The organism is Butyricimonas hominis (assembly GCF_014287455.1).
Lineage (GTDB): Bacteria > Bacteroidota > Bacteroidia > Bacteroidales > Marinifilaceae > Butyricimonas > Butyricimonas muris.
Map to the genome: position 1 here is coordinate 173,015 of NZ_JACOOH010000009.1, position 115,343 is coordinate 288,357.

Annotated in this window: 79 protein-coding genes (2 of these 79 running past the window's edge); 33 read left to right on the forward strand and 46 right to left on the reverse strand. The window is 44.6% G+C overall.

Translation table 11 applies throughout. The features are described from left to right. From H8S64_RS18915 to H8S64_RS18935, 5 genes are all read right to left on the reverse strand, one after another. Nucleotides 1-248 carry the 5' end (the start) of a hypothetical protein gene (locus H8S64_RS18915; protein WP_186978225.1) on the reverse strand. The gene continues 718 nt to the left of window position 1, outside the view, so the window shows 248 of its 966 coding nt (coding positions 1-248); the start codon lies at nucleotides 246-248; the stop codon falls past the left edge of the window. Nucleotides 249-259: 11 nt separating this feature from the next. Further along, nucleotides 260-1,789: a RagB/SusD family nutrient uptake outer membrane protein gene (locus tag H8S64_RS18920; protein WP_186978227.1), complete on the reverse strand. Its 1,530-nt coding sequence runs from the start codon at nucleotides 1,787-1,789 to the stop codon at nucleotides 260-262. 11 nt (nucleotides 1,790-1,800) lie between these two features. Then, entirely contained in the window at nucleotides 1,801-5,307 is a 3,507-nt protein-coding gene (locus H8S64_RS18925; RefSeq protein WP_186978229.1) for a SusC/RagA family TonB-linked outer membrane protein, read from the reverse strand. 171 nt (nucleotides 5,308-5,478) lie between these two features. Further along, nucleotides 5,479-6,648: a FecR family protein gene (locus tag H8S64_RS18930; RefSeq protein WP_186978231.1), complete on the reverse strand. Its 1,170-nt coding sequence runs from the start codon at nucleotides 6,646-6,648 to the stop codon at nucleotides 5,479-5,481. Between the two features lie 86 nt (nucleotides 6,649-6,734). Continuing rightward, complete coding sequence (locus H8S64_RS18935) at nucleotides 6,735-7,301, reverse strand: RNA polymerase sigma-70 factor (protein WP_186978233.1); 567 nt, start codon at nucleotides 7,299-7,301, stop codon at nucleotides 6,735-6,737. A 91-nt stretch (nucleotides 7,302-7,392) separates the two neighbouring features. Between H8S64_RS18935 and H8S64_RS18940 the strand changes: the two genes are divergently transcribed. Both H8S64_RS18940 and H8S64_RS18945 read left to right on the forward strand, forming a co-directional pair. Further along, on the forward strand, nucleotides 7,393-8,673 hold the full coding sequence (locus H8S64_RS18940; RefSeq protein WP_186978234.1) for a M64 family metallopeptidase: 1,281 nt from the start codon (nucleotides 7,393-7,395) through the stop codon (nucleotides 8,671-8,673). 102 nt (nucleotides 8,674-8,775) lie between these two features. Further along, on the forward strand, nucleotides 8,776-9,969 hold the full coding sequence (locus tag H8S64_RS18945; protein WP_186978236.1) for an ATP-binding protein: 1,194 nt from the start codon (nucleotides 8,776-8,778) through the stop codon (nucleotides 9,967-9,969). A 73-nt stretch (nucleotides 9,970-10,042) separates the two neighbouring features. Here H8S64_RS18945 and H8S64_RS18950 read toward each other — a convergent pair whose 3' ends face one another. The 13 genes from H8S64_RS18950 to H8S64_RS19010 all read right to left on the reverse strand — a co-directional run bounded on the left by H8S64_RS18950 (nucleotide 10,043) and on the right by H8S64_RS19010 (nucleotide 31,023). Continuing rightward, nucleotides 10,043-11,413: a hypothetical protein gene (locus H8S64_RS18950; protein ID WP_186978238.1), complete on the reverse strand. Its 1,371-nt coding sequence runs from the start codon at nucleotides 11,411-11,413 to the stop codon at nucleotides 10,043-10,045. 11 nt (nucleotides 11,414-11,424) lie between these two features. Continuing rightward, nucleotides 11,425-12,951, reverse strand: a complete 1,527-nt coding sequence (locus H8S64_RS18955) for a RagB/SusD family nutrient uptake outer membrane protein (RefSeq protein ID WP_186978240.1) — start codon at nucleotides 12,949-12,951, stop codon at nucleotides 11,425-11,427. A 13-nt stretch (nucleotides 12,952-12,964) separates the two neighbouring features. After that, nucleotides 12,965-16,462, reverse strand: a complete 3,498-nt coding sequence (locus H8S64_RS18960; protein WP_186978243.1) for a SusC/RagA family TonB-linked outer membrane protein — start codon at nucleotides 16,460-16,462, stop codon at nucleotides 12,965-12,967. A gap of 140 nt (nucleotides 16,463-16,602) precedes the next feature. After that, nucleotides 16,603-17,724, reverse strand: a complete 1,122-nt coding sequence (locus H8S64_RS18965) for a FecR family protein (protein WP_186978245.1) — start codon at nucleotides 17,722-17,724, stop codon at nucleotides 16,603-16,605. Nucleotides 17,725-17,770: 46 nt separating this feature from the next. Next, nucleotides 17,771-18,325, reverse strand: coding sequence for an RNA polymerase sigma factor (locus H8S64_RS18970; protein ID WP_186978247.1), 555 nt, complete (start codon nucleotides 18,323-18,325; stop codon nucleotides 17,771-17,773). 201 nt (nucleotides 18,326-18,526) lie between these two features. Beyond that, a complete protein-coding gene (locus H8S64_RS18975) occupies nucleotides 18,527-19,621 on the reverse strand; it encodes a TlpA disulfide reductase family protein (protein WP_186978248.1) in 1,095 nt (364 codons plus the stop codon). A 158-nt stretch (nucleotides 19,622-19,779) separates the two neighbouring features. Further along, on the reverse strand, nucleotides 19,780-21,162 hold the full coding sequence (locus tag H8S64_RS18980) for a zinc metalloprotease (protein WP_186978251.1): 1,383 nt from the start codon (nucleotides 21,160-21,162) through the stop codon (nucleotides 19,780-19,782). Nucleotides 21,163-21,182: 20 nt separating this feature from the next. Continuing rightward, nucleotides 21,183-22,679 carry a RagB/SusD family nutrient uptake outer membrane protein gene (locus H8S64_RS18985; protein WP_186978253.1) on the reverse strand — a complete coding sequence of 499 codons (1,497 nt, stop codon included), beginning with the start codon at nucleotides 22,677-22,679 and terminating at the stop codon, nucleotides 21,183-21,185. A 10-nt stretch (nucleotides 22,680-22,689) separates the two neighbouring features. Next, on the reverse strand, nucleotides 22,690-23,019 hold the full coding sequence (locus tag H8S64_RS18990; RefSeq protein ID WP_186978255.1) for a hypothetical protein: 330 nt from the start codon (nucleotides 23,017-23,019) through the stop codon (nucleotides 22,690-22,692). A 39-nt stretch (nucleotides 23,020-23,058) separates the two neighbouring features. Next, a complete protein-coding gene (locus H8S64_RS18995) occupies nucleotides 23,059-26,193 on the reverse strand; it encodes a SusC/RagA family TonB-linked outer membrane protein (RefSeq protein ID WP_186978257.1) in 3,135 nt (1,044 codons plus the stop codon). 146 nt (nucleotides 26,194-26,339) lie between these two features. Beyond that, complete coding sequence (locus H8S64_RS19000) at nucleotides 26,340-27,443, reverse strand: FecR family protein (RefSeq protein WP_186978259.1); 1,104 nt, start codon at nucleotides 27,441-27,443, stop codon at nucleotides 26,340-26,342. Between the two features lie 51 nt (nucleotides 27,444-27,494). After that, a complete protein-coding gene (locus H8S64_RS19005; RefSeq protein ID WP_186978261.1) occupies nucleotides 27,495-28,052 on the reverse strand; it encodes an RNA polymerase sigma factor in 558 nt (185 codons plus the stop codon). Nucleotides 28,053-28,719: 667 nt separating this feature from the next. Next, nucleotides 28,720-31,023 carry a sensor histidine kinase gene (locus H8S64_RS19010; protein WP_186978263.1) on the reverse strand — a complete coding sequence of 768 codons (2,304 nt, stop codon included), beginning with the start codon at nucleotides 31,021-31,023 and terminating at the stop codon, nucleotides 28,720-28,722. A 111-nt stretch (nucleotides 31,024-31,134) separates the two neighbouring features. Here H8S64_RS19010 and H8S64_RS19015 point away from each other — a divergent pair, with 111 nt between their 5' ends. From H8S64_RS19015 to H8S64_RS19030, 4 genes are all read left to right on the forward strand, one after another. Beyond that, nucleotides 31,135-32,499 carry a glycosyltransferase family 2 protein gene (locus H8S64_RS19015; RefSeq protein WP_186978264.1) on the forward strand — a complete coding sequence of 455 codons (1,365 nt, stop codon included), beginning with the start codon at nucleotides 31,135-31,137 and terminating at the stop codon, nucleotides 32,497-32,499. A 49-nt stretch (nucleotides 32,500-32,548) separates the two neighbouring features. After that, nucleotides 32,549-33,490, forward strand: coding sequence for a DUF4922 domain-containing protein (locus H8S64_RS19020; protein ID WP_186978266.1), 942 nt, complete (start codon nucleotides 32,549-32,551; stop codon nucleotides 33,488-33,490). 55 nt (nucleotides 33,491-33,545) lie between these two features. Then, entirely contained in the window at nucleotides 33,546-34,910 is a 1,365-nt protein-coding gene (locus tag H8S64_RS19025) for a SpoIID/LytB domain-containing protein (RefSeq protein ID WP_186978268.1), read from the forward strand. Nucleotides 34,911-35,049: 139 nt separating this feature from the next. Next, complete coding sequence (locus H8S64_RS19030; protein WP_186978270.1) at nucleotides 35,050-36,327, forward strand: MFS transporter; 1,278 nt, start codon at nucleotides 35,050-35,052, stop codon at nucleotides 36,325-36,327. Here the strand turns inward: H8S64_RS19030 and H8S64_RS19035 are convergent. The 12 genes from H8S64_RS19035 to metG all read right to left on the reverse strand — a co-directional run bounded on the left by H8S64_RS19035 (nucleotide 36,317) and on the right by metG (nucleotide 55,670). After that, nucleotides 36,317-37,678, reverse strand: coding sequence for a TIGR00341 family protein (locus H8S64_RS19035; protein ID WP_099294246.1), 1,362 nt, complete (start codon nucleotides 37,676-37,678; stop codon nucleotides 36,317-36,319). The genes H8S64_RS19030 and H8S64_RS19035 overlap by 11 nt on opposite strands. Before the next feature lie 118 nt (nucleotides 37,679-37,796). Further along, entirely contained in the window at nucleotides 37,797-40,472 is a 2,676-nt protein-coding gene (locus H8S64_RS19040) for a TonB-dependent receptor (RefSeq protein ID WP_186978272.1), read from the reverse strand. Between the two features lie 253 nt (nucleotides 40,473-40,725). Further along, a complete protein-coding gene (locus H8S64_RS19045; protein ID WP_186978274.1) occupies nucleotides 40,726-43,026 on the reverse strand; it encodes a Gldg family protein in 2,301 nt (766 codons plus the stop codon). 12 nt (nucleotides 43,027-43,038) lie between these two features. Beyond that, entirely contained in the window at nucleotides 43,039-43,968 is a 930-nt protein-coding gene (locus H8S64_RS19050; RefSeq protein ID WP_186978276.1) for an ABC transporter ATP-binding protein, read from the reverse strand. A gap of 76 nt (nucleotides 43,969-44,044) precedes the next feature. Then, nucleotides 44,045-45,466 carry a hypothetical protein gene (locus tag H8S64_RS19055; protein WP_186978278.1) on the reverse strand — a complete coding sequence of 474 codons (1,422 nt, stop codon included), beginning with the start codon at nucleotides 45,464-45,466 and terminating at the stop codon, nucleotides 44,045-44,047. Nucleotides 45,467-45,497: 31 nt separating this feature from the next. Next, nucleotides 45,498-46,190, reverse strand: a complete 693-nt coding sequence (locus H8S64_RS19060; protein ID WP_186978280.1) for a DUF4843 domain-containing protein — start codon at nucleotides 46,188-46,190, stop codon at nucleotides 45,498-45,500. A gap of 11 nt (nucleotides 46,191-46,201) precedes the next feature. Then, entirely contained in the window at nucleotides 46,202-47,680 is a 1,479-nt protein-coding gene (locus H8S64_RS19065) for a RagB/SusD family nutrient uptake outer membrane protein (RefSeq protein ID WP_186978282.1), read from the reverse strand. A gap of 23 nt (nucleotides 47,681-47,703) precedes the next feature. Beyond that, a complete protein-coding gene (locus H8S64_RS19070) occupies nucleotides 47,704-50,940 on the reverse strand; it encodes a SusC/RagA family TonB-linked outer membrane protein (RefSeq protein WP_186978283.1) in 3,237 nt (1,078 codons plus the stop codon). Between the two features lie 140 nt (nucleotides 50,941-51,080). Next, the gene (locus H8S64_RS19075) at nucleotides 51,081-52,241 is read right to left on the reverse strand and encodes a FecR domain-containing protein (protein ID WP_186978284.1); all 1,161 of its coding nucleotides are present in this window, start codon (nucleotides 52,239-52,241) and stop codon (nucleotides 51,081-51,083) included. A gap of 68 nt (nucleotides 52,242-52,309) precedes the next feature. After that, a complete protein-coding gene (locus tag H8S64_RS19080; protein WP_186978285.1) occupies nucleotides 52,310-52,849 on the reverse strand; it encodes an RNA polymerase sigma-70 factor in 540 nt (179 codons plus the stop codon). Between the two features lie 191 nt (nucleotides 52,850-53,040). Further along, nucleotides 53,041-53,265 (reverse strand): hypothetical protein, encoded by a 225-nt coding sequence (locus tag H8S64_RS19085; RefSeq protein WP_099294257.1) that lies wholly within the window; start codon nucleotides 53,263-53,265, stop codon nucleotides 53,041-53,043. A gap of 374 nt (nucleotides 53,266-53,639) precedes the next feature. After that, complete coding sequence (gene metG, locus H8S64_RS19090; protein WP_186978286.1) at nucleotides 53,640-55,670, reverse strand: methionine--tRNA ligase; 2,031 nt, start codon at nucleotides 55,668-55,670, stop codon at nucleotides 53,640-53,642. Nucleotides 55,671-56,060: 390 nt separating this feature from the next. Between metG and H8S64_RS19095 the strand changes: the two genes are divergently transcribed. The 6 genes from H8S64_RS19095 (at nucleotide 56,061) to mnmA (ending at nucleotide 61,865) form a co-directional block, all read left to right on the forward strand. Beyond that, the gene (locus H8S64_RS19095; RefSeq protein WP_186978287.1) at nucleotides 56,061-56,951 is read left to right on the forward strand and encodes a S66 peptidase family protein; all 891 of its coding nucleotides are present in this window, start codon (nucleotides 56,061-56,063) and stop codon (nucleotides 56,949-56,951) included. 78 nt (nucleotides 56,952-57,029) lie between these two features. Continuing rightward, the gene (locus H8S64_RS19100) at nucleotides 57,030-58,796 is read left to right on the forward strand and encodes a gamma-glutamyl-gamma-aminobutyrate hydrolase family protein (protein WP_186978288.1); all 1,767 of its coding nucleotides are present in this window, start codon (nucleotides 57,030-57,032) and stop codon (nucleotides 58,794-58,796) included. A gap of 27 nt (nucleotides 58,797-58,823) precedes the next feature. Then, entirely contained in the window at nucleotides 58,824-59,456 is a 633-nt protein-coding gene (locus H8S64_RS19105; protein WP_099294265.1) for an NUDIX hydrolase, read from the forward strand. Next, a complete protein-coding gene (locus H8S64_RS19110; RefSeq protein ID WP_186978289.1) occupies nucleotides 59,456-59,923 on the forward strand; it encodes a gliding motility lipoprotein GldH in 468 nt (155 codons plus the stop codon). The genes H8S64_RS19105 and H8S64_RS19110 overlap by 1 nt, the downstream gene beginning before the upstream one ends. Nucleotides 59,924-59,934: 11 nt before the next feature. Beyond that, nucleotides 59,935-60,675 (forward strand): tRNA (guanosine(46)-N7)-methyltransferase TrmB, encoded by a 741-nt coding sequence (trmB, locus tag H8S64_RS19115; protein WP_186978291.1) that lies wholly within the window; start codon nucleotides 59,935-59,937, stop codon nucleotides 60,673-60,675. Between the two features lie 116 nt (nucleotides 60,676-60,791). Continuing rightward, on the forward strand, nucleotides 60,792-61,865 hold the full coding sequence (mnmA, locus tag H8S64_RS19120) for a tRNA 2-thiouridine(34) synthase MnmA (RefSeq protein ID WP_255469619.1): 1,074 nt from the start codon (nucleotides 60,792-60,794) through the stop codon (nucleotides 61,863-61,865). Between the two features lie 9 nt (nucleotides 61,866-61,874). On the opposite strand, the gene H8S64_RS19125 is transcribed toward mnmA, so the two are convergent. After that, nucleotides 61,875-62,849, reverse strand: coding sequence for a D-alanine--D-alanine ligase (locus H8S64_RS19125; RefSeq protein WP_186978293.1), 975 nt, complete (start codon nucleotides 62,847-62,849; stop codon nucleotides 61,875-61,877). 92 nt (nucleotides 62,850-62,941) lie between these two features. On the opposite strand from H8S64_RS19125, the gene H8S64_RS19130 reads away from it, so the two are divergent. Further along, nucleotides 62,942-64,357 carry an MATE family efflux transporter gene (locus H8S64_RS19130; protein WP_186978295.1) on the forward strand — a complete coding sequence of 472 codons (1,416 nt, stop codon included), beginning with the start codon at nucleotides 62,942-62,944 and terminating at the stop codon, nucleotides 64,355-64,357. A gap of 249 nt (nucleotides 64,358-64,606) precedes the next feature. Continuing rightward, nucleotides 64,607-65,545 carry a malate dehydrogenase gene (mdh, locus tag H8S64_RS19135; protein ID WP_099294277.1) on the forward strand — a complete coding sequence of 313 codons (939 nt, stop codon included), beginning with the start codon at nucleotides 64,607-64,609 and terminating at the stop codon, nucleotides 65,543-65,545. Between the two features lie 16 nt (nucleotides 65,546-65,561). Here mdh and H8S64_RS19140 read toward each other — a convergent pair whose 3' ends face one another. Beyond that, nucleotides 65,562-66,152: a dual specificity protein phosphatase family protein gene (locus H8S64_RS19140; protein ID WP_186978296.1), complete on the reverse strand. Its 591-nt coding sequence runs from the start codon at nucleotides 66,150-66,152 to the stop codon at nucleotides 65,562-65,564. A gap of 109 nt (nucleotides 66,153-66,261) precedes the next feature. On the opposite strand from H8S64_RS19140, the gene H8S64_RS19145 reads away from it, so the two are divergent. The 10 genes from H8S64_RS19145 to H8S64_RS19190 all read left to right on the forward strand — a co-directional run bounded on the left by H8S64_RS19145 (nucleotide 66,262) and on the right by H8S64_RS19190 (nucleotide 77,742). After that, the gene (locus H8S64_RS19145; RefSeq protein WP_186978298.1) at nucleotides 66,262-66,900 is read left to right on the forward strand and encodes a hypothetical protein; all 639 of its coding nucleotides are present in this window, start codon (nucleotides 66,262-66,264) and stop codon (nucleotides 66,898-66,900) included. After that, nucleotides 66,897-67,199 carry a winged helix-turn-helix domain-containing protein gene (locus tag H8S64_RS19150; protein WP_099294283.1) on the forward strand — a complete coding sequence of 101 codons (303 nt, stop codon included), beginning with the start codon at nucleotides 66,897-66,899 and terminating at the stop codon, nucleotides 67,197-67,199. The genes H8S64_RS19145 and H8S64_RS19150 overlap by 4 nt, the downstream gene beginning before the upstream one ends. Nucleotides 67,200-67,265: 66 nt before the next feature. Further along, a complete protein-coding gene (gene creD / locus H8S64_RS19155; protein ID WP_186978300.1) occupies nucleotides 67,266-68,636 on the forward strand; it encodes a cell envelope integrity protein CreD in 1,371 nt (456 codons plus the stop codon). 542 nt (nucleotides 68,637-69,178) lie between these two features. Beyond that, complete coding sequence (locus tag H8S64_RS19160; protein WP_099294289.1) at nucleotides 69,179-69,604, forward strand: retropepsin-like aspartic protease; 426 nt, start codon at nucleotides 69,179-69,181, stop codon at nucleotides 69,602-69,604. Nucleotides 69,605-69,702: 98 nt separating this feature from the next. Beyond that, nucleotides 69,703-72,702, forward strand: coding sequence for a protein translocase subunit SecDF (secDF, locus tag H8S64_RS19165; protein WP_186978302.1), 3,000 nt, complete (start codon nucleotides 69,703-69,705; stop codon nucleotides 72,700-72,702). 194 nt (nucleotides 72,703-72,896) lie between these two features. Beyond that, entirely contained in the window at nucleotides 72,897-73,145 is a 249-nt protein-coding gene (locus H8S64_RS19170) for a (2Fe-2S) ferredoxin domain-containing protein (RefSeq protein WP_018338306.1), read from the forward strand. After that, a complete protein-coding gene (locus H8S64_RS19175) occupies nucleotides 73,136-74,851 on the forward strand; it encodes a [Fe-Fe] hydrogenase large subunit C-terminal domain-containing protein (protein ID WP_186978304.1) in 1,716 nt (571 codons plus the stop codon). The genes H8S64_RS19170 and H8S64_RS19175 overlap by 10 nt, the downstream gene beginning before the upstream one ends. 11 nt (nucleotides 74,852-74,862) lie before the next feature. After that, the gene (locus tag H8S64_RS19180) at nucleotides 74,863-76,047 is read left to right on the forward strand and encodes a SpoIIE family protein phosphatase (protein ID WP_186978306.1); all 1,185 of its coding nucleotides are present in this window, start codon (nucleotides 74,863-74,865) and stop codon (nucleotides 76,045-76,047) included. A gap of 29 nt (nucleotides 76,048-76,076) precedes the next feature. Next, entirely contained in the window at nucleotides 76,077-76,331 is a 255-nt protein-coding gene (locus H8S64_RS19185) for an NADH-quinone oxidoreductase subunit NuoE family protein (RefSeq protein WP_186978308.1), read from the forward strand. Continuing rightward, a complete protein-coding gene (locus H8S64_RS19190; protein WP_186978310.1) occupies nucleotides 76,321-77,742 on the forward strand; it encodes a monomeric [FeFe] hydrogenase in 1,422 nt (473 codons plus the stop codon). Before H8S64_RS19185 ends, H8S64_RS19190 begins: the two co-directional genes overlap by 11 nt. A gap of 58 nt (nucleotides 77,743-77,800) precedes the next feature. On the opposite strand, the gene H8S64_RS19195 is transcribed toward H8S64_RS19190, so the two are convergent. From H8S64_RS19195 to H8S64_RS19245, 11 genes are all read right to left on the reverse strand, one after another. Next, a complete protein-coding gene (locus H8S64_RS19195) occupies nucleotides 77,801-80,098 on the reverse strand; it encodes a Gldg family protein (RefSeq protein WP_186978312.1) in 2,298 nt (765 codons plus the stop codon). A 20-nt stretch (nucleotides 80,099-80,118) separates the two neighbouring features. Then, the gene (locus H8S64_RS19200) at nucleotides 80,119-81,039 is read right to left on the reverse strand and encodes an ABC transporter ATP-binding protein (protein ID WP_186978314.1); all 921 of its coding nucleotides are present in this window, start codon (nucleotides 81,037-81,039) and stop codon (nucleotides 80,119-80,121) included. 22 nt (nucleotides 81,040-81,061) lie between these two features. Then, entirely contained in the window at nucleotides 81,062-83,377 is a 2,316-nt protein-coding gene (locus H8S64_RS19205) for a Gldg family protein (RefSeq protein WP_255469621.1), read from the reverse strand. Nucleotides 83,378-83,402: 25 nt separating this feature from the next. Further along, entirely contained in the window at nucleotides 83,403-84,329 is a 927-nt protein-coding gene (locus tag H8S64_RS19210) for an ABC transporter ATP-binding protein (protein WP_186978316.1), read from the reverse strand. Nucleotides 84,330-84,365: 36 nt separating this feature from the next. Next, nucleotides 84,366-86,045 carry a hypothetical protein gene (locus H8S64_RS19215; RefSeq protein WP_186978318.1) on the reverse strand — a complete coding sequence of 560 codons (1,680 nt, stop codon included), beginning with the start codon at nucleotides 86,043-86,045 and terminating at the stop codon, nucleotides 84,366-84,368. A 34-nt stretch (nucleotides 86,046-86,079) separates the two neighbouring features. Beyond that, complete coding sequence (locus H8S64_RS19220) at nucleotides 86,080-86,772, reverse strand: DUF4843 domain-containing protein (RefSeq protein WP_186978320.1); 693 nt, start codon at nucleotides 86,770-86,772, stop codon at nucleotides 86,080-86,082. Nucleotides 86,773-86,802: 30 nt separating this feature from the next. After that, nucleotides 86,803-88,299, reverse strand: a complete 1,497-nt coding sequence (locus H8S64_RS19225; RefSeq protein ID WP_186978322.1) for a RagB/SusD family nutrient uptake outer membrane protein — start codon at nucleotides 88,297-88,299, stop codon at nucleotides 86,803-86,805. Between the two features lie 19 nt (nucleotides 88,300-88,318). Continuing rightward, nucleotides 88,319-91,615, reverse strand: a complete 3,297-nt coding sequence (locus tag H8S64_RS19230; protein WP_186978324.1) for a SusC/RagA family TonB-linked outer membrane protein — start codon at nucleotides 91,613-91,615, stop codon at nucleotides 88,319-88,321. Between the two features lie 93 nt (nucleotides 91,616-91,708). Continuing rightward, nucleotides 91,709-92,881, reverse strand: a complete 1,173-nt coding sequence (locus H8S64_RS19235; protein WP_186978326.1) for a FecR family protein — start codon at nucleotides 92,879-92,881, stop codon at nucleotides 91,709-91,711. Nucleotides 92,882-92,937: 56 nt separating this feature from the next. Beyond that, a complete protein-coding gene (locus H8S64_RS19240; RefSeq protein ID WP_186978328.1) occupies nucleotides 92,938-93,462 on the reverse strand; it encodes an RNA polymerase sigma factor in 525 nt (174 codons plus the stop codon). Between the two features lie 227 nt (nucleotides 93,463-93,689). Then, entirely contained in the window at nucleotides 93,690-95,078 is a 1,389-nt protein-coding gene (locus H8S64_RS19245; protein ID WP_255469636.1) for a Gfo/Idh/MocA family protein, read from the reverse strand. A gap of 239 nt (nucleotides 95,079-95,317) precedes the next feature. Between H8S64_RS19245 and H8S64_RS19250 the strand changes: the two genes are divergently transcribed. Continuing rightward, on the forward strand, nucleotides 95,318-97,171 hold the full coding sequence (locus H8S64_RS19250; protein ID WP_186978332.1) for a hypothetical protein: 1,854 nt from the start codon (nucleotides 95,318-95,320) through the stop codon (nucleotides 97,169-97,171). Nucleotides 97,172-97,561: 390 nt separating this feature from the next. After that, entirely contained in the window at nucleotides 97,562-98,542 is a 981-nt protein-coding gene (locus tag H8S64_RS19255; protein ID WP_255469622.1) for a glycosyl transferase family 90, read from the forward strand. 155 nt (nucleotides 98,543-98,697) lie between these two features. Here the strand turns inward: H8S64_RS19255 and H8S64_RS19260 are convergent, their stop codons facing one another. After that, complete coding sequence (locus tag H8S64_RS19260) at nucleotides 98,698-99,117, reverse strand: helix-turn-helix domain-containing protein (RefSeq protein ID WP_186978334.1); 420 nt, start codon at nucleotides 99,115-99,117, stop codon at nucleotides 98,698-98,700. Nucleotides 99,118-99,740: 623 nt separating this feature from the next. Here H8S64_RS19260 and glpA point away from each other — a divergent pair. From glpA to H8S64_RS19295, 7 genes are all read left to right on the forward strand, one after another. Then, nucleotides 99,741-101,366, forward strand: a complete 1,626-nt coding sequence (gene glpA / locus H8S64_RS19265) for an anaerobic glycerol-3-phosphate dehydrogenase subunit A (protein WP_186978336.1) — start codon at nucleotides 99,741-99,743, stop codon at nucleotides 101,364-101,366. Nucleotides 101,367-101,368: 2 nt separating this feature from the next. Further along, a complete protein-coding gene (glpB, locus tag H8S64_RS19270) occupies nucleotides 101,369-102,637 on the forward strand; it encodes a glycerol-3-phosphate dehydrogenase subunit GlpB (protein WP_186978338.1) in 1,269 nt (422 codons plus the stop codon). Beyond that, complete coding sequence (gene glpC / locus H8S64_RS19275; protein ID WP_186978340.1) at nucleotides 102,634-103,851, forward strand: anaerobic glycerol-3-phosphate dehydrogenase subunit GlpC; 1,218 nt, start codon at nucleotides 102,634-102,636, stop codon at nucleotides 103,849-103,851. Before glpB ends, glpC begins: the two co-directional genes overlap by 4 nt. 333 nt (nucleotides 103,852-104,184) lie before the next feature. Next, nucleotides 104,185-105,585 (forward strand): phosphoglycerate transporter protein PgtP, encoded by a 1,401-nt coding sequence (gene pgtP, locus H8S64_RS19280; protein WP_186978342.1) that lies wholly within the window; start codon nucleotides 104,185-104,187, stop codon nucleotides 105,583-105,585. A gap of 8 nt (nucleotides 105,586-105,593) precedes the next feature. Beyond that, nucleotides 105,594-106,535, forward strand: coding sequence for an HAD family hydrolase (locus H8S64_RS19285; RefSeq protein ID WP_186978343.1), 942 nt, complete (start codon nucleotides 105,594-105,596; stop codon nucleotides 106,533-106,535). A 44-nt stretch (nucleotides 106,536-106,579) separates the two neighbouring features. After that, nucleotides 106,580-107,731: a porin gene (locus H8S64_RS19290; protein WP_099294322.1), complete on the forward strand. Its 1,152-nt coding sequence runs from the start codon at nucleotides 106,580-106,582 to the stop codon at nucleotides 107,729-107,731. Between the two features lie 41 nt (nucleotides 107,732-107,772). Further along, nucleotides 107,773-108,741, forward strand: a complete 969-nt coding sequence (locus H8S64_RS19295) for a hypothetical protein (RefSeq protein WP_099294324.1) — start codon at nucleotides 107,773-107,775, stop codon at nucleotides 108,739-108,741. A 435-nt stretch (nucleotides 108,742-109,176) separates the two neighbouring features. Here the strand turns inward: H8S64_RS19295 and tamL are convergent, their stop codons facing one another. Next, on the reverse strand, nucleotides 109,177-111,504 hold the full coding sequence (gene tamL, locus H8S64_RS19300; RefSeq protein WP_186978344.1) for a translocation and assembly module lipoprotein TamL: 2,328 nt from the start codon (nucleotides 111,502-111,504) through the stop codon (nucleotides 109,177-109,179). Further along, nucleotides 111,485-115,343: the 3' portion of a translocation/assembly module TamB domain-containing protein gene (locus tag H8S64_RS19305; RefSeq protein ID WP_186978345.1), read on the reverse strand. 1,019 nt of this gene lie beyond the right edge of the window; 3,859 of the gene's 4,878 nt are visible here — the last part of the coding sequence; its start codon lies off the right edge, out of view; the stop codon is at nucleotides 111,485-111,487. Before H8S64_RS19305 ends, tamL begins: the two co-directional genes overlap by 20 nt.

A 115,343-nucleotide genomic window follows, 5' to 3' on the forward strand; every position in this document is an offset into this window, starting at 1 on the left:
TACTCAAACATAGCCGTCTGAGTCCACCCCACCGGAGTTCGTAATGCTTCGTCACCGGCCAAAGTATAATAAGTATGCAAATCATACTTCTGATACAAACTATAACACAGTTTCTGCGCCTCGGAAGGTCCGTCAGCAATTGCCGGGATTGGTCCGTCATACTCGTATTCCGATTTCAAAGAATCTTCGTCATGACATGCAATGAATGAAACGATCATTCCTAATAACAATATATATTTACTTTTCATATCTATAGTATTTATCTAGGATTAATACCTATTTCAGGATTAACATTCAGCTCTTTTTGAGGAATCTGCAACACATAACGAGGATCATTTTCTATCAATGACGCTTGCTGTGTTCCATAACCTCTACGCTCCATGACCGGACGGGTTGTACGCCGCAGATCGAACCAACGGTGTCCCTCGAAACAGAGTTCCAACCTTCTTTCCAACCAAACTCTATCAAGAATAGTGTTCTGTGTATAATCTTCCTCCCGCAATTCATTATAATCTTCCGCAATGTATTTTGCCTGTCGCAATGTATTTAAAGCGGCAATTGCATTTCCGAGTCCGCCACTCTTATGAGCGTAAGCCTCTGCCAAGATCAGATACATTTCTTCAGTCCGGATTACACGCGAATACCCTGTAGATCCGTTTATTTCAAACGTAAAATTACCAATAGGATAATCTATATATCGATTCTTGGCAAAAATATATTTGTACACCATTCCATCGTCACCAAACTCCCGGACTTGTCTTATAAAATAATTTTGACGTATATCACCATCCTCATACAAATTATGCAAATCCTCATTAACAGCAAAAGCAGTCATGTAACTACGCGCCGCAAAAGCCATGATATTTTCGGTAATTCCGCTTACAAACAACACATTCGAATTATCCACGGCTAAATAATCTTTCCCAGCCATTTGATCTGACATATAATAAGCACTTAAAACATCGCTGGCATTTATCGACGGATTTTGCAGATATGCCACATTCAAATCAAATAAACTCGAATTCTCCTTTAACACGAGATTCGCTTGTTCAATCGCCAAATCCCATTTCTGCATGTACAAGTAAACTCTAGCCAGCAAAGCTCTGGCAGAAAGAGCATTAAAACGGAGTTTCGTACCTCTGTCATATGGATTTTCCTCCATTAAACGAATACCTTCTTTCAAGTCTTCCTCTATAAGTACATATACTTTTTCCACCGTGCTACGCAAATAAGGCTTTCTATCCACATCTGTTGTCAAGTTAATAGGAATTCCCGGATCGGTCGCACAAGTTGACGGATTATATGCAGGAGCATACAAATTAACTAAATTGAAATACGAATAAGCCCTCAAAACATAAGCCTCCCCCTTCAAATTTCCCTGCAACTCTTTTGTTTTTTCCTCGTCTGTATTAATACCGGTTGCCTCATCTATATTTTCAAGCACCACGTTGGCATAATAAGCACTACTATAAAATGCTTCAAATGCTTTATCTCCATCCGGCATCGATGTTTCGTGACTGCTACTCCACGTGTAAGCACTCGCGTAAATATCAGCAGCACGAGTATTACTCAATGTAGCAGAAAACTCCGGAACCAAAGTCGCATCATCAGACAAAACGTCCAAATACGGCATAATTTGTTTCGAAATATATCCCCTGTTCAGCAATTGTTCGTAATCATCAATGGTCGTCGGCTTTAATTTATTCTGTGGTATTTCGTTCAGATAACTATTACAAGCACAACACAATACCCCCACCAACAACAAATTATATAAACTATTTTTTCTCATAACTCTTCGCTTTAAAAATTAACGTTCAAGCCAAATGTAAATGTTCGGGGCAAAGGCAATGCTCCATAACCATTTGTCGTGTAATTTACGGTCTCCGGATCATATCCTTTCAATTTTTTATTCGCCACCACAAACAAATTCTGGGCTTGAAATTTCAACGCAACATTTCCCATAGTACGACCGCCCAATACAATCTTATCCAACCACTTTCTAGGCAACTGATACTCCAGCATTAAATTCCTAAAACGCAGATAATCTCCCGGCACGACAGCCTCTTGACTCTTGTTATACATATCGATCACATATACATCTTCAGTTCCGACAGTTACGTAATTACTTCCCGTGTTCAAACGAGGAATTGTTTTCCCTGTGTTATCCTGCCCGGGACGCCAACGGTTCATAATGGATTTGTTTGCATTCTGTTCTCCGTCCGGATAGTTATCATAGGCTAACTGGGGTAAACGAACCACATTCTTCAAGCCGAAAGCAAACAACATGGATAGACTCAGATTCTTATAGCGAAGATTGGTGTTTATTCCTCCCGTCAAAATCGGATCACGCTCGCCTTCGTATTTTAAACCCGCCACATCCATCGGAATACTCAGGAATTCAGCATCATCCACACCGTAAATATTCCCGTCTGCAGCATAGAACGTCGGGGTTCCTCCCTCATCCAGTCCGGCAAAATGATACGAGAACATGGCATTCATCGCTTTTCCTTCCATCACATCACCCGGGGTATATGTACTTCTCACCAAATTTTTTGCTTGAGGCGTCACGTAAGATTTTGTTACCTTATTTTTCACGTATCCTAGGTTTAACGCCAATACCCAATCCCAATTATTCTTCTGTATTAACCTACCGGTCAGAGATATATCCACACCATGATTACGCATGTCTGCATAATTCACGTTACGTCCGCTAAAACCGGTTACAGAAGAAACATCCAAATAGGCAATTAAATCTTCACTCTTGTCCAAGTAATAGTCTACATCCAGCATTAACCTGTTCTTAAATAGTCCTAATTCCAACCCAATATTCAATGAAGATGTCGTTTCCCATTTCAAATCACGATCAGGAGCCTGTTGTATTTCCATTTCCAATAATCCGGTATTAGGATTAGGCGGTAAAGCAGAAGCTATTAATAAAGGACTACTGTCTTCCACGATATTCCCTCTCAACCCGAATGAAGCACGCAATGCCAAATTACTTAACCAATCTTCCTCTTTCAAGAAATCCTCCTCGCTTACTGTCCATTTCCCAGATACAGACCATAAAGGTAAATACCTATATTTCGGATTGGAACCAAAAAGATTTGACCCGTCAAAACGAATATTACCATTCAACACATAACGATCTTTATACATCAAAGACAAAACGCCGTAATAAGAAATATTCGATCTTTCCAACAAATCACGAGTAACCTTATTTCGTTTCAAATGCCCCGTTGTTGAACTTAATGAAGGCTCATAAAAAATTTCCCCTCTATCTTTATAATAGCCATAAGAATTTGTTGCCATCCCTTTATATTTCGTTGTCCGAAATTCTTGTCCAAGCATTACATCAATATTCAAATCTTGAACTAATGTCCCACGATACTCCAAGCTATTGCGGACTAAAGAAGTTCTCTGTTCATAAACAGTTTCATTAAATTCTCCTCCATTAGGCAATACGGAGTTTTTAATCAAATCTTTATCAGAAGTATCTCCATAATTATATCCTCTGATTTGAGCTATATAGTTACTGTATTCTGTTGCATAATCTATAGCCGTGGAATGGGAAGATGAATAACTGTACAATCCTTTATATTTCAAACCTCGGTAAAGATTAACTGATAAATCAACGATCCCCTTAACATCCGTCTGTGTACTTTCGCTGTGAGTGTTATTCAGTTCATTCAACACGTTGAACAACAACATTCCTCTTTGGGTACTCTGGTAATAATACAAACCGGAATCATCCCGTTCCGGAATTGCTCGAGAAGCAGAAACAGCATATTCAAAAGGATCAATAGCACTATGATAATTCTCCCGATCTCTACGACTTAATTGTAATAAAGCCCCTAAGTTAACACCTTGAAACAACTCACTATTTATTTTCAACATCCCATTATAATTCTGATAATTAGTGGATTTATCCACCCCATCTTCACCATTATAGCCTAAAGAAATATAGTAATCTGTCTTTTCCGATCCTCCGGAAATACTTAAATCATGAGTCTGAGTATATGCATTACGAAACAATATTTTAAACCAATCTGTATTTCTTTTTTCCATTGCCCGGGTTTCCCGATTCAAATCCTCTATTGACACATCTCCTAGGGCGTAAGCTTGCAATAATCCTTCCAAACCGCAAGTTCCCATGATCCAGAGTCCGTCTTCCGAGTATTGTCTGGTTAATTCGATCCTTTCTTTTGAATTCAATAAATCAAAATCATTATAACTCGGGCGAATACTTACCGCTGATGTATGTTGGTAGGAAATATTAAAACTATTTCTTTTACCGCGTTTAGTAGTTATAACAATAACCCCGTTGGCAGCACGAGTACCGTAAATTGCAGTTGCCGAAGCATCTTTTAACACCGTGATAGTTTCTATATCATTAGGACTTACACCACCAATAACAGTATTAAACATATTCATCACATCCGGACTATTCAAATCTGCAGCAGAAACAGGTACAGAATTTTCCAGAATAACACCATCCAATACCCATAAGGGTTCTGCATTTCCGGATATCGTTGAAGAACCTCTAATCCGAATCTTCGGAGCCGCACCCGGTCCTGCAGAAGTATTCACAACAGACAATCCCGGAACAACACCCTGCAACATCTGTTCGATACTGGATGCCCCGATAGTCTTCAAATCACTGGTTTTTACCGTCACCACGGAACTGGTCAAATTCCGTTTCTCGATCTGTTGATACCCCGTCACGACAATTTCACCCAAACTCTCGGCTTCATCTTCCATCATGATATTCAGACTCTTGTCTCCTTTCTTGAACATGACATCCTTGGTCTTCATTCCGATAAACGAGAATTGCAGTTTTACACTGTCTTGTTCTGCAATTTTCAATTGAAACTCACCTTTCTCGTCCGTCGCACATCCCAACTGGGTACCGACGATAAGCACCGTTACACCCGGAACCGGCTCTCCTTTCGTGTCTTTCACGACACCTTTTATTTCCATAAACTTCTCTTGCTGTTGTTCCGCAGGAACACCCGCGTAACGAACCATGATAATCTTATCCCGGAACGTGTACGTGAAACCGGTTCCTTTAAAAACACGGTCTAACACGGAAGTCACCGTTTCATCCTTGGCTTTTACGGTCAACTTGTCCAAGTTCACCGTCTGCTCGTTATTGAAAATAAAATGCAGGTTAGTCTGTCGTTGAATCTCACTGAACAACATGTCTACCGATACCTCCCGCAAGTCAAGATTCACTTTTTCTTGTTGAGCAAGGCTCTTGGCTGAAAGAGTGAAGGTGAAGCAACACATGAATAAAATAAAAATTTTCATAATCTTCCACATTTTTTGCCCGCGAGGTAAATAAACCCGAGAACATAATCGTTTTTTTTCCATACTTTTGTACTTTAATGTTAGTATTCTCAATAGGTAATGCTCGCAACATAAGCCTATTGTGTAATTATCATTTATGACGGGAAGTGCTCGCAACACTTCCCGCTGTTTTTATTCCGACACGATAACCGTGCGTCCTTTCACTGTAAAGTTTACTCGCGTAACCCCCGAAATCGCATCCAAAATAGTGGATATATCTTCATACCGTCCCAAATGCCCTGTAAAATGCAGGCTTCTCAAACTAGACGTTTGGTAAAACACGTCCACATCATACCACAAGGAAAGCGTGGTCATGATATCCTCAAGGCTCATTTTCTCGAAAGCGAAAACCCGATCTTTCCAAGCCACGTAAGGACGAACATCAACACTATTAATATTCATCGTCTGCTCCTGACTGTTATACAATGCCATTTGCCCCGGGCTCACCTCGTATTCCTTCCCGGAAACCGGTGTTTCTATCCCGATCTTTCCTTCCACCAAAACAGTCTGCACCTTTCCGGTGTAATGAGTATTCACGTTAAACGAAGTACCGTAAACCTTAATCTTCATGTCATCCACCACAACGTAAAACGGACGTTCCGCATCTTTCGCCACCTCAAAATATGCTTCCCCGGAAAAAGAAACCTCTCGCGAATCCGCACCAAAAGCAACCGGATAACGCAATATACTTCCCGAATTCAGATACACCATGGTCCCGTCGGCTAAAGTCACCGTGTATTCCCCGCCGCGAGGAACCTCCAACACGTTATACTCTGTTTCTCCCGCCGCAACCTGTTCCGGATACACCATTCCCGAGGCATCACTCTTCACGGCAACTCCTTTGGCAACATCCAATTGCTTTTCCTGTTCGGTTGACAATTCTATCACCCGGTTATCATTCAGGTGAAGAATAGCTTTCCCCTTGCCCGGGGTAATCTCGGCGATTTCTACACTTTGCTGCTGATCCGAGGCTGTATAGTTTCTCATATAATACGCGGCACCGATAATCATTAACGGTACCATCACGGCAGCCACAAACTTGTACCACGCCAAGCGATGCGATCTGTTTATCTCGATTTTCCCTTTCCGAACGACACTTCCCCATGCCAAGTCTTTATTCACATTCTCGAAAGTACTAAAATTCTGTCCCACGTTTTGCCCCTCACGGATTTCTCGCATGAATTTTTCCCGTGAAGGATCCTGCCGCAACCATTCCTCCAACTTCACCTCTTCCTCCTTCGATAAACCACCCACGAGGTAAAGTTGAATAAGTCGTATTATATTATCATCGTAATGCTTCATATCTCTGATGTTATTTTACACCAAAGACGACAACAACTTAAAAAAGGAGTATAAAAAATGAAGTTTTTTTCAAAGAAATTTCCAAACTACATGCAACCGGCTTGAAATAAAACATATAACAGATACGCTGTCCCCAATTTCTCACGGATATAACTCATCGCGTTCCGTTTTTGAGTCTTCACGGTCAGCTCTGATATTTGGAGAATTTCTGCAATCTCGCTATTCTTTTTCCCCTCCAGATAATACTTGAATACTTCCCTACACCGTTTAGGCAGTTCGTCCAGCACCTGATAAAGACGACGGTACACCTCATCCTTCATTAGCTCCAACTCGGGCTCTTCCCCGGGTTCCGTATGCCGAAGCGTGTATTTTATATATTTTCCCTCCACTTCTCGATGTTTCAGGAAATCCAAACAAGCATTCTTTACCGAATTATACAAGAAATTCTTGAAACCGTAATAAGAACTGTAGCAAGTGTCCCGTTCCCATATTTGCACGAACAAATCCTGCACTATATCCTCTGCCTCTTCCTGTCTTTCCACCCACTTCATGGCATACAAAACGAGATAACGATAGAAGCGGTCAAACAACTCTTTAAAAGCCTTAACCTCCTTCCGGTTTAACTGTTCTATCAATAACTCGTCCCCTAGCATACTAAATAGTATATTTTACACAGTTTTTCTGTGTCGAAAAATAGTAAAAAACTATCTTTGTACAAAATTTATATTAAAAAATAACAAGTCTATGAAACAAGGAATAACTCTTATCGCCTGCATAGTATTACTCTTACAAGCGAACTTCTCGTGGGCTCAATTCGACAAGTATTTCCACAACAAAACATTACGCATGGATTATGCCCATTGTGGCGATAGTCAGAATGAAGAAATTTATTTCGAGGAACTTCTCGAAGAACCCTACTGGGGTGGTTCTAAGGTTAATTTAATTGACACCATGTTCTACGGGAATTACTACGTGAACGTGTACGACGCAGCCACTAACCAACTTATCTATTCCCGCGGGTACTGCACCCTTTTCGGCGAATGGCAAACCACCGACGAGGCGAAGATAACACGCCGTTGTTGTCTGGAAACTGTCGTGATGCCCTTCCCGAAAAATGACGTTCGCATCGAGATATGTAGCCGGAACAAGAAAGGCAAACTCGTGAAGAAATTCGAATACGCCGTGGATGTTGACAGCTATTTTATCAAAAAGGATCGTCGCTTACAATACCCCACGTTCGACGTGCTCTACACCGGCAACCCCGCCCATAAAGTAGACATCGTACTTCTTCCCGAAGGATACACCGCGGAAGAAATGGAACAATTCAAAGCAGATTGCCAACGCTTCGTGGAAGGGTTATTCAGTTTCTCCCCTTATAAAGAGAATCGCAACCGCTTTAACGTCCGTGCCGTACTCGCCCCTTCACAAGAATCCGGCGTTGACATCCCCGGTGAATACATCTGGAAAAACACGATATTGAATTCGTCATTCTATACCTTCGATTCCGAACGGTATATCATGACTTACGATCACAAAAGCCTACGGGACCTTGCCGCCAATGTGCCTTACGACTTTATTTATATCATAGCCAATACCCAGAAATACGGCGGAGGCGCTATTTACAATCACTACGGCATCAGCATCAACGGTAACCTGCACGCCGCCAAAGTTTACGTCCACGAGTTCGGACATCTTTTTGCCGGTCTGGGCGACGAATATGTCGAAATCGGCAGTTCTTACAACGACATGTACCCCAAAGGCGTCGAACCTTGGGAACCCAACTTAACCACCCTTGTCAATTTCAACAAAAAATGGAAAGACATGCTCGACAAGGATACCCCGGTCCCGACTCCTATCGATCGCCAAAACCTGAAAAAACTCGGTGTCTATGAAGGCGGAGGTTACGTTGAAAAAGGAGTCTACCGTCCCGTTCCCGACTGCCTGATGAACACCCTGTCCGGCAACGACTTCTGTCCGGTTTGCACCCGTGCGATTAAGAAGCAAATAGATTTTTATACTCGATAACACCGTTATCACATTAAAACTGTACCTTCAAAGGAACAATTTATGCCCAAAAACGTTCTTTTGAAGGTACAATTTTATATATTTGCAAAAAACAAATTTATCATGGAAACACTTGTTCGGAATTACACTCGGTTGGTAGATTCAACACCCGTCAAATATCGTCGGTATCTATACGACGAAATCGACTGGCAAGATCGCTTGATTGGCATCACGGGAGCCCGCGGGACTGGAAAAACGACACTCTTGTTGCAACATATCAAAATGAATTTTCCGGACAGGAACAAAGCGATGTACGTGAGTCTCGACAATATCTGGTTTTCCAAGAATTCTCTCGTCGATCTTGTCGAACAATTCCACGCTTACGGGGGAACTCATCTATTCCTCGACGAAGTACACCGTTACCCGAACTGGTCTATCGAGATAAAAAATATTTATGACAGTTATCCCGAATTACATATCGTGTTCACAGGTTCTTCCATACTGGAAATATACAAATCGAATGCAGACCTCTCCCGAAGAGCCATTCACTATCACCTTCACGGTCTCTCGTTGCGGGAATACCTGAATTTCGAGAAAGACATTAACTATCCGGTTCTTTCCTTACCGGAAATTCTAAACGACCACGTGAACATCGCTTCCAGAATCACGTCAGAAATCAAGATCCTCCCCCTGTTTGACGATTACTTGAAACATGGATACTATCCGTTCTACAAAGAGAATGTCAAAAATTACTCCCTGCGCCTGCAAAACATCGTGAATACTATTTTAGATAACGATCTACCCGCCATCGAGAATATAGAATACACGACTCTATTGAAACTCAAAAAGATGTTGATGATCATTTCGTCCCTCGTTCCATTCTGTCCTAACATGACCTCTCTCAGTTCTGAAATAGAAACGAACAGGGCATCCACGATCAAATATCTTGGCTTCCTAGAAAAAGCGAGGTTAATAAAAATGATCTCGTCTTCCCAAAAAGGGATGAATTCTTTAAACAAACCTGAAAAAATCTATCTCGACAATACAAACCTGTTATATGCCCTAACAAGTTCCAATATCAATGACGGCAACAAACGGGAAACTTTTTTTGCCAATCAAATGAATGTCCTGCACCATTTAAATATCCCTCCCAAGGGAGACTTTATCATTGATGATACCTACACTTTTGAAATAGGGGGTAAAAATAAAACATATAATCAAATCAAAGATATCCCCGATAGCTACATCGCATTTGACAATGCCGAAATCGGCTTCGGGAATAAAATCCCGCTATGGCTATTTGGTATGACATACTGAGTGTTTTCCGAACAAAAAATCTCCCAACCTGTCAAATAAACAGGAGGGAGATTCACACACACTATTAAAATTATTACTTCCCGGTAAACGCCCATTCAGATTTATAAGCCCAACGAGAGGGACAGCGTTCTAATACCATACGCATTCGTAATGCTTGATCTACACTTACGCAATTCTTACGGCTATATGAATCCATCACATTAAATGATGTAAACCAGTCATATATACCTTCAGCATCTTCTCTATACAACCGCGTATTCTTATAAACACTTGAAGAATAATCACTATAGAAATAATAAGTATCCTCGCAAAAATCATTATCTCCATCAACCCAATCATCATTTTGATTCTGATCTGTAAACATCAATCCATAATACCCTCCTAACACTGTCGCTAAAGTAAAAGTATTTGTTCCCTGTACAGAAGGATTCAAAAATGTCATATAATTTATCAACACCCCAATGTCCAAACAACTTACCACATCAGATGCCGTAAATTCATCCTTTGTTGTTAAAGATAGACCGGGAATAGATGTCGCTTCATAATCTGAATATATATCTGTCGGGGCAGCCATTTTATAAGAATATGTACCGTATTCACTTGTATTCGTGGAGAATCTAGTCAACCAGATATTCAGATACCTTTGGGGGTTCCAAATACATGTACTTTTATACCGTACAATAAATTTGTTATAGCCCGTGGACAAATTACTTGAACTTGAACTTTCGTCCTCGATATATTTTATATTTGAAGCGGACAAATTTATTACATTCTTTCCCGCTTCCTGCAATTTCATTCCGGAAGGATTATAAACCGCTAATTTAAATGTCAATTTCACATTCCCGCCGTTCGGATCTGTTGTTATCCGTTTATTAAAAATATTATTTACCTCTTCCAAAACTTTTTCCATATATTCTTGAGAAATGTCATACGTCGGACCGGCCGATGCGGGAGGTAACAACATATGAAATACCACCGGCACAACAATTTCATCGTATGATTCATCCGGCAAATTTCGAACTGTTATTGCCAAACGATTACTTTCAATCGCACCTGCCTTCGCATAAAAATTTAAAACTGTTCCCGGATTTTCTGTTATCGTAGAATAGACATTCTCTTTTATTTCGTTCCCTGCTTGATCATATACCTTAACACATCCCTTTGGTAATTGGTCATCCGGGATCAGATACTCTTCCTCAACCATTTCGGAAATATACTCTCCTTCTTCATTTCTCTCATACTTCATCACGTTCTTTTTACCATAAACAAATGGATAAAATTCCATTTTTGCCTCCCCGTTAGGCAAAAGTGTTTTATGATCTGCTCGTAACTCGATCCTTGAAATATCATCTACAGATGCTTCAAAATCCAAAATTGCAGTTTCCTCTTTTGCACAAGCACAAAAAAGAATCGATATTAATATATATTGTAAAATCTTTTTCATATCACAACAATTTAATCTTCTTTACTTGCCGGCCAACCCGGGTTTTGAGAAATATTATTATACATCAATTCCGCTTCCTCCGGAATAGGTAGTGCATATCGGTAATCATTCGCTTCCAATGTATAGAATTGCGACATATTATCGTCATCCAAAGCCTCTCTAGTTACAGACACCCTCAAACGTTTCATATCCAACCACCGCATTTGTTCCTCTAAAGCAAACTCTTTACGCCGTTCCCGCAAAATCTCATCCAATACATTACTTCCTTGGAATCCCGCATACCCCGGAATCTTACTACTCTTAAATTCATTCAGCAGTAAAAGAGCCTCCGGAGCGTTTTGACGAGCCTTAGCCTCGGCTTCAATCAAAAGTAAATCCGAATACCTAAACAAAGGATGGGTTTCACTACATACATCTACACTTCCGCGACTCTGCAATTTCACCCAATAAGGAGTGTTATTTATAATTTTGAAAAAAACTGAAACACGAATATCTTCTGCATCATACATCGCAAACAATTCCGGGTTTACCCTTTGTTGCGGATCAGAGGGTGTACCCCAAGGAGCGTAATTATTTCCCCCGTCTCCCGGGTGAGCGATTCTTAACAAGGCAAATTGGTGAGGTTTATCCAACGTATAATAAGCTTGATCTGCCGGAGCGTAATTTAACTCTTTTTGTTCATCTACTGTATTTTCAATCCGTGCCCCATCACGAGCTTCTCGTGCATAAGTTTCCGCCTTACTCCAATCATCGGGTTCTCCGGCACATGATTCTGCTTTATATTGATAAATTTGCGCCAAAATTGCTTTAATAATTCGCTCATTATAGAATATATTCCACGAAATCTTAGGCACAGTTTCATATTCCAATACTTCCGTCAATTCATGAATCAAAGTCTTGTAAATATCTGTTTGCTTCCATCTGGCACTACCGCTAGTCACTTCGGCATCAAACGTCATCGGAATACCATAATTATTATTGTCATAAGGAGCAAAAAGAGCATTTAGTCTAAAAAGATAATATGCCCGAATCACTCTCGCTTCCCCGGAAATCCTTTCGTGTTCTGTTTTGTCATAATCCGGAACTTTACTCAAATCATTCAGCACATTATTCAAATATCCCACCGCCAGAAAAGTAGCCTTCCATGTCTGATTCGCAAACCGATAACTCTCCCAATTTCTAATTTCACTAAACTCATTCCTGTAAGTATATCCTCCACGGGCTGGACTATCCGTATTTTGGTTTACAAACCCCAACATCTCAACATCATCCGATGCCATTGCCGCACAGATATTCACGTATCTGGAAAAAGGATAAATAATTCTTCCTCCCGCATAATAAACAAGGTTATAACTTACCATTTGATTATAGCCACCTGCATTTGAATTTGCCGTTGCATACAAGAACAAACTCATAGCCTCTTTCACGTCTTCTGTCGTATAAATAACTTTTACATTTTTTGGCGGCATATCCAAAAAATCTTTACATCCGGTCATACAAAGACCTATTGTCAATATAAATAATAATATTCTCTTCATAATCATTTTGATTTTATATACCAATAGAAATTGACAGATTATATTTTCTTGCACTAGGATACCCGAATGCACCATTATTTTCCGGATCTATTCCCCTGTATTTAGTTAATGTAAAGGCATTAGACACGTTAAAATTCAAACGCATTCGCGTCAAACGCAACAAAGAACAAAGACGAGGGGAAAGATTATAACCCAAAGAAATATTCGTGCATTTCAGATAATTCCCTTTTTCAAATCTAAAATCGTAGATATCATATAAATAAGAAGAATTACTCTCCTGATATTTAGGCTTATCTGTAACATCTCCCGGTTTTCTCCATCGGTTAGCTTCCAGCGCTAACACATTCTGTGAAGTAGCATAAATATCTCCGCCACTTGTCATACTTTGGAATGATTGAATAAGATGACCTGCCATAAAGGAAAAATTAGCAGAAAGGCTGAGGCTTTTATAAGTAAATGAAGTACTGAAACCACCCGTATAAGGCGGATAACTTTCACCCAAAAATACTCTGGATAACATTTTCTCCTGCCCCGTCGGATTTGCATCCATATTCACCACGTAGCGTCCGTCCTTGTACAAACTCCCCAACTGGTTCCCTTCTTCATCCAAACGATCAATATACGCTAAAGCTCCTCCTGTTGCCGGATCCACTCCAGCGTATTTAAAACCATAATACGCAGATACCGATTCTCCCTCTATATATAAACTATACAAATAGCTCATATTGGAATGTACGCTCACGGGCAATTCATCCACACTCTTGTAATAAGTTTCTGTCACAACATTTTTGTTCGTTGCGAAATTAAAAGAAGTCGTCCAGCTAAAATCATCCGTTCGGATATTCAATGTTTTAAGCGAAAACTCCCAACCCGTGTTTCTCAACGATGCCACGTTTGCCTTGATACTCTTTTTCCCGGACGAATACCCCAGCATCTTGTCATCCAATAAATTCCTTGTATCATTATTATAATAATTCACGCTTACATTGATCCGGTTATTTACCAGCGAAGCATCGAATCCGAAATTACGATCTTCTTTCCGTTGCCACTTGATCGAAGGATTACCCGGTATGTATTCATCCATTAGCTCCATCCCATCATAATAATAAGCCGAATAATTTCTACTCATAAGTGAAAATGGCAATGCATTCCGGTCAATGCTTCCGGTAAATCCATAAGAAGCCCTCAGGGACAATTGATTCACAAACCACACGTCCTCCATGAAAGATTCGTTATGCAAATTCCATTTTCCACTCACGTTCCATAGCGGAGAGAAACGATTTTTTGTCCCGATAATATCCGCACCATCCAAACGTGCCGAACCGGCAACAATATAACGATCTTCATAACTATAAGATCCCGTGGCGAAGAAAGAAACGCTTCTGTCCTGTGATTCGCGATGGCTCCCTAAACTCGTGAAAGACACTTTCGAACTAATTTCTACACCTGTCAAATCCGGATATGTAGCAATACTGTATGTCGGATTCCACTCCGGAATCATGCTGGCAAAACTATAACCTTTCTGGGAAGACACTTCATGCCCGAGTAATATATTCACGTAATGCTTGTCAGAAAAGCCTCGTGCATAAGTCAACTGATTCCGAATGGTCCACCCTTGAGAACGGGAAGTAGACTCGGAGAGTTTACCTTTATTCAGATAATCCGGAGTCTCATTGTCGTATATATTTTTTACCCATGAAGTTAATTTGGAAGTATACGATCCGGGCAAAAGTTCGGACATCATATGATTGTTTGAATTTGACAATGTTCCCATTGTTGAAAACATCAGTCCCTCGATAATCTTAAATTCTAGTTTAAGATTCAACTGGTTACTTAAATAACGAGTCTTATTCGTGTTCTCGTTCAAATCTTTGAGAATATTGAAATCATATAAATACCCGTCACGAACAGTACTCAATTCTGATGTGTAACTTCTATCATACGCGTAATCCCCGTTTTCATCATAAAGACGTTCATACGGATTGGCATACGTGGCATATCGCAGAGGATTCACGGCAGATGCGGAACTACGGTCATTACGTAATGAACTTCTGACGTCAAAATAAATCCGTAACCATTTGTTGAAATCATGCGTGAAATTTAGTGAAGCACCCACCGATTCATATTTATTATTCGGCATCACGCCTTCTTGTGTCATGTAGGAAAGACTTCCGTAATACTGCGTCCGTTCATTTCCACCCGAAAGCGTCACACTATAATTCTGAGTTTGAGCAACCCGGAAAATTTCTTTAAACCAATCCGTATTAATCTTGCTTAACTTCTCAATTTCAGCTTCTGCCTCTGCCCGACCGATGATTCCGTTATCCGCATTACGAAGTAATTGTTGCACACGACCACTCAAATTATAAGAAGAAAAATCCTCGTAAATGCTTCTCTCGAAATCAACTTTCTGCCGGGAATTCATCATCACCAATCGATTCTCCGGGGCCTCGCTTAACCCGTAGGCTGCTTGAATATTGATGTAAGACTGCCCGACAGTCCCTCGTTTTGTTTTAATAACAATCACTCCATTCGCGGCACGGGCACCATAAATAGCCGTGGCGGCGGCATCCTTCAACACGGTAATACTCTCGATATCATCCGGGGATATATTCCCGATACCACTGGTCAACACCGTTTCCTGAAATTCGGTTCCCCCCATGCTAACCTCAGGCACATCCCCCTGTAAAGGCATTCCGTCAACAATCCACATCGGATCGGAACTTCCGGTCAAAGAGTTTATACCCCGGATACGAATTTGAGCCTGTGCTCCCGGACGCCCGGATATACTCATCGTAGTCACACCCGCCATAGTACCTTTTAAAATTTCTTCCACGCTGGTATATCCTTTATTCATAATATCCTTTGACGTTATCGTTTCCGTCGATCCCGTCATCCGCTCTTTCTTGATCTCTTGATAACCGGTTACCACCACTTCCTCCATCTCCGTTGCACTCTCTTCAAGAATAACCACGATCGGCTTATCCTGCTTTTTATAAACCACGTCTTTTATCTTCATCCCGATAAAAGAAAAGCGCAACACGATAGAATCCCGCTCCGGTATAGTCAACGTAAACTCACCTTTTACATCTGTAGCCACACCGACCGTAGTCCCTTTCAACACGACGGATACACCCGGTAATGTTTCACCTTTCTTGTCCTTCACGATACCTTTTATGATGATCTTTTTCACCTCATCGGGTATCGTCATTTTTCTTTCCGAGATCAAGATATAATTATCTTTCACTTGATACACGTACTTATCCCCCAAAACCTGTTCAAGAATTTCGTCCAATGTTCCGTTTTGCACATCCAACGCAACACTCTTTTTCACGTCTAAAATTGACGTATTATAAAAAAACTCGTAATGACTCTGCTTTTTAATTTGTTTAAAGATAGACTCGATCGTCCCGCTCTTCACATTGAAAATCTCCTGTGCCCCTTGGGAATAACAATCTTTACCCCAAACACTAGAGGCTGAAATCAATAATAATAAAAATAGATTTCGCATGTACCTCAAAATTTTACTGATCCATTTTTTTTTCATACATTTGTAATTAAAGTTCATGACTCATTCACGTACATCGTCTGGTAAACTTTTGCGTGAATGTTGTTATCCATAAAGACAGGGAGGGTGAGAGCTCCCTGTTTTTATTTATGTTCTACTAAAATATTCTTTCCGTTTATTTCGAATTTCACATCCGTGATTGTTTCTATCAATTCAAGTAAATAACTTGCCGAGCGATCTTTTTCCGCGGCTCCTGTAAAACGTAAATTCTGCAATGTACTATCCTCATAAGCCACGCTGCAATCATACCAACGATTCAGTTTGACCATAATATCCTCCAAACGCATATCCTCAAATTTGAAAATCCCCAACATCCATGAAATATAAAGCTCCGGATCAACCTCTTCCAACTTTACCTGCTTGTTCTCTTTATTATATTCAAACCTCATTCCCGGGGTAATATTAAACTCTTTTTGTTCATCACGTCCCCGCACGGATACTTTCCCGGCAACCAATGTTACTGAAGCCTCATGATCCGCCGTATAATCGGAAAGATTAAAAGAAGTACCCAGTACCCGTACATCAATATTCGCGGTATTCACGATAAAAGGTTTATCCGATTTAGCCACATCGAAATAAGCCTCCCCCGTCAATTTCACTTCCCGCACATCCCCCGCAAAAGCTACCGGATAAGTCAACGCAGAACAAGAATTCAATCGCACGCTCGACCCATCGGACAAAAGTACCCGGTATTCCCCTCCCGCGGGTACAGTGATCGTATTATAAAGGAGTTCCGATCTTTTTTCTGCTAAAGTGTAATCCAATATCTGCAAAGAATCATTCTTAATCATCGCACCCTCTTTATCCCGGATAATAGACACTTTATCCAAAGGTACTTCCCGACCGTCACTCAATCGCAACACCGCGATTCCTCTTGCCGGTAATATATCCTGTTTTGCTAACCCCGGTTGTTCTTGTTTCCGTGTTTCGTTAAAATAAAATACACCCGCCCCCACGATAAATAATATGGCAATCACCGCGGCATATCGAGAAAATACAAGTACACGACGCTTTTGGGTGATATTGCTTATCCTTCGATGAATGAAATACCACAATTGGGCTAATTTACCTTCGGGTATTTCCGGCAGGTTCTCGACATCATCATTGAATTGATCATACCAACGCATAACCTGTTCTTCTTCTTCAGGCGTACATTGATGCTCCCTGTATCTTTTTAAAAGATCATATATTTCTTTTGTCCCCATTTTTCACCTTCTTTTCCTATAAGACAGTTCCGGAGAGCAAAAAGTACTAAAAAGAAAATAAAAAATTTTTCTGTCTCACTTCATGTTGAAGTCTATGAAGTATATCACCTAACTGGTTTTTAATAGTTTGCTCCGAAACTGATAATTTCTCGGCAATCTCTTTTATGGATAAATTTTGTTCGTGACGAAGCATATACACGCATTGTAGCCGGGACGGGAAACCCGACACAATCCGTCGTATATTCTCGTTCAAATCTTCTGATACAATCTTTACCCACGTGTAATCGTCTGTTTCCTCCGGTGCGCATTTTCCCTGATACTTATCACGCACCTGTTCCTGTTTTATTGAATTAAGTATATGATTTCTCAACCAAATCAAAAGATAACCCTTCACGGAAGAAGTAACCAGAAAAGAACTCCTTTTCTCCCATACTTGTATAAAAAACTCCTGAAAAATATCATCCGCATCAAAGGAATTATTTACACGAGCGAGAATATTCCGATAAACCATATCGGAATAACGGGAATACAACTCGTGGAAAGCAGCAACACTCCCTTTCTTTATATCATTTACAATTTCAATGTCCGCTCTATCCGGCACAATCCTCTCTTTTTAGATAAATATTCGAACGATTAATGAGCTAAAAAAAGAGATATTCTTAATCTTCCGGACAGAACTCGTAAACATTGATAATTAGATAGAAAAAAAATCCAAGCTTCTTGGATAATGTTTAAAAATTAGATAATTTTGAAACTCATTAATCGTTCGTTTTTTGCGTTCAATATTTTCATGCCAAGTACCTCATAATAAACCTTGTACACAAGTCCTTATATTTTCCCCTCTCACGTAACTCCCCACAATCCTATTGGTAGCATCCAATACGAAAACAGAAGGAACCGCACTAATCTTATACAACTGTGCAGCAGACGATTGCCAACCTTTCAAGTCCGACACGTGCCTCCACGTCAAGCCGTCTTCCTTGATCGCTTTCAACCAAGCCTCCCGGTTTGAATCCAATGACACGCTGATAATTTCCAATCCCCGCTCCTTGAACTCGTGATATATTGCCACCATATTAGGATTCTCCGCACGGCAAGGTCCACACCACGATGCCCAGAAATCCAGTATTTTCACCTTCGCTTTCACCGAATAAAGAGATAACGAATCCCCTTCCGGTGTCAGTAATGTAAAATCGGGAGCTATTTCCCCCTTCGCTGTTATTTTCGCATCCAAATAACGTTGAGTGATAATCTTCCCGTAAGGAGTATCCTTCATCTCGTCACTCAATAAATCATACATCGGCTTCAATCGCTCGAATCTCATTCTCGGGTTCTGTTTGAACACGACATACAATCCGGGTAAGCTATTCCCTTGTTCCTTCAAAAAACGGAATTCACTTTCCCTGTAAATAGAATCCAACTCATCATTTCTTTCTATCAACTGCCGACAAGTCTCCCGCTCCCCCGCTTTTCGTGCCTCTGCAAAAGCCTTTTCCAACTCGGGCATCTCTTTATATATATCCGCCTTTTGCATCATAAATTCATTATAACTCTTCTGAAGCCCGCCCCCGTTCACTTCCGATTGCTCGAATTGCCCCTTATTCAAATAAATATGAAAAGATTGATTCTCCAAAAACAAAGGCAACACCTGATGTCTTGATTTCCCTTGTACTTGTGCAATTAAAGGCCGCGGGACACTCCCTTCAAATCTAAATATCCTAGACTCGACAACCGCCACACCTAACGTATCCCATCGACCTTCAATATTTCGAGCCGCAAGAAAAAGTGTATCCCCCTCCATTCCATCAACCTCTCCAAAAACGATAAACTTCTGTTGTTCACCACACCCGAACAAAAAACTCAAACAAAAAACAATAAAAGATATTCTTCTCATCATACATCTGTTTTAATACACGGTAATCACATCAAATAGAAGACTGTTGTAAACACCCGAAAGTACTATTCCGGTAACAAATTATTCCTAAAAACTCTCTCCGTCAGCTAAGCCGACGGAGAGAGTTCAAATCTCAACTATCAATACCTCCTAAAAATACATCAATCTCCCCCGGTAAATGCCCAATCGGACTTGTAAGCCCAACGGGAAGGACATCGCTCCAGTACCATTCTCAACCTTCTCACTTGATCGACAGAGAGAGAATTCTTGTAACTATACATATCCAGCACATTAAAGGACGTGAAATACTCCATGGGACGGGTCGGATCATTCTCCGGTTGACCGTCCAGATTATTTCCTTTATAAACAGTGGGATAATAACCATAGTCAAAACTATAAGTATCCGGACAATAGTCGCTATCCCCATCCGGGTTCAAATAACTATACTTGTCACACCTCGTCTGAAGTATCCCGAAATACTCCGCCACCGGAGTTGCCAGACTAAATTCATTCTTCCCTTGCACTGTTGACGGGGACAACAAAGCCGCCAAATTCACCATAAATCCGACATCACGACAATCCGTTACATCATTTACCGTGAAACTATCCATATGTTTCATGGTCAATCCCGGGATAGATTCCAAATCATAGTCGGAATGTATCACCGAAGGAGCCAACATCCTGTACGACGTCGAAGCACCCGTCGTTGAAGTCGAAGTCGTGAATCTCGCGACCCAGATATTCATATACTTATTCGGGTCCCAGATAAGCGTTTTCTTCTTATTCAAAATATAGGCCAAATACTGGGTAGTCTTCGTGGAGGAAGTTCCCATTGCCGTGAAATCGGTTGCTGAAATATCCACGATATTCTTTCCGGGTTCCTGCATTTTCAACCCGTTGTAATCATAGGTCGCCAATTTAAACACGACCTTCGCGTTTCCGGCATTCGGGTCTGTCGTGATCTTCCGGTTAAAAGCATCGGACACCCGTTGAAGTTGCCCTTCCAAAAATTCCACGCTCAAATCATAACCGGGAGCAGCCGTGGCAGGAGGCACGAGTATATGGAAAACAACCGGAATCACGATCTCCTCGTAACTCTCGTCCGGCAACTCCCGAATCGTGATATCCAACCGATTACTTTCAAGATTTCCCCCTTTCGCGTAAAATTGTAACACCGTCCCCGGGGCATCCGTCGTCGTGGAATAATAATTACCTTCCACCACCTTACCATTCCCGTCATACACTTTCACGTAGTCCGCCGGTAACTGATCCGAAGGAACCAAAAACTCTTCCTCGATCTCTTTCCCGTAAAATTCTTTCGTGTCTTCATCCCGACCATACGCCATCACCTTTCTCTTGGCATACACGAAAGTACGGAAACCCATCTTATTGACTCCGTTAGGCACTAACGTCTTATGATCCCCGCGTAACTCGATTCTTGAAATTTCATCCGGTGAAATATTCAAATCAAAAATCACACTCTCTTCTTTTTCACACGAGGTCAAAAACAACATCGTGATTAAAAAAACGATTATATATCTCATAACATTTTCATTTACATTTATTACTTCCAACCCGGATTCTGGGGTATATTATTGTACATCAACTCGTAATCAGCTGGTAGTGGGAACGTGTACCTGTAATCATCACTTTCCAAAGTGTACGTTTTCACTTCGTTCGTCGCCTCGTCTTTTGCCTGACGCGTAACTTTTACCCCCGTCCGTTTCATATCCAGCCAATTCATTTGCTCCTCGTAAGCGAACTCCTTACGACGTTCTTTCAGGATCTCACCAATCACGTCATTACCGGTATAACCCGTGTATCCCGGAATCTTGCTACGCTTGAACTCGTTCAGTAATTCCAGCGCCCCATCTTTCCCTTGACGGGCAAGAGCTTCCGCTTCAATCAACATCAAATCGGAATAACGGAATAAAACATGCACATCGTTAGCGCTATGATCATCCGTCGCCTGCCACCTCGTTACGTATATTTTACCATCAATCTCCTTAAAATACACCTCCCGACGGATATCATTCGCATCATACAAGCCGTACAATTCCTCGGAAGGACATTGTACCAACAACTGTTCCGGTCTTCCCCATGGAGCATAATCATTCCCCCCGTAAGCGTATATCGCGAAACGCAATAAAGCGAACTTATGCGGTTTCGTCGTACCTTTCCCGAAAGGAACCGTCGTCAACTCGAATTGTTCGTCTACCGTATTTTCTACACGTTCATTTTTTCTAGCCTCCTTCGCATAATATTCCGCCTTACTCCAATCATCATCTTCCGCCGCACAAGACTCTGCTTTAAATTGATATGTTTGAGCGAGAATAGCGTATATTATCCTTTTATTAAAAAATATATTCCAAGCTTCGTCAGGCACCGTTTCATACGCTAGAACATCCATGATCTCCCCGATTAGCTTCGCGTACAAATCCGTCTGTTTCCATCTTTTCCCGCCTTGAACCACATCGGCATCAAAATTAAAGGGGATACCGTACTCGTTTTTGTCATATGGAGCAAACAACTGATTCAACCGAAGTAAATAATAAGCTCTCATCACCCTCGCTTCTCCCGATATCCTCTCGCCATCCGTTTTATTATAATCCGGCACATTCTCCAAATCTTTCAACACCATATTAATGTACCCGATAGAAACAAAGACCTCCTTCCATAGCTCACTTGGAAATAAATATCCTTCCCAGTTCTTAATCTCCCCGTATTCCTTTACAAAATTCTGACCACCGCGAGCAGGATTGGCAAAATCGTCAAAAAGGAAATTAACCATATCCAAATCGTTCGTGTATAAAATGGACGATACATTATTACGCCTCGTGAACGGGTACTGCACGTATTCATCATTAAACCGTACACCATTACTCACGTATCCCTTGCAATAACTCGAGGATGTTGTCGCAAACAACAACGTGGACATAGCATCCCGGACATCACTGATAGTATAAACTACTTTCGTATTTTTAGGAGGCATATCCAAAAAGTCAGCACACGCCCCGCAGAAAAACACCATGACAAACAATAAAAATATATTTCTTTTCATAACCTTCAAATTAAATACCTATTGACAACGAAACAGTATACGAGCGAGCACTCGGGTAAGTAAAAGCACCTTTCGTCTCCGGGTCTATTCCCCTGAATTTCGTCAACGTGAAAACATTAGACATATTAAAGTTAAGGCGAGCCCGGGTGATCCGCAATTTAGCGCATAACTCCGGTTCCAAATTATACCCGAAAGAAATATTGTTGCATTTCAAATAATCTCCCTTCTCGAAGCGGAAATCAAATAACTGGTATAAATACTCCGTCCTACTCGTGCCGTACTTGGGAATATCGGTTTGATCTCCCAACTTTCTCCAGCGGTTCGCTTCAATCTTCAGCACATTCTTCGCCGCGGCATAAGCCGTCCCGCCGGAGTAATACTAGAACGAGCGGGCCAGATGCCCCGTCATGTAAGTGAATTGGGCGAAAAGACTAAACCTCTTGTAATTGAATTGAGTCGTAAAACCTCCGGTAACAGGCGGATCACTCCGTCCCAAATATCCCCGGGAAGCGTTAGCTAATTGCGTAGTCAAATCATTATCCATATTATACACGTACTTCCCTTCCGCGTTCAATGTACCCAATCGGTTACCGTCATCATCAAACCCATCCACGTAAGCTAACGTATTTCCCGTGTACGGGTCTACGCCCGCGTATTTATAGCCATAATACGCCTTCACGGGTTGTCCCTGAATATACAAACTATACAAAGATTCAAAAGTAGAATTTGTGCTGGCAGAAATCTCGCTCAACTCTTGATAGTAGGTATCCGTAACCTTATCTTTATTCTTTGTAAAGTTCACGGAAGTAACCCAACTAAAATCATTCGTCCGCACGTTCAGGGTTCTCAAGCTAATCTCCCATCCCCTATTATTCACCGATGCCACGTTCGCCGCCACGGAAAGACGTCCCGTGGATGCCGCTATCTTCTTATCGTCCAACAGATTTCGCGTATCATTATTATAATAATTCACGACCAGATTTATCCTGTTATTAAACAACGACGCGTCGAACCCGATATTCCGGTTCTCCTGACGTTGCCACTTGATCGACGGATTGGAAGGATCGTAACGATCCATAATCTTCTCTCCGTTGTACGAGAAATTATCTACCTTACGCAAAACAGAGAAAGGCAAAGCGTTGCGGTCGATACTTCCGACAAAACCGTAAGAAACCCGGAAAGCCAACTGATTGATAAAACCGAATCGACTCATGAAAGCCTCGTTATGCAGGTTCCACTTGCCACTCACGTTCCAAAGCGGAGAGAAACGATTCTTCGTCCCGATAATATCCACCCCGTCCAAACGGGCACTTCCTTGAAACACGTAGCGGTCTTTATAACTGTAAGATCCCGTCATAAACAAGGATACACTTCTATCCTGCGTTTCGGAATGAGATCCCAGACTCGATAACGAATTTTTAAAAGCCGATTTCAACGTCCATCCTGTCAAATCAGGATAAGTAGCCACCCCGTAGACATCACTCCATTCCGGGATCATGCTCGTGAAACCGTATCCTTTTGAAGAAGAAACCTCCTGCCCGAAATAAGCATTGATATAATGATCCTCACCGGAGAATCCGCGTGCAAATTCCAACTGATTGCGAATCGTCCATTGCTGAGAACGGGAAGTCGATTCCCGAATCATACCGTTATTCATCTCGTCCGGCACCTCCCCCTCCGAGTACAATCCCGCGAGCCATGAAGAGGCTTTCGAGGCATACGAGCCGGGAACCAATTCCTTCTTCGAGTGATTGTTCGAACTCGAGAATGTCCCCATGGAAGAAAGCATCAATCCTTCCAAAATCTTGAACTCGAGTTTCAAGCTGACCTGATTGCTCAAATATCTTGATTTCGTCGTGTTCTCGTTCATATCCTTCAAGATATTGAAATCATACTTGTACCCGTCCTTTATGGCGCTCAAAGTGGAATAAGAACTACGGTCGTACTCGTACTCCCCGTTCTCATCATACACACGCTCGTAAGGATTGGCATAAGTCGCGTAATCCAGCGGGTTCACGGGAGAGGCGGAACTACGGTCATTACGCAAACTACTTCGCACATCGAAATGAACCCTCAGGAATTTATTAAAATCATGAGTCAATTTCATCGAGGCACCCATGCTCTCGTACTTGTTGTTCGGCATCACACCCTCTTGTGACAGGTAAGAAAGACTACCGTAATACTGTGTCGTTTCGTTACCGCCGGAAAGTGAGATACTGTAATTCTGCGTCTGCGCCACCCGGAAAATCTTATCGAACCAATTCGTGTTGATTTTACTCAACCTCTCAATTTCCGCCTCGGCATCCGATTTTGAAATCAAACCGTTATCCACGTTCTTCAACAACTGATATACCCGTCCCCCGATATTCAATCCCGGGAAATCTTCATATATACCCCGTTCGAAAGCAATTTTCTCCCTCGTGTTCATCATCTTCAGGCGATTATCCGGGGCTTCGCTCAAACCGTAAGAGGCTTGTATATTAATATACGACCGCCCGGCAGTTCCCCGCTTCGTCGTCACCACGATAACCCCGTTCGCCGCACGGGAACCGTAAATGGCAGTGGCGGCAGCATCCTTCAACACGGTGATACTCTCGATATCATCCGGCGGGATATTACCGATACCGCTCGTCAGCACCGTTTCCTCGAACTCCGTACCACCCATGCTCACCTCGGGAACATTTCCCGTGAGCGGCATCCCGTCCACGATCCAGATCGGATTCGTATCGCCGGTCAACGAATTGATACCCCGAATCCGTATACGGGCTTGGGCTCCCGGTCGTCCGGAAAGATTCATTACCGCGACTCCCGCCATTTGTCCCTTCAACACGTCCTCCACGCTGGTGTACCCTTTATTGGCGATATCTTTCGAGGTAACCACCTCTACCGATCCCGTCATCCGCTCTTTCTTAATCTCCTGATAACCGGTAACGACCACCTCGTCCATCTCCGTCGAACTCTCCTCCAACACCACCGTGAGCGGTTTGTCCTGCTTCTTGTAAACCACGTCTTTCATCTTCATCCCGATGAAAGAAAACCGCAAGACGATCGTATCCTGCTCGGGAATGGTCAACGTAAACTCACCCTTTACATCTGTTGCCACCCCGATAGCCGTACCCTTCAACAGAACGGACACGCCCGGTAGCGTTTCACCCTTTTTATCCTTCACGACACCCTTTATCGTGATTTTCTTTACTTCGTCCGGTAATACCGTCTTTCTCTCCGAGATCAGGATATAATTATCCCTGACCGTGTAGACGTATTTATCACCCAACACCTGTTCCAAAATCTCTTCCAACGTGCCGCTCGTCGATGTCAAAGCAACGTCTTTCTTCACGTCCAGAATCGACGTGTTGTAGAAAAACTCGTACTGACTCTGTTTCTTGATCTGCTTGAAGATCGATTCTATCGTACCGCTCTTCACGTTAAAAGTTTCCTGTTTTCCCTGCGAGTATCCTACCCTAGCCCATACACTAGAGGCTGAAATCAATAATAATAAAAATAGATTCCGCATGTACCTCAAAATTTTACACATCCATTTTTTTTTCATACCTTTGTTATTATAGTTTATAACTCATTCACGAAAAGAGTTTGGTCGACACGCTTCGCGAATGCTGTTTATTGATTATTTAAACGGGGAGGGTGAGAACTCCCTGTTTTTCATTTATTCATAACTAAAATCTTCTTGCCCGAAACCTTGAACTTCACGTCCGTGACGGTTTCGATCATCCCTAATAAATAACTCGCCGGTCGGTCTTTCTCCGCGGCACCGCTAAAACGTAATCCGCACAAAGAGGCGTCCGCGTATTCAACTTCACAGTCATACCAACGATTCAATTTGGTCATAATATCTTCCAGACGCATATCCTCAAACCGGAATTTCCCTTTCATCCATGACACGTAAAGATCGGTATCCACTTCCTCCGTCCGTACCTGCCCGTCCCGCTTGGAATAGGCAAGCATCATACCCGGCGTAATTTCATATTCTTTTACAGCTACACGCCCTTCCAGCAAAGTCGTTTGGGCTTGATAGTCATCCTCGTAGTCCGACACGTTGAACGAAGTTCCCAACACACGCACATCCATACTCGAGGTCTTGACAATAAACGGCTTCACACCTTTCACGACATCAAAAAAAGCCTCTCCCTTTAATTTCACTTCCCGCACATCACCGTGAAACGGTACCGGGTATGTCAACGACGAACACGAATTTAACCGGACACTCGAACCGTCCGACAAAAGTACCCGATACTCTCCCCCCGCCGGAACCGTGATTGTATTATACACCGGCTGTACCGCACCGTCCCCCGCCAAAGTATAATCCAGCACTTTCGTCGAATCATTCTTGATAATCATCCCCTCCCGATCCCTAATCGTCACCGCCTCCGTCAACGGGACTTGACGCCCGTCACTCAATTGCAAAACGACAACTCCCTTTGCCGGAAGTATCTCCTGTTGAACCAATTCCACTCCATTTTTCTTCGCTCCTTGATTGTAGTAAGCAATGCCCCCCGCGACCAAGCATAAAATAACCGCGGCAACGGCACAGCGGTATATCCACCCGATGCGTCGTCCTTTCCTTCCGTTTACCCGGTTTTCAATAGAACTCCACAATTGATCCAACTTTCTCTGCGGAATTTCAGGCAATAGCTCGGCTTCCTGCTCAAACTGCTGATACCACCGAATAATACGTTCTTTCTCCTCCGGGGTACATTCATTCTCCCGGTATTTTTTCAATAAATCATATATTTCGTTTACGCTCATAAATTCTTGTCCTTTATTATATGACAAATCGGAGCGACAGGTAGTACTATTCTAAAATAAAAAATTATTCTGCATCATTTCATTTCGCAATCGCCGAAGCACCTCTGTCAATTGATTTTTAACGGTTTGCTCCGACACGGAAAGTTTACCAGCGATCTCTTTCACTGACAAATTTTGTTCCCGACTAAGTATATACACACACTTCAACCGGGGCGGCAATCCCTCGACGACCTCTTTTAACTTGTCATTCAAATCTTCCGCCACAATTTTCACCCACGTGTAATCATCCGCTTCCTCCTTCTCACCCTGCGCCAACTCGTGATGTTTATCCCGGATTTGTTCCAATTTTATCGTGTTTAGAATATGATTCTTCAACGAAACCATCAAATACCCCTGCACGGAAGAAGTTACTTCCAGAGAACTCCTTTTCTCCCAAAACTTGACGAAAAACTCTTGAAAAATATCATCCGCGTCAAAAGAAGAATTTACCCGAACAAGAATATGACGATACACCATTTTGGAATAACGGGAATACAACTCATGAAAAGCAGCCGCGCTACCTTCACGAATCGCATGAATAAGCTCCATATCCGACTTCCGCAATTGCATAAGACCCCTGTATATTACATGTTCGAAAATAACCCTTTATCTCAGACCTTTGAAACAAAGTTAGCAATAATTTCCTTAATCACAAGTTTCCGTACATTTGTCTTGTATCCCGAAAGACCTTTCACACGGGTACGCCGATCATTTGCTTTCCCCATCAGCTTTCTTTTTTTATTGGCAGAAAAAAAGACGGTTCCGCCTGTCCCGTTGCGTAACACCTCAACGGCTGTGGATGCATTAACACTCCATCACGGGGGTACGGAACCGCCGTATGGAGATAACAGGCACAAAAAATGCCTGTCACATTGTGGCAGGTTTCCCCGCCGTTGAGTATGTTACGCATTACAAATATACAAACATTTCTACAAAAACAAAACACTTTTTCACTATTTAGCCCACTCCCCCTCCACTCCTCACTTGTTGTATACCAACCGTTATACTAGGGTATATCTTGAGCGAAAGATAAAACGATCTTCCAACCTGCCGGACAAATCATAAGCGGGGCAAATCATAAGCGGGTGTTAAAAAAGCATATTCTTTGCTAAAACGTGGGCGAACAGTAGGCGATATGTAGGCGATATGTAGGCGATGCCGCCCAATAGTCACCCAATAGTCATAAGAAAGCCGCATGACAGTAGAGTTTCACCCCTATTCAGAGATAGTTAAAGACTTATTCTTCCGAAACCAATTTCACATTCAAGGGATGCCGCACGACAAAACGGGCTCCCTCCGTGTAGTTCTTGTCAATCCAGATATCACCGCCCATCATGGTGATTGTCAATTTACAAATTGCCAATCCGAGCCCTGTACCCTGCACGTATTCATCCAATTTCTCAAAACGCTCGAATACCTTCTTTTGCTTCTCTTCCGGGATACCGCAACCGGTATCCGTCACGCTGAAATAAATACAATCTTCTTTCTCGTCGACCTCGAAAGCTAAAGTGATACTTCCTCGCAGCGTGAATTTATTGGCGTTGGATAATAAGTTTATCAATATCTGCTGCAAACGCTGAACGTCTGTCCGCAACATATATTGTTCACATGGAGCCTTGAACACGTATTCGACACCATCTTTTTTACCATAACTCGTCGTTGCCAACACGCTCTGGCACAACGAAACAAGTTCTGTTTCCTCGAACGAGAATTTCAAACGCCCTGTTTCCAACCGGGATATATCCAGAATATCATTAATCAACCGAAGCAAGAGATCCGAATTTTTCTGTATAATTTCTACAAATTCACGACGGGTAGCGACATCATAGTCATCCGCCACCAGCACACCGGAGAAACCGACGATAGCATTCAACGGGGTACGAATCTCGTGGCTCATGTTAGCCAAGAACGCTGATTTCAACCGATCCGATTCCTCCGCCCTCTCTTTCGCCTGACGTAATTCGATTTCTATCTGTTTCTGCTTGGTCATATCTTCCAGACGCATCACCACTCCCAGTAAATTCTTCTCCTCGTCAAATACCGGATTCGCCAGAATATAAATGTAATAATTTCCCTGTTTCACAATCGTGTCCGCCACCTTACCCGTTCTCATCGCCGTAACAGCCGGACAGTACGGGCAAGGCTGATCCAAATTCCGTAACGCTTTATAGCAAACCTCCCCTTTCGAATTGGATACACATTCCATAAGAGCCGTAAAATCAACCCCATTATGCCACTTGATCGTGAAATCGGGATTAATAAATTTAATTCCCGTGTTCACGTTATTCAGAATAAGGGTATTATCCTTTTGCGCTTCAACCAAAGCATCCTTAAACCGCTTCGTGCGAAGGTAAAAATACATCGCCAACACGAATCCCAGCAATAACAGGATAAATGCCAGCGCAACCCCTATGATTTGATACTTGTATTCCTCGAAATAAGATAACTTCTTATTGTAGAAGAGGGCACCCTTTGCCACCTCTTTATTCAAAAAGTTACCCTTCCTCAATTTCTCGTAATCAAAACAATATTGATTGGGAATAATCTGTAACCCCTGTTCGGACAATACCGAATCGGACTGGTTTTCCAACCCTATGACCAAACGGGCAATATCTTTACCGACAGTCCTGTATTCCGGTACGCGTCCCCCGGTAGCCCAATACCCCATACCGATAGAAGTAACGGTAAAAGCCGGCAAACCCGGATTCGTCATCATCATCGAATACGTGGCATTCCGCATGAAATACCCGTCATTCTTGTCCACTCGCCAAGTTCCCAATAAAATCGCAGTCTTCTCGGGTAATGTTGAGATTTTTTCGGTAATCGAATAAACGGTATGTTTCCGACCGTCCAATAAAATTAGATCCAAATCGGGATACTTTTCCCGCATTTCCTCTTTTACAAGAGCCTGCAAAGAAACACCGCCATAACTATTATCGGAAATAAAGGCAATATGCTTCGTGTCGGGATAGAAATCCAGAATCAACTCAATATTTTTTTCAACATCGTACTCGTAAGCGAATCCTAAAATACGGAAATTCTTTAAACTATCATTGACAACATCCACACTCTCCGATTCCCAATTCTCGAGATCCGTCCCATCCTCCGGCAGCAACACGGCGTTCCGGCTCACCATTCCCCCTATAATCGGAATATGAAAAGAGGTCAGTGAATCCTGTGAAAGATAGGATGTCCATGCTTCCTGCCCCAGCAAGATAATCGCCTTGGGCAAACTCTTGCCGGTGTATTTCGCCAAAATATCTTTCATCCGGGATTTCCAAGAGCAAGCCTCGGAAAAACTCTTACAGTTCATGTTCTCTATTGCCACCGAAGATTTACCGCTCGAAGCATTGTATTCATCCAAAAATTCGGATATATTCCGGGATGTCTGCGAGGTTTCGGGGTTATAAGAACTGATTATCAATATCAATGAATCCGGGCCAAGATTCTTGCCTGTCGTCGTCCAGCTTATGCACAACAACAAAAAGAACAAGCATCCATGCTTCAAATATTGATATTTTTTCCAGAGAAATTCCAACATCTTCTTTTTAGTAACGTCGCAAAGATATTAATTTTCATACAAAATCGAACAAAATATTTCTTTTCCTGCAAAAAGAATATATCTTTGAGTTCAACCTAAATAGTATTCTTTATGTCAAAGATTTCTTGCGTTAGCAGCAAATATTTTGAAAACACCGCAACATTAAAGCAAATAGCTGATTCCGTGTACACTCCCTATTTCTTTCTTTACACGAAATCTCCCTCTCCCCGGCTTGGGGCATACGCCGAGGAACGTTTTGTTCAAATCGCCCGGGCGACCGGAGCCGTCATGCTCTATTCAGATTATTACGCGGAACGCGAGGGACACCCCGCTCCCCACCCGACCATAGAATATCAGGCGGGGAGCCTCCGTGACGATTTCGATTTCGGTTCCGTGCTTCTTGTAAAAACAGAAACGTTCAAAAAAGTCGTTGGAGAAATGGACACGAATTACCGGTACGCGGCACTTTACGACCTGCGCCTGCGCCTCTCCCGGGAAGGACAAATCTTCAGGATTCCCGAATTTCTGTACACGGAGATAGAACAGGACACCCGGCGTTCCGGGGAGAAGCAATTTGATTACGTGAATCCCCGGAACCGGGAAGTACAGATAGAAATGGAACAGGCATGCACGGCTCACCTGAAAATGGTAGGAGCCTATCTTTCCCCGCAATTCAAAGCCATTGACCTGACCCGCGAATCATTCGGGACGGAAGCATCGGTCATTATTCCCGTGCGCAACCGGGAGAAAACCATTGCCGACGCCATTCACTCCGTCCTCACGCAACAAACCGGTTTCAAATATAATATCCTTGTCATTGACAACCATTCCACGGACAACACCACCCGAATCATCTCCGACATCGCCTCAAAAGAACGGCGAGTGATTCACCTCATCCCGGAACGCACGGATTTGGGTATCGGTGGGTGCTGGACGCACGCCGTCATGCATCCGGCTTGCGGACGTTTTGCCGTGCAACTGGACAGTGACGACCTCTATATCAACGAGAAGGTATTGCAAACCATTGTCGATACTTTCCGCGAGCAACAATGCGCTATGGTCATCGGCAGTTACCGTATGGTCAATTTTAATCTGGAAGAAATTCCCCCGGGAATCATCGACCACAAGGAATGGACTCCCGACAACGGACGCAACAACGCCCTACGCGTAAATGGATTAGGAGCTCCGCGAGCTTTCTATACCCCTTTACTCCGGGAAATAAAAATCCCGAATGTCAACTACGGGGAAGATTACGCTACCGCTTTGGCTATTTCACGGGAGTACCGGATCGGGCGTATATACGAACCGCTATACCTGTGCCGCCGCTGGGAAGGTAATTCCGATGCAGACCTCGACATTCAACGGGTAAATCAACACAATTTCTATAAAGACAAGATTAGAACGATAGAATTATTCGCGAGACAAACAATTGAAAATGGAGAATTGAAAATTGAAAATGAACAAAACAAGAGTTGAATTTGTGCGGCTGGAATCTAAAATCTAAAATCATAAATCTAAAATCAGCATGTTTTTTGATCCATTCTTAGAAGACCAATTAGCCGTTTGGGCAACAGCGAGCAACAATTACGACCGTTTAAAACAGGTGCTTTATCGCTCGGTAGACTTTGGAGATTTCCAAATACGCGTACAACACAACCCGGACAGGATACTGTCTGCCGCGGCAAAAATAGACGAGGCCTCTCTCAAAGCGAGAGCCTGTTTCCTGTGCAAAGAGAATATGCCACCGGAACAACAGAGTTTTGATTATAACCCGACATTTGATATACGGGTGAACCCTTATCCCATATTCTCCCGGCATTACACGGTTCCGGCAAAACAGCATATCCCGCAACTCATTGCCGGGCATTTCGGAGATATGCTGAACATCGCCCGCGCTTATCCGGAATATACCATCTTTTACAATGGTCCCCGAAGCGGAGCCTCCGCTCCCGATCATTTTCACTTCCAACTGGCGCCTCGTTATGAAATGCCCTTGGAAACGGATATAACCCATTGTAGCAAAGAAATTTTATTTACCACTCCCGACAAAACCTTAATCGTAGAAAGCATAGAAGACTATATCCGCAAAAACATCATCATCCGTTCCGCCGACAAGGAGCTTCTTGAACGAAATTTCCATGAGATTTTAAACATGATCGGCAAGGTCACTCCCAATGATCCGGAACCCATGATTAATCTTTTCGCTTGGCACGAGAACGAGGAATGGCAAATCGTCATATTCCCCCGCCGTCAACATCGTCCATGGCAATTCTTTGCCGAGGGAGCGGATAACATATTGTTCAGCCCCGGTTGCGTGGACTTCGCCGGATTAATCATCTCCCCCCGCAAAGCTGACTTCAACCGCCTCGACGTTCCCCTCCTGCGGGACTTATTCGGCCAACTGACCTTAACTGATGAACAATTTAATAATTTACGATTTATGATTCACGATTTACGAATGTCTTAAAAGCGCAAGCACGTGTGTCATAAATCTAAAATCATAAATCTAAAATCGTAAATTCATGAATTTATCTGTCGGTATCCTCTTCGCCCCCTGCATCAAGTTCCGTCTAAACGGTATCTACCGGAACGAGGCTCAAACTTACACGGGGGAATGTTCCGTTATAAAAAGCGAGGAGGCATTAATCTTACAAACTTCCGCAGGACAGCAAACCATATCTTCCGGCTTCACGCTCACGCCCGATGAGCACGAACAAGCTGATTTCGATTTACTCGATGTCGTTATCGGTATCCATTTTCATTGGGAACGCACGGAAAACCAGAAGTTCAAAGGTGCATTACAAATATTAGACGAACAACAATATCTGACTGCCGTCAATATTCTCCCGCTCGAAGATTATTTACTGAGTGTCATTTCTTCCGAGATGAGTGCCACCTCTTCGCTTGAATTATTAAAAGCCCATGCCGTTATCTCTCGCAGTTGGTTGATCGCCCAAAAAGTAAAAAAGGAACGACTCACCGCAGATTATCAATCTTGTCTTCGAGATGAAAACCAATATATCCGTTGGTTCGACCGGGAAGACCATGACCATTTCGACGTGTGTGCCGACGATCATTGCCAACGTTACCAAGGAATCAGCAAAGCATATACCCCTGCCGTGCAGCAAGCGATAGAGGCTACCGGGGGAGAAGTACTTCTTTATGGAGAAGAGATTTGTGACGCCCGTTTTTCCAAATGTTGCGGGGGAGTATCCGAGCGTTTTGACAACACGTGGGAACCCGTCAATCACCCGTACCTCACGAAGGTCATTGACAGTGCCTCCCTCACCCCTGTACCGGATCTTTCACGGGAGGAACATGCCAAAGCATGGATTACCTCTGCCCCGGATGTCTTCTGCAACACGCGGGACAAACAAGTACTCTCCAACGTATTAAACGACTACGACCAAGAAACACAGGATTTCTTCCGCTGGCAGATTTCTTATACAACCGAGGAATTATCCGCCCTCGTGAAGAGCAAACTCGGTATTGATTTCGGCACCATACACGCCCTCGAACCCTTGCAACGAGGCGTATCGGGACGTATCATCCGCCTCCGCATCTCCGGTTCGAAAAAAAGCATGGTTATCGGCAAGGAACTTATCATTCGAAAAGCCCTCTCGCCGTCACATTTATACAGCTCTGCCTTCATTATCGAAACAGAAAAAGACTCTTCCGGAACTCCCGTCCGTTTCACCCTCAAAGGTGCCGGCTGGGGACACGGCGTCGGTCTTTGTCAGATCGGTGCTGCTGTCATGAGTGCCAAAGGATACAATTACAAAGAGATACTGACACATTATTTCCCCGGAACTAAAATCGAAACAATTGAAAATGGAGAATTGAAAATGAAAACTCCTCCGTCAGCTTCGCTGCCACCTCCTCTATAAACAGAGGAGGAGCTGGGGATTCATCCCAAAAACGGTGAGTAATTCAGCTCTCCCTCTGTTTATAGAGGGAAACTGGCGAGTAAGCGAGAGCTCAATACGGCGAAGCCGGAAGAGAGTTTAAAATCTTAAATCGTAAATCATGAAATCAAAAATCAATACTTCTGCTTGGTCTTGGATACCCTCCCTATATTTCGCACAAGGTCTTCCCTATGTCGTCGTCATGACTCTCGCGGTCATCATGTTCAAACGACTGGGGATAAATAACACGGACATTGCCCTCTACACGAGTTGGCTCTATCTCCCTTGGGTGATCAAACCCCTGTGGAGTCCTTTGGTAGACATTGTAAAGACAAAACGCTGGTGGGTAATATCCATGCAACTCCTTATCGGGGGCGGTCTTGCCGGGGTGGCACTTACCTTACCCGGTCCCCATGCTTTTCGTTACTCTTTAGCTTTCATGTGGTTGCTCGCTTTCAGTTCCGCCACTCACGACATCGCTGCCGACGGCTTTTACATGCTCGGTCTGGATACCAAAAAGCAAGCCTTCTTCGTGGGCATCCGCAACACGGCGTACCGCCTTGCCATGCTCACCGGACAGGGACTCATCGTTATGCTTGCCGGCTGGCTTGAAAAAACATATTCCGCCACTCTCCCCGAAGAGATTGCCGTCCCGCGGGCTTGGTCAATCACTTTCTATCTATTGGCAGCCCTCTTTGTCCTACTTTTCTTGTATCATCAGTTTATACTTCCAAAACCGGAGAACGATGTCCCCGTGAAAAACGGCAGTCCGCTCAAAGCCTTCCTTGAAACCTTTGTCACATTCTTTCAAAAAAAAGGCATACTGGCGGCATTGGCATTTATCCTGTTATTCCGTTTTGCAGAATCCCAACTCGTGAAAATAGCCTCTCCTTTCCTGCTGGATCACCCGGAAGTGGGCGGACTGGGACTGGACACCATTCAAGTCGGCACCATCTACGGCGTGGTCGGGCTAATCGCCTTAACCGTCGGCGGCATCCTCGGCGGTATCGTTATGGCAAAAAACGGCTTAAAACACTGGATTTGGTGGATGACCGCCGCCATGAACCTTCCCAACCTCGTCTACGTCTATCTGGCATTTGCCCATCCATCCGCCATGTGGCTCATTTCTACCTGTGTCGCTGTCGAACAGTTCGGCTACGGTTTCGGCTTCACCGCCCTCACCTACTTCATGATGCTCTTCAGCAAGGGACAGCAACAAACCGCCCACTACGCCATCTGCACCGGCTTCATGGCTCTCGGCATGATGCTTCCGGGCATGATTTCCGGCTACATTCAGGAACTCGCAGGATACCAGAACTTTTTCCTCTGGATCATGTTTTGTACTATACCCAGCTTTTTAGCCGTACGATACGTTATCCGGGGAGCGATTACTCTTTAATCAATTTCAGCGTTTTCACGCCAACCCGCGCGGATAGCCAAGCCGTCAACTGTTCTTCCTCCGGCACAGCCAAAGGCTTTTCCAAGGCAACAATTGCAATAGTCAATGTATCGGTATAAGAAGAATCGACACTGCTGCGAATTACTTTGGAAATGGCAATATTCTTTACCGAAGGATAAAGGATTTTTATTTCCGGGCTAATCAGCCTCCCGATCGTATCATATAACAGATAAGACTCCAAGCGGGAACGCAATTGTACAATCTCCTGTTCCTGCGAAGCAATCCGCTGTTTATTTTGCATATAATAATCCTGCAACAACATATTGCTCACATCATTCTGCAACCCGGCATCCTCTTTCCCGAATCCCTGTTGAATGATTAGGGGAATATCACCCAACCCGTATTGCAACATCTTTTCTTTCAGCGAAACAATCACGTCTTCCGAAATCTCTTTCCCGATTAACGAAACTTCAATCCGCCGTTCCGGTTGCTCCGCTTTGACTATCTTATCGACAACCAAAGTATTCGGGAAATTAAATTCATTCTTTATAAAACGACTGGCATTCGTCTCGAAGATATTCGTCTTCACCATGTTGTAAGTAATATACAAACTCGGCACCATAGTAAGGAAGATAATCGAATACACGATACGGTGCACTTTCTTCTCCCGCTCCTTATCCATGAACTTCTTTTTCGAGAAATGCATCAAACGAACACCCAAGGTGGTGGCTACCGCGATAAATACCGAGTTAATCGTGAACAAATAGAAAGCCCCGAAGAAATAGGTCAGGTTACCACTCGCCAACCCGAACCCCGCCGTACACAAGGGCGGCATCAATGCCGTGGCAATAGCCACTCCCGGGATCACGTTCCCTTTCAACTTCGTGGCAGAAGCCACAATGCCCGCCATACCGCCGAAAAAGGCAATCAACACGTCGTATATCGTGGGAGTCGTCCGTGCCAATAACTCCGAACGAGCCTCGTTCAACGGCGACAACAAAAAATACAAGGTAGAGGTCAACACGCTGAAAATCGTCGCTATCATCAGATTACGGAACGCCTTTTTGATCAACTCGAAATCATTGATACCGACTCCTAACCCGATTCCCATGATCGGTCCCATCAGCGGAGAAATCAGCATGGCTCCGATAATCACGGCCGTGGAATTAGTGTTCAATCCCAACGAAGCTATAAACGTCGCGAAAATCAATACCCACAGATTCGTTCCCCGGAACACGATCCCTTTTCGTATCGACTCGACGGTATCTTCCTCCCGCTCCTGCTCATCCGATGGATCAAGAATCTGACGCAAATACACCCTAAAACGCTGCAATATACTCATGAAAGCCATAATAGTCAAAAGTTTATAAAGTCCATAAAGTTCATAAGGTCTTTAAAGCCCACAAAATTATAAAATAATTCAACATTTTATGACTTTATGGACTTTAAAGACCTTACGGACTTTGGAACTAAAATGTAATTTTCAATCTTAACGAGAACGTACGTCCGAAACCGTAGAACACCTTCGCGGATGCCTCATCATGATCTTTACCATCCTCGGCATCGGCAATATACTCTTTGTCCAAGACATTATTCAGGTTACCGGAAATCATCACCCCGAACAGTTTTCCCACGGGAAAACGATAACTGATATTGGCATCCAATACCCCGTAAGACGGCATTCTCCAAGGTGACTCGAATGCCTTCTCCGCTCCCAGGTCATACGCTAAAGAAGGTGTAAACTTCGCGTAATTTCTAGCAAAATAAGAATAATTCACTCCGACATGCAATCCCTTCAAGAACTGGTATTGTCCCCCCAAGGCAAAAGTAGTCTGTGCTGAATTTCCCACCCGAACATCATCCAATTTAACTATATTTTGAGCATGATCCTTTCCCCCGATTTCACTCACCGGCTGACCATTCTTATCCACTGGCTGTCCGGACGAATTATAAGCATATCCTTTACCGTCACCATTCCAATACCAATCCCCGATAGAAAACATTCCGGTAATCTTCAAATCTTTCAGCGGACGCAACTCGAAATCCAACTCAATCCCTTGATGCAACGCATCCAATCCCGTCAGATTCACCCGTACACGTTCTCCATTCTTTTCAAAGAAATTAGCCAACGTCTTATCCATCCACGAGGTACGGTACAAATTCACGTTAGCATCCAACCAAACGGAACGGAACCCATACCCCAATTCAAAAGTAAACACTTTCTCGTTCACCGCGTCCGGATTAGTTTCGTTGCTCACGTCCTGTTGCAAGAACACACCTCCTTGCATATAAGGAGCCCGGGAGAAATACCCGATATTCGCGAACACGTTGTGATTCTCCGTCAGATTATAATTTGCCCCTCCTTTTATAGTATATCCCAAGAAGTTCTCCTTATCCGACTTAGCATCGGCTTTCGAGTAATAAAAATGGTCTTTCCGCCAATAGGTAATATTTGAAAGAGAACCCGCAACAAACACGCTCAATGCGTCCCGATTATATTCCCCTTGCGCGAAAAATCCTTCCTGCATCATATACCCGTCATAATTCCGGTAAACGATATCCCCCTTCTTCAACTCCTCGTTTTGCCACAAATAATCATCAGCCTTATATTTTACATTCATACGGCTATCGTCAATAAAATATTTCCCGCCATACAAATCCACTATCTCATTATAGTGTTTCCCCTTGTAATAGCGCAAATCTATACCGCCATACACGTCAAAATACTGCCCTAACTTTGTCGTATAGGTAGAAATCAGACCGTACCAATTATGCTCGTTCTTACTCATTGCCATAATCATCTCCGAACCGGTTACACTTGCCGCGTTCAGTTCATAGATACCCGTGTAATTAAACGTGCCGTCCGCGTTCCGGAACTTCGTGGTAGGCTTCCCGCCATAAGTACCATACCAGTCATTCTTATGAGCCTTATTACCCCGTCCTCCATATCCGCCGCCTCTACCCAAAGACACGTAAAACACGTTCGAAAGGCTTGACTTCTCGTTTATCTGCCAAAGGTGATTCAAAGAAATCTGCGGTTTGTGATACTTGTTATAAGCGGATACCTTCCGTACCTTCTTTTCCATCCAAGTTGAGAAACCGTAACTCGGGTTATATTTCGTATCATTCAATTCTTTCCAAGCCTCGACACTCATCTTATCATTCCTATTCCGCTGGTTATGCCATTGGGGAGCACCCAGCGCGGTCAGTGACAACTCGTGATTATCCCCCAATCGTTTGGAAATATTAATGAAATAAGAATAAGCCACGAAATCGGTTCCTTGTATATAACCGTCACCCCAAGTCCTTGAGCCCAGTATAGACATCGCCCAGCCCTTCTCGCTCAACCCGGTAGAAGCACTGAACGCTACTTTATTGTACCCGTCATTCCCCACGCTATACGCAACAGACGCCCCGCTCTTCGCATTGGTTGAATTAGTGACGATATTAATAGATCCCCCGACAGACGGCACGGATACCTTGGAAGCCCCCAATCCCCGTTGCACTTGAATCATACGGGTTACATCAGCCAAACCTGACCAGTTGGACCAATAAATCCCGCCCCACTCCATTTCATTCACCGGTACGCCATTCACCATGACGGCAATATTCTCCGTCTCGAATCCCCGGAGATTAATACGCCCGTCACCAAAAGCACCACCTTCCTTCGTGGCATACACGCTCGGCGTGGCTTTCAATATCTCCGGAAACTCCTGTGTCGACAACTTGTTCTCGATATCCGAAGCCGTGATCACGGACAAGGCAACCGGGGTCTTCCGGTCTATCGCCAACGAGCCCGTCACCACCACGTCGGACAAGCCGATCACTTCCGGCTCCATCTCGATAATGCCTAAATGGATTGTTTTATCCCCGACAACGACCTTCTTTTTCAATTCCGTGTAACCCACATTACGGAACCGCAACACGACTTCCCCTGTCTTTTTTAACTTCAATTCAAAATACCCGGTCGTGTCCGTCACCGTTCCGGCAGAAACACCCTCCACGTAAACCGTGGCACCGACAAGCGCCTGCCGTGTTTCCATATCAACAATTTTTCCCTTGACAATCCCCTCTGCCACAACTTCCCACGACATACATAACAGGCAAATGACTACACCTAACACCTTCAATAATACGTTACGCATAAATTCTTTTTTTGAATTACTACTCTTGTATCACAACACTTTTAATACCTCACTACATAGCATTAATTTGAAGGCGAAGATAATGATAAAAAAGCATTTTATATCATTTATTGTTTTTTTTGAGAGTTTTATTTTTTAAACCATTATCCCCCCTCTCCCTAAAACGAGAAAATAATTAAAATACTTTTATCAATAAAATGACCGGGACAAGAAAAACTGTCCCGGTCACCCATCATAGCACACTACATCATTTCTACCTTCCTCTTCGACGCAACCAAATAAAGAGAGCCGTAACAAGCATCAGGCCCGGTAGAATCCAAGATAAGAAAATATCCCAGAAACGGACAACAGCCCCGCTCACCTTATAATCATTATCACGCGGGGACTCCCGGCGCACGTCAATCGGGACTTCCCCGTCGGACAACCAATAGAATCCTCCCATGATTACCGTATAGTTCGCGGACCGTATCCCCTGACGTCCCATGCTTAGCTCCGCGTTACTAATACAATCGGCATCACCGAAAATCATAATACGTTGCTCATGCCCCCATATCTGACGGGTTAAAGCGACAGAAGTTACATACTTCTGTTGAGCCTCTCCGGTTCCGGGATCGAAAGTCACGGAATCATCTATAAAATCCGTCGTCTGCAATTCGTTCCATACCAAAGAATCCGTTTCAAACAACGGTGTCACGTTATATCCCATGTTCCCATCATATGCCAAAGCTGAAACCGAAGGCATCGTCACGGAGTAACCTTGCGCACGCATGGCATCAAAATAATAAACCAACCCGGCAGCCGCTTGAGTCGGACGGGCTTCAATCAAATCCGGACTAAAATCTTTCGTCTGTCTTACCAAAGTTCCCGGTATCAACCGCACCCCAAAATCAGCCAACACCTCGCCCATGATACTTCCTCGTCCGGGTTCACTCAATATCATCAGATTCCCCCCGCGAGCGATATATTTTTCCCAATTCTCCCGTTCTACCGGGGTAAAGGAACTACGCATCTCCGCCACGATCAAAATATTAATTTCCTCCGGAATCTCTTTTTCCAAAGAAATCTCCTGCATCTCGAATCCTTGGTTCATCAAGGCATAACGGAAATGTTTATCCTCCCCGAAAGAAGTATAATTCCGATCTCCCGCCTGATGTATATTCCGCTCTCCGTGTCCTGTCAACACCCCGACCGTCGGCAGTTTCATCGCGATTCGTTTCATGGCAGCCGTGATCTCCGCTTCTTTCGGCATCCTGTCCATCCCCCGGAATATCCGCAAGAAAGTCTTCTCCCCGCTCTCCCGTTCCAACTCCCGCACGAACCAATTATCTTCTTTTACCAAATCAATCTTAGCCCTAATCTCTTTCGGGGTTAACACTTTCGTGGAATCTATATTGTAAATCTTCATCGTTTCATACGCCCTCTCCTTCAATGTTTTCCTTTCCGCATACCGACTCGGGTCTACCCCCAAAAGAGTGTCATAGTAATAAACATACTTCATTTTGATCTCCGGTTTAAACCGAATATAATGACGGAAATTCTGTTGATCATACTTGACAGCCCCGGGAACCCCGTAATAAAGATTATTACCATCCAACAAATTCACGTACGTGGTTATCGTCAATCCCCCATCCAGCTTGGATATCACTTCCTGACTATGCTCCGTCAACGTATTCCTTTTGGTAGAGGAAGCATCATAATAAGTCATCAAAGAGGGGCGGGAAGTAAAATACCCCAACACGACCACCACTAAAACAACTCCAGCGTATTTGCCTACCGTTTTTGTCCACCGCTGCTTCTGCCGGGCTGCTTGCAAACGAATCGTGGCCAAAGTCAAAAACATCATCGTCACAATAATAAAATAGAGAAAATCTTCACTACAAATCAACCCCCGGATAAATTCATCCGCACGTCCCGAAATGGAAAGCCAGTAGGTAATCTCTCTCACGAACTCTACATCCTGCCACATTCTCCCCACGTAATTCAACAATCCCAACACGGTCAGCGTCAACACGGCAGCCACCACTTGATAGGAAGTTAAACTAGACATGAAAAGCCCTACCGCCGCGTACACGCAAAGCAAGAAATACAACCCGAGCAACCCCGAGAGCACCATAGGCAGATCAAAGTCCTTGATTGAAAAATAAGCAATCAGAATAAAGACTACCAAAACAAACATCATCACCAACCCGTAAATCATCATGGACAGATATTTCCCTAAAATAATCTGCCAATTCGTCACGGGAGAAGAATATAACAGCTTGATCGAACCACTGCTTAATTCCCTGCTCATCAGCCCCATGGTCAACAATGGAATATACAGGTACAGGTATCCCTGTATCACGGGGAAAATCCCACCACTCCATTGGTCCACGAAAAGCTTAAACGTAAGATCGGAAATCGAATACCCCAACTCTTTAGGCATAATCGCGCCTGCCAGATGCCCGCCAAACAGTCCGGCACTCTGAAAAGTGAAAATAATCAATATCAACCACGCGATGGGAGAATAGAATAAAGATTGCAACTCAGCGCGCGCTATATCATATATATTTCTCATAACATTCTATTTTTAATTCTTCTTTTTTGACAATTCGGCAAACACATCATCCAAAGACGTCTTTTCCATCCGAATCTCTGTCAAACGCCAATCTTTAACCACACTCGTTTTTACCACTTTCTCGATGACCTCCTGTGGCAAATCACTAAATCGCAACCGATAATTCGGTCCACCCAACTCTTCCACTCCCACCACTCCCGGAATCTGTTGCAACTCCTCTATTGGCGGAGCTTCCACCAAAGTCACGAACACCGTACTCGGTGAGATATAATTATCAAATTCATCGACTGTCCCGGAAAACACCAATGTCCCCTGCCCGATCATACGAATATAGCTACAAGTTGCCTGAATTTCCGATAGAATGTGCGTAGATAAAATCACGGTACAATCTTCCGCGATTTCTTTAATTAAATGACGAATTTCAAGAATCTGATTCGGGTCCAGACCGTTCGTCGGTTCATCCAATACCACGAAATCCGGACGATGAATAATCGCCTGTGCAATTCCCACACGTTGTTGATACCCTCCGGACAAATTCCGAATCACCCGTTTCCTGAAATGACCGATTCCGCATCGTTCCAATGCCTCCGTAACCGCTTTATCCTCTTCCGCTCTGGATATCTGGCGCAACCGGGCACTATACAACAAGTACTCTTCCACCGTCAGATCCGTGTGCAAAGGCGGTTTCTGCGGCAAGAACCCGATATGCCTTTTTGCCTCCACCGGATTCTCCCGCATATTCACCCCTTTGATAAACACGTTACCCTCGGTTTGTTTCAACACCCCGCAGATAATGTTCATCGTGGTGGATTTGCCGGCTCCGTTGGAGCCGAGCAAACCATAAACACCATTCCGCGTAATTTCAAAATTAATGTCCCGTATCGCCCACTGCACACTGTAACGGTGCGACAGGTTTTCCACTTTCAAAATTGGTTCTTCCATACTATGATTTATATAACAGTTTACCGGACGAATAGATTTATTCGTCAACATCCTTTCAATAATTCAGAATTAACAATCAGTCCTCGTTATAGTTACGATTTCTAGGTTTATACAACATTTCCACGATCTCTCCGGCAACGTTCTCTTCTTTCCATTTCAACTCTTTCGTTTCAATATCATAACAATAAACAGCACCTTGATATTCCCCACTCGGAGCATCCACCGCCACATACATCTCGGATTTATCATCATTCAGTATAATCTTTTTAATCAAACTACCGGAAACTCCGACCGTATAATCCGATTTCGTCGGGAAATTTCCCGAGGACAAATAATTATACCGGTAAATTTCATTCCTGACCGAATAATACAAGATATTCTCCTTCGTGCTTGATGCGAACACACTCTGCTTATTTATTTCTGCCGCAGCCGGATAAATCGATTTAAAATCCCAAACTGACACTTTCGACCAACCCACGTATTGCAAGGAAATATTCAGGTACACCACCTTATTTTCCCCGTTCTTATCTTTCAACAAAATAAGTATATCCTCCTCGCTCACACCAAGAAGCATATCATATATTTCACTCGCTTCAACAACTTCATCCCCCACTTTGATCTGATAAGGTTCGATATCCCTCGCGCTGAACAAAAGCTGATTCTTCATATCGAATACCAGCAAGTACCAATTCCACTTTCCTCCATAAACGACAGCTTTATCGGATAACTCCGCATCCGGAAAATTCCTGTACTTTCCTGTTAATCCCTGTTGAAGATTATTTCGGAAATACGCGTTACGACAATCATAATCCAACGTCTTTCCATCAGTCATAATATACAAACAATGATCCTTTTCTAACATCCGGTCCACCCGCTCCTCCGGGTAAGATACCTCATCCAACACCTCCATCGTATAATAATCCAATTTCAAAAAGCGAAAAGGATTTTCGGTCACGACGTAAATATAGGGAGTATAATATTCCGTTGGAGAGCAAGCAACGGCAACCGGCTCGGTACCCAAAGGTATTCCCGGATTATTCGACGCGTACACATCCTTTTCAAACCCTCTTTCCGGCCAATTATCATTGCGGAAAGAAATCATGGAACGCCCGTCATACTTACTTAACAGTAAAAGTCCCTCGTCATAAGGATTAGGTACCCGTAATTTAAATTCTTTGAAAATAGCCCCGTCCTCATTATACACCTTCAATCGACAAGGGAAAAGTCCGCAACTATCATAAGCATGTTTCAAAACTCTCTCCGTGGAAACCACGTCATAATTGATCTGCCATTCATACGATAAAGCCTTATCCTGACTTTCCTGTTTCGTTTCCGGGGCTTCAATTTCGAATTCCACGTTTCTTTCCGCATAATACAACATATCCAACTCCGTCTTAAACGACAAGTAAGAAATGGCATTTTCACCCATTTTCGTCTGATCGTCCAAACAACCTATCAACGAAAACAACACACCTGCTATTAATATCAATTGTTTCATCTATCTCGCTTTTTAATCCATTAAAAATCTACTACTCGTAAGGCCATGGTGCCGATTCGGGAAATTCCATGCCATACTCGGGATGCAACTTAAAGTAATCATACATCTTTTTCCCACACAGAATCACTTTAATCATACTATTCATGTAATCTTCAAAACTTATCGCTCCTCCCCAGAACTCCATCATCTTCTGGTACTTCTCCGGTCTATAAGCTCCCCAGTACATAGCCTCTAAAGCATACCACCAATCAGGTTCCTGCAAATAATTACTAAACACAACCTTACTTTGTAATTTTTCCTGTACCCCTAACCCAAACATATCATTTGCCTCCAGATCCAACACGATCCGGTACACCGTGTCCACCATCGGGTCTATCCTACTCCTCAACAATTCTATCGGGATATACGCGTTCACGGAATCCTTGTCCACCACAAATTCTGTCGACAATGAAGTATAAGAATCTCCCGGGGCTGTTGTCAACTCTTGATTCACGTTTATTTTAAACATTCGATTCTCCCCGAGAGGTTGCCCCAACACCTTCACCGGAACCTTCACCGTGTAAGTTTCCACATCCATCTGCATCTCCCCCAACCGGCAAACAAGACTGTCCTTCACAAAATAAATCCGGTCTTTATCCTCATAATACCCGCTCTCTCCATTTTCATCACACCCTATAAACAGAGAGACTGTAAACACAATCAACAATATATATAACTTTCTCATCTCTTTACATTTTATTGGTTAGTAACTCCATACTCCTGTTCGGACTTGGGCCACGGGAGAACGAATACATCTTTAGACGGAACCACATCCACTTTATCCAGAAAATCTCGAAAACCCAAATTATGACACTTGTAAAAACTGAACATCTGCCCTTCCCCGTAAAATTCCCTCGTGCGTTCCCTCGTCATCTCCTTCAGAAATTTATCTTGAGAATCCACCAACGAAGCTTCAATGTCAGCCAATCCCCGGCTACCGCGAACCGCGTTCAAATAACCAAGAGCCTTCTCTTTATCTTTCGAATAATTAGCCTCAGCTAAAATATAGTACATTTCAGGCAAACGTACCAGACAAGTTCCGTTAAAATACTGTGTCGGCTTATTACTCGCCCCTTCCGTCGGGCTTAATAATCGAATAAAGAAATGCCCCTCGTACCCTTTATCCTGAAAAAAACTCGTGTAACGCAAATCCTTACTATCTGCCGTGAATTGCGACACCTCATATAAAGCCTTTATATCCGCCCGCAACGTTGCATTCAAGGTAACGGCACTCTGCAAGAACAATTCTTTATAATCCGTGTACATCTTGTTGGTAAATAACCCCCAAATTAATTCCGTGTGCGTACCGTAGCGTTTTACATGCTCAAAGTTCTGTCGTTCCGTCAAGCCCACTCCCGGGGAAGCAATCACCTTTTCAGCATAATAAGCGGCACTATCCAAATCCCCTCTGGTATAAAATACTCTGGCCTTAATTGCCCACGCCGCGTACAAATTACAATGTGAATAACGTTTTCTACGATACGAATCTACTGTTGTCGTATTATAAATATCGCCATCCCCGGCTAAACTACGGGCAGCCTCACTCAAATCCGCCAATACATTGTCATAACATTGCGCCAACGTGTATACTTTTTTACTACTTAAATCAAAAGTATAGGCATAAGGAACACCACCCGCGTCGGGATTCATCCGGTAATTATCACAGAACAGACGCATCACCTCGAAATGTAAAAAAGCTCTCACCGCGTATGCCTCTCCCTTGATTAACTTCAGATCAGGATCTTTATTCAAATCCTCTCTATCTATGTTGACAATCACATTATTCACGTAAGAAATACACTCGTACAACTTCGTCCAGACAGATTCAATTTGCTTTTCCATCCGCTGATCCTTATAATCATAAATCGAGGCATATTTAATATAAGCATATTTACTTCCAGCCCACCCGTCACTTGCATCAGCAAATTGTCCGTATTCATCCCCGAATTGCTGACCGAGAACATCCGCCAATCCCCAATTCATCATCATCCCGTACAACTCCCCCTGTGCCATAGACGCGTAGATCCCGTACATTGCGTCCCGGTATCCCTGCACATCTTTAAATTGTTCATCCTGCACTAGCTCACCCTCCGGCTTGATATCCAAAAAGCTGTTACAACTGCCCAAAGAGAACAGTACCAGCATTGCCATCCAAATATATCTTCTATTTTTCATATTATTCGTTTTAGTAGTTCGTATCAAAATGCTGCACTAAGCGAAAATTCGAAACTCCGGGCAAAAGGGTACGAGAACCCTCGTTCCTGCTTGATCGTTGAAGCCCGGAACACATCATTCATCAAAAACTCCACCCTCAAACGGCTTAAATAAAGTTTTTGACAAATCTCCGGGGTAAAATCATATGAAAGACTCAAACTCTGCATATTAATCATATACTCGTCCCGCACGAAACGACTGGTAATATCGGGAGTTGTCTGATCCGCGATATTCTTATATTTCACCCGGTCCCCCACCTCTTTCCAGCGACTTTGGAATACCCGTTTATCTGCATTCCGTCGCGGATTGGCACCTTCAACCCGAGTCACCAACGTCTGGTTATAAACCGTCGCACCCAACTCGTAATTAAACAACATATTCAAAGCGAAACCTTTAAACGTCAAATAGGTACCCAACGTCCCGGACACCGTTGGGTCCGAATCCCCGTACGTCCGCTTATCCCAATAATTATAAATAAAAGTCGGGACACCAAACCGATCAATAAAAACCTCCTGCCCGGTAGCCGGATCAATACCCCCGGATTTCACGGCCTTCACGGCACTCAATGACTCTCCTTCCACGTAAACAGGGGGTGGCAACAACGTCCCCTCCGCCGTATTCAACTCCTCGTTCATCTTCTCCAAGGCATTACTGATCTTTTTAATTTTATTCTCGTTATGCTGCATATTCAACGATAGCGACCAATTCCAACTTTTATTGGAAACCGCAACCACCCGGGTCTGGAACTCGATACCGGTATTCAACAATTTACCCATATTCTCTTTTGCCGTGGTCGTTCCCACGGAAGGAGCTTTCGCCACATCCAACAGCAAATTATCCGTTGTCTTGCTATAATATTCCAACGTGAAATCCAACCGGTTCTTAAACAAAACGACATCCAACCCGACATTATAAGTCAACGCCCTCTCCCACTTCAAATCCGGATTGCCGATAGCCATGGGAATCGCCCCTATCCCCTTATCATAATCCAAACCTGCATCATATTTATACGTTGTCATTGCCTGATAGGGAGAAAAAGAAGCGTTACCCGTGTATCCCAAACTCCCGCGCAACTTAATCCTATCCGTCGAAGACATATTCAAAAATTTCTCTTTATGAATATTCCACCCCAACCCTAAACTCCAGAAAGGCGTAAAACGCTGATCTTCGCCGAATTTGGAAGACCCTTCATACCGGATTGAAGCATCGGCAAAATAACGGTCATCATAAATCACGTTAGCGTTCAGGAACAATCCCATGGAACGTTCCAAATCCTGACTTCCGCTCGGGGTCGCACCTTCCGGATACCTTGTGGCAAAAGCGGGATGTCCCAGCTTATCCGAATAAAGTCCCACCCCCGCGTAACCATTACCGTTCCTTTCCGAGGACTGTACATTCCCGCCCCCCATCGCGTTCAACAATGTTCCCGTCCCGAACATCTTATTATAAGACAGAGTAACACGCCCTTCATAAGTCATCGCTTTATTATTCGACACCTCTATTCTCCCGGATTCCGAAGCATCCTTATTCCTGAACTCGTACGACTCCGGAGAAGTAAATTTCTCCGTATCATCTTTTGACTTATTCAGCGAGAAAAAACCTTCCACCCGAAAACCCGGCAACACCTCTACACGCAAATCAAGCACATTATTCAAATAAAATTGTTCACTTCGATCATAACTACCCAGCGTCGCCTCGAACAACGGATTGGAAACACCAAAACTCAACACCTTATTCAACGTTCCATCCAAATTATAAGCCCGATCATACGGGTTCAACTCGACATATTTATTAAAAGTGCCGTAAGGTGATTCCTCGCTATTCACCGAGGTAATCGTCGTCGTGTTCGACACGTAAACCTTATCCTGTTTATTATACGACAACCTGAAGTTCAAAGAATAACGATCACGTTTTGATTTTTTCATCACCCCCTGTTCCGAACCGTAACGGGCCCCCAGAGTATAACGGATATAATCATCCCCCCCGGCAACATTCAAATTATGATTCTGTGAAACAGAATTACGTAACGGTTTGGACAACCAGTCCGTATTCACACCTTCCCGTACCCGCTTGAATTTTTCATTATACTCAATATCTTTCTCGTATTGCGATTTTCCACTATCATCATACACCCCTGCCAAACGCTCGTACTCCAATTTTTCCGCCGCGTTCAACAAATCATAATCCCGCACATCCGGTATCGAAGTCCGTAAAGTTCCGCTGTAAGAAACCCTCAACTTTCCGGCACGCAAAGGTCTTGTCGTGATAACCACCACGCCTTTTGCCGCTTTAGAACCGTATAACGCGGAAGCCGAAGCATCTTTCAACACGGTCACCGTTTCCACGTCATTCATATCCATATCGAAAACATAATCCAAATCGACCTCAGCCCCATCCACGATAAAGGTCGGTACATTGGAAGAGCCCTCGAAACTGCTTCGACCGCGAATCAGAATCTCCGGTCTCGTGTTCGGGTCTGACCCCATATCATTATTCTTCACGATTTGCAGCCCCGGAACAAAAGCCGCCAAACTCTGTAACAAACTCTTTGTCCCCACGCTCATCAACTGCTTACGGCTAACGACAGTTGCCGAACCCGTGAAACTGCTTTTAGCCTTATTCCCCATACCGGTAATAATAACTTCCTCCAGTTCTTCCTCGTCCGGTTGCATGACGATTTCAAGTCCCTCCTTCACGTACTCTTTTATCTCCCGTTCCTGAGTGACCATTCCGATAAAAGAGAATACCAGCGTAACGGATTTCTTTTCAGCATCCAAAAACTCTATTTTGAACTTTCCGTTCGCATCTGTCGCCGTTCCGGTCTGCGTACCCTTTATCACCACCGTCACCCCGGGCAGAAGCTCTCCTTTATTATCCTTCACCAACCCGGAAATCCGCCATACATTCTTTTTCTCATCCGTGGCTTTCTTCGGGGTAATAATAAACACGTCATCCACGATGTGATAAGTCAATGACGTTCCTTTCAAAACTTGGTCCAGAATCTCCTGCACCGTCGCATCCTTCGCGGACACGGACACCTTTACCCCGGTAACTTCGTCATCATTGTAGAAAAACTCATAACCGGACTTCTCCCCAAGTTCATTCAACACATTCAATAAACTCACGGACTTTTTCTCCATAGACAGTTTCACGTTCTGCGCCACACCGCGTGCAGACACGGACAATACCGCCAGTAAAGATAGAACAAGACATAGTTTCATAACTGTACAAATTTTCCTAAAAGCAGGTTCCCCCGCTCTTACATTCGGTTTTTTTTTCATAACTTTGTAATGTTAAATTGTTTGTGGTAAAATCAATTTCTCACTTAAGACAGGACGTGTTAGCCGCACTTCCTGTTTTTTTATTGTATAATAATCGTCGTTCCCCGTATTTTGAATTGCACGTCGGAAGTCATCTCTATCATCTTCAACGCTTGAGTGATCTCCGTGTATTTCGGTATAGTTCCCGTGAAACGTTTATCCTTCATCGAGACATTCGAGAAAACATACTCCACGTTATACCAACGCGATAATGTTCGCATAACCCCTTCCAAATCCTCACTCGCGAACGAAAAACGTCCTTTTATCCATGAACTGTACAACCTCGTGTTCACCGTTCGCACCTCCAGCATCTCACCCGACAACACCGCCTGCTCTCCCGGGCTCAACACCACCCGCTTCCCGTTCTCCTTATCGTTTACCTGTATCCGCCCCTTCTCAAGAGTAGCGTGACATACCTTTTCATCCGGATACACGGATAAATTGAAAGAAGTCCCCAACACCTTTACATCCATTCCCCTCGTATCTACTATAAAAGGAGCCTCCTCGTTCGGTGCTACTTTAAAATAAGCCTCTCCTGTCAATTGCACGCGCCTTTCCGTCCCGACAAAATGTGACGGGTATCTTAACTCGGTATCACTATTCAACCAAACCTCCGTCCCGTCATCCAACGTAATCTGGAACTCACCACCCCGCGGGATCTTCAATGTATGCCATTCCGGTATAGTCGAAACTGTAGTCTGATGATATTTCAAACGACCGCCTTCACTGAGCTCCACACGTTCATTTCCGGCAAACACAAGCGTAGTATCCTTCATTCCCAAAAGCGATACTTGTTTTCCGCTCTCCGTGATCAACACGGCGTGCGAACTTCCGGGAAGAATCCGTACACTCTCCGCCACTTCCACCCCCGGACTGTCATACGCCTGCCAATAAAACACCCCGGTCAAAACCGCGACAGCAAACACCGCAGCAACCGCCACCCAACGAAGCAACACTCGGGATTTCTTGCGAGGCACCTTATTCATCTCCTGCCGCAACCTCTTCCATCGTCCTGCCGTATCGAATGAGGCATAAATAACCGCATCCCGCCGGAGCACGTCCTTACTCTTCAACTCCTCCAACAACTCCCCGTGACGACGATCCCGCGCCAACCATTCCCGCAACACAACCTGTTCCTCCGTGGAAATATCTCCCCGCAAATAAGCAATAATCAATTCATGTATTTCCTTTTCTATTCCCATCTTTCACGTTCATTTACACCAGAAACACACTCGTCCGGCAAATGGGTGACACGGAAATAAAAAATATTTTAGAATCCCGGGAAGAACATCCCTACATAAACGAATAAATCCCCCAAACGTACCCTCAGAAAAGACTTTGCCCGTTGCTTTTGAGTTTTAATCGTGTTCAACGAAATTCCCAACTCCTCGGCAATCTTCTTATCCTCCAGCCCGTCAATATACGATTTCTTGAAAATCTCCTTGCTCTTCTCCGGCAATTCGTCTATTGCCCCGAAAAGCTCCGCAACAACCTCAGCACGAATCTGCTGGCACAGGAAATAATCCTCGTCCAATTCCTCCCGGTTCAAATTCCGGTAATTCCGATCCCGAATCTCCAAATCACGTAAATAATTCAAACAACGATTCTGCACGCTATTATAAAGAAAAGTCTTAATCGTTTTCAAATTGGGAAAACTCTCCCGCTCCATTTTCCAGAACGAGAGAAACACCTCCTGCACGATATCCTCCGCCTCCTCGCCATCCCTCACGACACGGGCGGCAAAAAAACACAAGGGTTTATGAAAAGCCATGAACAAAGCGTGGAAAGCCTCTTGCCTTCCTTGTTTCAAACTTTCTAAAAACCCCTCTGAATGAATGTTTATAGCCTGCATCCGGTTCGTCATCTAGTAATTAGATACAAAAATAAGGATTATTTTGTCAATCCAAAATAAATGCAACGATACACGCGGGGCAAATATTCGGGCAATAAAAAACGAGGCCTGTCAAAAGCCTCGTTTTCCTATTCTTTACAAAAGCCGATTCAAGCTTTCCTCTTCGTGCTTACAACCACCTCGGGCAAGCTCACGGGACCGTAAATCACATCTTTTCCCACTTTCTGTACTTTCACGACCTTGGAAGTAGCGTTAAGATTCTGTTGCTTAGCGTAAGCACACTCGATTCCGTTAGTCTGAGTTTTTGCTAAACTGATTCCACCTACAAACAATGCTAACATCCCGATGCAAACTAATACAATATACTTTTTCATATCATTATTTTTTTTAATTATTATTCTTATTCATTCTTGCCATATTGGCTTTTGTAATTTCTTACGATACAAAGGTAAGGCATTACTCCATGAAAATGAGATTATTACTGTTATACTTTAGTTGAGGTAAGGTTAAATATTTGTTAGTCTTAAAAATGACAACTATTTTTTTAAGAATTACATTTCAACACAAATACAACTGATAATCAGTGCATAACACCACCACATCTCCTCGTGAACCGAAGTTAACAAAATCCTAATTCACCTCCCTATTCTGAAATTTTATAACAAATCATCCAAGCAAGAAAACAAAAAAAGACTGCCAAAAAATGGCAGCCTCAAAGTATATTCTTCAAAAATTGTTCATTTCCCCGTTATCGTATCTCCGATCCCGGTTTCACCTCCTTATCGGGAGTAACAAAAGAAAGAGTCCCGTCGACATTCTCCGCCATCAGTATCATGCCTTGTGACACGATCCCCTTCAACGGTTTCGGCTCCAGATTCACCAGCACGCTCACCTGCCGCCCGATCACCTCCTCCGGCGCGTAATGCTCGGCAATGCCCGACACGATAGTCCGCTGATCGATACCCGTATCGACAGTCAATTTCATCAACTTCTTCGTCTTAGCCACTTTCTCGGCGGCAATAATCTTACCCACGCGAATATCCATCTTCATAAAATCATCATAATTGATGTTCTCCTTCGCGGGAGCAGCCGTGGCAGACGCCATCTCGTTCGCTTTTTTCGTGGCAAGCAGTTTATCAACCTGCGCTTGAATCACGTCGTCCTCGATCTTGTCGAACAACAATCCTGCCTGCCCCAACTCGTGTCCCGCTTGGATCACGCCGTCCCCCATCTTGCTCCACTCGATCGCGTCGATATTCATGAACTCGCGCAACTTTCGTGAAGAGAACGGCATAAACGGTTCCATCAAAGTGGAAAGATTAGCCGAAATCTGCAAACAGATATTCAAAATGGTTTTCACCCGCGCCTCGTCCGTCTTGATCACTTTCCAAGGTTCGGTATCGGCAAGATATTTATTACCCAGACGGGCAAGATTCATCGCTTCCTTCAAAGCGTCGCGGAAATGGAACGTATCCAAACTCTTCTCCACGCGTTCGATGATTCGCGGTATCTCGGCAAGAACCTCCCTGTCGTAATCCGTCAATTCACCCCGTTCCGGCACGATATTATCGAAATACTTCTGCGTCAGCACCAGCGTGCGGTTGATGAAATTCCCGTAGATAGCCACCAGCTCGCTATTATTACGGGTTTGGAAATCCTTCCACGTGAAATCGTTATCCTTCGTTTCCGGTGCATTGGCGGTCAACACGTAGCGCAACACGTCCTGTTTCCCGGGGAAATCCACCAGATACTCGTGCAACCAAACCGCCCAGTTACGGGACGTGGAAATCTTATCACCCTCCAGATTCAAGAACTCGTTGGCAGGCACGTTGTCCGGCAAAATATAAGATCCCTCGGCTTTCAACATCGCCGGGAAAATAATACAATGGAACACGATATTATCCTTACCGATAAAATGAATCATGCGCGTTTCCGGGTCTTTCCAGTATTTTTCCCATTCCGGCGTGAGATCTTTCGTGGCGGAAATATAACCGATAGGGGCGTCAAACCACACGTAAAGCACTTTCCCCTCGGCACCCTCTACCGGGACAGGCACACCCCAATCCAAATCACGGGTCACCGCGCGAGGCTGCAAACCGCTATCCAACCACGATTTGCATTGCCCGTAAACGTTCGGCTTCCATTCCTTATGCTCCTCCAGAATCCACTCCTTCAACCATCCCTCGTATTGATCCAAAGGCAGATACCAGTGTTTCGTTTCCTTCAATTCCGGTTTATTCCCCGTGATAGCGGATACCGGATTTATCAGATCGGTAGCGTTCAGGCTCGTGCCGCATGCCTCGCACTGGTCGCCATACGCCCGCTCGTTCCCGCAACGGGGGCATGTACCTATAATATAACGGTCGGCAAGGAACTGCCCCGCTTTCTCGTCATAGAACTGCATGGAAGTCTTCTCTATAAACTTCCCCTCGTCATAAAGTTTCTTGAAAAACGCCGACGACAACTCGTGATGCGTCTTCGAACTCGTGCGGGAATATATATCAAAAGAGATCCCCAACTCGGCAAATGAATCCTTAATAATCTTGTGATAACGATCAACAATATCCTGCGGGGTTACCCCTTCCTTCTGCGCCTTGATCGTGATAGGTACCCCGTGCTCGTCCGAGCCGCCGATAAACGCGACCTCCTCACCCTTCTTTCTCAAGTAACGCACGTAAATATCAGCGGGCACGTAAACACCTGCCAGATGCCCGATATGCACAGGACCGTTAGCGTAAGGCAACGCCGTGGTAACCAAATTTCTCTTGAACTTGCTCATGTATTTAGAGTTTGTAAAGTTATAAAGTTTATAAAATCCATAAAGCCAAAGGAAAAAACTTTAGTGCTCCATGAAGTCGCAAAGTTAATAAAAATATCGCTAACATCACGTTAAAATCAACACGCTAAATCACTGTATCCTTCCCCGCACATTCCCCGAGTTTTCCTCAACTGTTATACGATTGCTATTCGATTGTTATTCGATTATAATACGATATAAATCATTTAATAATACTTTATCAATACTTTTATTCAGAGCTAGCGATGAATGAATCCCTCTGGACGAGTGGGAGAAATCCCCCGTCAGCCCGCGGCGAGTAATTCTATTGACAAAGTATAACGCATTTTCAAATTAAAACCGTACCTTCGTACAATAAAAACTATCGTTATTATGTTACGACCTATATACCTGCAGCCGGGGGATAAGGTGGCGCTTGTTTCCCCCTCGGGCATCACGACAAAAGAACAACTGGACGCTGCAGTAGCATTACTCGCCTCGTGGGAACTGATTCCCGTTCCCGGGGAACACGTCTTGGCGCGGGACGGACGAATGGCAGGGACTGATGAAGAACGTTTGGCAGACCTACAAGCCGCACTTGACGCCGAGGACGTCAGGGCTATCTGGTGCATGGCGGGAGATTACGGGATACTCCGCATCATCGAGGATGCCGACTATTCCGTGTTTCAGGGAAACCCGAAATGGGTAATCGGCATGAACGACATTACCGTGCTGCACTCGAAGTTACACTCGTTAGGCATCGAAAGCCTTCACGCTTCCATGCCCTCGAACCTCCAAGAAACGACACCGGAAGCGTTGACACAACTCCGGAATTTCCTGTTCGGTATTATTTCGGCGTACGCCACGAAACCTCACCCGCTGAACCGCACGGGACTCGCGGAAGCGGAACTCATCGGCGGAATGCTGACGTGGATTCACAGCTTGCACGACACGCGCATCGAGCACAATACGCGGGGCACGATTCTTTTCCTTGAAGACCCGACAGACGATATATACCGGATTGACCGAAGCATCCGATGCATGAAATACGCGGGCAAGTTCCAACATCTGGCAGGACTCGCGGTCGGGGAATTCGGACGGAATAACGACCCCGAATTTAAGGAAAGGGTGTACCACATCATTCACGATGCCGTGAAAGATTACGCGTACCCGGTTTGCTTCGGGCTACCGGCAGGTCATACCCGGGACAATTACCCGTTGATACTGGGAACGAACGCAGAACTTATCGTGCAACCGAACGGGGGCGAATTAAAATTCCCGTGACCGATGATTTATGATTTACGATTTGTGATTTCAGATTTATGGCGAATAATTACATTTCTCATTTTCAATTGCACCGTTATGAATAACATTGTTTATCCGGCAAATCTGGATACCTTATACAAGGCGATAGACGATCGCCAGACACAAGCCCACGCACCGGTTATCGGTATCACGGCAAATTTCGAGAACGGGAACTCCTGTATAGAACATTCATACGTGATTTCCATCCTGCAAGCGGGCGGTATTCCCGTGCTAATACCCGTGCATAATGACATCGAGAGCTTGCGGGCAACGATAGACACGCTCGACGGGCTTATGCTCACGGGCGGGGGCGATATCAACCCGCTGTACGGGAACGAAGACCCCATCCCTCCCCTGCGGGACGTGGATGCCGCGAGAGATCAGTTCGACCTGACGCTGGTAAAACTGGCATCCGACCGACAAATCCCCATCTTCGGGATATGCCGCGGACACCAGATTATCAACATGGCTTTCGGGGGTACCAACTATCAGGATATCTACTCGCAACACGAGCAACCGGCTTTAAAACACAGCCAGACAATCAGTCGGGAATACGGCTCGCACCGGGTGAATATCATCAATAACTCGATACTCCACTCAATCATGGGAGAAGACTCCATCACGGTTAATTCTTACCATCATCAGGCCATCAAGGACATCGCTCCCGGATTCCGCATGACGGCGACCTCTGCCGACGGGATTATCGAGGCGATGGAAGGTATGCCGGGACACCGCGTCTTCAGCGTGCAATGGCACCCGGAGAAAATGGCGGTACGCCCCGACGAACAGATGATGAAACTTTTCTATTATTTCGTCAGTGAGGCCACCCTGTTCAAGAAGGCAAAAGAAATCCACCGGAACAGCTTGATTGTCGATTCACACTGCGATACCCCGATGAAATTCACCCCGGGTTTCAACTTCGGACAACGCCACGAGGACGTGAAAGTAGACCTTCCCAAAATGCAGGAAGGAAGAGAGGACGCCGTTTTCATGGTTGCTTACCTGCATCAAGACAGCCGGGACGAGGAAGCCTCGCGTGCCGCCACGCAAAAGGCTGTCGATATCCTGTACCAGATATCGGAACAAGTGAAACTGAACCAGTCGCGAGTGGGAATTGCCTATAACGAGGACGACCTGCTTTACCTGAAGAATGCCGGAAAGAAAGCGATATTCCTTGCCATCGAAAACGGGTACGCTATCGGGAAGGATATCGCGAACCTCGAGATGTTCAAGAAAATGGGAGTCACTTATATCACCCTGTGCCATAACGGCAGCAATGACATTTGCGACTCGGCAAAAGGCGAACCGGAACACAACGGGTTGAGTGATTTCGGACGGCAAGTCGTGAAAGAGATGAACCGCTTGGGAATTATCGTGGACATCTCGCATGCCAACGCCAAAACCGTGCAGGATGTGCTGGAAACCAGCGAAGCCCCGATTATCGCTTCCCACTCGTCTGCGAGAGCGTTACGCGATCACCCCCGCAATTTGACAGATGACCAGATTCGAGCCATCGCCGACAAGGGAGGCGTTGTACAGGTGTGCCTGTACAACTCGTTCCTGAGCGCACAACCCAACCCGACCATTCTGGACGCCGTGGCTCATATCAACCACATCGTCCGCCTCGTGGGCATCGACCACGTGGGCATCGGCACGGACTTCGACGGCGACGACACGGAAAAACTTATCGGCTGCCGTGCTGCCAACGAACTTATCAACCTCACCGTGGAACTCCTCCGCGAAGGCTACACGCCGGAAGAATTGCACAAATTGTGGGGAGATAACATCTTAAGGGTGTTGAGTGCGGTACAAAAACCATACTGATTTTAGATTTTAAATTTTAGATTAACGGTGACAATTGAAACAGTTCAAAAAGTTCTAGCACGAGAATTACCGGGAGCGGCGGCACACGCCCTCATGACACCCGAACCTAATCACGTTAAGGGAATAGAAGAAATACATCAGCATTCCCCCGTGAATAGCGCCGTGCTCATGCTGCTGATGCCTTACCGGGAGGATTGGGCAATCCCTTTTATACAACGTACTTCGGTGGGGAAATATCACGGGGGACAAATCGCCCTGCCGGGTGGGAAGACGGAGCCGGAAGACACGAATGCACGTGATACCGCTTTGCGGGAGTGTCACGAGGAGATCGGGGTAAACCCCGAAGACGTCACGATTATCGGGAGTTTGAGCGACGTGTATATCCCGTTAAGCAACTTTAATATAACACCCATTGTTGGAACAATCCCGAAAATACCTAATTTTGTACTCTCGGAAGATGAAGTGGAGGAAGTGATAGTCATCCCGTTAAATGATTTATTTGACGACAAGAATAAAACTTCGCGTTCGCTTTACCGGAACGACCGACAGATTGTCGCACCGGGCTACAAGATTGATAATCATTTTATCTGGGGAGCCACGGCAATGATGATCGCGGAACTGGAAACACTATTAAAAACGAGCAATAACGACCGAACGTGATGAGCAAGAAACTTGGTATTTACACTTTATTCATTTTATCGTGTTGCATGGCTTGTAACATTACCCCCGACGCGGGAAATTACAAATCCATCGCCCGCGAGACATGGAACCGGGATAGTAATTACAAATTTGAATTCAACATCACGCGACCGGGCGATTACGTGTTAAGCACATGCGTACGGCACTCGACGGATTATAAACTACATGGTCTGAGTTGTTGGCTCACCATCTCCCACCCGCACCTGACAACAATCAACCTAAGTTCGGACATCACTTTGGCGGATAAGGACGGCGAATGGGTGGGACAAGGATTGGGAGGATTGAAAACCGTAACCCAAACCTCGGAAGAAATACTTCACTTGGATTCCGCGGGTATCTACACGATAGAGATCGGTCACCGCATGAAAGAAAAGGAATTGAAAGGAATAAAAAATATAGGGATTAAGATAACTAAATTAGAAAATTAAGCGATTGGGATATGGCGAAAAATAAGCTGGCAAAATTCGCGGAAATGGAAACACTGGATAACGTGTTCCAACCGAAACATGACGAGGTTTTCCGCACGGATTATAAGCTAAAAGGGAAATGGGGAGAACAAGTGTTCGGCAACGCCCACCCGATTGTACTGGAAGTGGGATGCGGCAAAGGCGAGTACGCCGTGGGACTGGGAGAACTCTACCCGGAGAAAAATTTCATCGGGTTGGATATCAAAGGAGCCCGGATGTGGACCGGGGCTAAAATAGCCCAAGAAAAGGGCATGAAAAACGTGGTATTCCTACGCACGCATGCCGAGATGCTTGAGTCGGTATTCGCCCCCGGGGAAATCTCCGAGATATGGATCACGTTCCCCGACCCGCAAATGGCAAAGGCCCGCAAGCGCCTGACGGGAACCCGCTTCCTCTCGCTCTATAAAAAGATGCTGAAAGAAGACGGAATCATCCACCTCAAAACGGATAGTCCTTTCCTGTATCAATACACGGCTGAACTTATCCGCCTGAACGGATTGACCGCTTTTGTCAACACGGACGACCTTTACGCGAGCGGACTGGATGATAAAATACTAGGTATCAAAACATTCTACGAACAACAATGGTTATCCCGAGGGAAACAGATCAAATACTTGAAATTCACCTTGTCCGACTCCGGCGAACTCATCGAACCCGATATCGACATCGAGAAAGATGATTACCACAGCGAGGCAAGATTTATGAATAAATAATTGAAAATGGAGAATTGAAAATTGAAAATGTCCCCTCCAATTCACCTATACAGTGGTAGTTGAGCGCACGAACAAGGGGAAGCAATCTAAAATCTAAAATCATTAAATCTAAAATTATGAGGGTTTTAATGGCCATGAGCGGTGGGATTGACAGCACGGTTGCCGCCATGTTATTACAAGATCAGGGATACGAGTTGGTCGGGGTTACCTACCGGGTGTACGATCAAATCTCGCAAGCCTGCATGGAGAAGGAAAAAGGGTGTTGCAGCGTGAACGCGATCTTCGAGGCAAAACACATGGCACAGCAAATGGGCTTTGAACATCATATATTGGATATACGTCAGGATTTCAAAGATCTGGTGATACGGAATTTCATCGACGAATATTTACAAGGACACACGCCCAACCCTTGCGTACTTTGCAATTCCACGATCAAATGGGGCAAATTGATCGAAATGGCCGACGAACTCGGGTGTGACTACATCGCTACCGGACATTACGCCCGCATCGGTCAACAGAACGGACGTTACTTCTTGCGCAAAGGAGTGGACGAAACTAAAGACCAGACCTATTTCCTGTGGACACTGACACAAGAGAATCTTGCCCGGACGCTGTTTCCTTTAGGTGAACTGACAAAACCGGAAGTCCGGCAAATCGCTCTTGCCAAAGGCCATGAAAAACTTTCCAAGAAAACCGAAAGCCAAGAGATATGCTTTATCCCGGATAACGATTACCGCGCTTTCCTTGCCGAGAACGTGGATAACTTCACGGAGAAATACGGTCCCGGGCTATTTGTCGATACATCCGGCAAACGCTTGGGTGAGCACCGGGGTTTCCCCAACTACACCATCGGGCAACGCAAAGGGCTGGGCATTGCCCTCGGACATCCCATGTTCGTCGTGGCCATTGACCCGCGGAAAAACGAAGTCGTGCTAGGCACCCGTGAAGAACTGACAGGTAAAGGTTTCCGGGCAAAAGATATCAACCTCATGAAATACGCTTCTCTACCGGACGGCTTCGAGGTGAATGCCAAAATCCGTTACCGCAACCGGGGCGCCCAAGCATCCGTCTACCACGAGGAGAGCGGGCTACGGGTAGAGTTCCACGAAGGCATGGATTCCATCACTCCCGGTCAGAGTGCCGTACTCTACGAGGGCACGGATGTCGTGGGCGGCGGCATTATCGTTTAAGGCGGAAATTCAATTACTCAATTTGGCTTCAATAATCTTCGTCAACACATCCCGCAACGTTCCGCCCATAGCCCGCACCATTTTAGGCACAAAACTATTGGAAGTCATTCCCGGCGTGGTGTTCACTTCAAGCATGAATATCTCGTCATCACGCACGATATAATCTACCCGGATGATACCGTCACACCTTAGTATATCGTAAATCATCGACGACAACGTCTTGATGCGATGGGTCAACTCGGGAGAAATACGTGCCGGAATAATCTCGTCGGACATCTTGGGATCGTATTTTGCCTCGAAATCAAAAAACTCTTTCTTCGGGATCACTTCCGCTATGGGCATTGCAAAATCCAGCTCCCCGGCTTTCACGACACCACATGTCAACTCTTTCCCGTCAATAAACGTTTCAATCAGCACTTCCCGGCAAAGAGCGAATGCTTCCCGCAACGCCTTCTCCAACTGTCCCGCCTCTTTCACCTTCGATACCCCGAAGCTGGACCCCTCGGCATTCGGCTTCACGAAACAAGGCAGACCGACTTCCTCTATGATCTCGTTCACGTCATACGCCATCCCCCGTTTCAGCATCACGGAATTGGCCACGTTCACCCCGTAACTCTTTAAATAAGCATTGCACGTGTGTTTATCAAAAGTCAACGCGGAAGCCAGCACGTTGCATCCCCCGTAGGGTACGCCCATCATATCGAGGTATCCCTGCAACAACCCGTTTTCACCGGGGTTGCCATGAATCGTGATATAGGCAAAATCAAACGCAATCCTCTCCCCGTCTTTCGTGAAGGAAAAATCATTCTTGTCCACCGGGTAAGTCACATCACCAATCTTCACGTGCCAATCCCGCCCCTTTAATATAACAAGGTATTTATTATAACGGGTTTCATCCACCTCGTTATAAATATTGTTTCCCGACTGGAGCGACACCCCGTACTCCGAAGAATTTCCTCCTGCAATAACCGCGATATTTTTCATATTAATCATTTTTACATCTTTCCGCAAAAGTATAAAAAAGTGAGAGGAAATTGCCAAAAGGTTTATATTTTTGCAAGCCAAAAAACAAGAGCATGACAAAAGTAAACGACCTGACACACGGAAGCATCAGCAAAGGGATATGGAGTATGGCAATTCCCTTGATCACAGCCTCTTTCGTCCAAATGGCCTACAGCATGACAGACATGATCTGGTTGGGGCGATTGGGAAGCGAAAGCGTGGCAGCCGTGGGTGTTGCCGGATTCTTCACGTGGTTGTGCAATGCACTTTCGTTTATCAGCAAAGTCGGCGTCGAGGTTACCATCTCTCAATCTCTTGGCGCACGTACAGGCAAAAGAGCCCGCGTATACGCCAATCAGGCAGCCATGCTCTCGTCAATTATCGCTTTATTCTACGCTTGTTTCATATTCATCGCGGCTCCTGCCCTAGTGGGATTATTTCATCTGGAAGAAAATATTTCCTCGCTCGCGGTCAATTACATGCGATTGATCACCCCGGGATTATTCTTCACGTTCAACAACAACACGTACAGCGGGCTGTACAACGGGCAAGGCAATAGCAAAACACCCTTGAAAATCGTCGCGACGGGCTTGGTGTTTAATATTGTACTCGATCCCTTGCTCATATACGGGTGCGGCTTTATTCCCGCCATGGGTTCGGCGGGTGCGGCAGTTGCCACTACCTTCTCGCAACTGGTCGTGTTCGCGATCTTTATACGCAATCTTTACTTCCGCGAATCCTCTATCGGCAAACTCCATTATCTCACCCGCTTGCGTGCCCGTTTCGTGAAGCGGATATTTTCTCTGGGTTTCCCCGTCAGTATGCAAAGCGCCTTGTTTGCCATGTTCTCGCTGACGCTTGCCACCGTGGCGGCACAATGGGGACATATCGGGGTTGCCGTGCAAAGTGTCGGGGCACAAATAGAGGCCATCACGTGGATGACTGCCGCGGGATTCTCGACGGCACTGGCAGCCTTCACCGGACAGAACTTCGGGGCACGCGACTTTGTCAGGATACGTCAAGGGTATCACTACACGCTGAAACTTGCCGGGGGAATCGCTCTCGTTGCCACGGCAGCTTTTCTCTTTCTAAGCAAAGAAATTTTCAGCATTTTCATCAACGAACCGCAAACCCTAATTGCCGGAAGCGCCTATTTAAAAATCCTTGCCGTTTCGCAAGTTTTCTCGGCAATCGAACAGGTCACGGCCGGAGCTTTCAATGGTTGCGGGCGTACCACACCCCCGGCAATCGTGGGTATTCTGCTCACCGGGGCAAGAATCCCGCTTGCCTTTTATCTCGTGACCTTCCCGATTCTGGGGTTGAACGGTATCTGGTGGAGCATCTCCATCTCCAGCGTACTCAAGGGAATCGTACTCACCCTCTGGTACCTGTCATTCCAGAAAAAATTACAGAATGGAAGTTACAAACCGACCGGAATTTTAGGACAAATGCACGCTGTTGCAAGCCGCCTATGGCAACAACTTCATTGAGTTTATAAAGTTTGTAAAGTTTATAAAGTTCATAAGGTTCACGAAGTACCCCTCCTTTTTATTACTTTACAAACCTTATAAACCTTACAAACTTTATGAACTTTATAAACCCTCTTTTCATTGCAGAAAAAATTCTGTAATTTTTCGGCATAAAGATTGTTGAAATAAAAAATAAGGCTTACATTTGACAGCGCAAAAAGCAAACAAATAGCCAAAAAACGAAACGTATAACAATAAAAAATTACAGAAATGAAAGTAACAGTTGTAGGAGCAGGAAACGTTGGTGCAACATGCGCGAACTGCATCGCTGAAAAGGACATCGTGAATGAAGTTGTTCTTTTGGACATCAAAGAAGGCGTTGCAGAAGGAAAATCATTGGATATGTGGCAAACAGCCCCGATCAATCTTTATGATACCCGTATCAAAGGTGTGACCAACGATTACGAAGCGACCAACAATTCTGAAGTAGTAGTAATTACTTCCGGACTACCCCGCAAACCGGGAATGAGCCGCGACGACTTAATTGCAACTAACGCCGGCATCGTAAAATCAGTAACCGAAAATATTATCAAACATTCACCGAACGCTAAAATTATCATCGTATCCAACCCTCTCGACGTAATGTGCTATTGCGCTTACTTGACGGCAAAGATCGATTCCAGCCGCGTATTCGGTATGGCAGGTATCCTCGATACCGCGCGTTACAGAGCATTCTTGGCCGAGGCATTGAATGTTTCCCCGAAAGACATCCAAGCATTGTTATTAGGCGGTCACGGGGATACCATGGTTCCGCTTCCGAGATATACCACCGTTGGCGGTATCCCTGTAACGGAATTAATGGATCATGACACGCTGCACGCTATCATCGAGAGAACGAAAGTAGGTGGCGGCGAATTGGTGAAATTAATGGGTACTTCCGCTTGGTACGCACCGGGAGCCGCTGCCGCTCAAATGGTTGAGGCTATCGTATGCAACCACAGAAGAGTATTCCCGGTATGCGCTTTATTGAACGGAGAATACGGGATGAACAACATTTACCTTGGAGTTCCCGTAATCTTGGGCAAAAACGGTATCGAGAAGATTATCGAGGTTAAACTCGACAAAGACGAGCAAGAATTACTGGCACAATCTGCAAAAGCAGTAAAAACGGTAATGAACGTACTCGACGACATGAAATTATTTAACTAACAATAGTACTTCACGATCATTCTGTTAGAGAACCGTTCCGGGGCGCCGGAACGGTTTTTATTTTGGGTTTCGCCTCTAGTTTCCGTTTTATTGCCGCGATATCAGCACGATTTATCATATCTATAATTTGGCTGAATTGCCTGTGAAAACCGAATCCCTCCTCCGTCATTTCCTTTATGGCATTCTCTTTCGACCAACCTTGAAAAACAATCCTGTACATCGCTATCACGGCACCCGTCCGATCCGAACCATGCCAGCAATGAATCAATATCGGCCCTTTCCGGTTCTTTATAATTCGCAACGCCTTCACGATATCCTCCTCATCGATCTTCGAGGCACGTGTCTTCAAGCGGTGCAACTTTAAAGCGGTTCCTTTTGCCTCGTCATCGTCACTGTGCCAGTTTCTCAAATTCAATATCTCCTTTATGCCGTATCGTTCGAGTAAAACAAAATCAGCCGCCGAAGGCTGGTCTGCCCGGTAGACACTCGTGTCAACCCGATAAAAATTATCCAACCCACTCCCCGGAAGAGTTATTTTCTCGGCCTTCTGCCCCACTCCTTCCAAAAAGCAACAAACTAAAAAAATCAACGCGATATACTTTCTCATAACTTCATATAAATTATCCGGTTAATACAAATCTATAAAAAATACACGCGTTTCATACACGATATTCAAAATTTATCTTTAACTTTGCATCACAAAGAACTTTTAAGACATGAAAAACAACGAAGCACTCGATACCTTGCACGACATCAAGGACCTCATGGAAAAATCCACTAAATTCCTCTCCATAAGTGGTTTATCATCCATACTCGTGGGTATATACGCTTGCATTGCAACGGGACTGGCATACTCAGTTCTGACCACACACGAGCAAATCAACGCGTCCCAACGCCTCACGCTGCTCTGCCTTATCGCAATCGCCGTATTACTGACCTCCCTTGTCACCGTGTTTTGCATGAGCTATTGCAAGGCAAAAAAAGCCAACCGAAACATCCTCACGGACAAATCGGTTCATCGCCTGCTTTGGAATTTCTTTCTCCCGTTATTCGCCGGGGGCGTTTTCTGCATCTCCCTGATATGGCAACACTATTACGGGCTGACCTCTTCCATCATGCTCATATTCTACGGTCTGGCTCTTGTCAACTGCTCCAAGTACACTTACTCGGATATCCGCTACTTGGGTTACGCGGAAATCCTGTTGGGACTCGTTGACAGCTTTGTCGTGAACAATGCCCTCGTGTTTTGGGTTATCGGGTTCGGGTTACTCCATATTTTGGCAGGCATATACTTTTATTATAAAGTAGAACGCTACCAGACATCGCAACCACAAAGAGCAAACTTCAACGAATGAAAGAAGTACTCGAAAATATAAACAAGGCCTTCGAAAGCAAGGCACGACTGGGAATCATGTCCGTGTTGATCGTGAACGAATCGGTAGATTTTGTCACGCTGAAAAACCTGCTCGACCTCACGGACGGGAACCTTGCCAGCCATACCCGCAGTCTTGAAGAACTCGGGTACATCGAATGCAGAAAACAATTTATCGGGCGGCGTCCCAACACGACCTTCGCGGTGACGGAAAAGGGACGGGAAGCATTCACCAAACACTTGAATGCCTTGGAAGATTTTCTAAAGAGTCAAAACATATAATTTTTTTTACCTCATCTACTTTGAAATTCAAAGTTCTTTTCAAATAACAACTAAAAATAAAACACCATGAACGAACAAACAAACCTTCCGCACAAAGAGAGACACACACAGAACCGGGACGCCATTACCTTGAAAATCCTACTTATCGGGGTACTCATCGTTATCCTGATTATCCCCATGTTCATGATCCAGAACCTTATCAGCGAGCGAGAGAACACCGCGAAAGAAGCAACAACCGAGGTGCAACAAAAATGGAGCGGCCCGCAGACAATCATCGGTCCCGTTCTTACCCTAAGCTATACTTATCAAGACGAAAAGGGAAAAAACAAAACCGGCTACATCAACTATCTCCCGGATCAATTGGACATCACGGGTGATATCGAAACACAAGAACTCAAACGAGGATTGTATGAGATTATCGTTTACAATTCCTCGCTTGAACTCAAAGGCAAATTCATCTCGAAAGATCTTTTGGAAACAAACCTCTCGCGAGACATCAAGTGGAACGAAAACGCGACACTCAATCTTGGAGTAAGCGACCTGCGAGGCATCTGCGAACAAGTTGCCCTCACGTGGAACGGACAAAAATACAACATGGAACCGGGCGTCAACCCCAACAGTATCGTTTACACAGGGACATCCATTCATCTTAACGTCAGCGACCTGCTCACCCCGGACAAGACAATTGATTTCTCCGTGAAACTGACAACAAAAGGATCGGCATCCATACTTTTCGCCCCGGTAGGCAAAACGACAAACGTGGCACTGAACTCCAATTGCCCGACACCAAGTTTCTCGGGAGCTTTCTTGCCCTCGGAAAGAGAAGTAAACCCGAACGGTTTCACGAGCAAGTGGAAAGTACTGGAAATAAACCGGAATTTCTCTCAAGTACTAAGGTCTTACCAACCCGACCTCTCGAATTACACGCCCTCCAATCCAATCCGTCCCGGGGAGATCTCCATTGTTTCCTCTTCCATCTTTGGCGTAGATTTACTATTCCCCGTCGACCATTACCAAAAATCCACGCGTTCCGCCAAATACGCGTTCCTTATCATTGTTTTGACATTCGTCGTTTGCTTCTTCGTGGAAATCGTGCAGAAAAAGAACATCTATCCGCTTCAATACCTGCTGGTCGGCTTGGCGCTTTGTCTTTTTTACACGTTACTCGTTTCCACCTCGGAACACATCAGCTTCACGTGGGCATATCTGCTTTCCGCCCTCGCGACCACGACATTGATCACGCTCTATATGGTCGGAATTCTAAAAATCAAGAAAACAGCCTTCACGATCGGGGGATTGCTCGTGTGCCTGTACACTTACATATTTTTCCTGATCCAACTGGAAACCTATGCCCTACTCGCCGGAAGCATCGGATTATTTGTCATTTTGGCTATCGTCATGTATTTCTCGCAAAAAATAAACTGGCATAATAACTAATCTCGCACTCACTATACGAATGTGGTAAAAGTCATTTTTCAAACTCCATCCCCCCCCTTCGGGGTATTGAGTCCGAAGCGGACTCGAACCGGCTCTCGGTTTGCCGAGCGAGAGCCGGTTCGAGACCGGCTTCCGGGCTCACTTGGATGCGAAGCAGACGGAGGAGTTTAATGACTTTTGACATACCCTCTTTTAACGACAACTACCCCTAAAACTAGGGATAACCTCACGCGAAACCGATGCCTTGCAAACCACTTGCCCGAGTGATAACAGGCAGCACGGATTTATAGCTCGTGTTAAAAGAACATATTTTTCACTAAAACGTGGGCTAAGTGTGGGCGAACATCAGGCGAACTGTAGGCGATGCCTTTAGACAACCGCCTAAAAGCCTCTCTACAACCACCCCGCGGGGTTAGAAAAAGGCAGTTCACCGCCATGACTATGCCGGTTTCATCCCTTACCGGAAAAAAATCTTTTTGAAATTAACACCCCCGTTTTTTGGATTTCACCGAAAATGTTTAGTTTTGTGCAAACGAAATTGTATGGAGATAAAGATTCCGATAGAGGTCGTTGAGTTGGAAGACAATAGTTTCCACATCATCGCCACCCTGCAAATCGGTAGTATAGAGGGGGATTTTATTATAGACACGGGCGCATCCGTGACGGTCATAGACAAACTGACACCGTTTTCCTATGAACCGCTGGAAGATGTTTCCGAGATTAACTCCGGGGGTGTGTGCGGAGAAATCAATGAGGTTGAGCTGGTGAATATCACAACCTTACATATCGGCGGACACACGATAGAGAATGTACACGCGGCAGTCATAGACTTGCAATACGTGAACTCTTTATACGACAAACACCTGCGTCGTCGGGTTGCCGGATTGTTGGGAAGTGATTTTCTCGTGAAGCACGAAGCCGTCATTGATTATAGAAATAAGGAGTTAACATTAAAAGTATCTGCCTAATTGTATAGCTATTTTGAAAAAAATGTTATACTTTTGCGCACTAAAATATGTGTTAAAGCGAAGAATTGAAACATAGTATATTATAAATTATTTAACAGATGCAGAATAAAGGAGCGATTACACTACTCGCTGTTGCACTAGCATTGGTGAGTCTTTATCAGTTGTTTTTTACTTATAAAACGAACCAGGTAGAGAGAGCAGCAAGCGCATTTGCGAACGGCGATCCGGCTAAAGAAAAGCAATATTTGGATTCAATCGCAAATCAAACGGTTTACAATTTCCTCGGATTGGCCAAATTCACTTACAAGGAATGTAAGGAATTAGAGTTGAACCTCGGTTTGGACTTGAAAGGCGGTATGAACGTAACCATGGAAGTTGACGTGGTTGACGTGGTAAAAAGCCTTGCCAACCATAGTACTGACCCCGCTTTCAACCAAGCGATAGAGGAAGCCGTTAAAATGAGAGTTTCCAGCCCGAAAGACTTTGTTACCCTTTTCGGTGAGGCTTTTGAAAAAATAGCCCCGGGAGCACAGTTAGCTTCTCCGGCAATCTTCGGTACTCACGAGATGAGAGAAAAAATCAAAGTGGGCGCGACCAACAAGGAAGTTCTCGACGTGGTTAGAAAAGAAGCGGAAGGAGCTATCGACAACACGTTTAATATTCTCCGTACCCGTATCGACCGTTTCGGTGTGGCACAACCCAACATCCGTAAAGCAGATATTTCCGGAAGAATTATCATCGAGTTGCCGGGTATCAAAGAACCGCAACGTGTAAGAGAGTTGTTGCAAGGAACGGCTGCATTGGAATTTTACGAAACATACGATAACGGCAGAGCATTCGATGCCGGCGACCAAGCATTTTACAACTACCTTGCCCAAGCAGACCAGAAGTTAGCTGAAGTGTTGCAAGCACAAGCCAAAACTGAGGTTGTGACTGACACAGCGAGTCAAGCGGGAGTAAAACAAGAAGAGAATAAAGAATCCGCCATCTTGGACGCTATCAAGGGTGAAGCCGATTCATTGAAAAATTTAAGCCGAAACGATATCGCGAAAGAACACCCGTTATTCGCTTTATTGCAACCTAACATGACACGCGAAGGTTTGGGAACCGGTTCATGTGTCGGTTACGCTTTCGCGAAAGATACCGGGACTATCAACGCTTATTTGCGTATGCCGCAAGTAAGAGCGTTATTCCCGCGCAACTCCCGTTTGTTGTGGGAAATGAAAGCTACTCCCGAGGGATTAATCGGGTTGCACGCGATTAAAATCACGACCCGTAACGGAAAGGCTCCTCTTGAAGGAGACGCGGTTGTGGACGCCCGTCAAGATTACGACCAACAGGGAAAACCGGTTGTTTCCATGAGCATGAACAGCGAGGGAGCCAAAACTTGGGCTCGCTTGACCAAAGATAATGTAAACCGTAGCATCGCTATCGTTATTGACGGAGTGGTAGCCTCTTCACCCAACGTGATGAACGAAATCAAGGGCGGTAGCTCTCAAATCTCCGGTCGTTTCGACGTGAAAGAAGCAGGTGACCTTGCCAACATATTGAAATCCGGTAAATTGCCCGCACCCGCACGCATCATCGCTGACGAGGTTGTAGGAGCATCTTTGGGACAAGAAGCTATTCAATCCGGTATGTGGTCATTCATCATCGCCTTCGTGCTGGTATTGGCTTACATGCTATTCTTCTATAGCAAGAGCGCCGGATTGGCTGCCGATATCGCGTTGCTTGCCAACTTGTTCTTCTTGTTCGGTATTCTGGCATCCATCGGAGCCGTGTTGACACTGCCCGGTATCGCCGGTATCGTGTTGACCATGGGTATGGCGGTTGATGCCAACGTGTTGATTTACGAACGTATCCAAGAAGAGTTAAGAGCCGGCAAAGGCTTGAAACTCGCTATCAAGGAGGGTTACAGTAACGCGTACTCCGCTATCATCGACGGTCAGTTGACCACGTTGATCACCGGATTTATCCTGTACTATTTCGGAGAAGGTCCTATCAAAGGATTCGCGACCACGTTGATCATCGGTATCTTGTCTTCTCTGTTCACGGCAATCTTTATCACCCGCTTGATCCTCGAGAGAGCAGCCAAGAAGAGTGATAACGTGACATTCACTACACCGTTGACCGCAAACTGGCTGAGAAATACCAAATTCCCGTTCTTGCAAAAACGCAAGATCAGTTACACGATTTCAGGTATCGCTATCATCATCTGTTTCGTATCTCTGTTCACGAGAGGTCTGGATAAAGGTATCGACTTCGTCGGAGGTAGAACTTATACCGTGACTTTCGCCCAAGACGTACAAGTTGGAGACGTCGCAGAACAATTGGCTGAAGTTTACGGAAGCGCACCCGAGGTAAAAACCGTGGGAACAGCGAATAATGTTAAAATCACGACTAAATACAGGATCGAAGAAAGCGGCGCTGATGTTGACGCTAATGTAGACTCCTTATTATACGTGGGATTACAGAATATTCTCCCTGCCGGAACTGATTATGAAACATTCCGTTCCGTGAACTTGCAACAGACTCAAAAGATCGGACCCGCCGTGGCTGAAGACATGACGAGAGCCGCTATCTGGTCGGTATTGTTCGCGTTGCTCGGTATTTTCATCTACATCATGGTGAGATTCTCCAAATGGCAATACGGAGCCGGAGCCGTTGTCGGTTTGGCACATAACACGATTATCGTAATCGGAGCCTTCTCTCTGTTTGCAGGCTTGTTACCGTTCTCAATGGAGATCGACCAAGCGTTTATCGCTGCCGTGTTGACTGTTGTGGGTTACTCAATCAACGACACCGTGGTTGTATTCGACCGTATCCGTGAATATCGCAAACTGTACCCGAAACGAGATGACGGGCAGGTGGTAAATGACGCGTTGAACTCCACGCTACGTCGTACGTTCAGTACATCATTATCAACAATCGTCGTGTTGTTAGCGATATTTATCTTCGGTGGGGCATCTATCAAGGGATTCATTTTCGCCTTGTTAGTCGGCATCGTGGTCGGTACATACTCGTCACTGTTTATCGCGACTCCGATCTCTTTCGACTTAAGCAGAAGATTCGGGAAAAAATCAGAAGAGAAAAAATAGTACTATTTTACTATATAGAAGAAACCGCCTCGACCGAGGCGGTTTTTTTATACCAAAATCTTTATTTCACTTACAAATTGAAAGCAAAAAACGGCAAATAATATTAAAGTTGCAATTTACTTGGGTTTATTGCGATAAATGTCTTATTTTTGCAACGCAGAAAGTATCAACCTGAAAATCGAAGAAGTACAAGTATGTCAAAGCGCCAAATCAGAATCTGTTTAGGAAGTTCCTGCTTCTCCCGGGGAAATAACACGAACCTCGGGGCAATCAAGAAATACCTGAGTGAAAACAACTTGGAAGCAGAGATCGATTTTTGTGGACATTTGTGTGAAGAATTGTGCAGCAAAGGTCCGATTATTCGGATTGATGATAAAGTGTACGAAGAAGTGAATCTCTCTCGTTTATATAAAATCTTACAAGAAGAGTTCCCATGCAACTAAGACCTATCTACACGGAATCGGACAATTGTCAGGATTGTTACAAGTGCATACGGGAATGTCCCGTGAAAGCAATCCGAATGGAAAACAATCAAGCCTCCATTATAGAAGACCGTTGTATCTATTGCGGACATTGCACGCAGATATGCCCCACTGGAGCAAAAAAGATTCGCGACGGACTGACCCGGGCGAAACTGACATTGGCGCAAAACCCGAAAGTGTTGCTCTCCCTCGCCCCCTCGTACGTGAGCGAATTCGAGGGAATCCATTCCAGCGTACTGATTGCCGCGATCAAGAGATTAGGATTTGCCGACGTGTCGGAAACCGCACTCGGGGCGGAAATCGTTTCAGACCGGACGGACAAATTCCTACAAGAAGCGGAAAACGGAGTTTATATCTCTTCAGCCTGCCCGGTCGTAGTGGAATATATCCGGAAATACTCGCCGGAACACGTGCATAACATTACGCCGATCATTTCCCCGATGCTGGCTCATGCCAAAATATTGAAACAATTATACGGGGATGATGTCAAGATCGTGTTCGCCGGCCCCTGCATCTGCAAGAAACTGGAGGCAGACACGTTCAATCACTTGATCGACGTGGTGATCACGTTCAAGGATTTAAAGAAATGGTTCGAGCAGACCGAAATAAACCTTCATCAAATCGCACCGGGACAACCGAACGCGCATTTTATCCCTTATCGTTCGGGATTGGGCGCGTACTATCCTATCGAGGGCGGAATGTTGAAAGGCTTGCATGAAGGGGGAAAACAAATACACAACATGGCCTTTTCCGAATTATCGACGGTAAAAGACGTGCTGAAATCTCTGGATACACACCGGGAAAACGATTCCATTTTTCTGGAACTATTGGCATGCAAAGGCGGTTGTATCAACGGTCCCGCGAAATTAAGCCATATTTCCCCGGCGTTAAAAAGATACGAAATTATACATCAATCGGAACTGGGCAATCCCAAGGATGATTTTAAAGATATAGACCTTCAGATACTATTCTGCAAGGACCCGCATATCCAAGACCATATCTACACGGAAGAGGAAATTAAACAAGCCATGGCAGTAGTCGGGAAAACCGGACCGGAAGACGAATTGAATTGCAGCGGTTGCGGGTATGACTCTTGCCGGGATTTCGCCATCGCCATGCTGGAAGGAAGAGCCGAGGAAAACATGTGCGTATCCTATATGCGGAAAATCGCGCACGATAAAGCGACGGTTCTCCTGCAAAAGATACCCGCCGGTGTGGTATTGGTCAACTCGGAGTTGAAGATCATGGATATGAATCAATCCTGTGCCACGATCATGGGCGAAGACATAGCCGCCATATACGAGGTTACCCCCGGATTGAACGGAGTTCCGTTGAAAAACATCTGTTCCTTCGAAGACTTGTTCCGTGCCGTGTTGACAACCGGCAAAGAAATTATCGAGCGGCAAGTGCGTGAAGAAGATCACACGTGGATTATTTCAATTTACAATATACAACCTCATCATCTGGTATTCGGGTTACTGCAAGACCTGCGGGAACCTTACGTGCGCAAGGAATGGATGCTTGAAAAAACTCAGGAAGTAATCAAAAAACACATGGAGACCGTTCAACAAGTGGCTTGCTTACTGGGAGAAAACGCGGCATTTACCGATGCCATGCTACGTACCGTTATGGATGCTTACAAAAAGGATGACAAGAAACCACTTTAATTTCATTTGTTTTGAGAAATAACGGTAATTTCATCGAGGTTGACTTCTTCCAGAAGAACAAAGCAGGCAATGTTGTTTGCGGAGATTGTTTCATGTCGCAGAAGTTAAAAGGCGAAGGACGCGTAATCAGCGTGTTGTCCGACGGGTTGGGCAGCGGGATCAAAGCCTGCGTGCTATCCACGATGACCGCTACCATGGCCATGAATTTCACCGCCATGAACGAAAGCATCCTGCGTACTTCGACTTCTATCATGAACACCTTGCCCAAGGATATGGTGCGCAAGATCAGTTACTCCACGTTCTGTATCTGTGATATCGACTGTTTCGGAAGCGTGAAGATCATCGAGTACGAGACTCCCTCGTACTACCTTTACCGTAACGGCTCATTCGTGAACATACACAAGGAAAAGATCCCCGTGGAACGCGAAGATTTAGAAAACACATGCCTGTGGATTTCCGAATTTACACTGGAAAAAGAGGATCGAATCATCTTCTTCAGTGACGGAGTCTCGCAATCCGGGATGGGTTCCCACAAAATGCCTTTCGGGTGGGAAGACGGCGTTAAAGATTATGTTGCCGGTTTAATAGAACACTATAATGATATATCAGCCAAGGAACTCGCGCATAAAATCGTGAGTCAGGCAGAAAAAAACGACGGGTATTCACTGAAAGACGACACGAGTTGTTGTGTCATCTACATGCGGAAACCCCGGAACCTACTTGTATGTACAGGTCCTCCCTACGACGAGAAAAATGACAAATACCTTGCCAACCGGGTACGGGAATTTCAAGGTAAGAAAATTCTCTGCGGAGGAACGACAGCTACCATCCTTTCACGGGAACTGGAGGCAAGCATGGAAGTAGATATGAATATCGTGGACAAGGAACTCCCTCCCATTTCCAAAATGGAAGGAATCGATTTGGTCACGGAAGGTATCCTCACGCTCGGGAAAGTGGAACGCATCCTGACCGCCGGGGATATAGACAAACGCCGTGAAGCCGGACCGGCCGAAATGGTGGTAAAAATGTTGTTGAATAGCGATAAGATCACGCTACTCGTGGGAACCCGTATCAACACGGCGCACCAAGATCCCAATCTACCTGTAGAATTAGAGATCCGGAGAAACGTGGTCAAAAAAATAAAATTTTTATTGGAGACAAAGTATCTGAAAGATGTAGAGATTATGTATATTTAGGGGCAAAATTCAAAAAAATGGCTCACATTATGGAAAAAGTAAATTTAAAAATATGCGTAGGCACCATGTGTTATGTTATGGGCGGCGCTGAATTGAGAGACGTTATTGAATCTCTTCCCCACAATATTATCGAACATCTGAACGTTAGCTATTCTCCATGCCTCGGGTGCAGTAAAGGCGAAGAAGCACCCCCGTTTATAGAGATAAACGGCAAACGAGTCGCCGGCGTTAGTAAAAATAGTTTAATACGAATTATAAAAGAGGAACTTAGAGATGTTGTATGACAATTTTGCAATGCTCACGAAACGTGAGCTACTGATTAGAATTGTAAAACTTTTAAAAGAAAAGAATTTAGTAGACGGCGTGAAGTACATCCCGGTGGAAATGCGTCCAAAAAATAAGCGACCGATAAAATGCTGCGTGCATAAGGATCGTTATATCTTGAAACACAAGATTATTTCAATTTTGGGTTTCGAGATCACGGACGAGGAAATCGACTTAATCCCGTTAGCTGAATTCGCACAGAAAGCCTTGGACAACAAGAACACGAAAGAGAATATTCTTTCCGTGGTACACGAAGCTTGTAGCGCGTGTATGCAATCACAGTATTTCGTGACCAACATGTGCCGGGGGTGCGAGGGACGTCCTTGTTTGATGAACTGCCCGAAAGCAGCCATCTCCTTCAAAGGCGGCAAAGCATCTATCACACAGGAAGACTGCGTGAGCTGCGGACTTTGCTCCAAAGTGTGCCCCTACCACGCGATCGTGTACACTCCCGTACCTTGCGAGGAAGTATGTCCGGTAAAAGCAATCTCCAAAGGAGAAGACGGCACGGAACATATTGACAAAGATAAATGTATCTATTGCGGAAAGTGTATGCAAACCTGCCCGTACGGTGCCATCATGGAACGCTCCAAAATCATCGACGTGTACAAAGGCATCACGAACCCGGATAAAAAGATTATTGCCATCCCTGCCCCGGCTATCTATGGGCAGTTTAACGCTACCCCGGGACAGATTCTTGCAGCCATTAAAGCTATCGGATTCGACGAAGTAGTTGAAGTAGCTCTTGGCGCGGAAGACACTTCCCGCAACGAGGCTGCCGAATTCATGGAACGCATGCACGAGGGCAAACCTTTCATGACCACCTCATGCTGCCCGGCATACGTGGGTTGGGTAGACAAACACGCTCCCATGGTGAAACCGTTCGTTTCGGACACCCGTAGCCCCATGGTATACGCTGCCCGACGCGTAAAAGAACAATATCCTGACGCGGATGTTGTATTTATTGGCCCCTGTCTGGCAAAACGCTACGAGGCAGAAATGTACGTTCCGGAAGTGGATTACGTGATGAGTTTCGAGGAACTCGGTGCGTTTATGGTCGCTTACGACATTGATGTAGAGAAATGCGAAGAATTGCCGCTGAACCCGGAAGTAACGAAATACTCCCGCGGATACGCCCAAGCCGGAGGTGTTCGTGACGCTATCGTTCAAGCGGTAGGTAACGGTTATACCACCCTCTCGATCGAAGGATTAGATAAAAAGAACCAAACCTTGCTGAAAATGATGCCGAAGAAACCCGAAGCCCAATTCGTGGAAGTCATGGCTTGTGACGGCGGTTGCGTGAACGGTCCTTGTTCTCTAGCCCCGCTGACGCTGGCAAAACGGCAGATAAAGAAGGCGTTGGATAAATAAGAAATAAGCTATTTAAAAATTCCCGCTTTATAGAATAAAGCGGGAATTTTAGATTTATTTATCTTCCTCTCCTTCTTACCCACAGGAAGATCGTAAAGAATAACAACCCGATCGGTAGTATCCATTTGAAAATAATCTTAAAGACACCCATGGCTGCCTCCCCGATAAATACGGCATCATCAGGCATTTCCGGACGACGGACATCTATCGGCACTTCCTCATCGGAAAGCCAATAGAAGACTCCCGAAATCAAGATATAATTTGCAGCTTTCACGTTAGCCCTTCCCCGACTTAATTCAATATTACTCAAACAATCGGCATCACCCAAAACAACAATCTTTTGTTCTTTTTTACCCACTTGACGAGATAAAGCCAATGCTGTAACATAAGAACGTTCTATCTCACCTGATTCCGGATTAAGGCGTACCGTATCATCGATAAAATTAACGGTTTGTAATTCATTCCATCCGTTTATCGTGTCACTCATAAATAAAGGAGTTACTTTATACCCCTTATTATCAATGTACTCCAAAGCAGAACACCCCGGCATAGCAATAACGCCATTTGCATATCTCAAACTATTAAAAAGATAAGACATCTCACCTGCCTCCTCGGTGGCTCTCGCAAGTACAAGATCCGGAGTAAAATGCTCTGTCGGGCGAACTAATTGACCGGACATAAGCTGAACACCAAACTGTTCGATAATCGGATTCATTATATTTTGCCTCCTCGGTTCGCCTACTATCAACAAATTCCCACCTCGCTCCACGTAAGCATTCAGACGATTCATCTCCCCCGCGGATAGTGGAGTTTTCATATCCGCAATCACGAGTATATCTAATTTTTCCGGGAGTGCTTTATCCAATGACACTTCCACGATATCAAATCCATTATTAATCAATGCATAGCGATACGTTTTTGCCCAAGCGAAAAGATTGTAATCACGATCGCCTTCCTTTACACAGTCCCTCTCCCCATGTCCTTGCAAAAACCCGACTGTGGGTAAATTCATCACCAATCGTTTGAAAGCGGCGGTAATCTCGGCTTCAGTAGGGAATAACATTGCATCATCGAAAATCCGCAAGAATGTCTTCTCTCCGCTCTCCCGCTCTACCAGTCTGACAAAACGATTATTCTCACTGGAAAGATCTATCATCTTACGAATCTCCTCCGGAGGCATAAACATATTTGAATCCAAATCATAATTCTTCGCAATTTTCACCATTCGTTCCCGATCCGAAAGCGTGGGATACCGCTCATCCAAGCTCTTGTTATTAGCCTTGTCATAATAATAAACATATTTCAATTCTATCTCCGGCTTAAAACGGGTATAGCGTTTGAATCGGGATAAATCCCGATTCCTCTCTTCCGGAAGTCCTGCCCGGAAATGCTGGTCCAACAAATTGACATAAGTTGTTATCGTAAGCCCTCCTTTCATCTTGGCAACTATTTCTTGGCTATTTTCAGTCAACGTGTTCATCTTCGTTTCCGTGACATCGCAATAAAACCTCATCTTCGGACGTGATGAAACATATCCTACTACCACGGCCATCATAAATACCCCGACATATTTTCCCCAAGTCACAGTCCATGAACTTTTTTGACGCACAGCCTTCAATTTGATAATAGCAAACATCAGAAAGAGAGAGATTACTACCAGAAAGTAAATAATATCTTCGCTGCATATCAAACCGTTAAGAAAAGTTTCCGACCGTCCCGAAAGAGCCAGCCACCACGTGATATCCCGAACAAAATCAATGCCTTGCCACCATCCCTTGATATAATTCAGAATGGCCAGCATAGCTAATGTCAACATGGCCGCAACAACTTGATAGGAAGTTAGGCTGGACATAAACAAACCGACCGCAGCATAAGCACAAATTAATAAATATATACCTAATAATCCCGTCAGAATCAAAGGAAAATCAAATGATTTAACCGTAAAAGCGGCAAATAACACGTAACAAAAAAGAATCCCGACCAGCACCAAACCATAAATCATCATGGATATGAACTTACCCAGAATAATCTGTGTATTACTTATGGGTGACGAATAGAGTAACTTTATCGACCCGCTTCCCAGCTCCCGGCTCATCAGTCCCATCGTGATCAAAGGGATATACAGATAAAGATACCCCAACATAATTCCGAAAATCCCCGCTCTGGAAGAGAAAACCTGATACGAGAGTCCTCCCGGCAAAGGATTGCCTATCGCCTGACTGGTAACTAATCCCCCGAAAGTTGAACAAAAAAACATTCCCACCTGAAAGGTGAACATGATAAGAATAAACCAAGCTATCGGGGAATAGAATAAAACCTGCAATTCCACTCGAGCTATATTAAATGCTGTTTTCATAATTGACGTAGTTTAAAATTTCACTTTTTAGAAAGTTCGGCAAATACAACATCCAAAGAGTTTTTCTCTAAATAGACCTGACTCAATCGCCAATTATTGACACCACAGGTTTCTATAATTTCATCCACCATATTCCTCGCATCGGCAAATTGTAGACGATAGTCCGTCTCACCCAGATGTTCCGCAGACAACAGACCGGGAATCGTTTTTAACTCTTCCACGGAAGGATTAGCCAAAAGACTAACCCGGATCGTGGTCGGCAGGATGTAATTATCAAATTCGTCAACCGTACCTGAAAATACCATCTTACCCTTTTCCACCATATAAATATACTCGCAAGTGGCTTGCACTTCCGGCAATATATGTGTGGAAAGAATCACGGTTCTCTCTTGTGCTATCTCCTTGATCAAGCCGCGAATCTCCACGATCTGATTCGGGTCCAAACCATTCGTCGGCTCATCAAGTACCACAAAGTCAGGATTGTGGATAATAGCTTGAGCTATCCCTACCCGTTGTTGATACCCGCCGGAAAGATTACGAATCAATCTTTTTTTGAAATGCGAAATACCGCACCTTTCAACAACCTCCGAAATAGCCTTCGAAATCTCTTTATGAGGAATATACCGCAATCGGGCAGAATAATCCAAGTATTCTTCCACCGTGAGATCCAGATGTAACGGCGGCTGCTGAGGCAAAAAGCCTATGTGACATTTTGCCTCGACAGGATCGGTCTTCGTGTTTATCCCTTTAATAAATATATCACCTTCCGTCTGTTTTAATACACCGCACATGATATTCATGATTGTTGATTTTCCCGCTCCGTTAGAGCCTAGAAGTCCATAAATACCATGATGCATAATTTCCAGACTAATATCCCGAACAGCCCACTGCACGCTATAACGATGGGATAGTTTTTCTATATGTATAATTGGAGTATCCATATCTTCATTCATTAATTTATGCCTATCTTCCTTTTCTTCTTATCCAGATTAAAATTCCTATACCCAAAAGCAAAATGGGGAATATCCAAAGGAATGCTATCTTGACAATACCCATGCCTTCCATTCCGACACTAACCTTATTATCCACTGCTTTAGGACGACGAACGTCAAAAGGAGCTACCCCGTCCGATAACCAGAAGAACGATCCGGTAATCACGGCATAATTATAAGCCGGAATACCTTTACGTTTAATACTATGTTCCGCATTACTGATACAATCCGCATCACCTAATATAATAATCCGTTGCTCCCTACCGTTCATTTCTCTGGCCAACGCAATTCCCGTCGCGTATATATCCTCCTTCTCTCCGACCGCCGGGTTCAGCACCACCGGCTCATCAATAAAATTAATCGTTTCCACTTCGTTCCATGTTTTCAACGTGTCACTGGTAAACAAGGTGGTAACTTCAAATCCCTTTTCCGGAGCCAAAGAATAATCCAAGCCCACGCAAGTCGGCATCGGAATAAATCGCCGGAACAAATAACCGAAAGGATAAGAAAGTTTCCAAGGCGCCGGTCTTGGTAAAGAAAAGATCATGTCTGGATCATAATGCTCTGACTCTTTCACTAACCGTCCGGGCATAAACGTCACACCAAATTGCTCGACAATCGGATTCATGGCATCCTGCCGTGTAGGCTCACCCGCAATAAAGAGATTCCCACCCCGGGCAATATAATTCTTCAGATGCCGCATCTCCGTTTCTGACAATGGAGAATGCATATCCGCGATAACAATAATATTTATATTATCCGAGATATCCTTATCCAAGGTAACCTTCGTCACATCAAATCCCTGATTCGGCAATGAATGACGGAACAGCTTATTTTGAGCAAACAAATTATACCCTCTATCCCCGATCTGATCCATATCACGCTCCCCGTGTCCGGTCACAAAGCCAACCCAAGGCATATCCATAACCAAACGTTTAAAGGCGACAGAAATCTCCGATTCAAAAGGCATAAGCAAAGGATCATTAAAAACACGCAAAAATGTTTTCTCTCCGCTTTCCCGTTCCAATACCCGCACGAAACGATTGTACTCTCCCGAAAGATCAATAATCTGCTTCATCTCTTCCGGTGTCTTGAAATCGGTAGAATCCATATTATAACGAGGAGCCAATTCCAACATTCTTTCCCGATCCGTGAGATTAGGAAATAAACGATCAAGAGAAGGACTATATCCCCGATCATAATAATAGACATACTTCATTTTAATCTCCGGCTTGAACCTCCAGTACTTCTTAAAGTTCTGAAAGTCGGCGTTCACGCTCGACGGTTGCCCCAGATAAAATAAGTCATCCAATATATTAACGTAAGTCGTTATGGTCAAGCCACCTTTCATCTGTTCGACAATCTTCTGGCTATTCGGGGTAAGAGTATTTACTTTCAAGTAGGTTGCATCATAAAAGAACATCACCTTAGGTCTTGAAGTAATGTATCCCAAGGCAAACGTAAAAAGAAAAGCCAGCACGTACCCGCTCCAAGCTTTTCGCCAAGACTTCTTTTGACGGATAGCATTTAATCTCAGAATAGATAAGGACAGGAAAAGTCCGGTTACAAAGACAAAATAGAGAACATCCTCACTACAGATCAAACCGCTGATAAATTCATTCGCCCTTCCGCTTATCGACAACCACCACGTGATGTCACGTACCCACTCCACGTCCTGCCATAAACCACCCACCATATTCAGCACGAAAAGGATACTTAATGTTCCCAATGCCGCAATAATCTGGTACGACGTCAAACTGGACATAAACAATCCTATTGCCGCGTAAGAACATATAAGCAAGTAAATCCCTAACACACCCGCAAGTGCTAATCCGATATCAAAATTCTCTATAGTACAAGCCCCAAAGATGATAAAAACGAATAGAATCCCGATAAAAGCCAAAGCATATATCATCATGGACAGGAACTTCCCGAAAATAATCTGTATATTATTCACCGGAGAAGAATAAAGTAATTTAATAGAACCGCTACTTAACTCCCGACTCATCAAGCTCATCGTGAGAAGCGGAAAATAATAAAACAAATAAGGCAATATCGCGTTATATAATCCCCGATAACTAGAGAAAATCCCTTGTGTCAGATTCACCGGACGATATCCCAAGTTAAAGCGTTCCACGTAAGTTCCGAATACACCAGAAAAAGTCATACTTGCTTGAACGACAAAAATAACCAAAGTCAACCAAGCAATCGGAGAGAAAAAGAGCGTTTGTAATTCCGTTCTCGCGATATCGAATATCATCCTCCATTTATTCCGTTTCATATTCATTGTTTTCAATTTTAATATTTACTCATCACTTTTTAGACAATTCGGCGAAAATTGCATCCAGAGAACTTTTCTCCAGACGGATTTCTTTCATATTCCATCCTCTCTGACGGCTGATGTTCACCATGTGCTCCATCACAGGATTCCCGTCGTTGCCGGCAAAATGAATACGATAATTCATTCCGCCCAACTCTTCCACGTCATTTACGCCTTGAATCGCCCTCAAATCTTCCGTCAAAGGCGGCGAGGCCAATGACACCACAAACGAATCCGGAATAATATAATTATCAAACTGCTCCAAAGTACCTGAAAACACCATCGTTCCCTGCTCTACCATATACACGTAATCGCAAACGGCCTGCACTTCCGAAAGGATATGAGTCGAGAGGATTACAGTACAATCTTTAGAAATTTCCTGAATCAAACGCCGAATCTCCAATATCTGGTTCGGGTCAAGACCGTTCGTCGGTTCATCCAGCACAACAAACTCCGGTTTATGGACAATGGCTTGTGCGATACCAACCCGTTGTTGATATCCCCCGGACAAATTACGGATAAGACGTTTCTCGAAATGAGCTATCCCACAACGTTCCATAACCTCCCGCACGGCATTTTTCCTCTCGGTGGGGGGCACATGCCTCATTCGTGTCGCGTGCATAAGATACTCCTGTACCGAGAGATCCATGTGAAGCGGAGGCTTCTGTGGCAAGAAACCGATACAGCGTTTCGCCGATACCGGATTCTCGCGCACATCAATCCCCTTGATCAACACATCTCCCTGAGTTTGTTTAAGCACGCCACAAATAATATTCATCGTGGTTGATTTACCGGCTCCATTGGAGCCGAGTAAACCGTAGATACCGTGTTTCGATATCTCGAAATTAATTCCTTGAATCGCCCATTGCACACTATAACGGTGCGACAGATTGATTACCTGTAAAATTGGTTTTTCCATACATTACGTATTATTACATACAACAAACTTTTCCACCTACATAATCACGTTACTATAAATAAACCTGATATCGGTGACACCTCCATCATATTTCTTTTCCAGTAAATAAGTACACTGCATACCCACAGGCTGTTGAGGATCTTTGTAAAGCCGCCCGATTTTGAATTCCCCGTTATCAAAAGCCACGGCAAATAACCACCCGCTAAAATATTGGGTTGCCGGAGTCGCGGTTGGCGCAGCCCAAGGCGTCAACCGAAAGAAACCTGTAATCTTACGTCCTTGTTCAAAAGCGTAAAGCGTCGACATATTTGCCCCATTCGCATCAACCTCATAAATCGTATTATCAGAAATGATATAAAAAATATCCTGCCGGGAACTATTCTGGTTCTTCTGGATGATCGTTCCCGGCTTATTCAATAAAGCAACCACATCCCCGGGCAACTTCACGTTTCCATCAATCGTGTATCTCACGGAGTGAGGAAGACTATAGATATCCGGTGAAATCGTGTGAGCTTGCATCCGGTAGTCAGCCCCGTCTTTATAAATAACATGCAAACGCTGTGGATAACCTAATGGGGGCAAAACGGCCACTACTTCTTTGTCAAAATGATGCAAAGCAACTTCATTCTCTTTCAACTTGACCTCCGGAAACGGAATAACAATAGAATAATCCAATCCTCCTGACATATCCGGCATAAAAACACTACTGACAGAAAATAACAGGAACCGTTCCTTACTCTTCTCGTGGATAATCGCCCAGTTATTAGAAACCTGCTTATCCGCCACGATCAAATCGGCCTCCACATCCATCCACCCCTGATCCGGAACATCATTCGGATCATCAAATCTCAGGCGTTCCGAGCTGAATCTCCCCGTGTTAGGCGTTCCATTGTCATAATTCACTCGCAAGTAAGCATCTCCTTGCTCCCCGTACACCAATGTTGACATTCCCACGTTTACCATACTCTTCACGAAAAGACTTTGGGGAGCCCCCACGAACTCATCCTTCATCCCGACAACCTTCTCGATTGTCTTGCCATAAAAAGCGACAGAACTTCTCCAATCCCGATCCAGTACCTGCATCACCTGAGTCTTATCCTTACCTTGCCCCCAAACGAGTTGCACGGGTTCACTTCCCGGAAGCTCCTCCCCATCATTGTACAAAGAGAAAACATTTGACTGTTCCTCGTAATAAGGGATCGTCATTTCCATTGGCTGTCCCAAGAAAGTAACCGTTTCTTTTTGTGAATAATACCGCATAAAGTCAACAACACTTTTCCCTCCCTGCTTTGCCAACACGTAAACCCCGCTACCAAAAGGCTGTACCAAACTAATCACCATGTGATAATCCGTGACTTTTGACTTATCTCCCCGGTAAACAAACAACACCAGACGTCCCTCTTTCGTGAACGTATGCTTTAATTCCTTCTCGGAACCGATCACTTCTCCGTCAAACATCCACTCGTACCCCAACTGATCCGGACCGGAATAAACAACCTCCGCCTCCAGCTCAACTTCCACTCCCGCCAGCAAAGAAAACGAACCTTGAAACATTTCAGAATGTGATAACACTACCGTCTTTTTATTCACTTTATCCACAACCCTCACCGTATCCGGCAATATCACCTCCTTGTAATCCAAATTCGTGTGATCCTCCAGACAGGCATTCAATCCTATCCACCCGAGGAAACATATCACTATTATTTTTATTTTCATAACTTATGATTTAAAATTCATTATTCCGGTTCTATCATCCAGTAACGGTCACGGTCATCGGTTTACCGTCCTCGTCAAGTCTGGGACTCTTCTCCAAAGCTCGTTTGAACACCAGTGCATAATGCCGTTTCTCCGAAGCATCCAAAATGCCGAAATCCGTGATTCCCGTTTCGGCAATGAACTCCTGATATTTAAGCGCCGAGTATTTTCCCAAATAAGCCTCTTTGATAGCATCATCCCACCACGCTGGCTTCGTGAAAATATCATCCACCGTAATTTCCACGAACAGGGAATCCTTCATGTAAGTCTCGAAATTTTCATTCGAAACCAACTTCAGACGCAACATTTTACTCGTTTCTTGCAGAATCTCGTTTCTTAACAAGGTCACTTTTAAAGAATCGACAGCCCCCGAATTAGCCGAAAACACCTGATTCTCTTCCAGTTTGAAACAATCCTTCGGCAAAGTGGTTCCCGTGTCGACAGCCACAGAATAAGTCAAACCCTCCGTCAAGGAATATCCCCGGAACTCCACCGGAACCCGCAACTCTTTTTCCTGTACTTCATCCGGTTCGTAAGCAAAAGAATATGTTATCTTATAATAATCATCACCCAAATCGTTGTAAAAACGGAATTTTATATATCTCGTATCGGTAAAAAGCTCTGCTTTCTCTTTCTCACAACCGATAAAGAACAACACGTTCAAAAGAATAAATAAACACGTACGCATATATCGTTCTATTTAATAGTTTCAACATTATTACTCGATCCCCGATTCCGTGTCCGGAACAGGCATTACCAACTTACCGTCGTGAACGAACACTCCACCCGAAATCCGCATCGGGATATTAAGCCGTTTGTATAGATAGATCAATTGACCTTCGCACAAAAATTCTCGTCTATACTCTTCCACGAGAGCATCCATGAAACGCTCTTTATCCACGTTCTCCGGTAAGTTATAAACTTGATTAAGACGTTTTTCTAATGCCTTGTGAAATATCTCCAAAGCTTTTGCCTTATCCTTATCAAAAATACATTCGGCTGCAATATAATACGCCTCCGGGATACGCATCACCGGAACGGTCGTACTTGCCCGTTTCATGTCTGCCTCGTTACTACCGGCCAACGAAAACTTGGTCGGCATACGGTCAACAATCGCTTTTAACCGGACATCATTCGGGTTATCGAAAAGATCATTCGGGTCTTTGATCCGTAATCTATTCGTCGTTACGTTCTTACCAAAATAATATTCCGTCAAATCAGACAATTTGGAGTTATAAACGCCAAAAATAATTTCCTCGTGAAGCCGTGGGTGCACGGTCGAAGCCGCAATCTCGGGATTGCCGATAAAACCGGGAGCCGTAAAGTCATAAACGGTCTGCGTATTAACCATCTCCACGATCTCGTTGGCATATTCATAAGCTTTGTCTTTATCGCCCGCGTACAGACATACCCTAGCCAGCAATTGCGTGATCGGATAATATCCCAAACGATCTGCCCGGTAACGGAAAAACTCTTCATTAGCGTGATTCACAGTGATCTCTCCTGCCACTTCCAACTTCAAACGTCTGTCCACGTTCCGATCTTGATACGAAATCGAACCGGGATATTTGTCATCCAGATCGAAAGGCTTCACCAACTCCCTTGCCGCCTCCAACTCTTTAATCACAAACTCCAGTATATCTTTGGTAGGCACAGGCGGATTCACATGGGACGGAAATTCCGTCACGTAAGGAACGGTTGCCGTTACTCCACCCTGATCAATAACCGGAGCCTTCGTGAAGATACGCACGATCTCAAAATGCATCAGACTCCTTATCGCATAGGCTTCACCCAAGACCATATTCCGAGTTACATCACCATATTTAAAAATAACATCTTTATCCGCTTCCAGATTCTGAATCAAATTATTCGCCTCGGCAATAACTTTGTAACAACGCAACCAGATAGCCTTGCCCAAATCCGTGGGACCGGAATTTCGGTATCTAAGATTTGCCAGATCCGTGAATGTGGTCAGATTACCATTATCCAAATCATAACTCCGACTCCATGCTTCCATAGCACCGTAACTCAGATTCGTTCCATACAGGGTTCCCTCCGACATCAGAATATACAAACCGTTCAATGCCGTGTAATATCCCCGGCTTTCCTCAAACATAGATTCCTCGTACACCTCTTGATCGGACTTCACGTCCAGCCATGAGTCGCATGAATACAAACCTATACTCAACAGGCCCAAAATGATATATTTCTTCATAAACATCTATTTTTTGAGTTTAAATACCAATATTCACAGAAAAACTATAACCTCTGGAGAATGGGTAAGATAATCCTCTCTCCTGCTTGATCGTCGAAAGTCTGAAAATATCATTCATATTAAAAGAGAATCGTACCCTATTAAGATACATTTTTCGGACTATCCGCTCCGGCAACTCGTATCCCAATGACAAAGATTGGAATGTTAAAGTATTGTCATCCTGCACAAAACGGCTTGTCGGGTTCGTCAACTCCCGGTAATCTTGCAGGCTCTTGAACTGGCAAATATCCCCTTCATTTTTCCAACGATCAGTAAACACCCGTTTATCCACGTTTTTCTCAATATTCGCATTCTCAATCTTGGACTGAAGTGTCTGATTATACTGCTGCCCCCCGTAGGTATAAGTAAAATAAAGATCAAGCGTTATTCCCTTGTAATAGAAGTTCGTCGAAATTGTTCCGTTCACTTTAGGTTCCTTATCACCTATTGCTACATTCTCCGAAGCAATCCATTTACTACCCACAGTTCCGTCTTTGGATACGAACATCTCTTTACCGGTTTGGGGATCTATCCCCAGAGAACGCATAGCATAAATGGAAGACGTCGAAGCTCCCTCCACAAACTTTAACATGGGCTTATTATCATTCGCGTACGTGGAATAATTCTCCTCTACACGCTTGTTGTACGATTTCAACGCATCCGAAATTTTCTCAATCCGGTTTTTGTTCCTTGCCAAATTGCCATTTACATACAACGACATATCTTTCTTTCCGAGTACTTTCAAACGAAGATCAAGTTCAAATCCCCGGTTCAAAATCTCTCCCACGTTATCCTTGTAAGAAAGAAAACCCGACGAAGAAGGGATATACATATCCGCAATTAAATCCAGAGTGCGACGAGAGTAATAGGTCCCGTTTACTTTCACCCGCTCACCAAACAATCCGATTGTAATTCCCAGATCCGTGATATTCGTTCTCTCCCATTTCAACTTCTTGTTTCCCATAGCAGCAATATTTCCTCCCACACCAGTGGCATACACGTAATCACTGTTCATCGTGTACACCGTACGAGCTGTCTTTGCCGGGAAATCAGCCTTCCCGGTAATCCCGTACGAACCCCTGATCTTTAACTCCGAAAGCCAATCCAATTCTTTCGCGAAAGCATAATTGTGAATATTAAGTCCCAACCCGGCTGACCAAAAAGGAGCAAATCTCGAATCACTTCCGAATGACGAATTTCCATCCAAACGTCCGGTTAAATCCATCAGATAAATATTGTTATACGTGTAATTCAAAGAAATCATGGCTCCAAAAAGTCGGTTCGTCTGCCCGAATGCACTTGGAGAACTAGCCATCTCTCTAGCAAACTGAGGACTTGAAAAACCTCCGGCCGGAAGATCCCGCAAATAATAGGTTTCCTCGTCATTCTTCCTTTCCCGTATATTAATACCAAATGCGAGATTAATACTATGATTATCAATCACATCATTATAATAGCCAAACAAGCTCCCGTCAAAAGAAGTTTCGGAATTATTCCCCAAAGTCAACTCACCCTTGTAAGTCGTCGTGGCATATTTCCCGGCTTGTGGTGAAATATACTTGGAAGTATTTCCGACTTTACGGGTAACTGCCAGTGTAGCCTTAAAATTCAAGCGTTCGCTAAGAAAATACTGGATACTGAAATTATTATAAAAATCTTCTGTCTTCTTCTTGTCGTAACTTCCCAATGTCGCATCATACAAAGGGTTAGCAACATCATTACTACCCGGCACGGGGATCATCTCCAACATTGTCCCATCATCATCCAAGTAAGGCAAATAGGGATTCATGGTCGTGTAATTCGAGAAACTTCCGTAAGGTGACTCTTTCTCGTCTACCCCCGTGTACCCGGCCGCATTCCGGAAAGTTAATTTCCCCATGTGATACTGTAACTCGAAGCCTACGCCGTACACTTTACGTTTGGAATCCTTCATTACCCCGTTATTCCCGTGATAATTCACGTCTATCGCGTAGCGCAATCCTTTCGCTCCACCTTCCAAGCGTAGAAAATGCTTACTATTCGCCACGTTGCGCAAAGGTTTATACAACCAATCCGTTTCCACACCCTGTTCCAGCAAACGAAGTTTCTCGTTATAATAACGGATTCCCCACACGCTCTCGTCAAAAAGTCCTGCTTCCTTCTCCGCCTCCAGCTTCTCTCGCGCATTCATCAGATTATAATCTCGCAAGTCCGGTAACTGAACATTCAAATTATAATTGTAAGTCACTAACACTTCCCCGGGTTTTGGGGCTACTGTCGTGATCACGATCACTCCGTTTGCAGCACGGGAACCATACATGGCTGTTGCCGCGGCATCTTTTAATATCGTGATTGACTCGATCCGGTTAATATCCAAGTCATACAATTTCTCCACGTTCACTTCAAACCCGTCCATGATAAACGTCGGCAGATTCGGGTTATTCCTTAAAGAAGACTCCGAAAGATCTTCCGTGTCAAATTCGGTAACACCGATTCCCGAGGCACCCCGGATACTGATATTCGGAAGTGCATTCGGATTTGACCCCATCTCGTTATCCACTGTCAGACGAAAAGACGGGTCAAGCACTTGCAAAGATTTCAACACGTTTGTCTGCGAAACCTTCTTCAACTCCTCTGCCGTCACAGTCTTGGCGTTACCTGTAAAAGATTGCCTCGACAAATTGGCATATCCCGTGACTACCACATCATCCATGCGGACATTCTCCTCGACCAACACCACCTTTAATTTCTCTTGTTTCGCTTCCCAAACATCCACATCCAATTTAACCACCTGTTTTTTCATCCCCACGAAAGAAAAAACAAGAGAAACCTCCTTCACTCTAGGGATAGCCAACCCGAAACTTCCGTTCACATCAGTAGTCACCCCCATCGTCGTCCCCTCGACAATGACCGTCACCCCGGGTAAGGGATTCCCGAATTCATCCTCCACGCTTCCAGTTATCGTTACGGCTTTTTTACCCGCCTGTTTTGCCAATCGTTTGAAAACGATAGAGGTCCCAACAAACTCGTACCCGATAGAACTTCCTTGCAAGCAAGAATCTAAAGCCATAGTCAAAAGAACATTTTTCAATGTCAACGTCTTTTTTCCCAGTTTCTGGATATCCGCGTCATGATATAAAAACTTGTAAGGAACTTGTTCTTCCAGTAGTTTAAAGATTTCCACTACTGTTTGTTGATTTACGGTCAGCGAAACACGATGCTGTTTTTCCTGTGCTTTCACGGGCAACATAAAGAGTAACCCGATTAGCACCGTACAAGCAAACATTTTTTTTCGCATAATACGATCCTTCAAAGATCGGAATCTTCGTTTTTTTTCCATAATTTTGTATTGTTAAATTTAAAATGGCAAAGTCAGATATTAATACCCCTATTAATTATACATCTTGACTTTGTCGTTTTCTTTTATCATATAATACCCGTCTTTCTTTTCAAAAGAAACTACATTCATCTTTTCCATCAAATTCAAAATACCGTCTATCCCCTCATCACGCCCTACCGTTCCCGTGAACTGATAATCTTTCAGCTTCTCATTCGCAAAACGAAAATGCACATCGTACCAACGAGTCAACTGCTTCACGACATACGATAAATTGTCATGTTCGAAGACGAACAACCCGTTCACCCACGCCAATTGTTTACCAACATCCACTTTTCGCTTATGCAGTTTATCATTCATCAGGTAAGCCTGTTCACCGGGGATCAAAACCATATTAGACTTCCCGGAAACGACACGCACACTCCCTTCAGCCAAAGTTGTATTATTCATCATTTCATCCGGGTAAACACGAACTCCAAACCGAGTTCCCAATACTTCAATTTTCAATTCATTCGCGTACACAATAAACGGACGACTCGAATCTCTCTTAACTTCGAAATACACTTCGCCCTCTATTTTCACCTCTCTGGTAGAACCGGAAAAACACTCCGGGAAACGAATACTCGATTCGGAATTCAAACGCACAGAAGATCCGTCAGCAAGAACCAGCGTGTACTCACCTCCTCTTGGAACATCCAAACGATGATAACGTACCGAATCCCCGGACCTATCCACCGGCTCATAAAATAACTCTTTTAATGAATCCTTTATTTGGAAAGTTTCTATTCCCGGTTTAATCATTCCTTTCTTGATCGGTATCACACTACCGTCTGCTGTTGTCAACACAGCTTGTACCTTTCCTTCTTTTACCACGATTCTCCCCTCCGGTTTTACTTCCCGATCAAATAGTAAACCCACGCACAACGCTAAAACCAGTATTGCCGCCACTCCGCTCCATCGAATAACGAACTTTCTCTTTCTCGTTTTCTTGTAACGATGCGTCAGCAACTCAAATTCCCGTTCTATATCTATTCTTTGGTAAGCCCGATATTTTTCTCGAGACATATTCCCTCCACGCAACCGTCTCAGCAATTCCCTGTTTCTTCTGTCACGCCATAACCACTCGGCCAACTCACTCCGTTCACCTGATGTAAGCTGCCCGTCAAAATATTTTTGCAATAAAAGACTATACTTTTCAATATTACCGTATGTATCTTTTTCATCCATAACAGAAGTGTTTATACTTTCGTTTTATATATACACACGCTTCTGCTGGAAAACGACTACATGAAATCTTTATTTTTTTTCAAAAAGATAGTAATACATAAAGAAAAATAACGGATATAATTCCTTAACTCATTCTTAGCCCGTTGTTTATGCGTAAGAACCGTATTCACGGAAATATTAAGTTTTTTAGCAATTTCTTCGTTAGACAACCCGTCAACATGCATCCACAATACCTCGCGTTGCATCTCCGACAGCATCTCAATCCTCTTGCAAAGAAAATCGTACATTTCCTCTTCGATAGCGATATCGCGAAATTCAGCTTCGCTCTGCAACTGGAATAACCTTTCCCGACTCCGCAATTCGACCCGTCGATCCCGCAAATAATTTATGGACTTATTCCGTACTGTTGCATAAAGAAAAGCTTTCACGTGAGCCTCTTCTCGAAAGGTGGCTATCCGTTCCCACATGGCGATAAACGCCTCCTGTACAATATCCCGCACAACTTCCGGATCATCGATAAACCGTGTACAGAACTGGCAAAATAATCTCACGTGCTCTTGATGAAAAGCACGAAAAGCCATTGGATCCCTCTTCACCAACTTTTCGATAGTATAACCTTTACTTTGAGACATAATGCACCAGTACCACTCTCTTTATTTTTCCAAAAATAAAGAAAAAAACAATCACTCGTCTATTTCCCGTCCAATTTTATCTTAAAAAGACAAGGAAGTGCCCGAGCAGACACTTCCTCCTGTTTATAAAAACGGAAACATTAATCCCGTATTTTCCTAAAACATTCCATCGCCTTTCATTTCACGAAAGCGTGACGATACCCCTTGATCTTATTCCAACCGCCGCGGGTGAAATCCGGAATTACCACGGGAGCACTGTTGTTTTCCAGTGAAAGTGCGGTCAATTCACCGAGACAACACCATTCCGCCAAGTCATACACGTCCATATCCAACGGCAAACCGTTCTGCAAGCAATACACGAGGCGATAATCCATGATAAAATCCATACCGCCGTGTCCGCCGACCTTCTTGGCTTGTTCTTCCAATTCCTTTTGAATGGGATGTTTGTATTTTTCCATCAAGGCTTTCTTCACTTCTTGCGGCACGAAACCGTGAGCGTTCAGATTCTCGTGATCCGGCATCACGTCCGAGGACACCTGCGAGGGTTGCAGGGCGTAGCCTTGTATCGGGTATTTATTGGCAAAACCTTTCGTACCTGTCAACTGGTACATCCGACTGTACGGACGGGGCGATGTCACGTTATGCTGCATCTGTATCGTCTTACCGTTCTCCGTGTGAATTAACGTCACCGTGTGTTGCCCGTTCTTGAAATCCTTCACCTCTTCACCCGTTTTATTTTTGATATACTCCGGTGCAGAAACAGCTTTCGTGTCCATGCAAACAAGATAATTCATCTTATCGCCGCGGTGGATATCCAGCAATTGACAAGCAGGCCCCATGCCGTGAGTGGCGTAAATATCCCCCCGGTGTTTCCGGTTGTAGTCCATACGCCAGTTATTCCAGTAATAAGCCCAGAACTCGTCAAGATTATGAATGTAAGCACCCTCGACGTAAAGTATTTCCCCGAAGACATCATGTTGCGCCATGTTCAACGTGGTCAACTCGAAGAAATCATACACACAATTTTCCAACATCATGCAATGCAATTGCTTTTTCTCCGCCATGTTAATCAACGCCCAAATCTCCTCCATATTCATGGCGGCAGGAACCTCTATTGCCACGTGTTTACCGTGTTCCATCGCGTAAAGAGCCATCGGCGCATGATGCAGCCAATCCGTGGCGATATACACCAAGTCAATGTCATCCCGTTCGCAAAGTTGCTTCCACGCGTCTTCACTTCCCGAATAACCCGCCGCCTCCGGCAATCCGGCACGTCTCAATATCCCTTGCGTCTTATCCACCCGTTCAGGAACGATATCACAGAGAGCCACGACTTTTGTACCCGGTATATGCGTGAATCTTTCTACCGCTCCCGGTCCCCGCATCCCCAACCCGATAAACCCGACACGCACGGTATCCAACTTGGGAGTCACCAACCCCAACACATCTTTCTGTCCCGCCGGACGTTCCGGCACAGGCACCTCGATAGGCATCACTTTTTGAGCCGCCTTCTTGTCCACTTTACAAGAACACGAGCAAAATAGTCCGCCCGAAAAAATTGCCATAGCAAATAATAAGGTCTTCATTACTCTTTTCATACAACAACACTTTAATATTTAAACACTGATTATATTCCTTCTTCTTCAAACACGCTCTAAAAGTAATAATAATCCTTTATAAATAATATAATCTATCACAAAATAATGCAGGTAATCAAACAACCAAAAACAACACACATTACACCTACATAGATATATTTCCGGAATTATTTTCTTAAATTTGTAAAAACCTATATTTATTACTTATGGATATCTCATTCGAATCTCAATTGGAAGTCTATCGATCATTATCCGGTCAGGCAAAACTTATCGTAGACATGTTGGCACACTCTTGTTGCCCTATCAACAGGAAGGATATGGAAAGTTTATTCCCTGACGTCACTTCCCCCCGTTCCGAATTACATGCGACCTTCAAAAGGCTCCAACAGGCTAAAATTGTTTGGTATTGCATGGAAGGCGGAAGTACTGATGATTACTACACGTCTATGTTAGCTCTGGAATTAACCATTCTATTATTCCTGCAACAGGTAAAAGAGGGGCGCGATATCGAGCAAGAAGTCAGCACTCCACAATTCTGGGAAAAAGTAAATCGAACAGGACGCCCCACGAGAGAGAGGATACTAGCTATATTCTTTGATGTAAAATTACCGGATCACGACCATTTCCCGATCCCGCATTTTTATAAACAGCAACTTCTCAACACAGCCTCAAAGATGAAATCATCCTTTCATCTCGAAACAACATTTCCCGAAAAATACCTTATACGCCACTTCCGGGACATTGTCCGGTTACAAATCGAACAGATTCATCCTAACCCGTCCATCGCTTGTTGGTATGACCGATTTACCGTTATACACAAAAACTCTCCCCTCTTTCATGCCACCTTGCAAGATACACGGGCAATCCTAACACTCTTGCTTCCCGGCAAATCAGATCAAATTCCCGACAACGTAAATCCCGCCACCAGAGAAGGAGCATCCTTATTGGGAATGTACTACCTTTATCAAGGTGATTACTCGCGTGCCCTTCGATATTTTTCGGAAGGGGAATCAAATAAAACGATATTCGACGACTATCGCCCCACCCAATACCCCATATTCCTATTCGGTAAAGCCATGGCTTACCTGCTAGATTCTAAAACATCTATCGATATCAATTCCCCGCTAAACATTCTCCCTCCCGACGACATTTTCGAACGGCTCGCGTGGGCAAACAAAATGAACAAAAGCCCGGAAGAAATCACTCGCTTACTACCGGCAGAAGGCTCTCTTCCCCCCTTGTCCCAATATCTACTGAACAGCATGAAACAATACCTCGGACTAGCCGTCGACGGTTCATTGACATTCCTCGAACATCAAGCCGCTAAACTAGGTTGGGACATTCCGTCTTTAGTAAACAAATGTTTATCGAGAAAAAACTTAGTATCTTTTAAACAAAATACCATACTAACGGGAAAATGGGAAAAAACATTTGCCCCTCTCGTGGAACAGACATTCACACCAATCATTCAAAAAGATAGGACGAAAGAACTCTTGGCCACACGAACAAACACATTCCGGATCGCGTACTTTATACGCACATGGGGCAAACAACAGTGGATGATTGTCCCCAAGCTACAGAAAACAAAGGATGGAATCACATGGACATCCGGCATGCCTATAGCCGCACCAAGACTCTTCGAAGGCTCCGTCCCCGACATGACCGATTGGGACTGTGAATTAGCCTACCCGAATCTTTCCAAAGAAGACAAGATAATTCTTCTCGCGGGACATCCTCACGTCTACAATGAAAAAGATGAACAAAGACGTTCCGTTCAAATCATAAAAATCAATCCCGCTATCTCGATACGACAAGATGACACGGGATATTGCATAACCACAAATCTTAAAAATTTTGTATCCCGACAAAAAATTCTTTGGGAACGAAATTTTCTGAAAGCCACGATCTATGAAATTACTCGCCAACAACACTACATTCTCTCTTGGCTGGACAAGTTCTCGCATTTGCCATTCGAAGCGCACGATGCTCTGGTTGCCTTAATAAAACATCTACAAAAATCCGTCACTATATACACTGACATCGAAATCAATATAGAATAATACCGGATAGTCTGTCATTCACTTCTTAAATCTTTGCAATATGCAAAGATTTAAGAAACACCATGATGTAAACTCCGGTTTTCCGCCGAAGTCCGATTTATTTAGCCTACTATTTGTCAAATACCAAAAAATATCTATTTTTACATTGCCATCTGAGCGTTTCAGATAGAAGATATTTTAAAGGCGTTTGTTTGGATTCTTATCTTTAGAATCTTAATTACTACAATGTTCTGTTTGGTGGACATGATATTGTATGTCGTGTATAATATACATTAAAAGGCGAATGAATTGTTTGCAACAGAACATTCCGCAAGATATAAAAGATAGATAAAACAAGTATCTCCACGCTTTTAACGGTTATAATTACCTTTTGGAGATAGAGGTAGAAACATGATATCAGACATGCAATTAATCTATCGTCTTCGTAGTGGAAAAAATCCGAAATGGATTTACTATATTCAAAACATGACTCGTTATGCAATCCCGCAAATCATACTCCGCAACCGTCGTGAAAAAATATTGAAAAAAGCCATGAAACGACCGGATTTCCCTTACATACAAGAACGTGTCGAGTATTATAACAAACTGTCAGAACCCGTAAAATTACCGGACACTTCTCCCCGTCTGGCAAATCACAAGTTCACCAAAAGGGAAAAACAATCCGTTTACTTCTTTGATACCTACGAATTCACCCGCTGGTTCCCGAAATCTCTAAAATGGCAACATTTGCCCGGTGACATCGTTCACGTTCCCGACTATCCGGCCATCGTGAAAAGCCGTCCCCTTCATCCCGATAATAAAAATTCGGTTCTATTGAATCTCGACAAGATACGCCATTTCGTTTTTCTCAAAGACACGATACCTTTCTCCGGAAAAAAGAATAAAATCATTTTTAGAGGCAAGGCAGGCTCGAAACCTCGCAGACAACAGTTCATTTCAAAGTTTATCAATCATCCCATGTGCGATGTCGGAGAAGTTGGCAGTAGTCCCAACATACCCGCGGAATGGAGAAAACCCAAAATAACACTACGCGATCATCTCGAGTACAAATTCATCATGGCACTTGAGGGGAATGACGTGGCAAGCAACTTGAAATGGGTAATGTATTCCAACTCCATCGCTGTAATGCCCAAACCTACTTGTGAAACTTGGTTCATGGAAGGTAAATTAATCCCCGATTATCACTATATTGAAATCAAGGAAGATTATTCCGACCTGATCGAGAAAGTTAATTATTACATCGAGCATGAGAACGAGGCTCTCGAAATTATAAAACACGCTCACGAGTACGTGGCACAATTCCGGAATAAAAAAAGAGAAAAACTAATTTCTCTATTTGTCATGGAAAAATACTTTGAAAAAACGAATTAAAAAACGGGAGATTACTATTTGAAATATTTTTCAAAAAAAATATATATCAAGAAGAATTTTCCCGGGAAAAGACAAAAAAATACTTCACGAATGCCCAAGAAACGATTCCAAATCCTTGTGGCACTCGTGAAGTGTTATTCCAATATTATACTATCTCAAAATTTCTCGAGCAACTTCTCCAGAAGAGAAGCAAGTTTCCTTAACAACAGTTCATTTGTCGCGAGCAACATGGTCATCTGCTCATCCTTAGCCTTTAAAGAAGAAGCTTGTTTATCAACAATCGCCACCAGATGGCGTGTCATTACACTATCATCCTCGCCGACAGAATCAACTCCTGAAGAAGTATCATTAGCCATAACAACTTTACGGTATTTCTCGCCCTCGCCACTTACAAGCCAATTCCGGTTTACTCCCAACAAGTGACTCAGCACCTCCAATTTTGTGGTATCCGGCTTCGTCTTGTTATTCAGGTAGTTTGAAATGGTAGTAGCCGACATGTTTAATGCCTTCGCCACACGGTATTTCGTGTAACCTTTCTCGTTCATCACCTCTTGCAATCTCTCGGAAAATGACATACCCTTTTATTTAGAATTAATTTAAATTTTATCTATTACCAAAAAATAATCCAATTTGATTTTGCATTCTTCCAAATTTGTATTACCTTTGTGTATCGTTTGTTACAAATATAGCGATTATTGGTGAAATCCCCAAGCAATTGGGGTATGTTAATCGGTTGGTGATGTGAGAAGACAAAGATATTTATCCCGTTAATGTTCTTTGTCTTCTCCTTTTATTTATCAAGCCCGCTCCTCACAGACTCCCACAAACAATCAGATAAAGTCAGTTTCAAGTCGGCTTGTTCTACCGTTGTTGAATCGTTGTTCTCTTTTTCTACAACCGTTCCGAAACGACACAACATCGATTCAACAACATAAGTAAATCAACTTTCCTTCTCGATACATATCTTTTCACGTTAATAATAGTGTTCCTGTTCCTCCTCTGGTTGGATTCGCCTTTGGCGAGTTGCAAGTTGCAGGTTGCAACTCGCCAAAGGCAACTTCAACCATTTGAAAGCTATTCAAAACACAAAACGGAATTTATTCTTTCATTTACTTTCACTTTTAGGTGATTTTATTGCGACATTATTTTGTTTTCTTTCGTTTTATTCTTTCCTTTGCGATAATAAAATCTTTTGGACATGACACAGCACGAGACAACAAAACCATTTGATGTAATCATCATCGGCGGCGGCGCGACAGGAGCCGGCACTGCCAGAGATTGTTCCCGCAGGGGACTGCGGGTGCTTTTGGTTGAAAGATTCGATATTTCCACCGGAGCCACGGGACGCAATCACGGGCTGTTGCATAGCGGCGCTCGCTACGCGGTAACCGACAAAGAATCCGCGGAAGAATGTATCAAAGAAAATATGATTCTTCGTAAAATCGCCAGCCACTGCGTGGAAGAAACCGACGGACTCTTCCTCACCCTTCCCGAAGATGACATAAATTATCAGTCCAAATTTGTTGACGCCTGCAGGCAAGCAGGTATTCGGGCTGACGTGATCGATCCAAAAGAAGCTATAAAGATGGAACCTTCCGCCAATCCCGATATCATTGGAGCGGTAAGAGTTCCGGACGGAGCGGTCGACCCGTTCCGCCTGACAGCATCCAATATCATGGACGCGAAACTACACGGAGCCACCGTGCTGACTTATCACGAGGTCACGGAACTCATCCGCGAGCAAGACCGCATCACGGGCATCAAAGTCCTTGACCACAAAACGAAAGAAACAAAATCCTATTACGGCTCCGTCGTTGTCAACGCCGGGGGTATATGGGGACACAATATAGCCAAACTGGCCGGAATCAATATCAACATGCTACCCGCCAAGGGAGCCTTGTTGATTTTCGGGCACCGGGTAAACAACATCCTGCTGAACAGATGCCGCAAGCCCGCCGACGCCGATATTCTCGTGCCGGGCGATACCATCTGCCTTATCGGAACAACTTCCAGCAAAGTACCTTACGAGGAAGTGGACAACATGTACGTCACCCCGGAAGAAGTGGACTTACTATTGCGGGAAGGAGAAAAATTATCCCCGCTACTGGCACAAACCCGCATCCTAAGAGCGTACGCGGGAGTCCGACCGCTAGTTGCATCAGACGATGATCCCAGCGGAAGAAACGTAAGCCGGGGTATCGTGCTACTGGACCACGCGAAGAGAGACGGACTGGAAGGCCTTGTCACCATCACGGGTGGCAAGCTCATGACCTACCGGTTGATGTCCGAATGGACGACCGACTTGGTTTGCAAGAAACTAAACGTTTCAACCCCTTGCACCACCGCCACCGAAAAATTACCCGGCTCCAGAGGAAATGCCGAAGAAACAAGTAAAAAAATTATATCCGTTCCGCTCGCGCAACGCAACGCTACAATCAACCGCCACGGGGAGATGGCAGACAAGTTTTCAGGGAATACCGCCTTGGACAACAGCTTGATCTGCGAATGCGAAGAAGTATCCGTGGGAGAAGCGAAGTACGCCTTGAACGAGTTGGATGTAAACAATCTGGTTGACTTGCGAAGAAGAACCCGCGTGGGAATGGGCACTTGCCAAGGAGAGCTCTGTGCCTGCCGAGCCGCCGGATTAATGAGCAACATGAAAAAAGCCTGCACGAAAAGAGCGAAATCAGACCTCACCTCTTTCTTGAACGAGAGATGGAAAGGCATGGCACCCATCGCGTGGGGCGATACATTACGTGAAAGTGAATACACCGCGTGGATATACGAAGCCGTATGCGGGCTAACATCATCTTCAAAAGAATAATTATGAAATTCGATACCATTATCATCGGTGGCGGTCTGTCCGGCTTAATTTCCGGGATACAATTGTCCAAGCAAGGACAACGCTGTGTCATTATTTCTTCCGGGCAAAGCGCCTTGCACTTCTCTTCCGGTTCTTTTGATTTACTAAACGCGCTACCGGACGGGAAAAGCGTGAACAAACCGCTGGAAGCAATCGGAGAATTGATCGAGCAAGCACCCGCGCATCCTTACGCGAAGCTGGGAACGAGCAAGTTCGCACAATTGACCGAAGAAGCGGAAACCTTCCTGCAAGACACGGGCATCCCGACAAAAGGAAAAGCAGAACAGAATCACTACCGGATAACCCCGATGGGTACGTTAAAACCGACATGGCTAACCTTGGAAGATCATTTGCAAGGCGAAAACGCGAACCGGATTCAATGGAAGAAAGTCGGGATTTTCAACGTGACGGGATTTCTTGATTTCTATACCCAGTTCATTGTTGACGAACTGGCAAAAATAGGCACGACATGTACCACCCACTTGATTAATTTTCCCGCCTTGGAGCGTTTACGGAAAAACCCGACAGAAATGCGTTCCGTGAATATCGCCAGAGTGTTTGACAACCAAGACAACCTGAACGAATTAGTTCGCCAGATCAAGGCGGAACGCGGAGATTGCGAAATCATCGCGTTACCCGCGATCGTGGGATTAAGCCGGAAAGACGCTTTAGCCTATCTTCAAAAAGAGATCGGGAAGCCGGTTTATTTACTGCCAACCCTCCCTCCTTCCGTGCCGGGCATCCAAGTACAACAACAGCTGCGCGCCCGCTTCCAAGAAGCCGGCGGCGTTTTCATGCTGGGCGACATTGTCCTGCGGGCAGAGAAAGAGGGTGACCGGATCTCCCGGGTTTACACGAACAATCACGGGGATATCCCGTTCACGGGCAAAAACGTGATTCTGGCGACAGGAAGTTATTTCAGCCAAGGATTGATTGCCGATCCGGAACGGGTTTACGAACCAATCTTCAATCTGGACGTCACTTACTCCCGAAATCGTGAACAATGGTACAGCCGGGATGCATTCGAGGCTCAACCCTATCAAACTTTCGGGGTAAAAACCGACAAAGATTTCCGGGGGGTGCAAAATGGCAAACCGATAGAGAACCTTTACGTGTCCGGAGCCATACTGGAAGGCTTCAACGCAATAAAAGAAGGATGCGGGGCGGGAGTCTCCATTTTAAGCGCATTGTATGTAGCAGACAGAATTTCAAGTAAACAGGAGATGTTATGAATCTACAACAACACAATATAAGCGACAATAATTTCGAGCAATGTATCAAATGTACCGTGTGTACCGTTTACTGCCCGGTGGCAGCCGTCAATCCGGATTACCCGGGTCCCAAGCAAGCGGGACCGGACGGAGAACGCCTGCGTTTGAAGAAATTCAATTTCTATGACGAATCTCTGAAATATTGCATTAATTGCAAGCGATGCGAGGTGGCATGCCCCTCGAACGTGAGAATAGGCGACATCATACAGTCCGCGCGCATTAAGTACAGCGAGAAGAAACCCACGTTACGCGACTTCATCCTAGCGAACACGGATCTGGTGGGGACGCTATCAACCCCGTTCGCCCCGATTGTAAACACCACGCTGGGATTAAAACCCGTGAAAGCCATCCTTGACGGCGTGATGAAGATCGACCACCGCCGCACGTTCCCGAAATACTCATTCGGCACATTCGAGGGGTGGTACAAAAAACAGGCTGAAAAGCAAGCCGCCTACCCGAAGCAGGTCAGCTACTTCCACGGTTGTTACGCGAACTACAACAATCCGCAACTGGGAAAAGACCTCGTGAAAGTAATGAACGCTCTCGGCATCGGGGTACAATTGCTCGAGAAAGAAAAATGCTGCGGGGTCGCGTTAATTTCTAACGGCTTTATCAATCAGGCAAAAAAACAAGCCAAAACAAACATAGCTTCGATTCGAAAGTCCGTCATCGATAAAAACATTCCGGTGATAGCCACCTCGTCAACCTGCACGTTCACCATCAGGGACGAGTATCCCCATCTATTAGACGTCAAAAACGACGATGTCAGAGACCGGATAGAATTAGCCACACGCTACATCTATCGGTTACTCAGTCAAAAGGATTTGAAATTGAATTTCAAGCAAGGAGCAAAACTTAAAGTAGCTTACCACACTCCTTGCCACATGGAGAAACTGGGTTGGTCTTATTATTCGATAGAACTGTTAAAACTTATCCCCAACATCGAATTAACCATTCTCGATTCACAATGTTGCGGGATAGCAGGAACTTACGGCTTCAAGAAAGAGAATTACAAGACCTCACAAGATATCGGTGCTTCCTTGTTCAATCAAATCGAAAGTTGCGGTATCGATATCGTTGCTACCGATTGCGAAACTTGCAAATGGCAAATCGAAATGTCCACGGCCAAGCGGTGTGAACACCCTATATCAATATTAGCCAATGCTTTAGAATGATATAAATATTATCACTAGCGGGGTAAACTAATCTTTTTCAAAAAGAAATAAAAATAAAATCAAAAGAGAAACGTAATTTTATTGAAAATTATTTTGATTTAAAAATCAATATCCCTAATTTTGTTGTGAATTGAAAGAGATTAGTTGCGAAATAGAAAGAAAACGTTTTCGAATACATTCGATAAAAAAAACATTGAGAATTAAATACAATTGCAATGAATCAAAGAAAAAACATACTAAAATGCCCTATTTAGGATTGCGATGAAACTTTTTAAGATTTATTACGTATAAAGGTGTGTCTAAATTAATAATTATAAAATAAAATCTAATAACATGTGGAACTTTTTGAAACCAGCGCCATTCAAAACCCAGTTACCCGAGGGTGAGATTGATTCTACGTACAAGCGCATGCGTTGGCAGGTATTCATCGGTATTTTCGTTGGATATGCCGGCTATTACATTGTGCGAAAGAACTTTTCAATGGCGATGCCATTTTTGACAGATCCTGACGGTCCTTACGGCTTCGAGAAAGGCTCGTTAAGTATCGTGTTAGCTCTAAACGCTGTTGCTTACGCCTTATCCAAGTTCTTGATGGGTAGTGTTTCCGACCGAAGCAACGCACGCGTATTCCTACCTTTAGGATTGGTTCTAGCCGCGTTATCCATGATGTTCATGGCTGTCCCAATTGAATTATTCGGGGCGGGTACCATCTCCATCGTGATTATGGCGGTACTAAACTTCCTCGTGGGGTGGTTCAACGGAATGGGATGGCCTCCTTGCGGACGCGTGATGACACACTGGTTTTCCGTGAAGGAACGGGGCACGAAGATGTCTATCTGGAATTGCGCCCATAACGTGGGTGGCGCTCTTGTCGGCCCGATGGCCGTGTACGGAGCCATGTGGTTCGGTTCTTGGTTCTACGGGGCTGACAACACAAAATACTTCATTATAGGTACTTACATATTCCCCGCGGCAGTAGCTTTGCTAATCGCTCTAATCGCTTACGTTATGATTCGCGACACGCCACAATCCTGCGGGTTGCCCACCATCGAGAAATGGCGTAACGATTACCCGAAAAATTATAGCGAGAAACAGGAAGAAGTCCTCACCACGAAAGAAATCTTCTTCAAATACGTGCTTAATAACAAAATGTTATGGTTCATCGCCATCGCTAACGCTTTCGTTTACATGGTTCGCTACGGTTGTCTTGACTGGGCTCCCACCTATTTGAAAGAGGCACAAGGCTACGATATCAAAGAAGCCGGATGGGCATATTTCGCTTACGAGTTTGCCGCTATACCGGGCACGCTTGTTTGCGGTTGGTTGAGTGACTACGTGTTCAAGGGGCGTCGGGCGATCACAACGATCATCTTCATGGCGCTTGTAGCGGTATTCATTTTCTTCTATTGGCATTTCTCCGACAACTATACAATCGTGACACTATCTCTGATTGCCATCGGGTTCTTCATCTACGGACCGGTGATGCTTATCGGGGTGCAGGCTCTTGACCTTGCTCCCAAGAACGCGGCGGGAACATCTGCCGGGCTAACGGGTTTCTTCGGGTATTTTTTCGGAACCGCGATTCTGGCAAACGTCGTGATGGGTTATGTCTCTGAAAGTTCGTTCGGTTGGGATGGAACATTTATATTATTGCTGATAGCGTGCGCTTTATCAATAGTATTTGTCAGCTTTACTTACAAGGAAGAACAATATTTGGTTAACAACAAAAAGTAATAACAAACATGAAAAAGAAGCTCGTAACGAGTAGCGTTATCATTCTGGTAATGCTATTCTTCACCCCTTATATCTCCGCGCAAACCTATCGCGAGATCAAGGGATGGTCAAAAGAGATTAACGATCGCATTGAAACATTCTTGAACACGACCTTAACCATGAATACCCGCAAAGTTGCCGTGTTCGACGGGGACGGCACCGTGTTCGGGCAAGTTCCTCATTATCTGGCAGACGAAGCACTGTATCGTTACGCCGACAAATATTACAAGGGCAAGAATGACAAAGTGTCAAAGGAAAAAATGGCTATTTTGAACCGCATGGTGAAAAACGGCGACAACGTGGGTAAAGTGTACGTTGAAGACCGTGCCCATTTTCTCGCGGGAATGACTCCCGAAGCCGTGGCAACCTTGGGTTACGATTGTTACGTGGAATCATACCAAGGAAAATTCTACCCGGAAATGAAACAGCTTATCGCGAATTTGAAAGAATACGGATTTGAAGTATGGATATTGACAGCTTCTCCCGAGTTTTTATACCAAAAATTCTTATCAGAGGAATTGGGAATCCCTGACGTGAATATTCTCGGGATGAAGTCTGTCGTTGTCGACGGGGTGCTGACAAACGAAATCGTGCTGCCGATCCCGCAAGACGACGGGAAAGCCAATGTCATCCCGACATTTATCAAAACCCGCCCGCTGGTAGTGGGTGGCAATAGCCGCGGGGACATGGACATGCTGAATCAATCCTGCGGTTTAAAAATAGTGATCAACCCGGACGACAAAACCGTCCGCGGCGAGGAAGACGGTCCGATGCACGGTTACACGGTGAAAGGATACTGGGAAAAAGAGGGGGCGCTTATCGTGAACTGCAACGACACCAGAGATCCGAAAGTACGCTTCCACACGGGAGAATGGGGAATAAGAGAGAACGCGGCTAATCCGAAAAAGTAATTCCGAGAAGAATATAATTTGTATGAACTTAATTTAACATTGTTATGAAAAAAAGTTATTTATTGAACGTGTTAATGCTGTGTTGTGCCCTTTTCGTATGCACATCTACATGGGCTAAGGCCGAGAACGACCAAACCCCTGCCACAACTGAAGGGACTGCCCAAACAAATGACGGGGATCTTACTCAAAAAGTAAATAAACTCCTTTCACTACTACCGAAATTTTCCGGTTACATCCAAACCGGTTACAACTGGGGTGACAAAAACGGCGACAACAGATCATCTTTCCAATTGAAACGTATGCGTTTGATCATCGACAAGCAAGTGTCAAAAACATTTGACTTCCGCGCACAATTGGAATGTTTCTCCGGTTCTACCGACGGAACCGCTTACTCGAAGAAAGTAATCACGGTTATGGATGCGTTCATTAACGCGCATATCACGAAAGGACTACACTTCCGCGCGGGTCAATACTATTTGCCGCTTGGCTTCGAGAACTATGACATTTCCCCCGCGACATTGGAAACAGTAGATTTCTCTAATATTTGCTACCGCATGGTATGCCGTAATGCTGTTTCAACTCCCAACCTTATCGACTACGGTCGTGACCTCGGTATCATGGCTTATGGAGATTTCCTACCGAGCAAAGACAAGAAATTCAACTACTTGAGCTATCAAGTATCTTTGAGCAACGGTTATCTTCCCACGTTGAACGACGACAACAAATCTAAAGATATCATTGGTCGTATCACCGTTCGTCCCATCGAGAAATTGCGTATCATCGGTTGCTACAACTGGGGTGAATACAAACAACTCAATGCAGGACAAGTAGTAGGAAATTATCAAGCCATGAACCGCGTTATCACCGGTGCTTGGTATTATGATCCGAACGGTCTTGACCTTCGTGCAGAATACGGTCATATCAAGAGTGACGATGCCGATGTTGACGAAGACGGTTTCTACTTCCTCGCCGCTTACAAGATCGGTAAATTCTTGCCGGTAGCCCGTTTTGACATGTATCGCGACAAAACGAACAAGACTTCTGCCAACAACAAGGACAATTACCTGATCGGTTGTACTTACGAGCCTATCAAGGATGTTAAGTTCCAAGTGAATTACATCTTGTCCGACTACACGGACAAAGTTGACAAAGGCACTGGCAACAGTTTGCAAATCATGTGTTTGCTTAAATTCTAATATAAAGTAAACCTTTATTAATAACCTAAATATTTTTGATTATGAATAAGTTATTATTTGTTGTGGCATTGCTTTTAGCAAGTATGGCCGTAAACGCTCAACATCTTGGCTCCGAGTATCGCTTGAAAAAAGTTATTCCCGTGGCAGGACGTCAAGGAATTGCTATCGACAGCAACTATTACTATGTATCCGATACTAAAGTTCTTTACAAATACGATAAGCATGGTAATCTTATCATGAAGAACGATCAACCGTTCCAGAATCCCGAAATCGCCAACCACTTCGGTGATATCGACATTTATAACGGGGAAATCTATTGCGGTATCGAGAAATTCGAATACGGACGCGGTTACAACATTGCCGTATCTATCTATGACGCGGAAACGTTGAAATGGAAACGCGACCTGCCTTGGTCACCGGAATCGGGACAAGTAGAGGTATCAGGTCTTGCCGTTGACCGCGAGAAAAACATGGTTTGGATGTCCGACTGGGTGGATAGCCGTTACGTGTATTGCTACAGCCTTGAAACAGGACAATACTATACCAAGATGCAATGCCGCCCGACCCCGTACTGGTGTCAAGGTATTTTCATCGCTGACGGTAAAATGCTTTTCACTTCAGATGACGGTGAATCATTATACAATATTCCTGACAACATTTACATTGCCGACATCTCTGAAGTACACTTCACCGGATTGCAGGACGGAACTGAAGTTGTTAAGGACACCCCTTTCAGCGTGAAACTTGACAAAAAAGGGAAACCCGTAATGCGTACAGGCAAAATTGCCGGCGGAGCGAAAGCCGGAAGAGTTGAATTATTCCGCGAGATGAGTGATTTCCGCCGCGCCGGAGAGATCGAAGGTCTTTCTATCGACCCGGTAAATGACGACCTCGTGGTATTGAACAACCGTGGTACCCTGATCGTTCTCGGTATGTCACAAGGTCCGTTCAAAGATGAAGGTTACACCGGAGAAATTCACGAACTTTACATCTACGAAAAAGTAAAATAGTTTTCGGGTTCAATAATTTCAAACAACGGGAGACTGTCCGACACGCTCGGGCAGTCTTCTTTTTTTTACGCCGGTCCTGTTTTCCTCTCTTTTTCGAGATCAATTTCTGCCCTGTTCAGTTATCTTCTAAGAATTAATTATAATCATACCATATAGTTCAGTATTATCAAATTTTATTTAATTCCAATTAATTTTCTATTTCTATACCTTTATAATAGGAGATGAATGGGAGTTGAATAGGAGTTGAATGGGAGATGATATAAAGAAAGTACAAATCACATTATTATAATATTATAATCATATAACTTTCATTAACAGCAAAACCACTTTTCTTCCAACACATTTCACCCGCCTCTACTTAGCAAGGGTACAAAAATATAAACACCGTATACCGGAATGAATACGACAAATACATAGATGATTCCTGCTGTTATTCTAGAACGGATAACCGATAGCCAAATGGAACGCCAACCCGTCCTTGAATTTGGAAATATTGTAATATCCCGGTTTATCGGGATTCTTGTAAGGGGTATGCAAAGCAACACCTAAATCCCCGCGGATAACGATAAAACCGATGTCATAGCGCAACCCGCAACCTGTTCCCAGCGCGATCTCGTTCAGCAAACCCGCCAGCTTGAATTCTCCCCCCGGACGCTTGGGGTCATTCCGCAACAACCACACGTTACCGGCATCCAAGAAAATTGCCCCGTTCAGGCTTCCCGCTATTTTAAAGCGCAACTCGATATTTCCTTCCAGTTTTATATCCCCGGTCTGGTCGAGATATGCCGTCTTGTTATCACTTTTCTGGTGATAGCTACCCGGCCCGATGGAACGAATCGTGAAAGCCCGGATGCTGTTGGCTCCCCCGATATAAAATTGCTCGCTATACGGCATCACGCTTGAATTGCCGTAAGCGTACCCGAGCCCTCCCATGAAACGAGTGGCGATCAACGAATTTTCGGTCAGTTTCCGGTAAACAATAATCTCGGAAGTACCTTTCAGAAACTGGGAATAGGTGTTACCGAATATCGTTTTCCCCTCTCCCTTGTGATTCCCCGACAAGTACTGTATCGCGGACAACAAGTTTCCCGCCGACATGATCATATTTTGCCAGTACAACCGGTTCGGGTTACGGGAAGTCCCCTGTCGGTCATACGTGTAGGTGTATGCCATCGAGGGTATAAACTGATTCTTGAAACTCATCGCTATTGCCGGATTATTATCCATCGTTTCGTCAAATTCCTTTGAAGTCCGCAACAAATGGGTATAACTGAGCTTCAACGGGGTGATCGTGTGATACTTCCGGTAGGAAGACTGGAAATCATAACTGAATGATCCCGTGAATGAAATCATCCGGAAAAATGTATGACGGTTCAGGAAATCCACTCCGATTTGGAAATGCGTGCGTTCGGGAAAATCTTTCGTACTTTTCAAGAAATTGGGAACCAACAAGCGAGGTACCGACAAACCGACATTCACGCCCAACTCGTAGGAATTGATTAATCCGGATTTCGAGTTGCCTTGCTTGTTACCGACCTCCCACTCGTATGCCCCGTTCAACTTGAAAGACAGGTTCTCTCCTCCCCGGAACAGGTTTTTGTTGGTGATACCGAGAGTCAGTCCCGGTCCCAGCAAGTTGTTGGATTTCGAGGATACATCCACCTCTACCTCGGTTTCGATCGGTAAATCGTACACCGCGTTAATTCCAAAATTCAATTTGCCGAATCCGTCCGTCCTTGCCGTGTCCGCACGGGTGACGTTCAGATTCGTGTATTTAAAAATCCCCAAACGGGCAAGGCTTGTCTGCGTACGATTCTGCCGCCGGAAAGAGTAAATATCTCCCGGCAATAAATACATCGAACGAGCCAGCACTTTGGGTTTTACACCCAACGGTTTCGTGTATTTTACATTTATCTCTTTATAAGCTAGCGAATCGGTCGTTTCCGACTCATCGGGTTCCTCCAGCACCAGTTCTACACTCCCAATCTTGTAAGGTTGCAACGCGACAGCCGGAACACCATGTTTCAAGGCGATACGAACATCAGCCACCCGCTTTTCCCGTGTCGTGTCGGCAAGAAACTCGATATAGTCCGATTGGAAATAATAGTAACCGTTGTTCCTCAACAATTGGGTGATACGCTCCCGCTCGTCTTCCATCGAGTAAACACTGTATTCAGCCCCTTTTGTCAAAAGGCAACGCTGTTTCCTCCTCTGCAACAAACTATCCATGCGTCCTTTCCATCCCCAGAACTCGATATTGCCAAACATATACGGTTCGGGTACACGCACGTGATAGCTGATTTTCGCTTTCTTGGGATTGCGCTTGTTGGGGATGATCTCGTAACTCGTTTCCACCCCGAAATACCCGTAATCCCGGGCAGCGTTCTCCACCGCTTTCAAGCGCAATTCCGGTTGCACGTCGCTAATCAATACCGGTTTCTTCGCCAACTTCTTGTACAACCAGTGTTTCAGACCTTTCTCTTTTTTGATGTTCCAATTGTACACCCACAGACCGATGGGAAAAGGCGAACGCACGTACGGGGCGAACAACGGGTTGTTGGGGGGATAGGACATCGGGTTGGAAATCGCGGAACTCTGCGCCCCTTGCAACTTGACTCCTTCCGCCGTTTCTATTTTCATTTTTTTCACCCCGGTGTACAACACTTCGCCTTCCGTCAGTTTTTTGGTCTGCGAACAAGATGCGCCCAACAGTAGCAAAGCTACCGTCACGGATATATATATTCTATTTATCAGACTTTTCATTTTCTATTCGCCGTGTTTCTTTCTTTTCCACTTTCGTTTTCTTCTTTCGCCGGAATATATCCCGGAATTTCTGGTAATTTTTCCGTAACACCACACCGATACCGGTTTGGGTGACTTCGCCCTCCAACACGCTCTCGTAACCCGTGTGCCGGAATATTTTAAGGAAGAAATTGGGATTCTTCCCGAACAGGTATTCCACCGCGATATCATCGACCAGATTCTCCTCCACACCCCCGGCTGCCGGATCATTATCCGTGGATATACGTCCCCCGACTTTCACCCGAACCCGGTTATTGAACAGCCGTTTCGAGAATTGGTAGGAGTAATCCGTCTTCTTCGACTCGCCCGCCTCCGATACCTGATTGTATGTATTGATGCCGAAAGTCAAATCCATGTTCTTCAAATGTTTTCTCGACCATTGATTCAACTCCCGTTCCACGAAATTATTGATCGCATTATCGGAAGCGTTTGATTTGGCTACCGTACCGGGTCCCGAGTAAGACCCGTATATCATCATATTCATCGCCTCTCTGGATCTTTCTTCGGGAGTCATCGCCGCCAACTGGTTCTGTATCGTGATATCCCCCTCGGCGGCAAGGTCGAAAGTGATATCCGGCTTCTCCAACGTGTTGGTAATCCGTATTATCGCCTTGAAATTCACCAGACGGGATTTCTGGCTATCATCCGTGACACTCGCGGAGATCGTTTCTGCCGCCATAATATTCAGTGTCGGGTTGGCAATATCTCCTGTCCATTCCACGTAATTGCCATCCTGTATCTTGAAATCTTTCTGCCCGATCACCGGCAAGCCGTAAGACACGATTCCGCTCGACAGCACGTAGCGCCCCACGAGGCGACTCTCTCCCACCGGACTCAGCGTGTAGGTCAAACTCCCTCCCCCGTTGATGGAAACCCGGTTCTGCCCGTTAGCGGACAACAACACGTTCAAACTTACCAGCGGGGCGATATTCACGGACATCAACAAGTCCAGACTGACTGCGCGGATTTGCTTCAGTTGGTCATCCTCCGCCACTTCCGTACTATCCCGGAAAGACACGAAACGCACGAGATCAACACTCCGGTCGGTCACGGACAAAGGAGCGGACTTCAACGTGTAGTACACTTCGCTGTTATCCAACAGATTAATATTTCCCCGAATCTTCAACGCGTCTAACATTCCTTTCAAGGTTGCCGACACGTCGACAAACAATTTCCCGTAAACCATTGTTTCGTCGTTTTCCTGCACCTTCATCGCTTGGAAATTACGAGCCGTGACGGATGCATCCATCTCGATACTGGAGAATGAAGCAAAGTTCACGTCCCCCTGCAATTCCAGTCGTTGCTTATTCGGAGCAATCAGCCCGAAATGATTAAATTTCAATAAATTATTCCGAATCGTGATGGTAGAGGTATCTATCTTGAAGGTCGTTCCCACCGGAAGCGCTTCCACTTCTCCCTCTCTGAAACTCAAATTGCCGTCAATCAAAGGTTGGCTCATATTCCCCTTGATACGGAACGCTCCGACCATATCCCCGCCCAGACGAATCATCCCCGGCGGCGTGAAGGCTCCTGCCACCCGTAGCGGTAATTTCGGTATCCCTATATTCAAATCCATGTTCTGATCATCCGGTCCGGTCATCATCTTGCCCCGCGCCAATAGAGCCTGTTGCCCGTCCACGGCAAGGGTAAAATCGACATCATGCTCGGTCTGTCGCGACAAGCGGTATTTTATACCCATATCCAAGTTCCCGATCCGCTCCTGTTGATAATTAAATTCATTTATCGTGATATTTCCACCCACGTCGATCACCTTGTTTTTACTGTGCATCTGTAAATCAACGCCCAGCATACCGGACATATCCGGGATAAAACTCAACACATCGGAGATATGCCCCAGATCAATACCTTTTATATCCACGACCAATGATTCCGGTTCCCGGTTCGCTCCTTCCTCCGACACCAACCGGATACGCTTATCCCCGTTCAACAACTGCAAGTTTGCCGCCGGAATTTCGCCTTGTTTCAGACGAACAAAGTTTCCCCGGTTCACTTGCCAAGACACGTATCCCAACACCAACGGGTCCGGGGATATACTCACGCTGACAGCACTGTCCTGAAAAGCGATATTCGCCCCGATGTTAAAGATCTCTCCGTCTTTATTCTCCCGTTCCCGCAATCTCACGTTTACCTGATCGTGTTCCACCGAGCCTTCCGCGGTCAATTGCGACAATGCTTCCAATTGATTTTTTGCCCCGAACACGTTCACCCCGTAGCGTAAAGCCACGCCTTGACCGTGAGCGTTCATGAACACGCTATCAATCACGAAACCCTCGATGTCCAACCCGAAAACCCCGGCATCCATCTTGAAGTGGGACTCGGTATCCGTCCCCAGTTCTATACCTACACGCTTGAAGCGCATCCCGTTATTCTTCAGGTAACTGTTTAATATGTTCTTTTGGGCAGCATCGATCGTCAAACTGAAATCCGGCAACACCTCCCCCAATTGTTCCATATTAAAATCGTGTATTTCCAGTTGTCCGGCAAGCAGTTCTCCCGCTTTGGCAAATTGCCGAGCCAACAAATAGCCGTTCCCTTTCCCGTTAAACTTCACGCTCAAATCTCCAGCGTCCACGTTCAATCGGGTACGATTGTCCTCCCCGGCGAACGATATATTTAAATTCCCCAACTGCCGGGTTCCGACATCTTTCAAAACGATATCCGTGAAATCGGCTTTTAGAGCGGAAGTACTGTCCGCGTTCAATTCTCCCTGCAACGTCAATCCCAGAGAGAACGCCAGTTCTTCCGGCATAAAATGCAATCCTTTCAAGTCCGCATTCCGGATATCACTTTCAATCTTTGCCTCGTATCCTTTGTCGCCGGCGGTAAGCTGGAATTTCATATCCATATCCAACTCTTTATTACCACTTGCCAAAACCCCGTTCAGCACACCCTCTTTCAACACGGCATTCAACGTGATATCTTTATAATCGTAACCATTGTATTGCAATAATGCCAAAGCTAAATTCACTTTGCCCGCCGCCGTTTTCAAATCCAATCCTTTCCCCGAGGCGGAAAGCGTGGCGGAAACCATTCCCAATGAATCTTTTGGCATAAATTCATTCAACGCGAACTCCCGCAAACGAACTCCCGCGTAATAGGAATTATCTTTCATCCCGTAACCGGCAACCATATTCAGACTTCCTTGTCGGGGGCTAACTCCCACTTTGACTCTCGCGGTCTGATCCGCCATATGTAAATCGACGTTCAACTTCAAATTATCCGGCACAACCACGCCTGCCTCCTCCCCGTCGCCCAAGAACGGCGCGAAAAAACGCCCGTTCCGAACAGTCAACGATACCCGGTAATCCGCGACCATCTGTTCCATATCGGTAATAGAAGAAACTTTTCCGCTACTTTCCAACAAAAAATCATTTCCGGCACCCACGTTCAGGTGTTCGATATTCAATCGCTCGATCTCCCCATTCAATAATCCGGCAAGCGAAAACGTTTTATCCTGTAAAAAAGATTCCATTAATTTATTCGTGTCCGGCATAAACAAAAGTATATCCTTCCCCCCTATCGTACCGTTTATCGACAAGCGCAAAGGAGTATTCATCCCGAATCCGGTAAGCCCGCTAGCCGCTTGCACGTTCATCCCTAACCGGCTATAAGCCGTTTTCAATGACAGATTGGAAACGTTAGACTTATCGCTCCCGACATTTACCCGACAGGATAAATTCCGCAAATCAAGCCCGTTCCCTTCTTTCAACTGCAATCGCTGCACGATAGCCGCTATCTCCGTTCCCCGGTTAAACACGCTGTCCACTTGCAATGAAAGA

Bases quoted from the DNA above. Each gene is read 5' to 3' on its own strand.
- H8S64_RS18920 (WP_186978227.1), bottom strand. From the start codon at position 1,789: ATGAGAAAAAATAGTTTATATAATTTGTTGTTGGTGGGGGTATTGTGT.
- H8S64_RS18925 (WP_186978229.1), bottom strand. From the start codon at position 5,307: ATGAAAATTTTTATTTTATTCATGTGTTGCTTCACCTTCACTCTTTCA.
- H8S64_RS18930 (WP_186978231.1), bottom strand. From the start codon at position 6,648: ATGAAGCATTACGATGATAATATAATACGACTTATTCAACTTTACCTC.
- H8S64_RS18935 (WP_186978233.1), bottom strand. From the start codon at position 7,301: ATGCTAGGGGACGAGTTATTGATAGAACAGTTAAACCGGAAGGAGGTT.
- H8S64_RS18940 (WP_186978234.1), top strand. From the start codon at position 7,393: ATGAAACAAGGAATAACTCTTATCGCCTGCATAGTATTACTCTTACAA.
- H8S64_RS18945 (WP_186978236.1), top strand. From the start codon at position 8,776: ATGGAAACACTTGTTCGGAATTACACTCGGTTGGTAGATTCAACACCC.
- H8S64_RS18950 (WP_186978238.1), bottom strand. From the start codon at position 11,413: ATGAAAAAGATTTTACAATATATATTAATATCGATTCTTTTTTGTGCT.
- H8S64_RS18955 (WP_186978240.1), bottom strand. From the start codon at position 12,951: ATGAAGAGAATATTATTATTTATATTGACAATAGGTCTTTGTATGACC.
- H8S64_RS18960 (WP_186978243.1), bottom strand. From the start codon at position 16,462: ATGCGAAATCTATTTTTATTATTATTGATTTCAGCCTCTAGTGTTTGG.
- H8S64_RS18965 (WP_186978245.1), bottom strand. From the start codon at position 17,724: ATGGGGACAAAAGAAATATATGATCTTTTAAAAAGATACAGGGAGCAT.
- H8S64_RS18975 (WP_186978248.1), bottom strand. From the start codon at position 19,621: ATGATGAGAAGAATATCTTTTATTGTTTTTTGTTTGAGTTTTTTGTTC.
- H8S64_RS18980 (WP_186978251.1), bottom strand. From the start codon at position 21,162: ATGAGATATATAATCGTTTTTTTAATCACGATGTTGTTTTTGACCTCG.
- H8S64_RS18985 (WP_186978253.1), bottom strand. From the start codon at position 22,679: ATGAAAAGAAATATATTTTTATTGTTTGTCATGGTGTTTTTCTGCGGG.
- H8S64_RS18995 (WP_186978257.1), bottom strand. From the start codon at position 26,193: ATGCGGAATCTATTTTTATTATTATTGATTTCAGCCTCTAGTGTATGG.
- H8S64_RS19000 (WP_186978259.1), bottom strand. From the start codon at position 27,443: ATGAGCGTAAACGAAATATATGATTTATTGAAAAAATACCGGGAGAAT.
- H8S64_RS19005 (WP_186978261.1), bottom strand. From the start codon at position 28,052: ATGCAATTGCGGAAGTCGGATATGGAGCTTATTCATGCGATTCGTGAA.
- H8S64_RS19010 (WP_186978263.1), bottom strand. From the start codon at position 31,023: ATGTTGGAATTTCTCTGGAAAAAATATCAATATTTGAAGCATGGATGC.
- H8S64_RS19015 (WP_186978264.1), top strand. From the start codon at position 31,135: ATGTCAAAGATTTCTTGCGTTAGCAGCAAATATTTTGAAAACACCGCA.
- H8S64_RS19020 (WP_186978266.1), top strand. From the start codon at position 32,549: ATGTTTTTTGATCCATTCTTAGAAGACCAATTAGCCGTTTGGGCAACA.
- H8S64_RS19025 (WP_186978268.1), top strand. From the start codon at position 33,546: ATGAATTTATCTGTCGGTATCCTCTTCGCCCCCTGCATCAAGTTCCGT.
- H8S64_RS19030 (WP_186978270.1), top strand. From the start codon at position 35,050: ATGAAATCAAAAATCAATACTTCTGCTTGGTCTTGGATACCCTCCCTA.
- H8S64_RS19035 (WP_099294246.1), bottom strand. From the start codon at position 37,678: ATGGCTTTCATGAGTATATTGCAGCGTTTTAGGGTGTATTTGCGTCAG.
- H8S64_RS19040 (WP_186978272.1), bottom strand. From the start codon at position 40,472: ATGCGTAACGTATTATTGAAGGTGTTAGGTGTAGTCATTTGCCTGTTA.
- H8S64_RS19045 (WP_186978274.1), bottom strand. From the start codon at position 43,026: ATGAGAAATATATATGATATAGCGCGCGCTGAGTTGCAATCTTTATTC.
- H8S64_RS19050 (WP_186978276.1), bottom strand. From the start codon at position 43,968: ATGGAAGAACCAATTTTGAAAGTGGAAAACCTGTCGCACCGTTACAGT.
- H8S64_RS19055 (WP_186978278.1), bottom strand. From the start codon at position 45,466: ATGAAACAATTGATATTAATAGCAGGTGTGTTGTTTTCGTTGATAGGT.
- H8S64_RS19060 (WP_186978280.1), bottom strand. From the start codon at position 46,190: ATGAGAAAGTTATATATATTGTTGATTGTGTTTACAGTCTCTCTGTTT.
- H8S64_RS19065 (WP_186978282.1), bottom strand. From the start codon at position 47,680: ATGAAAAATAGAAGATATATTTGGATGGCAATGCTGGTACTGTTCTCT.
- H8S64_RS19070 (WP_186978283.1), bottom strand. From the start codon at position 50,940: ATGAAACTATGTCTTGTTCTATCTTTACTGGCGGTATTGTCCGTGTCT.
- H8S64_RS19075 (WP_186978284.1), bottom strand. From the start codon at position 52,241: ATGGGAATAGAAAAGGAAATACATGAATTGATTATTGCTTATTTGCGG.
- H8S64_RS19085 (WP_099294257.1), bottom strand. From the start codon at position 53,265: ATGAAAAAGTATATTGTATTAGTTTGCATCGGGATGTTAGCATTGTTT.
- metG (WP_186978286.1), bottom strand. From the start codon at position 55,670: ATGAGCAAGTTCAAGAGAAATTTGGTTACCACGGCGTTGCCTTACGCT.
- H8S64_RS19095 (WP_186978287.1), top strand. From the start codon at position 56,061: ATGTTACGACCTATATACCTGCAGCCGGGGGATAAGGTGGCGCTTGTT.
- H8S64_RS19100 (WP_186978288.1), top strand. From the start codon at position 57,030: ATGAATAACATTGTTTATCCGGCAAATCTGGATACCTTATACAAGGCG.
- H8S64_RS19110 (WP_186978289.1), top strand. From the start codon at position 59,456: ATGAGCAAGAAACTTGGTATTTACACTTTATTCATTTTATCGTGTTGC.
- trmB (WP_186978291.1), top strand. From the start codon at position 59,935: ATGGCGAAAAATAAGCTGGCAAAATTCGCGGAAATGGAAACACTGGAT.
- mnmA (WP_255469619.1), top strand. From the start codon at position 60,792: ATGAGGGTTTTAATGGCCATGAGCGGTGGGATTGACAGCACGGTTGCC.
- H8S64_RS19125 (WP_186978293.1), bottom strand. From the start codon at position 62,849: ATGAAAAATATCGCGGTTATTGCAGGAGGAAATTCTTCGGAGTACGGG.
- H8S64_RS19130 (WP_186978295.1), top strand. From the start codon at position 62,942: ATGACAAAAGTAAACGACCTGACACACGGAAGCATCAGCAAAGGGATA.
- mdh (WP_099294277.1), top strand. From the start codon at position 64,607: ATGAAAGTAACAGTTGTAGGAGCAGGAAACGTTGGTGCAACATGCGCG.
- H8S64_RS19140 (WP_186978296.1), bottom strand. From the start codon at position 66,152: ATGAGAAAGTATATCGCGTTGATTTTTTTAGTTTGTTGCTTTTTGGAA.
- H8S64_RS19145 (WP_186978298.1), top strand. From the start codon at position 66,262: ATGAAAAACAACGAAGCACTCGATACCTTGCACGACATCAAGGACCTC.
- H8S64_RS19150 (WP_099294283.1), top strand. From the start codon at position 66,897: ATGAAAGAAGTACTCGAAAATATAAACAAGGCCTTCGAAAGCAAGGCA.
- creD (WP_186978300.1), top strand. From the start codon at position 67,266: ATGAACGAACAAACAAACCTTCCGCACAAAGAGAGACACACACAGAAC.
- H8S64_RS19160 (WP_099294289.1), top strand. From the start codon at position 69,179: ATGGAGATAAAGATTCCGATAGAGGTCGTTGAGTTGGAAGACAATAGT.
- secDF (WP_186978302.1), top strand. From the start codon at position 69,703: ATGCAGAATAAAGGAGCGATTACACTACTCGCTGTTGCACTAGCATTG.
- H8S64_RS19170 (WP_018338306.1), top strand. From the start codon at position 72,897: ATGTCAAAGCGCCAAATCAGAATCTGTTTAGGAAGTTCCTGCTTCTCC.
- H8S64_RS19175 (WP_186978304.1), top strand. From the start codon at position 73,136: ATGCAACTAAGACCTATCTACACGGAATCGGACAATTGTCAGGATTGT.
- H8S64_RS19185 (WP_186978308.1), top strand. From the start codon at position 76,077: ATGGAAAAAGTAAATTTAAAAATATGCGTAGGCACCATGTGTTATGTT.
- H8S64_RS19190 (WP_186978310.1), top strand. From the start codon at position 76,321: ATGTTGTATGACAATTTTGCAATGCTCACGAAACGTGAGCTACTGATT.
- H8S64_RS19195 (WP_186978312.1), bottom strand. From the start codon at position 80,098: ATGAAAACAGCATTTAATATAGCTCGAGTGGAATTGCAGGTTTTATTC.
- H8S64_RS19200 (WP_186978314.1), bottom strand. From the start codon at position 81,039: ATGGATACTCCAATTATACATATAGAAAAACTATCCCATCGTTATAGC.
- H8S64_RS19205 (WP_255469621.1), bottom strand. From the start codon at position 83,377: ATGAATATGAAACGGAATAAATGGAGGATGATATTCGATATCGCGAGA.
- H8S64_RS19210 (WP_186978316.1), bottom strand. From the start codon at position 84,329: ATGGAAAAACCAATTTTACAGGTAATCAATCTGTCGCACCGTTATAGT.
- H8S64_RS19215 (WP_186978318.1), bottom strand. From the start codon at position 86,045: ATGAAAATAAAAATAATAGTGATATGTTTCCTCGGGTGGATAGGATTG.
- H8S64_RS19220 (WP_186978320.1), bottom strand. From the start codon at position 86,772: ATGCGTACGTGTTTATTTATTCTTTTGAACGTGTTGTTCTTTATCGGT.
- H8S64_RS19225 (WP_186978322.1), bottom strand. From the start codon at position 88,299: ATGAAGAAATATATCATTTTGGGCCTGTTGAGTATAGGTTTGTATTCA.
- H8S64_RS19230 (WP_186978324.1), bottom strand. From the start codon at position 91,615: ATGCGAAAAAAAATGTTTGCTTGTACGGTGCTAATCGGGTTACTCTTT.
- H8S64_RS19235 (WP_186978326.1), bottom strand. From the start codon at position 92,881: ATGGATGAAAAAGATACATACGGTAATATTGAAAAGTATAGTCTTTTA.
- H8S64_RS19240 (WP_186978328.1), bottom strand. From the start codon at position 93,462: ATGGCTTTTCGTGCTTTTCATCAAGAGCACGTGAGATTATTTTGCCAG.
- H8S64_RS19245 (WP_255469636.1), bottom strand. From the start codon at position 95,078: ATGGCAATTTTTTCGGGCGGACTATTTTGCTCGTGTTCTTGTAAAGTG.
- H8S64_RS19250 (WP_186978332.1), top strand. From the start codon at position 95,318: ATGGATATCTCATTCGAATCTCAATTGGAAGTCTATCGATCATTATCC.
- H8S64_RS19255 (WP_255469622.1), top strand. From the start codon at position 97,562: ATGATATCAGACATGCAATTAATCTATCGTCTTCGTAGTGGAAAAAAT.
- H8S64_RS19260 (WP_186978334.1), bottom strand. From the start codon at position 99,117: ATGTCATTTTCCGAGAGATTGCAAGAGGTGATGAACGAGAAAGGTTAC.
- glpA (WP_186978336.1), top strand. From the start codon at position 99,741: ATGACACAGCACGAGACAACAAAACCATTTGATGTAATCATCATCGGC.
- glpB (WP_186978338.1), top strand. From the start codon at position 101,369: ATGAAATTCGATACCATTATCATCGGTGGCGGTCTGTCCGGCTTAATT.
- glpC (WP_186978340.1), top strand. From the start codon at position 102,634: ATGAATCTACAACAACACAATATAAGCGACAATAATTTCGAGCAATGT.
- pgtP (WP_186978342.1), top strand. From the start codon at position 104,185: ATGTGGAACTTTTTGAAACCAGCGCCATTCAAAACCCAGTTACCCGAG.
- H8S64_RS19285 (WP_186978343.1), top strand. From the start codon at position 105,594: ATGAAAAAGAAGCTCGTAACGAGTAGCGTTATCATTCTGGTAATGCTA.
- H8S64_RS19290 (WP_099294322.1), top strand. From the start codon at position 106,580: ATGAAAAAAAGTTATTTATTGAACGTGTTAATGCTGTGTTGTGCCCTT.
- H8S64_RS19295 (WP_099294324.1), top strand. From the start codon at position 107,773: ATGAATAAGTTATTATTTGTTGTGGCATTGCTTTTAGCAAGTATGGCC.
- tamL (WP_186978344.1), bottom strand. From the start codon at position 111,504: ATGAAAAGTCTGATAAATAGAATATATATATCCGTGACGGTAGCTTTG.